Genomic DNA, 111,593 nt, shown 5'->3' with positions numbered 1-111,593 from the left:
GCCGGACTGCTGGACGGCGACCTTGCGGGGCCTGGCCCGCTCCAGCACCGGGATCCGGACGGCCAGGACGCCGTTGTTGTACGCGGCCTCGACCGCCTCGGCGTCCAGGTGCTCCGACAGGTACACCCTGCGGGTGAAGGAGCCCATCGGACGCTCGCGGACGAAGACCCGCTCGTCCTCGCCGAACTCCTCCTCGCGGCGCGCGGTCACCGACAGGACGCCGCGATCGACCGTGACCTCGACGGAGCCGGGGTCCACCCCGGGGAGGTCGAACCGCAGGACGACGTCGTCGGCGCGGCGGATCCCGTCCATCGGCATCCCCGCTCCGCTGCCCAGGCCGGCCTGGCGGACCGCCCGGTCGAACTGGCGCTCGAACTCCTGCACGAACGGATCGATCGACGTCAGCAGCATCGTGCTTCACCTCCGAAGACCCTTCCCGGCGTCCCCCACCGGACGCCAGGTCCCTGTTCCTCGTACAAGAGGAAACCTTCAATCACAGTTGTAGGTAACTTCTAGCCGGATGTCAAGTCATCTGCGGCGCAGAGATTTACTCGCCCCCCGGTTGACAGAAACCTGTAGTAGTGGATATAGAAAGACTATTGCGGTCGATGACCTGGTGGCGCTGGCAGAGGTTTCCGGGGGGTGATCGACATGGACGGCCTGGGCACGACGCGGCCGGGCGCGGGGTTCGCAGACCTGATCTGCAACGACGACCAGTGGCTGCGTCGGGAGTTCGACGCGCTGATCGCGGCGAGTTATGGCGCACCGCCCGCGCGGCCTGGGCCGCCCGCTCCTCCCCGGACGCCACCGGCCGGACGACCGTCGAGATATCTCTCCGGCACTCGCGGCCTACGGACGGCGCCGCCGTCCAGTCCCGGGAGGCGGCGCGGCATCCTGCGGCGCCAGCGCTCCCCTCCGGCCCTGTAGCCACTCGGCGAAGGTCAAGACGCGTACCGACAGGAAGGGAGAGCGCACAGCAGGCCGAACGAACAAAGGTCTCGCTACACCCTCAGCATCTGTCAGGGACCGGTGGGCACGCCCAGTAGGCGCCCACCGGTCTTCGTGCGCTTGCTCAGGCGAAGTGCGCTCGTGCTCAGACGGAGGCGCCGGCGAGGAGGGCGCGGTGCCGCTCCATCAGGTCGACGATCGGGCGGGCGGGACGGCCGGTGAGGCGCCGGACCGTGTCGGTCACGGGTTCGCCGAAGCCGGCGCGCAGGGACGTCCCGAACGAGACGATCATGCCGCGGACGTCGTCGGGGACGCCGGCGGCGCGCAGCTGGGCGTCGAAGGTCTCGTCGTCCACGCTCTGGTAGGCGACGGGGCGGCCGGTGACCTTGGCGGCGAGCGCGGTGAGGTCGGCGAAACCGAGCGCTTCCGGACCGGTGACGTCGTAGGTGCGCCCCTCATGGCCGGAAGAGGTCAGGACCTCGGCCGCGACGGCGGCGCAGTCGTCGCGGTGGACGAACGCGCCCCGGGCGTGGGCGGTGTTGTCGACCAGCACGCCGCGGGCGACCGCGGGCGGGAGGATCTGCGTGACCGGGGTCTCGGCGTACAGGCCGTTGCGCAGGTAGGTGATGTCCAGCCCGGAGGCGTCCAGCAGCTCGTGGGTGCGCAGGTGGTCGGGCACGACCGTGGACGGGCAGGCGGGGTCGACCATGATGTAGGACGTGTAGACGATGTGCCGCACCCCCGCCGCGACGGCCGCGTCGACGGCGTTGCGGTGCTGGGTCACGCGGTGGCCGAGCTCGTGCAGGCTGATCAGGTAGAGCCGGTCGGCCCCCTCGAACGCCGCGGGCAGCGACTCCGGCCGGTCGTAGTCGCCGTACCGGACGGTCACCCCCCGCCGGGCTAAATCCGCGAGCGCGTCCACATTCCTGCTGACCAGGATGACGTCGTCGGGTGACGCCTTTTCCAGCACGTATTTCGTGGTGGCGCGGGCGAGCTGCCCGGACGCGCTCGCGATGACGATCCTCATTGGCGTTCCTCGATCGGTCGTTGGCATCGCCGGGCCGGCGAGCGTCACGTTAAACTACCGGCCTCTTTCACCGCCAGCAGCGTGGAGGCCCAAAGGTGCCGTCCCCACGAGAAGAGGGAACGCCGGACTCGGAACGCCCGGTGGACCCGGAACCGTTGAGCCCGCTCGTCGACGCCGCCCATCCCTCGTCCGCGCGGGTGTACGACTATCTGCTCGGCGGCAAGGACAACTTCGCCGCCGACCGCGTCGCGGCGGACCGGATCGCGGAGTCCTTTCCCGCCATTCGCGTCGGCGCGCAGGAGAACCGCCGTTTCCTGCTCCGCGGCGTCCGGTATCTCGCGGCCGAGGCCGGGATCCGCCAGTTCCTGGACGTCGGCACCGGCATCCCGACCTCGCCGAACGTGCACGAGGTCGTCCAGGCGATCACGCCCGAGGCGCGGATCGCCTACGTCGACAACGACCCGATCGTGCTGGTGCACGCCCGCGCGCTGATGGTCTCCGACCCCCGGGGCAGAGTGGGGTATCTGGACGCCGACCTCCGCGACCCCGGGTCCATCATCGGCAGCCGGCTCGTGCGCGACATCCTGGATTTCGACGAGCCGATCGCACTCGTCCTGAGCGCCATTCTGCATTTCATTCCGGACGAGCAGGACCCCGGCGGCATCGTGCGGGCCTTCGTGGCGGCCCTGCCCCCGGGCAGCTACGTTCTCGCCACCCATGTGACGCCCGAGCACGACCCGCGGCTGCGGCCCGCATCCGCCGGATATCGCGATGACGGCGTGCGCACCCAGGCCCGGACGGCGGCCGAGTTCGAGCGGCTCGTCTTCACCGATCAGGGGCTCGACCTCGTCTCGCCCGGCGTGGTCCTGGTGTCGCGATGGCGGCGCGGCGCCGACGAGCCGCCCGCCCCCACTCCCGCCGAGGTCTCCGCCTACGGCGCCCTGGCCGTCCGCAACTGAGCGCCTTCGCCAGGGTCAGTGGACGGGCTGGGTGGACGCGGTGAAAGGACGGCGAGCGCCAGGGGCGCCGGTGCGTGTGCTGCCGTCGCTGTCGTAGGGGAAGGCGAAGGGGATGCCCGCCGCGGTCAGGGGGCGGGGGCGGTCCATCAGGTGGAAGTGCAGGTGGGGCTCGGAGGAGTTGCCGGAGTTGCCGACCTCGCCGAGCACGTCGCCGGCGCGCACGCGGTCGCCCTTCCTGACGCGGATGGAGCCGCGGCGCAGGTGCGCGAAGACCGCGTAGACGCCGTCGCCGAGGTCGAGGACCACGGAGTTGCCGACGATGAAGCGGCCCGCCGAGAAGGTCAGCAGGGACAGCAACTGGCGGAACACCATGCCCTCCAGCAGCAGGTAGAGGACGCCGGGCCAGGAGTTGCGGCTCCAGTGGTCGCGCTGCCGGCCGCCCGCCTGGACGACGACGCCGTCGGCGGGGGCGAGGACGTCCTGGCCGAAGGCCGGGAACGTGTGCGGGGGCGCGGCGAGCGGCCACCGGCCGATGGGGCGCCAGTCACCGCTCGGCACGTGGACGAGGTCGATCGCGTAGGTCTGGCCGAGCTCGTGCGTCCCGTGGCTGGGGACCTTGTCGGCGGGGCTGTTGACCGGGATCCAGCGGCCCCGGACGGGGCTCTGCAGCACCACCGGCTCCCGGTCGGGGGCGCCGCCCGGCACGAAGGCCAGGGCGATACCGCCCACGATGAGCACGAGCCCGGCCACCGAGAGGGCGCCGAGGCCGTGCAGGGGCGTCGTCAGGCACAGGGCCAGTCCGAGCAGGATGAACAGCATCCTGAAGCGGGCGATCGTCCGGTACATCTCTTTCCTCCCGGCGGGTCGGGTCAGCGGCGCGCGGCCGCGAGGACCGTGAGTAGCGGCACCACCCGCTCGCCCGGGACGCTGTAGCGCCCGCGCGCCGTGGTCCGCAGCCAGCCGGCCGCGACCAGCTGGCGCAGGTGGTGGTAGAGCTGGCCGGTGGTGCCGAGGCGCTCGTGGGCGGCCAGCTCGGCGGTGGTGCGGGCGCCGTGCAGGATCTCGCGCAGCAGGAGCAGCCGGACGGGATGCGCGAGCGCCGACAGCGTGTCCGCGGTCTGGGACCAGTCGTCCGACAGCAGGTCGTCCACCGGGTGGCCCTGCTGCCACTCGTAATGCTCGCCTCCAGGAAGCGTCACCGATCCGGTGAACAGGACGGCACCGGGGTCGGCGGCGCGGTCCTTCAGGGCGTCGAGGGCCCAGAACGTGTCGTCGCCGTCCCGAGGCTCGGCCGCGGGACGTGCACGGTCCAGTGCGGCCACGCGCTCCTCCAGCCGCGCGACCCTGTCCGCAAGCTTCTCCTCACTCACGACCCCAATATTACGTAACTACGTAGTTCTTTCAAAACGAGGCCGGGTCGGCGAAGTTCTGGGACGGGAGGGCGCGGCCCTGGAAGTCGAAGAGGGTCAGGTTGTCGTTGGGGGTGCCTTCGCCGGGCGCCCAGCCGACACCGGGGATCCACTCCGGCTGCCAGTAGAAGACGCCCGCGCCGCGTCCGCCCGGGACGGCCGCGACGGCGGACAGCAGATCGGACAGGAAGGCCCGCTGACCGTCCGGGCTGGCCGGGTATCCGGGGACGAGCTGCGACTCCTGCCAGAGGAAGTTGCCGAGGTCGTCGCCGTTGGCGAGCGTCCAGCCGTACTGGGTCTCGACGACCGCGACGTCCCGGCGGTAGCGGCTCGCGAGATCGTCGAGGTTCGCGCGCAGGTCGGACAGGGTGCCGTGCCAGAACGGGTAGTACGAGAGCCCGATGACGTCGAACGGCACGCGCTGCGCGACGATGTGGTCGAAGAACGACCTGCTCCAGGCGTTGTCGCCGCCCTGGTCGAAATGGACGACGAGCGTCGGCGTCGGGCCGGCGGCGTCGCGCGCTCCGGCGGCCGCCGCGCGCAGGAGGGTTCCGAGGCCGTCCCAGCCGGTGCCCGCGGACCAGTCGATCTGCCCGGCCGGCCAGAGCATCCCGTTGCGGATCTCGTTGCCGAGTTGCAGCATGTCCGCCGGCGTGCCCTGGGCCCGGAGCCGGTCCAGCACGTCACGGGTGTAGGCGCGCACGGTCGCGGCCAGGGCCGGGAGGTCCTGCCCGGCCCACACCTCCGGGATGGGTTGCTTCTGCGGGTCCGCCCAGAAGTCGCTGTAGTGGGGGTCGAGCAGCAGCTTCATGCCGGCGGCCTTGGCGCGGCGCGCCATGGTGAGGACGGACTCCAGGTCGCTGTAACCCGCCGGCGGGTTCACCCACAGGCGGAGCCGCACGTAGTTCGCCCCATGGGAGGCGAGGATCCTCTCCGGCGGGGCCGTCCGGCCGCGGTCGGTGTAGCGGGCGCCGGCCGCCTTCTCCTGGACGGCGAACGAGAGGTCGTGCCCGATGATCATGGACGGGCCGCGGCCCATGGCCCGCAGCTCGCCCAGGCAGGGCGTCCCGCCGCCCTTTCCGGCGAGCGACAGCCGCACCCACCTGGCACGGGTGCGCGCGGCGAACCAGACCGGCGATCCGGCCGCGACGGACGCGCGCCGCACCGTGTGGAAGCGCCCGGGAGCCGTCGCGGTCGCGATCGCCACGTCCGCCCGGACGGAGCCGAGCAGCGTGACACCGAACCCGCTCAACCGGCGGGACCTGACCAGGTCGACGGTGACCGTCCCGGACGGCCCGGCGGGGCACCAGGACGTCGCCGCGTTCCCGTCCACCGCGGCCCCGGCGTCTCCCCCACCGGCGGCCGCGGCCGATCCCGCCAGGGCCAGGTTCACCTCGGGCGCGCGCCGCACGTCGGCCTGCCCCGCCGTCGCCGGAACGGCGAGCCCGGCCGCCGCCAGCGCACCGATCACCAGAAAGCGCTTCACGCCTCCACGATGATCGCCCCCGCGATCCTGTCAACACCCGGCCGGGAATCCCCACGTCACCTGCGGCATGGGACGCAGATCCCGGCGAATTCCCCGGTTACCTTCAAGCCGGACGGAAGCGGCCTTGCAAGGGGGGTGGGCCCGATGTCATGGCCTGAAACAGCGATCCAGCTCCTGGCATTCTTCGCCGTGGCCGCCTACCTTCTCCGAGCCGTCGTGAAACTGCTGGCGAAGCTTCTCCTCATGGTCACCGTATTCCTCCTCGCCGCCGCGGTCCTCGGGGTGGCCTCCGCGGTGCACACCGTCCTCGGCGCGCTGGCGAACTGACCGCGTGACGGTCAGCCGGTGGCGAGCGGGGTGCCGTACGTCTCGTCGAAGACGATCTCCTCGACGGGGGTGCGGGTGAGCCGGGTCGGGAATCCGCGGTCGGGATAGCCGACCGCGATGTGCGCAGCGGTGATCACGCCGTCCGGGATGCCGAGCAGTTCCTTGACCTGCGGCTCGTAGTGGACGAGCAGGGTGGTCAGGGCGCTGGCGACACCCTGGGCGCGCAGCGCGAGGCAGAAGTTCTGGGCGGTGGGGTAGATGGAGCCGCCGCCGACCACGCTGAGGCGGCCGAGCTCGGTGTCGGTGGGGTGCAGCCCGTCCAGCTCGGCGCACAGCACGACGATGGCCGGCACCTCGTCCAGGTGCTCGGCGAAGTGGTCGGCGGCGGTGACGGCCTTCGGCAGCGCGCCGACGCTGACCTCCCCGGCCCCGATGCCGGCCAGGTACGCCTTCCACGGCGTCAGGTACCACTCGGCGAGCCGCCGCTTGCGGTCCTTGTCGCGCACGACGACCCAGCGGACGGGCTGCCGGTTGCCGCCCTGCGGGGCGAACCTGGCGGCCTCGAAGGCCTGCATCAGCACCTCGTCCGGCACCGGGTCGGCGCGGAAGTGGCGGCAGGTGCCCGTGGTCTTCATGGCCTCGATGACGTCCATGTCACCTTCCAGGGAGGGAGGAGGGTCAGAGTTTCCGGCCGACGGCCCCGTACATCCAGATCAGGTCGAGGTCGGGGGTGACCGGGCCGTCCGGCCGCCACAGCGGGGTCTGGACGATGCCGGGCTCCAGCAGCTCGAAGCCGTCGAAGACGCGCTCGATCTCGGCCTTGCGGCGCGCCACGGCGGGGGCCTTGGCGCGGGTGTAGGTGCTGGCGACCTGGTCGACCTGGCTGGCGCGGAAGTCCTGGGTGGGGTGGGACACCGCGAGGTACCCGCCGCGCGGCATCGCGTCGCGCAGCGGGGCGACGAGGTCCTGCGGCTCCTTCTCGGGGACGAACTGGAGCACCGACACCAGCATCACCGCCAGCGGCTGCTCGAAGTCGATCAGCGCGCGGACCCGGTCGTCGGCGAGGATGCGCTCGGGCTCGCGGACGTCGGCCTGGACGACCGCCGTCCTGCCCAGCGGGTGCGTCGAGAGCAGCGCCCGCGCGTGCACCAGGACGATCGGGTCGTTGTCGACGTAGACGACGCGGGTCTCTGGGGCGATCTCCTGGGCGACCTCGTGCACGTTGCGCTGGGTGGGCAGCCCGGCGCCGATGTCCAGGAACTGCCGGACGCCGGACTCCACCAGATGGCGGACGGCGCGGCGCAGGAACGCGCGGTTCTCCCGGGCGATGGCGCGCAGCTCGGGCGCGGCCTCGAGGGACGCCTCGGCGGCCTTCCGGTCGGCCTCGTAATTGTCCTTCCCGCCCAGGTAGTAGTCGTACATCCGGGCGGGATGCGCCACCTGCACGTTGAGGTCGGCGGGGGGATTTTCCTCGTCCGTCACCTGTCGGGCCTCTCTTTTTCGGGCGCGCAGACCATCACCGCGACGGTCCTGCGGCCGCTGGAAAGATCTTATTTAGGCGCCCCCGGGGCCGGGGGCGGAATGGCCCGGAGAGACCGAAAGTCATGTTCCGGTCCCCCGGGACGCCCCTCGGATGCGGGGGCCGAGGGCGCCGTCCCGGGGTTCGAAACATTTCGGAAGCTGAGCAGGGCGGCTGTGGCCACGTCCGGCGGCCTGGCCTTCGAAAGCTCACGCAAGTGGTTGACGAAAGGGACCTCCGGGGATATTTTCCTGTCGGCCATCGAAAAGCTAGCGAAACATTTCGAAGCCCGCTCCCCCACTGAGGAGACAGCCGATGGGCAGATCCCCGCGGACGTGGAAGGTTCTCCTGGCCCTGGTCCCCGTCGCCGTCGCGTTCACGGCGACGCCCGCCGCCGCGGCCCCCGAAGGCCATGGCGCCCCTGGGAGGCCCGGCCCCGACTCCTACATCTCGTTCCGGGACGGGCGCGGGCACTTCCCGCTCGTCGAGGACGGGAGGGCCGCCCCGCTCATGGTCAGCGGGTCCGACCACCCCGGCGTCGTCCGCGTCGCCGGGGACCTCCAGGCCGACATCGAGCGCGTGACCGGCGTGGAACCGGCGGTCGCGCGGGACACCGCGCCGTCCGGGCGGGACGTCGTCATCATCGGCACGATCGGCAAGAGCCCTCTCGTCGACGCACTCGTCGCGTCCGGGAAGCTGGACGTGCGGGGCATCGCCGGGAAGTGGGAGACGACCCTCGAACAGGTCGTGGACAAGCCGCTGCCGGGCGTCCGCCGCGCATTCGTGATCGCCGGGAGCGACCAGCGCGGCACGATCTACGGCGCCTACGACGTCTCGAAGAACATCGGGGTCTCCCCCTGGTACTGGTGGGACGACGTCCCCTCCAGGCACCGGAGCGCGCTCTACGTGAAGCCGGGCCGGCACACGCAGGGCACTCCCGCGGTGAAGTACCGGGGCTTCTTCATCAACGACGAGAACCCGGCGCTCGGCCGGTGGGCGCCGAAGCAGTTCGGCCCTGGAAAGGCCCCCGGGCATCCCGGCGGATTCAACAGCGCGTTCTACGCCAAGGTCTTCGAGACGATGCTGCGGCTGAAGGCCAACTACCTGTGGCCGGCGGTGTGGGGGCGCGCGTTCGCCGAGGACGACCCGCTGAACCACGCCACCGCGAAGAAGTACGGCGTCGTCATGGGGACGTCCCACGAGGCGCCGATGATGCGAGGCATCGAGGAATGGAACCGGCACGCCGTTCCCGCGGAGCGCGACGAGGACGGAAACATCACCAAGCCCGGCCACGACCCTTACGGCGGGACGGGCGAATGGAGTTTCCGCCGGAACTCGGACGCCATCAAGAAGTACTGGACGGACGGCATCGAGCGGATGGTCGACGAGGACTTCGAAGGCGTCGTCACGCTCGGCATGCGCGGCAACGGCGACACCAGCCTGCCGGACGGCGACGGCATCGAACTGATGCAGGACATCATCTCCAGCGAACGGAGCATTCTCCAGAACGTCACCGGGAAGGACCCGTCCGCCACCCCGCAGGTATGGACGCTCTACAAGGAGGTGCAGCGGTACTGGGACCGGGGCCTGCGCGTTCCCGACGACGTGACGGTCGTCTTCACCGACGACAACTGGGGGAACATGCGCAAGATGCCCGACCGGAGCCTGCCGGACCGGGCCGGCGGATACGGGCTCTACTACCACTTCGACTACGTGGGCGGCGGCCGCAATTACAAGTGGGTCGACACGGCGCAGCTCGGCAACACGTGGGAGCAGCTGAACCAGTCCTACCAGTACGGCATCCGCAACCTGTGGGTGGCGAACGTCGGCGACATGAAGAACAACGAGCTGCCGCTCCAGTTCTTCCTCGACTACGCGTGGGATCCCGGCCGCTGGCCGCTGCACAGGCTCCAGGAATGGCAGGAACGGTACGCGGCTCAGAACTTCGGCCCGGAACACGCGGCTGAGATCGCCGAGATCCTCGACGGTTACGGGAACCTCCAGGCCCTCCGCAAGCCGGAACTACTCAACCGCCGCATCACCGTCGACCCCGAAAAGGACCTGCCCACCGATTCCAGCGCGGTCGTCTACGACGACCAGCAGACGCCCTTCTACTTGAACCAGTACCGGGAGATGGACGGCGTGACCGCGCGGTGGCGGGAGCTGGCCGCCAGAGCCGAGCGGGTCCGCAAGCGGCTGCCGAAGGCGTACCAGGACGCCTTCTACCAGCTCGTCTACTACCAGGTGAAGGCGACGGCGAACCTGTACGAGCTGCGTGACGCCGAATTCACCAACATCCTCTACGCCGAGCAGGGACGCGCGGCGACCAACGACTACGCCGATCTCGCCGAGGCGCGGTTCGCCGACGACCAGGCCATGTCGACCTACTACAACACCCGGCTCGCCGGCGGGAAATGGGACGGTTTCCAGACCCAGCCGCACATCGGCTACGGCGACGTCGAACGGTACGGCCCCAACGCACCCTGGCAGCAACCGGAGCTGAACAACGAGGCCCTGCCGGACGAGATCTTCCCCAAGCTCAAGCGCATCACCGTCCCGGACGGCGCCGACATGGGCGTGGCGATCGACGGCTCCGACGAATGGTGGCCGGCGTCGAAGTCCGAGGCCGTCCTCCCGGAATTCAGCCCTTACCAGAGCGCGCCCGCACAGTACATCGAGGTCTTCAACCGCGGTTCCGACCCCTTCGCCTACCGGATCACCCCGGCCGAACCGTGGGTGAAGGTCGACCGCGCCCATGGCCGCGTCGGCAAGCAGATCCGGGCGACCGTGCGCGTCGACTGGTCCCGCGCCCCGAAGGGCACCAGCCGCGTTCCCATCGAGATTTCCGGGCCGAACGGCCGCACGGTCACCGTGCAGGCCGTCGTGAAGAAGCCGGCGTCGTTCAAGGCACGCGGTTTCGTTGAGGCCGGCGGCTATGTCTCCATGGACGCCGGCCATTACAGCCGCGCGACCGGCACCGCCCAAGCGCGCTGGAACCGCCTTCCGGGAATCGGGCGCACCGACGCGGGAATGGCGCCGTCCCCGGTCACCGCGCCGATCCAGGAGCCCGGTGAGGGGCCGCGTCTCGAATACGACATGACGCTGACCACCACGGGCCCGGTGAAGGTCTGGGCCTACCTCTCGCCGCGGAACAGCGTCCTTTCGACCGAGGGGCTGACATACGCCGTCTCGATCGACGGCGAACAGCCACAGGTCGTGAATGCCACCACGGCGACGGGCGCCAACGACACCACCATGAACAAGCAGTGGGAGCGGAACACGTCCGACAACGTGAACCGCACCGCCACCACCCACACCATCACCGGATCGGGGACGCACACCCTGAAGTTCTGGATGGTCGACCCGACCGTCGTCCTGCAGAAGATCGTGGTCGACACCGGAGGACTCAGGGCTTCTTATCTCGGGCCCCCGGAAAGCCGGCGGGCCGGGTTTCGCTCAACCCCCACCCTGCTAGGAGGAACGAAACCATGAGGAAGGCATTCACCGCGATGCTCGGGGCGGGTGCGCTGCTCCTCGCGCCGCAGGCGGCCGTGGCGTCCCCCGCGCCCGCCGCCCACGGCACGCTGGGCAAGGCCGCCGCGGCCACCGGACGGGTCTTCGGCGCCGCCATTACGCAGGTCCATATGGACGAGCGGGCCTACGTCTCCACGCTCGACCGTGAGTTCAATCAGCTCACGCCCGAGAACGAGATGAAGTGGGAGACGACCGAGCCGACCAGGGGCTCGTTCAACTACGCCCCGGCCGACCAGCTCGTCAGGCATGCCCAGTCGCGCGGCATGAAGATCCGCGGGCACACCCTCGTCTGGCACAGCCAGCTGCCGACCTGGGTGAGCGACATCTCCTCGCGGCGCGAGCTGCTGGGCGTCATGCGGAACCACATCTGGAACGTCGCCGGCCACTACTCCGGGAAGCTCCACTACTGGGACGTCGTGAACGAGGCGTTCGAGGACGGGACCGGGGCGAGGCGCGACACGGTCTTCCAGCGCGTCATCGGCGACGGCTACATCGAGAAGGCGTTCCGGGCCGCGCGCGCTGCCGACCGCAAGGCCAAGCTCTGCTACAACGACTACAACATCGACGGGCGGAACGCGAAGAGCGATGCCGTCTACGCGATGGTCCGGGACTTCAAGCGCCGCGGCGTCCCGATCGACTGCGTCGGGCTCCAGGCGCACCTGACGCTCGGGAACGTCCCGTCAGACATCCGGGAGAACATGCGGCGGTTCGCGAAGCTCGGCGTGGACGTGCACGTCACCGAGCTGGACATCCGCATGGAGACGCCGCCCGACAGCGCGAAGCTCGCCACCCAGGCGGACGACTACCGGAAGGTCGTCTCCGCGTGCGTGGCCGTGCCGCGCTGCAAGGTCCTCACCGTGTGGGGTGTGACCGACAAGTACTCCTGGATCCCCGACGTGTTCCCGGGTGAGGGCGCCGCGCTCCTCTTCGACGAGAACTACGCCAAGAAGCCCGCCTACCGCGCGGTCGTCGCGGCCCTGAGAGGAAAGCACCCCGGCAGACCGTCCTGACCTCCGAATGTCCGGCACGGCGGCAGCTCCCATGCCGCCGTGCCGGAGCCGTTTCCGGACCCCTTCTCCGGAAACGGCGGCGGTCGAGGAATACATCCACTATCACGGGTAGCTCGGAGGAAGCCGGCGAACAGAGGGCGGGAGTACGCGTCATGGCGCTGCGGATCGAGGACTATGGGCTGCTCGGTGACACACAGACCGCCGCGCTGGTCGGCAGGGACGGGTCCGTCGACTGGCTGTGCCTGCCCCGGTTCGACTCCCCGGCCTGCTTCGCCGCCCTGCTCGGCGACGAGGACGCCGGGTTCTGGCGGGTCGCGCCCGCGGCGGGCGGGCTCTGCACGCGGCGCCGCTACCGGGGCGACACGCTGATCCTGGAGACCGAGTGGGACACCCCGGAGGGGACCGTCCGGCTCATCGACTTCATGCCCCCGCGCGGCGAGGCCGCCGACGTCGTCCGGATCGTGGAGGGCGTCAGCGGCCGCGTCCCGATGCACATGGCGCTGCGGCTGCGGTTCGACTACGGCCGGATCGTGCCCTGGGTGCGGCACCGCGAGGGGGAGATCAACGCGATCGCGGGACCGGACGCGACGTGGCTGAAGACGCCCGTCGAACTCGTGGGACGCGACCTGACGACGTGCGCCGACTTCACCGTCGCGGCCGGGGACCGGGTCCCGTTCGTCCTGACGTACAAGCCGTCGCACCTGCCGCGCCCGAAGGCGGTCGAGGCCGAGCGCGCGCTGTCCGACACCGAGGCGTTCTGGTCGGACTGGATGCGCCACTACGACTACGACGGGCGGTGGGACGACGCGGTCCGCCGGTCGCTGATCACGCTGAAGGCGCTGACGTACGCCCCGACCGGCGGCATCGTCGCCGCGGCGACCACGTCCCTGCCGGAGCAGCTCGGCGGCCCGCGCAACTGGGACTACCGGTTCTGCTGGCTGCGGGACGCGACGTTCACCCTCCAGGCCCTGCTCGGCACCGGGTTCGCCACGGAGGCCAGGGCGTGGCGCGAGTGGCTGCTGCGCGCCGTCGCCGGGGACCCCGCCGACCTCCAGATCATGTACGGGATCGACGGCACCCGGCGGCTCACCGAGTTCACCGTCGACTGGCTCGCCGGGTACGAGGGCTCGTCCCCCGTCCGGATCGGCAACGCGGCGTCCGACCAGTTCCAGCTGGACACGTGGGGCGAGGTCCTGGACGGACTGCACCTGGCGCGCGAGGCCCGCATCGAGGCGGAGCAGAGCGCCTGGGACATGCAACTCGCCCTGATGGACTTCCTCGAAGGCCACTGGAGCGACCCCGACAACAGCCTGTGGGAGGTGCGCGGGGACCGGCGCCACTTCGTCCACTCCAAGGTGCTCGCGTGGGCGGGCGTGGACCGCGCCGTCCAAGGCGTCGAGAAGCACGGTCTGGAGGGCCCCGCGGACAGGTGGAAGGCGCTGCGGGAGCGGATCCACGCGGACGTGTGCGAGAACGGTTACGACGCGGAACGCGGCACGTTCACCCAGTTCTACGGCTCCCGCGGGCTCGACGCGGCGCTCCTGCTCATCCCGCAGGTGGGGTTCCTGCCGTGGAACGACCCGCGCGTGGTCGGCACCGTGGACGCGGTGCAGCGGGACCTGTGCCGGGACGGGTTCATGCTGCGCTACGACACGGGCGCCGACGGCGGCGTGGACGGCCTCCCCGGCGAGGAGGGCTCGTTCCTGGCCTGCACGTTCTGGCTGGCGGACGCCCTGCACGGCATCGGCCGGACGAAGCAGGCCACCGAGGTGTTCGAGCGGCTGCTCGGCCTGCGCAGCGACCTCGGGCTGCTGAGCGAGGAGTACGACACCGCCACGCGGCGGCAGATCGGGAACACGCCGCAGGCGTACTCGCACGTCGGGCTCGTCAACACGGCCCGGCATCTGAGCGGCACCCGCGCCGCGAACCGCCCGGCTGAGGCAGACCCGGCCTGAAGCAGAAAGGAGAGCGTCATGCGCGCCTTGACCGTCCAGCCCGGACAGCGCGGGTCGCTGGCCGTCACCGACGTCCCCGACCCGGAGCCCGGGGAGGGCGACCTGCTGGTCGACGGGCTCGCCGTGGGGGTGTGCGGCACCGACCGGGAGATCGCCGCCGGGGACTACGGGTGGGCGCCGCCCGGCCGCGACCGCCTGGTCATCGGGCACGAGTCGCTCGGCCGGGTGCGGCACGCCCCGTCCGGCAGCGGCTTCTCCCCCGGCGACCTCGTCGTGGGCGTGGTGCGGCGTCCCGACCCGGAACCGTGCGGGGCGTGCGCGCACGGCGAGTTCGACATGTGCCGGAACGGCCGGTACACCGAGCGCGGCATCAAGGAACTCGACGGGTACGCGAGCGGGGTCTGGCGGGTCGAGGCGGGCTACGCCGTCGCGCTGGACCCGAGGCTGGCCGAGGTCGGCGTGCTGATGGAGCCGGCCACGGTCGTCGCCAAGGCGTGGGACCAGATCGAGAAGGTCGGCGGGCGGGCCTGGTTCGAGCCGCGCCGGGTCCTGGTGACGGGCGCGGGCCCGATCGGGCTGCTCGCCGCGCTGCTGGGCGTCCAGCGGGGGCTGGACGTGCACGTCCTCGACCGGGTGGCGGACGGGCCGAAGCCGCGCCTCGTCGCCGGCCTCGGCGCGACCTACCACCACGAGGGCATCGAGCGGGCGGTCGCCGGGGCGGAGCCCGACGTGGTGATCGAGGCGACGGGGGTGTCCTCGCTCGTCTTCGGCGCGATGGCGCACAACGCGGCGTTCGGGGTCGTGTGCCTGACCGGGGTGTCGCCGTCCGGGCGCCCGCTGCGGGTGGACGCGGGCGGCCTCAACCGCGACATCGTGCTGGGGAACGACGCGATCATCGGGTCGGTCAACGCCGGCCTCGGGCACTACGCCGACGCCGCGCGGGCCCTGGCGAAGGCGGACCTGGACTGGCTCGGCCGGCTGATCTCGCGCCGCGTCCCGCTGGAGCGCTACGAGGACGCGTTCACCCCGCACCCGGACGACGTGAAGGTCGTCATCACCCTGGACGGGTGACCGGCCCGCGGACGAATATTTGCCGCGATTCGCATCAAGACCAGTTCTAGTGGACCACCGACTCGACCGGAAACCCTGCGCGGACCTGGGCTTTCCGGCCAGGATGCGGGGCATGACCTTCCCGCTGATGCGCGGGTGCGGCCACGCCGACGTGGCCGTCCGGCATCTCCACCACCGCCCGGCGCCCGCGCCGGGCGCGAGCGTCATCCGATGTTCACGTCGCCGTGCACGTCCCGGAGCTGAACGACCCTCCCCGCCTGGCCGTTGAGGACGTTGACCACGCCGTCGTTCGTGGCGGCGGCGTTGGTCTGCGCCTGGTTCCAGAGGGTGCGCGCCTCGGCGCCGAACTCGGGATCCTCGGCCATGAGGTGCTCGATGGCGGAGGCGAGGGTCGTGATCCTCCCGGGCGCCGGATCCTCAGCGGCCCTCGCCAGGGCCTCCTCGTCCGACGGACGGCCCCGCAGGCGCGTGCGGACCCGCCGGGACAGCTCGGCGACGGCGGCCCGGACCGGTTCCCCGGCGACTTCCACGGCCTTGCCCGCCATGGCGGTGGCGATGGCGACGGTCATCGGATCTGTCACCGTCCCAGTTCATCACGCCCGGCGGCGGAAGCCAATCGCCATTCTGACCAGTTCTTCTCTCTCGGCATGACCAAAATTGCAAATACTGTTGGCATTATTAATGAGCCAGACGTCCAGGTACTTTAGCCGTAAAGCGGGCGATCAACGCGCCACCGAAGCAATGGATGGACAGCACGTGCAGTCTCCCGACGACCGGGGCCGGTGGACCAACGAACTGACGGGGAGGATCGCGGGGTCCAGTGTCCAGGCCGGATCCATCGCCGGCGGCGTGCACATCACCGCGCCCGGCGGACCGTCCCTTCCCGCTCCGGCGCAGCTGCCGCCGCCCGGGCTGTTCGCCAACCGGCTCAGCGAGCTGGACGAACTGGAGGCCCTGGCCGAGAGCCCGGGGCTCGTGGTCGTCACCGGGCCCGGCGGCGTCGGGAAGACCACGCTCGCCCTGCACTGGCTGCACCGGATCAAGGACGGCTACGAGGGCCAGCTGTTCGTGGACCTGCGCGGCTTCTCCGGGACGGAGCCCCTCCCGCCCGACGAGCCCCTGGAACGCTTCCTGCGGGCCCTCGGCGCGGGCCCGGAGAGCATCCCGCCCGGCGCCGACGAGCAGTCCGCGCTCTTCCGGTCCATGACGACCGGTCGCCGGCTGGTCGTCATGCTGGACAACGCCGTCTCGGCGGCGCAGGTCCGGCCGCTGCTGCCCGGGGCCGGGGCGTCCCTGGTCGTGGTCACCTCGCGGCACCGCCTCACCGGGCTCGTGGTGAACGGCGCGCGCTTCCTGGACGTCGATCCGCTCGGCGAACCGGGGGCGCTGGAGCTGCTGGAGCACCTGATCGGGGAGGACCGGATCCGGGCGGAGCGCGAGGACGCCCGGTCCCTGGTCGCGCTATGCGGGACGCTCCCGCTCGCGCTCTGCGCGTCCGGCGCCCGCCTCGCCGCCCGGCGGCGCTGGCCGATCGCCCGCGCGGTCGCCGAACTCGGCGACGAGGCGCGCCGGCTCGCCGCGCTGCGCAGCGGCGAGGGCGACATCTCGGTGAGCGCCGTCTTCAACACGTCCTACCAGGCCCTCGACGAGGAGCGCGCGGCGGCCTACCGGCTGCTCGGCGTCCATCCGGGGCCCGACCTCGGCGTCGCCGCCGCGGCGGCCCTCATCGGGACGGGCGAGGAGGGCGCCGCCGACCTGCTGCACGGCCTCGTCGACGCCAACCTGCTGCTCGAAGGACCCGGCGACCGGTTCGGCTTCCATGACCTGGTCCGCCTGCACGCGCGGGACCCGTCCCTCGGGCCGGTCTCGGAGCGGGCGGCGGCGTTCGCCCGGCTCGCCGGCTGGTACCTGACGACCGCCGTCGCCGCCGACCTCGCCGTGATGCCGGGACGATGGCACCTCGGCGACCGGTACGCCGACCCGCCGGAGGGCACCTTCGCGTCCCGGGCGGCGGCGCTGGAGTGGCTCGGACGCGAGCGGCCGAACCTGGCGGCGGTCGCACAGGAGGCGCACGACACCGGGCTGCACGCCGTCACCTGGCAGCTTGCCGAGGCGATGTGGCCGCACTTCCTGCAGCGCAAGCACTACCCGTCCTGGATCCGGACGTACGAGCTGGGACTCGCCGCCGCCGAGGCCTGCGGCGACCCGCGGGCCCAGGCACGGATGCTGGAGGGCCTCGGGATCGCCTTCAACAACCTCCGGGACTTCGGCGCGGCGGCCGGCCGGTTCGAGGCCGCGCTCGCCCTGGAGCGGCAGGCCGGCCACCGGCTCGGCGAGGCCTCGGCGCTCGAAGGCCTCGGCGTCGCGGCGCTCGGCACCGGCGCCCCGTCCCGCGCGGCCGAGCTGTTCGCCCAGGCTCGGGACGTGCACGTCGATCTGGGACGTCCGCGCGGGATCGCGCTGATGGACCGGCACATCGGCGAGGCGCTCAGCGCGGTGGACCGGCACGCCGAGGCCGACGAGACGCTCACCGGCGCCCTGGAGATCTTCAGGCGGCTCGACGAGCCGTACCACGTCGCGCGGACGCTCACCTGCCTCGGCCAGGCCCGGCTCCGGGCCGGGCGCCCTCATGACGCCGCCACCGTCCTCCGCGAGGCGCTGGACGCCGGCCGGGAGATGGACGCGCCGCACGTGGAGGCCGGGGCACTGCGCGAGCTGGCCCGGGTGGCGGAACACCAGGGCGACCCGGCGGCCGAGCGCCTGCTTCTGGAACAGGCGCTGGCCATCTACATCCGGCTGGGTTCGCCTCTGGAGGCGCCGGTCAGAGGGCGGCTCGCCGAGCTGCCGGGCGCGCCACCCGGCGATCCCGCATCCTGACCATCGTGACCGTGGTGCCGCGGACGAGGGTGAGCCGGGTGAGCGCGCCCGGCACCCCGCCCGTCACGAGCCAGGCGTGCAGGGCGGACGCGTACAGGGCCGCGTCACCGGCCTGGCACGTCCCGCCGAGGACCGGGTCGAGCCGCGCCTCCAGATCCCCGGCCGACACCAGGCAGGCCCGAGGGTTGACGGCCACCGCGACGAGGCAGCCCGGCGAGGACGCCCGGAGCCGGTCAGGGTCGGCGGCCTGGCCGACGATCACGTCCGCGCACGCCAGCCAGGCGCGCGAGACCTCCTCCGGCCCGGCCACGAGGTGCTCGTCGCACGGTGGGGACTCGGGCGCACCTGCGGGCGAACGCCGCAGCGTCAGCGTCCGCCCGCCGATGAGCACGCGGTCCGTGCCCGTCGGGTCGTCCCAGACTCGTACCGGGGTGAGCATCACGCCGCCCGAGGGAGGCCGTCGACCGGAAGCGGCACCGGCTGGACGTCCGGCGGGCACTCCCGGTCGGGCAGCCGCAGCAGCCGGTACATCTCCCCGCGAATGAGGCCGGCCGCCTCGCCCGGCCGGGAGCTGACGGCGTTCCGGATCGCGGCGTGGACCCGTCCGGTGAAGGCGTGCGCCGCCTCCTCCAGTTGCGGGACGAGCGGCCGGTCCCAGTCGACGCGCGGCGCGAGCGCGCCGAGCCCGGCGACATGCGTTCCGGGCGCCACGGCGTCCTCGGGGAAGGTGCCGAGCAGCACCGGCACCCCGATCGCGGCGCCGTAGCAGGTGACCGACCCGTGATCGCCGATGAGGACGTCGGCGGCGACCAGGCCCGCGCGCCAGCCCTCCTCGGGCGGGAACAGCCGCACACCGAGCCGCAGGCAGTCCGCGTGCCAGGCGAGGACCTGGCGTTTGCTGTGATAGGACCACACGTTCGGGTGCAGGGCGGCGACGATCTGGTACCTGTCGCGCGGGAGCTCCGCCGCGACGCGCAGCAGCAGATCGGGGTGCCGGCCGAGCAGTGAGTCCCCGTTCCAGGTGGAGCTGACGAAGACGAGCCGCCGCCCCGGCCGCACGCCGAGCGCCCGGCGGTACACGCTCCGGTAGGGCATGCTCGCCAGCAGCCGGTCAAGGCACGGGTCGCCGGCGGTGAACGCCACCGGGCCCGCCTCGGGGCACTCGCGTTCGAGCATCTCCCTGTGCCGGTCGTGCGCGAGGACGATCGACGACGGCACGACCCGCCCGGCGACGACGAGCCGCTCCCTGATCAGGCCGCTCACCGGCCGCGCTGCGGGCGGCCCGGCACCGCGGAGACGGGGCAGCAGCTTGCCGGGGCCGGCGCCGTGCAGGACCGTCATGACCGGCCCGTGCAGCTTCTCCAGCATCCCGTGGCTCGCCGCCACGACGAGGTCCCACCGGGTGGCGACCGCCTGCTGCCAGGGCACCACGAGCCCGCCGAGGTCGCGGAGATGCGCGTCCAGCCCGCCGGTGAAGGCCGACGCGGGCGAGGCGGTGTACGCGACCGCGACCCGCCGGTCGGTCTCCAGCAGCGGCATGACGTCGGCGAGCCGCGTCGCCGCCGTCACATGGTGCGCGACGGCGAGGACCGTCCGCCCCGCCCGCACCGTCGAACCTCTCAGGGCGTCCAGGCCGAACGGGCCCGGCACCCACGCGTTCGCCGGAAACTCCATCTCAGCCTCCCTGGGGGACGTGGCCGATCGGCTCCCCGTCCTGGCAGCCGATGCGGAAGGGTGGCGACACCGGGTCCGCCACGGGGATGGTGGCGGGCTGCGGCAGCCGCAGCAGCCCGTACATCAGGCTGCGCATGGTGCGGTCGAACCGTCCGGGCTCGGACGTGATCCGCCCGAGGACCGGCCGGACCCGCTCCGGCCGCCATCGCGCCGCCGCCTCGGTCAGCTGCGGGCGCACGGGCCGGTGCGCCGCCGGCCGGACGGCGAGGAGACGCAGGGCGTCCCCCGGCGCCGGGCCGGTGACGAGGACGGGCACACCGATGATCGTCCCGTAGCGGGTGACCGGTCCCGGCGGCCCGACGATCCAGTCGGCGGCGACGAGGGCGGCGCGCCAGTCCGCCTCCGGCGGCATGAGCCCGAGCCCGTCCCGCAGGTGGGCCGCGAGCCCGGGGCCCGAGCAGCCGCCCGGCTCCGGAATCCCGAGAACGGAGTAGCGGTCGGGGGGCAGCTCGGTGAGCATGCGGCCCACGATGTCCAGCGACCGGCAGCGCGTGCACGCGACGGCCGGGGACAGGGACACCACGACGAGGCGGCGTTGCCCGTCCACCCCCAGGGCGCGCCGGTAGAAGTCGCGCAGCGGGAGGCTCGCGACAACCCGATCATGAATAGAGCAGCCGACGACCGCCCCATGGCCGTCCTCGGCATCGGGAGGACGGTCCAGGCGGTGGGCGTAGGTGAACACGGTCGGCGCACGCCGGTGCGCGACGTCCTCCGGGATCGCGCCCGGCAGGACGATGAGCGGCGTGTTCGGCAGGCGCGCCGGCACCCGGGAAGCGGTGACGACCAGGTCGGCGTCACCGTCCTCTAGTTCAGACCAGGGCAGCGGGGCTGCGCCCGCGTCTCTGAGCATCACCTCCACGGCGGCCGAGGACGGCCCCGGGGCCGCCGTGAAGAGCACGCGCAGCCGCGGGTCGGTTCCCGCGAGGCGCGCCACGTCCAGTGCGGGCTGCCCCGGTACGGGCGAGCCCACGACCACCAGCACGGTGCGCCGGTCCCCCAGGCGCCCCCACCAGCCAGGGTCGAACCCGGTCAGGGCCCGACGCCATTCGAAGCCGGTCATCCTTGTCAACGAACCCCCTTTGACCTCGGATGCTGACATCCGTTCCTCCGTCGCAGGTCGAATAGACCTGCCCTCCACAATCGAGTGTCGATCGGGCACCTTGACGAAAACTTGCAATCCTCCTGACATGGCGAGTAGCGGGATCCCTGGGCGGTCGAGTGAAACGCGCTGCGCTCTGGCCATTCGGTGCACGCGATGCCAAAATCGGCTCAGGAGGAGATTTCCACAAAGGGGAACCGGTGGAGTTCCGCGTCATAGGCCCCGTCGAGCTGTGGATCAACGGCCGGCGGCGCGACCTCGGAACGCCCAAGGAACGCTGCGTGCTGGCCGTGCTGCTGCTCAGCCCCCGGCAGCCGGTGCCCGCCGAGACCATCATCCGCCGCGTCTGGGACGACGACCCGCCCGCCAAGGCACGCCAGGGCCTGCACGTCTACATGACGCGGCTGCGCCGCAGGCTGGAGGACATGGAGGGCGCCGCACTGATCTCCCGGCAGGGCTCCTATCTGATCGACGTCGAGGACGAATCGATCGACCTGTTCCTGTTCCGGCGGCTGCGCGACCAGGCCCGCGCCATCTCCGAAAGCGGCGACGACGAATATGCCCTCGACCACCTCCGCCGGGCGGCCGAGCTGTGGCGGACCGAACCGCTCGCCGACCTCACCGGCGGCTGGGCCGAACGCACCCGGCGCAATCTCGAACAGGAATTGCTGGCCGCCGCGTTTCTGCGGATCGACCTGGAACTGCAACGCGGAAACCACGCCGACCTCGTCCGCGAACTCTACGACCTCACCGAACGCCACCCCCAGCACGAGTGGCCGGTGGAGCGGCTGATGCTCGCGCTCTACCGCTGCGGGCGCCAGGCCGAGGCCCTTGAGGTCTACCGGCGCACCCACGACCTCTTCGTGGCGGAGTCCGGCACCGACCCGGGCCCAGGGCTGAAACGGATCCAGCAGCGGATCCTGCGCGGAGACCCGGAACTGCTGCGGGTTCCCGGGACGCAGCTGAGCGTCGACCGGCGCCCGCACACCTTGCCGCACGACGCGCGGGTGTTCGTCGGTCGGGACGACGAGCTGCGGCAGCTGATGGAGATGGTGCCGGTCGGGCGGGAACCGGCCGCGAGCCCTCCCGGATCCGCCGTCACCGTGATCGCCCTGGACGGGATGGCGGGGGCCGGCAAGTCGATCCTCGCCGTCCATCTCGCGCACCGGCTGGCCGCGCACTTCCCGGACGGCCAGATGTTCCTATCGCTGCACGCCCACGACGCTCGGCAGCCGCCGGTCACTCCCGCGGACGCGCTCGATACGCTGCTCCGCATGATCGGCGTGCCGGCGACGCGGGTGCCGGCGAGGCTGGACGAGCGCGCCGCGCTCTGGCGGTCCGAGCTCGCGGGCAGCCGCGCGATCATCGTGCTGGACGACGCGGCCGGACGCGAACAGGTCGAACCGCTGCTGCCCGGGTCCGCGGGGTGCCTGGTGATCGTGACGAGCCGGCGCCGGCTGACCGGGCTGCACGACGCCTGGGCGCTGCCGCTGGAGATCATGCCCGTCCGGGACGCGACGGCCCTGTTCACCGCCATCGCGGGGGCCGGGCGCACGGAGCCCGGCACCGACGTCGCAGCGGTGGTGGAACGGTGCGGGCGCCTGCCGCTCGCGGTGAGCATGGCGGCGAGCCGGCTGCGCCACCGCCGTGCCTGGGACACCCGGGATCTGCTGGACCGGCTGGCTTCGGGCGACCGGCTGGACGAGCTGCGTGACGAGGACCGCGAGATCACCACCGTGTTCGACGACTCCTACCGCGCGCTCCCGCCCCGGCAGCGGGACGCGTTCCGCGCCTTCGCGCTGCACCCCGGCCCCGACCTGACGGCGCACTCCGCCGCAGCGGCACTGGCATGTCCCGTCCGGGAGGCCGAGCGGATCCTGGAGGACCTCCTCGACCGGCACCTGATCACCGAGCCCGCCCGCGGCCGCTACCGCTTCCACGACCTCGTCCACGACTACGCCCGCCGCCTCGCCCACCAGACCGACCCGGAGGAGGAGCGCCGCCGGACCGTCCACCGGATTCTCGACTTCCACCTCGCGGCGGCCGACCACGCGAACCGGCTGATGTCGCACCACCCGGACGGCATCCCGACCGATCGGCCGCCCGGCCTGCCGTCGCCGGCGGACGAGGCGGAGGCGACCGAGTGGTTCGCCGCCGAGCACGCCTGCCTCCTGAACGCGGCCGCCGAAGCCCACCGCATCGGCTCGCCGGCGCGCGTCGCCCGCTTCGCTCGTGTGCTCGCCGGGCACCTGGAGTCGCGCGGCCACTGGGACGCCGCCGCACGCCTGCACACCCAGGCGATCGAGGCCTTGCAGGGCTTGGACGACCCCCCGGGCACCGCGCGGGCACTGGCCGACCTGAGCCTTATCCGTTTCCGCGTCGGCGACTATGACACCGCGATGGAGAACGCGGAAAAGGCCCTGGAAATCCATCGTTCGACCGGCGACCGCCGCGGAGAGGCCGACATTCTCGGCCACATGAGCCTCATCCACTGGCACCAGTCCCATTTCCCCGAGGCGTTGGCCTACTGCCGGGAGGCGCTGGAAATCCACCGCGCCCTCGGCGACCGGCACGGCGAGGCCGAAAGTCTCGACCACACCGCGATCTTCCTGGAGTTCACCGGCGACCACCGCGAGGCCGAGCGGCTCCGCCTGGAGGCCCTTGCGATCTTCACTGACATCGACGACCCGCGCGGCCGGACGCTGGCACTCAACAACATGGGCGACCTGATGATCCGCATGGGCGACATCGACCGCGCCGCGGAGTACTACGCGCAGACCGCCGGCGCCGCCGAGCTGAGCCGCCAGCACGAAGCGATCGCGCTTATCAACATGGCCAACGTCCACCGCCGGACCGGGTCCCACGAAGCCGCTCTCGCCAATTACCGGGCGGCCCTCGCGATAGCGATGGAATTGGGCGACCGCCGAAACCAAGTGGAGACCCTCATCGGCATCGGCGCCACTTTCCACAACACCGGCCGCTATGGCGAGGCTCTCATTCACCACGAACGTGCGCTGACCATTGCACGCTCTATCAGCGAACGTTACGAGGAAACACTCGCCCTCCGCCACCTGGGCGAAACCCTCACCGCCTCCGGCCGCTACCCCGCAGCCGTGGACCATCTGGAGCGAGCCTACGCCTTGTCCACCGATATAGGCGTCCCCTACGAAACGGCGAGGGCCCTGGAAAGCCTGGGCACGGCCCTCCTCCACGTCCAGGGCAGCGAAGCCGCCCGCCACCCCTGGCAGGAGGCGATCCGCCTGTTCACCAAGCTCAACCTTCGCGAGGCGGAGGACCTCCGCACCCGCCTCCAGTCCCTGGACCACGCCGCCGGCACCTGACACTGATACCCCGACAACGCGCGGCACACCGGTCCACATATACGGTCAAACACCCCAATATGCTGCAATTCATCGCATCGGCATACGTCACCGAACGCCGCACTAGAAATCCATTCGAACTCGCTACGCCTCCCTGCGTAAGATCTGGGGGCAGGAACTTGCCTGCACGCGACCTGACCCGGAACATGAGACTTTCTCGGAGAGCAGGACTACGCTTGCATTCCAAGCGGGACGACATCTCAGCCCGCCGGACCAGGAGAGCCACCAATGTGACTTGCGCGACCCTTGAGACTTAGTATGATCTCTCGCCATACGCCGGGCATACCCGGTGATTCGGAACTACACATGAGGGATCCATGAGGAAATACCTCGTAGTAATAGTGAGCGGGCTGGCCTTCTGGGCCTTGGGCGCCGCCTCGGCCACCGCGACCGGATCCGCGAGCACGACGACGGCGTCGCCGTCCCAGACGCAGAGGGGTCAAGTTCACATGACTTGACCCTCGGTCAAGCGGACCGAGTTCGAGCCGGGCGGGGACAGATGATCTGTCCCCGCCCGGCTTTACGTGTAGAGCGGCCGTTGGAGCGGTCGGGCGTCGGGTGGGTGCAACCGAGTCCGTTGGGGCGGGGTTTCCAGGGTGTTGCCGGTGAGAGGAGCGGGTGATGACCACGGAATCTTCGACGGAAGACGGACGGGTGTCAGGCGATGCGTGGGCGGTGATGGAGAAGTTCTACGCGGCTGAGGCGGCGTACGTAGCCGCAGGCGGGCAGGGCAAGGCGAGCTATGACCAGGCTGCCGCGTGTCTGGATCCGGAGGTGGTGCTGCATCAGGCTCCGGGCCTGCCGTTCACGGGAAGCGGGACGTGGCGGGGCCGGGACGGCATGGAGCGGTTCCTGGCCCGGTTCAGTGAGGTCTGGGAGTCGATGGAGTTCCTGGAGCAACAGCACTGGGAGGATGGGGACACCGTCGTGGTACGCAATCGGGTGCGGTTCCGTGCCCGGGCCACGGGCCGCGAGGTGGAGACGTTGATCTTGCAGCTGATCAGCGTTCGGGATGGGCGCATGCTCGAATGCCGTCCCTTTTATTGGGACCCGGCTGCCATCGCCGAAGCCTGTGGCTGGGCGGGTCCGCAAGGGGAAGGCGCGGATCCGGCGGGGTGACCTGCCAGTCGCGGCGATCTCGGCTTTGACGGCGGCGAGGCGGGCCGGTGGTGTCAGGTCTCGACGGCGGCGAGCAGGCCTTCGTAGTCGTCCAGGCAGGGGTCACAGCTTCGCAGGTGAACGGCGACGCCGGGGAAGCGTTCTTCGGGATCGCCGCCAGCGAGGCGTTCTTCCACGTAGAGGTCGAGCAGAGCGAAGGTACCCGCGCAGCCCGCGTCGAGCGGATCCGTTCGCAGGAACCGCTCCAGAGATGACCAGTCGCTCATGATCGCTCCACCTCGTCGAGCGTCAGATACCCGTTGGCGACCAGGTTCGCGCGCAGTTTACGCCGTGCGTCGAACAGGGCCTTGTAGAGAGCGTTGCGGGTCGTTCCCAGCTTGTCGGCCAAGGCGTCCACCGGCACGCCGCCCAGCACGAGGGCCGAGAAGATCGTGCGCTGGTGTTCGGTCAGTTCGTCGTCCACCGCGCGGCGCAGAGCCGCGACCAGATCCCGCCACTCGGCCTGGTCCTCCGGCCGGAGTCCGAACCGGTCGGGCAGCCGGTCCCAGTCCTCTTGCTCCATCTGCCATGTCCGCCGCTGCCAGAAATGACGTCCGATCTTGTTGGCCAGTTCGAGCAGGACGAACTTGTAGGCCCATGTCGTGAACCGGCTCTCCTCTCGGAACTCGCGAACCTTCGCGATGATCGCGACCACCGCGTCCGCCGCGGCCTGGTAGGCCAGGTCGTCGAGCTCGGGCCCGTCGACGCCGAGGGCCGCCCGCCGCCTGAACGCCTTCCGCCGGGCGACGTGCAACAGCAGAGCGTGGAGATCCGCGACCGCCTGTTCACGCACCGATCCCGTGCCGGTCAACGCGCTCACCCAGTCGTGTGAGTCCCGGCACGCGGCCCGCCGGCGCGTGGGCTCACGTTCTGCGGTATCAGCCGGCTCCGATGGCGACATGATCCGAGCCTACGGCGCCAGGTGCGGACCGGCTCTCCTCGGCCCCTTCCTGGTAGGGAGGCCGACTGATCTTACGAAACGCGAACGTGGGAGAGCTCTGGCGGATGTCACGTAAGCCGGGCCCGCTTCGGCTGCGCTAAGCATTCGTTCGGCTCACTGCCGTCCGAAGGCCGAGGAGCGCCATGAGGACCACCGTCCGTGCCGCGATCCGCGAAGTGATCGCGGCGACTGGATCGGAGGACCGTCTCGTGGTGCCTCCGGTGAGGAGGGACCCGTCACCGCCCGATCTTTGCCGGCCGGCGGCACACGGGCACGGCGACGTTCCCGGACGGCAGGTTCATCGCTACTGAAAGGACACCTCGCATGCCGCTCCTCAACCCGGGCGACCGGTTCCCGTCACTGACGGTTCCGTCTCTCGGTGGCGGTTCGCTGGCGCTGCCCGACCCCCTGCAGGGCCACTTCGGCATCATCCTGTACTACCGCGGGCACTGGTGCCCGTACTGCAATGCGCAGTTGCGCGCCTTCCAGCGTGCCCAGGAAACCCTCAACGGACTGGACGCCAAGGTCGTGGCGCTCACCGTCGAGGACGAGGCCACTACGCGGGCCTTGGCCGACAAACACGGCCTGACCTTCCCGCTCGGGCACAGCGTCGACGCGGACGAGATCGCCGCGGCGACCGGCGCGTTCGTCAATCAGGACCCGAAGTACCTTCAGTCGACGGGCTTCGTACTCGACGGCGACGGCAAGGTCGTCGTCAGCGTGTACTCCAGCGGAGCCATCGGTCGGCTCGTCCCCGAAGACGTGACCGGCATGATCCGTTACATCCGGGAGCACGCGGCCGGTTAGCCACCCCGGCGGCACACGGCCCTCAGCAGGCGGAAACGCGGCACAACGCCCGTTTTCCACCCGCATCCGGCCGTGTGCCCCGGTCACCACGGCCGACGTGCCGCGACTCCGATCCGATCGGACGGTAAGACGGAGGCGTGGCGCCGCCGCCAACCATTCATGACTACTTCGCTGAAAGGCCGCACAGCGCTGGTGACGGGCGCGGGACGCGGCATCGGACGGGCGATCGCGCTCGAACTGGCCAGGACGGGCGTCAGCGTGGCACTGGTCGCGCGCTCGCACGACGAACTCACCGACTGCGCCGCGTCCATCCGCGAACTCGGCGGCACGGCCGCGGTGATCCCGGCGGACGTCGCGGATCCAGACCAGCTCGCCCGGTGCGCGGCACGTGCCCGTGACGAGTTCGGGGTCGTGGACGTTCTCATCAACAACGCCGCCGTCGTGTGGCCGCTCGGCCCGAGCTCCAAGGTCGATTCCGCCGAGTGGGCGGCCGCGATCGGCGTCAACGTGGTCGCCGTCGCCTCGCTGACGTTCGCCCTGCTACCCGCCATGATCGAGCACAGCTGGGGTCGTATCGTCAACGTCTCCAGCGGCGTCGTCGCGCGCCCGGCATCCATGATCGGCGGTAACGCCTATGTCACCGGCAAGGCGGCTCTTGAGGCGCACACCGTGAATCTCGCCGCCGAGTTGGCCGGCAGCGGTGTCACCGCCAACACCTTCCGCCCCGGAACGGTCGACACCGCGATGCAGTCCTGGATCCGCGGTCAGGATCCGGACCAGATCGGCGCGGGCCTGCACCAACGGTTCAGCCGCTTGCACGCGGAAGGCTCTCTGATCACCCCGGAACAGTCGGCGAGGTCGCTGCTCGACCGGCTTCCAGGCGAGGCCACAGGGCAGATCTGGGACGTCACCGACTCCGTTTCCCCGTCAAGCCCGTGACAGAGCCCTCGAAAGGAGGCCGACCGACATCGCGGACGCGAATCGCCGACCTGCGCCTACTCTCCTGCCGTGGGTTCCCTGCCGGCCAATGAGGCTGGTGTGAAGCAGACATGAGGCCACCGTCTGCTGGGGTTGATACCAGCGTCTGCGAAAGGGAAGACCATGAAAAGAATGAAACCGGCGGCGCGCAGTTCGCGAACGATTACCTCGGCGAGAGCGGATTCGACGCCACTCCGATCAATTCGATCGAGATCATCAAGTACGCCGGTGGCGGCACGATCGAAGTCTGCTGAGCGAATCTGGCCGCTGTTGATCCGGTCCACGCTGCTCGGCACCGCGACAGTGCCCGACCTGTGACAACGGCCACATCCGGAGGCACAGGTCTGCACGGGACACGAATGGAGCGCGTTCCGACGACGAACCCGCGACCGTCGCGGCTGGTACATCACCTGGCGGAACGTCCACGCACGGTCCGGTCTCCGCCGCGTGGTCGACAGGGCGAAGGGCGTCTGACTCGGCAAGGTGCGCCGAGATGACCACGGTTATCAGCGGAGTGACAGCCTAAAGGCATACCCAGGAATAGAGGTGGTCTCCTGCGTCTCGGGCTCGTCTGGCTAGTTGGATCAGCTCCGTGGCCAGTGGCTCCATGTCATCGGCGTGCGCTCCGTGGAGTTCCTCGGCTTGCACCCACTCGGCGACCACTTTCGATACATCTGCATCGTGCACTCCCGCCAGTGCATCCCGCGCCGCATTATCGAGCTCCGATACCCACGGCCCGGTTGCCCAAGGGTCGTCTTCTTCCCAAGGGCCTTCCGGGCCAGGAGCCGGGGTGGTCGGCCAGACAACTGAGTCCTCGACGAGGCGTACGCTCCACGGCACCTGTTTGATGGCCCCGATCAGTTTCCCCAGGACAACGGCCGGATCCACACCCTTGGCCTCAACTCCGTCGAAGGCAGGCGACCCGGTGCCCACAAGGGGACCGCCATCCAAGCGTTTCATCGCTTGCACCACTACTTCCGCATCGGCCGCGCGAAAGTAGTCAGTCAGCACACCCACCGGCTTCTCCTCTAGTGCGCCAGATTTCCTGGCAAGGAGTAGATCAGACGCCAGCGACACAACCCGCCGCTGGCGTGCAGGACGCCACGTTCGCGGCCGGGCGACCGGTGCCGGTGCCAGCGGTGGCGCCAGGTGGTCGACCACCCGGCGCGCGGCTGACTTCGACACCCCTAACAGCAGCGCCACCTGCCTGAGCGTCAGGTTCGTGCGGTAGTACACCGCGATCAGCAGCACCTGGTCGGCCAGCGGCAACCCCCATCGGCGTACCGTGCCGGTCTGTTCACCGCCCCGCCCTGCGACGACCGCACCAGCTTGCGGAACTGGCGGACCGGCAGGCCCGTGAACACCGGCACCCACTCGACTCGCTCCACACTGATCGCCTGCTCCATGGCAAGGTCATCGGGTCGGGCCGCCGATCGTCAGCCAGACGTCGGACTGGCCACGCGCTGCATCCACAGCGAGCTGATGTACTGCCCGTTCTTGACGGCGTACTCGCGGAACACACCGATCTCGGTGAAGCCGAACTTGCGGTGCAGCGCGACCGACGCGTCGTTGGGCAGGGCGATCCCGGCGAGAAGAACGTGCACCGGCTCATGGTCGACGGAGTCGAACAGGGCACGGTAGAGGGCGGTGCCGATGCCCTGGCCCCGGCATTCTGCCCGCAGCGAGATGCTCACCTCGACGGTCTCCCGAAAGGCGTCGAGCTCCCGGTAGCGCTGGCTGGCAGCGAACCCCAGCACCTGCCCTTCGCGCCGAGCGACGAGCAGCCGATAGGGCCCGGCCGAGGAGAACTGCGAAAACCAAGCCCGGCGCTCCTCGACGCTGGTCGGTTCGCTGACGAGGTTGGCGACCGAGTGCGCCGCCGTGTAGTTCAGGATCTCGACGATCTGTGGGAGGTCATCGACCGTCGCGGGGCCAATCTCGGCGGGTTTGGTGCCTGTCGTCCGACTCATTGCCACAGCGTGCCAGGCCGACGAGTAGCCATGATCCACCAGCCGCCGGCTGGAACCGAGAGGCGGAGGAACGAGCTCCGCAGCACCCGACCACCGGGTCACAGGCCCGTGGACAGGCCTCCACTCCATCGTTACGAGACAGGCTTAGCTTGAGGGGTCTTGGGCGGGTAGGCCGCGTAGGAGTACGTCCAGGAACAGGTCGAAGCGCGGCTTGTCGGGGCCGAGGTCGTGGCCTGCCTGTTGGGCGCCGAGCCATTGCACCACCCCCAGGCCGAAGACGAACCAGCTTTGCTGGGCCATTTCTGGCGAGGCCCCGGCGACGGTGAAGGCGCGGACGACGCTGTCGTGCAAGCGCGCGAACGCCTCCGGGTTGTGCCGGTGGGGTGCCGCGACGTGGGCGGCGTATCCCGGCACGGCGAGGAACTCGTCGTGCATCTTCCAGGCCAGGTCGCTCAACCAGCCCCGCCAGGTTTCGGGGGTCGGTTCCGAGGTGGGCAGGACCCGCTCGACCATGACCTCGCTGATGAGGTCGAACAGCTCGGCACGGTCGGCGACCCATCGATAAAGCGCCGCATGCGAGACGCCCAAGCGTGCCGCGAGATCGCGCATCGTCACCGTGCGCAGGTCGCACTCCAGGGCCGCGGCCACGATCGCCTCACGGCTCAGCTTCGCCGGCCGACCCAGCGGTCGGGTCCTCCTCTGCACGCACCGATCGTAGGCCACTGAACTTAGTGACCATTGGTAATAAATAGGTTAGGCTCCCCTAAGTATCGTCGAGCGGTGTGAGGAGTGAGCCGTGCACGAACCCGACCTGGCATCCGAGGAGCAGTGGCCTCTGGTGCACCTGGATGTGAGCGACCTCGCGCCTGCGGAGGGCGCCCGCGTCGTCGCCGACGTCCTCACCGAGGCGAGCGGCCGCCACGAGGCGTTCGCCGCTGTGGTCCAGATGCCTTCGACCACCGAACGTCCCAGGGGCATCGGGGGTGTGAGCGAGCGGATCCGGATGCTCAAGCAACTCCGCCCCAGGCTGAAAGAGACGTGCCGTGGCCTGGCGTTCGTGGTTTCGGCCGAGACTCAGGCGACCAACGCGAAAGCGATCCGGGCCGGAGCCAAGATGTGGGGCTGCCCGACGTTCGCCACCGACGACGTCGCAGCCGCGACCGCATGGGCCCAGGCTCAGCTCGCGGGAGCCTCCGCCGAGGGGGATGCCTGATGTGGGTAGTCGCCGTACTCGCCGCGACCGCGGCCTACCTCGCACGCAGGTTCGGCCTTCGTGAGACCGGGGGCGACACGGCACCTCGGGCGGACCGCGTCCTCGCGCCGGTCCTGCTCATCGCCGCGCTCGCGGTCGCCCTGGCCCAGACCATCGTGGTCGGGGTGCTCGCAGGGTTCGCCCGAGAACTCGGCACCGATGCGACCGGGGCGACGTGGCTGCTCACCTCGTTCATGCTCGCGTCCGCCGTCGCCACCCCCATCGCGGGAAGGCTCGGTGACCACTACGGCCACCGTCGGATCATCATCGCCGGCCTTGTGCTCCTGATCCTCGGCAGCGTGATCGCCGCGATCAGCACCACCAACGGGTGGTACGGCGGCATCCTGGCCGGACGGATCGTCCAAGGTCTGGCCGGCGGGGTCTTCCCCTGCGCCTTCGGTCTCGCGCGCCGACTCGTCCCCGCCGCGCGGCTCCCTGGGTTGATCGTGGCCCTGAGCGCCATGTTCGGCGTTGGCGGAGCGTTCGGCCTGGTCGCGGCGGGCCCTCTCGTCGACCTCGCCGGACTCACCGCGGTGTTCTGGCTGGTGGGCGGGCTCGCGGTCCTCGCGCTCGCGGGAACCTTCCTCTTTCCCGAGCCCCGGGCGCCGCGTGTGGCACGCCAAGCTGTGGACGTCCGAGGGGCAGTTCTGCTGGCGGCGACGCTGGTCGCACTCCTGCTCGCCGTCAGCCAGGGACGCGGCTGGGGTTGGTCATCGCCGCGGATCCTCGGCCTCGCGACTGCCACGATCACCTTCGCCTCCCTGTTCCTGATCGCCGAACGTCGTGCGACCGCACCGCTGATCGCCCCGCAACTCCTCGTCGGCAGGCGCCTGCTCGCCCTCAACGTCGCCACCGTCGTCATCGCTGTGGGCATGTTCGCTGCGGTCACGCTCCTACCGCTGTTCGCGCAGACACCGGCAGAACTCGGCTACGGCTTCGGGTACAGCGCGTCCCGCACCGGACTCCTGATCGCCCCGATCGGGCTCTTCATGGTCATCGCCGCACCGATGGCGCCCCACCTCACTCGCCGGATCGGCGCGCGCGGCGTGTTCCAGGTCGGCGCCGTCCTTGCCACCGCCGGGCTGCTCGGCCTCGCGTACTTCCACGACGAACCCGCGACCGTCGCGGGCAGCGGAGCCGTCCTGGGACTCGCCTACGGATTCGCGTTCGGCAGCCTCGGCTCGCTCGTCATCGCCGCCACGCCTCCCGAGCACACCGGCGCGGCCACCGGGATCAACACCATCCTGCGAACCATCGGCGGCGCGATGGGCAGCGTGATCGCCGTGGCCATCGTCGCCGCCTCGACCAGCGACGGCACCACGCCACCAACGGAATCCGGCTACACAACCGCGTTCACCGTCTCGGCCCTGATCGCCCTCGCCGCCGCCATCATCGCGGCCGCGGTCCCGTCCTCCCAACGGACCACCACCCGCGACAAGCCCGAACCCCGGAACCTCGACACGCCAGTACGCGAGTCCGGCTCCGAAGCAGGCCCCAGCTGACCAGGCCAGTCCGCGAATTCAGAACATAATCTGAGTACAATGGGCAGCATGAGCACTACCTCGGATTCAGTGACCTTCTCCGACTTGTCACGCAATCCCAAGTCCGTGGCCGAGCGTGCCGCGCGGCTCGGCAGGCTGCGCGTCACCCACCGCGACGCTCCCGATTTCTACCTCACGGCCGCCGACCGGGAAGAGCAGCGCGATGAGAGTCTGACGACCGCGTCACGGATCTTCCTGGCGCTCATGAAGCATGATCCGAGCGCTCGGGCATTGCTCCTTGCCATGCCCGACGTGTTCCCCTGGATCCGTCACCTGAGCACCGAAGAGGTCCGCGCCTTCACCGTGGAACTGGTCGACGCTCTGTCCGACGCCGCCGAACTTGATCTGGACGCGAACGCTCAAGAGGTGATCACCGGCTGGCGCGCTACAGCACGCATCAAGGCAGACGGCACCCAGCACGAGGAAGCCCTCCGGCCGACCTCCGGCGACTTCGGTCCCGTCGAGGTGACGCCTTGAGCCCCAAACGAGGAGACAGGGTCACCGTCCCACCGCCGGACGGCGAATGGGACGTCAGGTTCGGCACCAGCGAGGCGGTACGAGGCTGGGAAGAGCTATGCCGCCTCGCCGTGTCGAATACTCGCCGTTGCCTGGAGGCCTTACGCTCCGAGCCGCGGTCCCGCTCCAACCACGAGCGGCAGCACCGACTCCGCGGAGACCTCGCAACACACCGACACAACGGTCAAGACCTTGAGCAGTGGGAGTACGAGGTCACGAGCGGTGGGCGCGTCCGCTACGTCATCAACGACGACGGCCGAACAGTCTGGATCGTCTACGCGTCCCCTCGCCACCCCAAGGACACCGACCGATGAGCATCGGACGCCGGTGGCAGGACGTCGAGGCGGAGGCACACCTCCGCAACCCCGAACTGGCCGACGCTGAGCGCCGAGTTCGGGTTTGCGCCGAGCTGGATGCTTGCGGTGGGGATGCCACTGAGCCGACCGTTGGGAAATAAGTTGATCTTCAGGTGAGCGTCGGAAAGGGTACCCGCCAGGGTGTCCCGGCTGGGCTGCAGGGCTTCCGGGGCCGAACGGAGGTCAGGCCGTGTGGTATCCGAAAATCCCGCAGCGGTTCGGCGACGGGTCATTGCCCGGCGGGAGCTGGGTGGCCGCGGAAAAGGTGCACGGCGCCCATTTCGCTTTGGTCAGCGATGGCCGGGCGGCGCGGGCCGCCGGGCGGCGCGGGCTGCTGGACGAGGATCGGCTTGAGGCGTTCTTCGGGGTGACGCGTCTGTGGCCTGTCCTGGCGACAGCGGCGGCGGCAGCGGCCCGCGCTGTCGGACAGGACGTGGTCTTGTACGGGGAACTGGCCGGCGGGGGCTATCCGCACCCGCAGGTACCGACGGTCGAGGACATCGGCCCAGTGCAGACCGGCGTGTGGTACTGCCCTGACCTGGTATGGCTGGCGTTCGACGGCGCCGTCAGCACCTCCTCGGGACCGCGCTGGATGAGCCGCGCCGAACTGGCGGACCTGGTGACCAGTGTCGGCTTGGAGTGCGTGCCGCTGGTGGGTCAAGGCCGTCGGCAGGAGCTGAGGGAGCTGTCGGTCGACTTCCCGACGCTGGTGCCCGGCGCGCTGGGTCTTCCCGAACTGCCCGGCAACCGCGCCGAAGGCTACGTCCTCAAACCCGCCGGAGCTTGGGATACGAGCGAACGGGGACCACGGCCGGTCCTGAAGGTCAAGCATCCCGACTTCGCCGAGGACGCCCGCTACAACGGCGCCCGGCCGTTCGTGCCGCCGCCCGGCGGTGTGACGGGAGTGGCGGCATGGCTGTTGGCCGCTGCGGTCGAGCGGCTCACCCCACCGCGAGTGGACGCGGCCCGCAGCAAACTCGGCCCAGCCGCCGACACCGTCGAGTTGGCCGCCGAGGTGGTGGCCGACCTGCTCGCCGACCTTGATGACGATCTGGGCGGCCTGCCCGAATCCGACCGCCGACGCCTGGCCGCCGCGCTCACACCGGCAGCCCGCACGCTGGCCACGCTGCAAGATCACTGAACCTGCCCCACGGGCGCACGTTGGACCGCCCTGCTCAAACCTTGGTAGTTAGCGGCAGGCTTGTTGCACGTTGGGCGGGTTGGTGGCCGCCCGCCCTGGGGGCGTTGTGGGGAACCACCAGCCGGGGGCGGTTTGGTGGGTGCGCTGCCGCAGGGCGGGGGCCGGTCTATGAGTGCAGCGGTCTGTCCACGTGGCGCAGGGGGCTGACGATCGGAGAGCCCGCTCTGCGTGCGGCGCCCAGCATGTATCCGTGGTCGATCGCGATCCGCGACCAGACGGCCTTGCCCTCGCCCAGCTCGAACCATCCGCAGCCGCCGGTCGCGAAGGCCTGGACGAGGATCAGCCCGCGTCCGGAGGTGCGCGACTGGTGGGGCTGTTGCATGACGGGCCGGCCGGGGTGGTCGTCCCACACGCACAGCTCGACGCCTTGGTCGATCCGGCTGATCCACACGCGGATGATCCTGCCCTCGCAGAGCCGGGCGGCGTTGGACGCGAGCTCGCTCATGATCAGCACGGCGTCGCCCTCGAAGGCGCCGAGCCCCCAGGAGGCGAGCGCGCTCTTCACGAGTTCGCGTGCCAGATAAACGGTTTCGGGGTAGGCGCGGAAGTTCTCACTGAATATGTTTTGTGGATCTATGTCCATTATGGGTGTCGCGGACATCGCATTTGCCTCTCACGCTCTGTGACTCTGGCCACAGACTGACACCCCCGGCTATTCTTTTCTTCCTTCGTTCAGGAATATCAAGTTTGGGGATCTTGGATGGCAAAGGCGGATCGACTCGATCCAGATAACAACCCATGGCACTGGCTGGCCGTTGACCTGCGGATATGGCGCGTCGAACGCAACCTGTCACAGGCCCGGCTAGCCGAGATCTTGAGGGTCGATGATTCCACCGTTTCGAACTACGAATCGGGCACTACGAAGATCCCCGAGCGTACGACTGGGATTCTTGACCAACTTTGGGGTACTCGTGGGCATTTCACCCGAATTCGCCGACATGCCGAGTCGGCGCATGACCCTGACTGGCGTCACCAGAACATCGAGCACGAGGCGAAGGCGTCCGTCATCAGGACCTACGAGAGTTCGCTGGTTCCAGGTCTCATTCAGACGGAGGGTTACGCGCGGGCGGGGTTCGAATCCGCGGGCATCGGCAAGATGGAAGCGGACGAGCTTTGGGAACAGCGGCAGGCTCGCCAAGCGGTCCTGGATCGCCCCGACCCCCCACAACTCTACGTGCTGCTTGACCAGGCAGTGATCACGCGCCAAGTCGGCGGGCCGGACACTATGCGTGAGCAGCTCGCGCGGCTTCTCGAGGTGGCGGACTGGCCGCACACCATGGTGCGCATCATTCCCTGGGAAGCCGGCGCCCATATGGGACAAGACGGCGCATTCAAGCTCATGACGATCAATGCGAGCGATGTGGTCTACATCGAGGCTGCGATCGAAGGCAGATTGATCACCGCCCCGGCAAGAGTGCTCGATGTCGGGCTACGGTGGGAACGGATCGGGGCGCGGGCGCTGCCTGAGATCCTGACCCGTAGGTTGATCGCCGATCAGATGGAGAACACGCGATGACCCAGCCTGCCTGGCGTAAGGCCAGCCGCTCCAGCACCACGGGCGGGGACTGCGTGGAGGTCGCGGATTTCAGCAGCGTGATCGGGGTGCGTGACAGCCGGGCCCCCGACGCCGGACATCTGGCCCTCTCCCCGAAAACCTTCTCCCAGCTCATCGCCGCCATCAAGCGGGGAGAGCTGCACTCGTAGTCCTGTCGCGTCCAGCTTGGGCTTGTGTGGTCGGTGGCGTTGGGTGGGTTGACCTTGTCGTTGGCGGCAGGGTTTGAGGATGCCCGCATGGAGGGCTCGATGCGGGACATCCGTCACGGGGTCGTATGGACGGCTGGACGTGCTCGTCAACAACGCGGGGATCGTCGGCAGTGAGGGCATTGGGGACGATCACTCGGGGTCTGGACAGCCGCACGGTCGCCGCCACTCGTTGATCGTTCATCACCGCAGTGAAGTGGGGAGAGTTGCGCTTGTAGTCCTGTAGCCCCGAGTAGCGCAGCGGTCTCGTCTTTGGCGGGGCGTTCGTGTGTTCGGAGCGGGTTTGTTCCGCGGGGCATTACGTGATCTTGCGCGGATGTTGGTTTCGGCGGGTGAGGGGGTTCACCGGGCGCGCGTCATGATCAGCGGGCTGTTCGCTGAGAGGGGCGTTGCGCATGCGCGGGATCGTGGCTGGGGTGGTCGTTGTGGGCTTGGTGGTCGGTTCCTTGCCCGCATTCGCGGAGGCGCCGCCGGGGATCGACGGGGCCGGGTCTGGGGAGCGGGGGGATGGGTGGGCGCGGAGGGGGGCGCCGTCGGTCGAGGTCGGGGAGGTTCGGTTCACTTCGGTGGAGCGGACGGCGCCTGGGGTGATCTTCAAGACCTTTGAGACGTCCGGGGTCGGGGGGCGGGTGGTGGGTGATCTGCTGGACGTCGACCTGCGCAAGCCCGGTGTCTCGGTGGGGCTGCTGCGTCCGCCGGTGGTCGCCGCGAGGCGGACGGTGTCGGAGATGGCGGACGCGCGGCAGGCGGTGGCCGGGGTGAACGGCGACTTCTTCAACATCAGCGAGACGCATCCCGGGGTGGTGCCGACCGGGGCGTCGTCCGGGCCCGAGGTGGACGGCGGACGGCCGATCAAGGGGGCGGTGCCAGACGGGCAGCGGTTCGGGCCCGCGCTGCCGCCGGGCACGTCGGCCGAGGACGTGATCGGCATCGGGACCGACCGGCGCGGGCGTGTCGGGCGGCTGCACCTGACGGGGAGCATCCGGGCGGGACGGACGTCCATCGCTCTCCGGGGGCTCAACCAGTACGCGCTGCCGGTGGGGAGCGCCGGGGTGTTCGATTCCCGGTGGGGTGAGGTCTCGCGGCAGCGTGCGGTCTGCGGGACGGACGAGGTGCGCGGCGACCCGTGCAGCACGAACACCGCCGAGGTGACCGTCCGGCGGGGTGTGGTGACGGGGGTGTCCGACGCGGTGGGGGCGGGGGCGATTCCCCAGGGTACGACCGTGCTGGTCGGGCGGGAGAAGGGGGCCGACGCGCTGCGCCGGCTGCGGGTTGGGGAGCGGGTGCGGGTGTCCTACCGGTTCGCGGGTCCACGGTTCCGGTTCGCCGTCGGCGGGTTCCCGATTCTGAGGAACGGACGGCCGCTGGACGGTCTGAGCGCCATCGGCCCGGCGCCGCGGACGGCCGCCGGTGTCAGCCGCGACGGGCGGCGCCTGTACCTCGTGGTGGCGGACGGACGGTCGCTGCAGAGCGCCGGTCTGACCGTCGCCGAACTGGCGTCCCTCCTGGACAAGGCCGGCGTGGACGACGGCGTCAACCTCGACGGCGGCGGTTCCTCGACGTTTGTCACGCGTGCTCCTGGTGCGACCGCGGTGACCGTCCGGAACGCGCCGTCGGATGGGACGGAGCGCGCTGTCGCCAACGGCGTCGGCGTCTTCCGCTGAGTCAGGACGGCTTCCGGCGTTTGTCGCGGACGTAGAGAATGCCGGCCTTCCCGTCGCCGGGGCTGCGGCGGTCCAGGACGAACAGGGTCGTCGCGGTGATCAGCTCGCTGAGCTTGGCGTAGCCGTAGTTGCGGGAGTCGAACTCGGGGCGCTGCTTGGTGATGATGTGGCCGACGGACGCCAGGGGAGCCCAGCCGTCCTCGTCGGAGGCCGCCTCGACGGCGTTGCGGAGGAGGTTGACGAGCGCGGTGTCCTGCTTGAGCTTCGCGGCCGGGGTCGGGGGCGCCGCCTTGAGCGTCGCGGCGGCAGGGGTGGCCGGGTCCTGGTCGTAGGCCAGGTTCTCGATGTAGATGAACTTGTCGCACGCCGCCACGAACGGCTTGGGCGTCTTGCGCTCGCCGAACCCGTAGACGGTGAGTCCCGACTCGCGGATCCTCGCGGCCAGGCGCGTGAAGTCGCTGTCGCTGGAGACCAGGCAGAACCCGTCGAAGCGGTCGGAGTACAGCAGGTCCATGGCGTCGATGACCATCGCCGCGTCCGTGGCGTTCTTGCCGGTGGTGTAGGCGAACTGCTGGATGGGCTGGATCGACTGGGCGAGCAGCTGCTCCTTCCAGCTTCGGAGGCTCGTGCCGGTCCAGTCGCCGTAGGCCCGCTTGACGTGGGCCGTGCCGTACTTCGCGACCTCCGCCAGCAGCCCCTCGACGATGGCGGCCTGGGCGTTGTCGGCGTCGATGAGGACCGCCAGCCTGTCGGCGTTCTCGCTGACCACGCGTCACACTCCCCCAGACGGAGCCGTAGGTGTCCAGTAGATCAGAGGTCGGACGCGTCCGCCCGCCGACCGCCGTCAGTGGCGGGCCTGGATCGGATGCCGGTCGACGGCGGCGCCGTCCGCCACGAAATGGACGGCGCTCCACATGTTCGTCGTGCCGCACGCGTGGTTGGGGATGACGCGCAGCAGGTCCCCGACGCGCAGGGACGCGGTTCCCGGGCCGGTCAGGTAGCCGTGCTCCTCGTTGCCGGTGGGGAAGGCGACGTCCTCGACGGGCGCGCCCGACACGTCGCAGACGATGCCGAGGCCGCCGGCGTTCGCGAGCGAGTCGGAGCTCATCGCCTTGATGCCCGCGTCGATGATCGCCGTGCCGGGGCGCTGGACGCTGACGACCCTGGTCAGGACGGTCTGCGCGCACTGATGCACACCGGCGCTGCCGAGCCCGACCTGGTTGGCGTCGAAGTAGACGTAGGTGCCGGGGCGCGCCTCGGTCACCCCCGGGGCGAACGGCGCGGAGGTCGCGCCGGGCGTCGAGCCGACCGACACCAGCGGGCACGCGTGGCCGTCCGCGCGCAGGGCCTCGGCGACCTCCGCGAGCGTCCGGCCCGCGAGGTCGCCGGCCGCCTCCAGGGCGGGACGGTTCCGGCCGTGCGCGGCGAGGTGCCCCTCGTGGGTGAGGACGCCCCGGAGTTCGAGGGCGGGCAACGCGGCCAGGTCCGCGGCGGTGCGGACGGCGTTGTCCGGGTCGACTCCCGCGCGGTGAAGGCCGGTGTCCACCTCCAGGACGAACGGGACGGCGACCCCGGCCGCCGCGGCGGCCTCCGAGAGCGGGCCCGCGACCTCCGCCGAGTCGAGCGCGACGGTCAGCCCGCCCCGGGCGAGGGCCTCGACCGCGAACGCGATCTTGGCCGGCCCCACCGGCTGGTGCGCCCACAGCACGTCGCCGACGCCCTCGTCCTGGAGCAGCGCGACCTCCGCCGGGGTCGCGCACGTGAAGCCGGACGCGCCGTGCGCGAGCTGGCGGCGGGCGACGGCGACGCACTTGGACGTCTTGAAGTGCGGGCGCAGCGCCACCCCGGCCGCGCCGATCGCGGCGGCCATCGCGGCGAGGTTGGCCTCCATGCGGGCGCGGTCCACGAGCAGCGCGGGAGTGGCCAGCTCCTCCAGCGGGGTCACGCCAGCCCCATCTCCGGACGCGGGTCGCCGTCCAGCAGCCATTCGACGGTCTCCTTCCTGATCTCCGGGAAGCCGGACGGGCGCTGCCCGACCATCTCGCGCAGCCCCGCGACGGCCTCGTCGGGCGTCCAGAGCGGGAAGTCCGAGCCGAAGACGAGCTTGCCGACGACGTCCCATTCCTGCGCCCGCGCGAGCGCGAGGTAGCCGTCCATCGGGCGCGCCCACGACGCGGACACGTCGGAGTACACGCGGCGGTTCTTGCGCAGCGTCACGATCGTCTCCCGCTGCCAGGGATGCCCGAGATGGGCGATGATCTGGACGAGGTCGGGATGCCGCCGCGCCACCTCGTCCACGACGAGCGGGTTGCTGACCGACAGGTCGCCCGCCGGGCTCGGCGTCGCCCCCATGTGCCACAGCACGACGAGGCCCGCGTCGGCCGCCGCCCGGTAGAACGCGTCGTACTTCGCCTCGCGCGGGTCGAACAGCGCCAGCACCGGGTACAGCTTGATGCCGCGCAGGCCGCGGGCGACGCCGTCGGCGAGCTGGTCGAGGACGTCCGGGTCGGTGGGGTCCAGCGCCATGAACCCGATCGTCTCCGTCTCGGTGCCCGCGCAGAACTCCTCGGTGTGGGAGTTCGGGGTGAGGACGCCGGCCGCGGTCGCGCGGATGCCGAACACGCAGGCGGCGGTCACCGGCGCCATCGCGCGGTCGTAGTCGGCCCGGCCGAACTCGTGGGCGCCCCGCCCGTAGACGGGACGCCAGTGGTCGTCCCACTCGTGGCCCCAGTGCTCGGGACGCTGGCAGTGGGTGTGGAAGTCGATCAAGCATCCTCCCGGGGTCGGGGCGCGCCGGGGCGCAGGGACGAGCGGAGGTAGTCCAGCGCGGCGACGACGTCGGCGTCGGCGGCGAGGCCGGCCGCGGCGGCGCGCAGCCGGTCCAGGTAACCGGCCCGCCGCGCGTCGTCGAACTCGGCGGACGGCCCCGACACGCTGACGGCGGCGACGCAGACCCCGTCCACCTCGACGGGCGCGGCGACGCAGCGCAGGCCGACGCTGCCCTCGTTGTCGTCGACGGCGTGCCCGCGCCGGGCCGTCTCGCGCAGGTCGCGGACCAGCGCCTCGGTCGAGGTGAGGGTGTGCTCGGTGCGGGCCGGGAACGGCTCGGGCGGCAGGTGCGGGCCGAGCTCGGACGGGTCGAGGTGGGCGAGCAGCATCTTGCCGAGCCCGGTGCAGTAGGCGGCATCGCGGGTGCCGGGCGTGGTGTGGAAGCGGATCGGCCGGTCGGGTTCGCGGACGCACACGTGCAGGACCTCCCGCCCGTCCAGCACCCCGAGGTTGGCGGTCTGCCCGGTGTCCTCGGCGACACCGGCGAGGTGCCCGCCCGCGACCTGCGACAGGTCGAGGCCGGTGAGGTACGCGGTCGACAGCATCAGCGTCTTGTGCCCGAGCCGGTAGGCGGGGCGCTCGTCGGCGCGGACCACGTAGCCCATCTCCTCCAGCACGCCGAGAAGCCGCACGAGGGTGCTCTTCGGCAGGCCGGTGCCCGCGTTGAAGTCGTTGAGGGTGAGCGTGCCGCCCCGCTCGGCCAGCCGCTCCAGCAGGGCCAGGCCGCGGGCGAGCGCGTTCGCGTGGTAGTTGGCCGCGGCCGGGCGGTCGTCGTCCACGGTGCCGCCGCGGGGCCGTGCCGGCTTGCTCGGTGCCCGCGGGCTCGGTGCCCCTGTGGTTCTCTCCATGGGTGGGTGCCTCGTCTCCGATCAGGGGGTGCGCAGGATCTCGCCGGGCCGCGCGCCGCGGTGCGCGCCGTCCTCGACCACGGCGCGGCCGTTGACGACGACCGCGCGGATCCCGTCCGGATACTGCTGGGGTGCTGCGAACGTAGCCCGGTCGGCGATCCCGGCGGGGTCGAAAACGACGATGTCCGCCGCCGCCCCCGCGCGGAGCACGCCGCGCCCGGCGAGCCCGGCCCGCTCGGCGGGCGCCGACGTGCACTTGCGGACGGCCTCGGCGAGCCCGAGCCGGTCCGCCGCGGGACGGCCCCCCGCGCCCCGGACGTACTCGGCGAACAGCCGCGGGTAGCAGCCGTACGAGCGCGGGTGCGGGGTGCCGCTCCCGGTGGGCCCGTCCGGGTCGAGGGCCTGGCCGTCCGAGCCGATCACCCCGGCCGGGTGGGTGAGCGCGTCGAGCAGGTCGCGCTCGCCGCGCCCGCCCGCCACCATCTGCACGCCGTTGCCGTGCTCGGCGACGAGGTCCAGCGCGACTTGCGGCGGTTCGGTGCCGGCGTCGGCGGCGAGGTCGGTGAGCGCCCGCCCGCCCACGGCGATCTGGTCCCAGGTGTTCGGCATGTCGCGCCACTCGTCCGCGATCCGCGCGCGGACGGTACGGTCGGTGAGCCTGGCCCGCATCGCGCCCTCGCCGCCGTCCTGCGCCCAGGCGGGCAGGAGCTGCGACAGCGGCGCGTTCCCGGCCAGGTAGGGATAGATGTCGAAGGCGACGTCCAGGCCCTCGTCGCGGGCGGCGTCGATCAGCTCCAGCGCCCGCGCGACCGAGCCGTGGTTGCGGCGGCCGACGGCGACCAGGTGCGAGATCTGGGTGCGGCAGCCGGTCGCCGCCGCGACCCGCAGCGCCTGCCGGACGGAGTCGAGCAGCCCGTCGGCGTAGTCGCGGACGTGCCAGGCGAACAGCCTGCCGTGTGCGGCGGCCGTGCGGCCGAGCGCCTCCAGCTCGTCGTCCCGGGCGTAGCACACGGGCGCGTAGACGAGGCCGGTGGAGACGCCGGCGGCGCCCGCGGCGAGCGCGTCGCCGAGCAGGCCGCGCATCCGGTCGAGCGCGGCGGCGTCGGCGGGACGGTCGCCGAAGCCGGCCGCCGCCGCGCGCAGCGGCGTGTGCGCGACGAGCGCGGCCACGTTCACCGCCGGGCGGGCGGCGCCGAGCGCGTCGAGGTAGCCGGGCAGGTCCGTCCAGTCCCAGCGGACGGCCGGGTCCAGGTCCAGGTAGCCCGCTGCCGCGCGCAGGGCTTCCAGGTGGTCCCGGGACGCGTCGGCGACGGGCGTCACGCCGAGGCCGCAGTTGCCGACCACGACCGTCGTGATCCCCTGTCGGACCGCGCTGCGGGCCTCGGGGGACGACAGCAGCGTCAGGTCGGAGTGGGTGTGGACGTCCACGAACCCCGGCGACACGACGTGCCCGGACGCGTCCACCGTCCGCGCCGCAGGACGTTCCGCGAGGTCGCCGATCGCCTCCACCCGCCCGCCCGCGACCGCGACGTCGGCGCGGCGCGGGGCGGCCCCGGTGCCGTCGACGACCTTCCCGCCGGCGATGAGCAGGTCCGTCACGGCGCCTGCGTCCGCAGCCGGAACGTCGCCTGCACCTCGACCGGGCTCCCGGTCGGCAGCGCCGCCACCCCGAGCGCGACCCGCGCGTGCCGCCCGGCGGACTCGCCCAGGACCTCGGTGAACAGCGCCGTCGCCGCGTCGGCCACCAGGTGCTGGTCGGTGAACCCGGGCGCGGACGCCACCCACACCGACACCGCCTCCACGTGCTCGACCGCGCCGAGGCCGCCGTCGCCGGCCAGCTCGTCCCGGACGGCGGTCAGGACGTTCCGGGCGCACTGCCAGGCGCAGGACCGCGCCGCGTCGAGGGTGACGTCCTCCCCCACGCGGCCCTCGGCGAGCAGCTTCCCGTCGCGGGCGGCGACCTGCCCCGAGGCGATCAGGGTCGCGCCGGTGCGGCGGACGGCGGCGACGGGCGGCCGCTCCCCTGCGGGCCCCGGTTCCTCGGGGGCGGCGGCCAGGCGTCGGTCTGCGTCGTGGTGCACGGGTCTCCTCCGGGTGAGAGCGGTCAGGCCGTGGCCGGGACGTCGGCCTCGGCGAAGTGGCAGGCGACGGGATGCCCGGCGCCGGGGCGCGCGACCAGCGGCGGCGCCTCGGTCGCACAGACGTCCCGCGCTTTCCAGCAGCGGGTGCGGAAGCGGCAGCCGGACGGCGGGTCGATCGGGCTCGGCACGTCGCCGGTCAGCGTGATCCGCTCCCGGCCGCCGCGCCCGCCCGGACGCGGCGACGGGACCGCCGACAGCAGCGCCTGCGTGTACGGGTGCGCCGGGCTCCGGAAGATCTCGTCCCGGGTGCCCTGCTCGACGATCGTCCCGAGGTACATGACGGCGATCTCGTGCGAGACGTGCCGCACCACCGACAGGTCGTGCGAGATGAACAGGTACGCCACGCCCAGCTCGCGCTGGAGCTCCCGCAGCATGTTGACGACCTGCGCCTGGATCGACACGTCCAGCGCGCTGACCGGCTCGTCCAGCACCAGGACCTTCGGGCCGAGGGCGAGCGCGCGGGCGATGCCGATCCGCTGCCGCTGCCCGCCGGAGAACTCGTGCGCGTACCGGCGGGCGTGCGACGGCGCGAGCCGTACCATGTCGAGCAGCTCGGCGACGCGCTTCTCACCGCCCTCGGCGTAGCGGCCCTGCACGCGCAGCGGCTCGGCGACGATGTCGTGGACGGTCATCCGCGGCGACAGCGACGCGTACGGATCCTGGAAGACCAGCTGCAGGTCGCGGCGCAGGGCGCGCAGCTCGGCGCCGCGGGCGCGGGTGACGTCCCGCCCGGCGACGACGATCCGCCCGGCGGTCGGCTCCAGCAGCCGCACCACCATGCGTCCCGTGGTCGTCTTGCCGCAGCCGGACTCTCCGACCAGCCCGAGCGTGCGCCCCGCGCGCAGGGAGAAGTCGACGCCGTCGACCGCGTGGACGGCGCCGGTCCGCAGGCGCAGCGGACCCGACCGCACCGGGTAGTGCTTCACCAGGCCGGAGACGGCGAGGATCTCGTCAGGCTCGGCCATCGATGTCCTCCTCGGCCAGCTCGTGGTGGAAGTGGCAGGCGCTCGCGCGTCCCGTCCCGGCCGGGGTCGGGTCGGGGCGTTCCACGCGGCACCGGTCGCGGGCCAGCGGGCAGCGCGGCGCGAACGCGCACCCCCGCGGGATCTCGCCGGGCGTCGGCGGGGAGCCGGGGATGGGGGTCAGGTCGCCGGCGTCGCCGTCCAGCGTGGGCAGGCTCTCCAGCAGGCCCCGCGTGTACGGGTGCCGGGGCGCCTCGAAGATCGCGGCGACCGGGCCGTGCTCGACGACGCGCCCGGCGTACATCACCACGACCCGGTCGGCCAGCTCGGCGACCACCCCGAGGTCGTGGGTGATCAGCACGGTCGCGGCGCCGGTCTCCCGCCGCGTCAGCCGCAGCAGGTCCAGCACCTGGGCCTGGACGGTCACGTCCAGCGCGGTCGTGGGCTCGTCCGCGATCAACAGGTCGGGGTCGTTGGCGATGGCCATCGCGATCATCGCGCGCTGCCGCATCCCGCCGGAGAACTCGTGCGGGTACTGCTTCAGCCGCCGCGCGGCCCCCGGCACCCCGACGAGTTCCAGCAGCTCGGCGGCCCGCTTGCGGGCCGCGCCCCGCGACATGCCCGGCTGGTGCAGCCGCAACGCCTCGCGGATCTGCGCGCCGATCGGCACGACCGGGTTCAGCGCCGTCATCGGATCCTGGAAGATCATCGCGATCCGGCCGCCGCGCAGGCCGCGCAGCTCGCGCGGGGGCATCGCGCGCAGGTCGGAGCCGTCGAACACGACCCGCCCCGACACCACCCGGCCGGGCGGCTTGATCAGCCCGAGCGCCGACATCGCGGTGACGCTCTTGCCCGACCCGGACTCGCCGACGACGCCGAGCGTCTCGCCCGGCGCGACGCTGTAGCCGGCGCCGTCCACGGCCCGGACGGTCTCCTCGTCGCCGTCGAACTCGACGACCAGGTCCTCGATCTCCAGCAGCGGCCGGGTCATGTCCGGCCTCCCGGCGTGACGGCGTCGCGCAGGCCGTCCCCGACGAAGTTGACGGCGAGGACCGTCACCGCGATCGCGACGCCCGGCGGTATCCACAGCCACGGCATCGTCTGGATCAGCGTCAGGTTCTGCGCGTCGTTCAGCATGTTCCCCCAGCTCGCCCGGGGCGGCCGGACGCCGAGGCCGAGGAACGACGCGGTGGTCTCCAGCATGATCGCCTGCGCGACCGCCAGCGTGCCGGTCACCGTGACCGGCGCCAGCGCCGCGGGGACGATGTGCCTGCGGATCAGCCACCACCCGTTCGCCCCGGCCGCCTCGGCGGCCTGGATGTACTCGCGGTCGCGCAGCGACAGCGTCACGCCGCGCACCACCCGCCCGGCGACCGGCCACTGCGTCACCCCGATCGCGGCGATCAGCACCGGCACGCTCGGCCCGACGATCCCGGCGAGGACGAGGATCACCACCACGGTCGGGAACGACATCACGATGTCTGCGATCCGCATGATCGCGTTGTCGACGATGCCGCCGAACAGGCCCGCGACCGCGCCGAGCAGCGTCCCGGCCACCATCGCGCCGACGGCCGCGGTCAGCCCGACCAGCAGCGAGACCCGTCCCGCGTACAGGGTCCGGGCGAACACGTCGCGGCCGGAGGCGTCGGTGCCGAACCAGTGCGCGCCGGACGGCCCCTGCCGGACGGCGTCCAGGTCCACGGCGTTCGGCGGATGGCCCGCGATCAGCGGCGCCAGCAGCGTCAGCAGCACCACCGCCGCGAGCACGGCGCTCCCGGCGACGGCGAGCCGGTTGCGCCGGAACCGGCGCACCGCCCGCGCCCGCGGCGACGCGGACGCGCCCGGATCGCCGGTCTTCCGCACCGCCGTGCCGGCGGGTGTCGCGCTCATCGCAGGCTCACTCTCGGGTCGACGACGGCGTACAGGACGTCCGCGATCAGGTTGCAGAGCAGCACCAGGACGGCCACGTACAGCGCGAAGCCGACGATGACCGGGTAGTCGTGCTGGCCGATCGAGCTGACCGCGAGCTGGCCCATGCCGGGCCAGGCGAAGACCTGCTCGATCACCACCGCGCCCGCCAGCATCTGCGGGATCTGGTACATCACCACGGTGATCAGCGGGATGAGGGAGTTGCGCAGCGCGTGCCGCAGCACGACCCGGGCCGGGGACGCGCCCTTGGCCTCGGCCGTCCGGACGTAGTCGGCGCCGAGCTCGTCCACGAGGCCGCCGCGCACGTACCGGGTGAACGGCCCCGCGGTGACGAAAGCCAGGATCAGCCCCGGCAGGACCAGGTGCCGCAGCTGGTCGGCGGGCCCGCCCCCGCCCGGCGTGGTCATCCCGGCGGACGGGAGCAGCTGCCACTTCAGCGAGAACAGGTAGATCCCGACGATGCCGAGGAAGAACGGCGGCACCGACACCGCGGCCAGGCCCAGCACGGTCGCGCCGTAGTCGACGGCGGTGTTGCGGCGCAGCGCCGCGGCCACGCCGAGCGCGACCGACACGACCAGGGCGACCGCCAGGGCGGCGCCCATGAGCTGCAGCGTCGGGCCGAGCCGCTCGCCGAGCACCGCCGAGACGGGACGGTGCCCGACGTAGGAGTACCCGAAGTCGCCGTGCAGCGCGCCCGACAGCCAGTGCCAGTACTGGACGACGACCGACCGGTCCAGGCCGAGCTCGTGCCGCTTCGCCTCGATGAACGCCGCGCCGCCGCCGCGCATCTGCTCGGGGTCGACCATCATGCGGACCGGATCGCCGGGAGCGACCCGCACCAGGACGAAGATGCCGATGCTGATCAGCACGAACACCAGCACGTTCACCAGCAGGCGCCGGATGACGTAGGCCGCCACGCCTCACCTCCTTCCGTCCGTACCGGCCGGCGGCCGGGGCGCGCGCCCCCGGCCGCCGGGCGGGTCAGCTCAGCTTCCAGTTCGCGAAGTCCCAGAACCCGACCTCGTTCGTCGGGATGCCGGACGGCTCGAAGCCCGACAGCCGGGTCCGGTAGGCCCAGACCGTGTCCGGGTTGTACAGCCACAGGTAGGGGACCTGCGCGTTCTCGGTCTTGGCCGCCTGCTGGAACAGGCTCGTGCGCTCGGCCGGCGCGGCGACCGAGTCGGCCTTGGCCAGCAGGCCGTCCAGCCCCTTGTCGCAGAAGCGGCCGATGTTCCCGCCGGCCGGGTAGGCCTGGTCGCAGGCGTCGATGGTGGCCACGGTGGACGGCTCGGTCGCGTAGTTGCCGCCGCCGAACAGCGCCAGGTCGAAGCTCTTCTTCTCGTAGGACGAGAGCAGCTCGTCCGCCTGCACCTGCTTGAGCTCGACGTTCACGCCGACGGCCTTGAGCTGGCTCTGGATCACCGTCGCGGCGGTGTCGCGGTCGCGCTGCCCGGGGATCCACGACAGTGTCACGGGTTCGGAGGCGTCCCAGCCGGCCGCGGAGAGCAGGCTCTTGGCCTTCGCCGGGTCGTAGGCGTACTGCTCCCCCGCGGACGAGGCGAGATCGCCGTAGAAGCTCGTGTTCACGACCGTCCCGGCGCCGCCGAGCACCTTGCCGACCAGGCCCTTCCTGTCGATCGCGGTCAGCAGGGCCTGCCGGACCCGCACGTCCTTGAACCGGCTCTGCGACTGGTTGACGGCGATCCGGGTGAAGCCGGGGCTCTTGGCCGAGACGACCTTGACGCCGTCCATCGTCCGGACGGTCGGCAGGTCGGTCGGGGAGACCTGGGTGAGGTCCATCTCGCCGGTGCGCAGCTGGGCGGTGGCGACGTCGGAGGTGACCGGCTTCAGGAACACCTTCTTGATCGAGACGGGGTCCCGGAAGTTCGGGTTGGCCTTCAGCTCGACGTACTGGTCGGTCTTGTAGTCGACGAACGTGAACGCGCCCGCACCGACGGTGGGCTTGGTGAAGAACGCGTTGTCACCGAGGCCCTTGGCCGGGACCTTGCCGAGGACGTGCTCGGGCAGGATCGGCGTGTTCCCGATCAGGCCGGGCAGCCCCGCCGCCGGCCGGCTCGTCGTGATCTTCACGGTGGTCGCGTCCGGCGCGGTGACGCCCTTGAGCGCGTCGGCCTTGCCGTCCGCGAGGTCCTTCGCGCCCGTCACGGCGGCGAACTTGCCCGCCTGGGCGCTGCCCGTCGCGGGGTTGGCGAGGGCCGTGTAGGTGAACACCACGTCCTTCGCCGTGAGCGGCGTCCCGTCGCTCCACTTCAGGCCGGGCTTCAGGGAGATCGTGATCGTCTTGGCGTCGCCGGAGACCTGCGGCGCGGCGGCGGCCAGGTGCGGCTTCAGGCCGTAGGACGCGTCCGCGCCGTACAGCGAGTCGAAGACGAACGACATGACGAGCTGGTCGGGCCCGTTGTTGGGCGCGAGCGGGCTGAAGGTCTTCGGCTTCTGGTACAGGTACATGTTCAGCACGCCGGCGTCCCCGCCGGAGGACTTCTGCGTGGGATCGGAACTGCAGGCGGCGAGCGCGCCCGCCGCGAGCACGCCGCCCAGCACGGCCGCGGCGCCCCGCCGCGCGGCCCCCCGGCCGGCCCTCGCTCTGCCGGCCCTCGCTGTGCCGGAACGAATGGTCATGACTTGCCTCTTCTCGGCGGTGGCCGGGACGCCGCCCGGCCACTGGTCCGCTCAGCGGACGCGGTTCACCAGGCTTCCGAGCCCGGTCACGCGGACCGTCATCTCGTCGCCTGCGGACAGGAACTCCCCCGATGCCAGCCCCACCCCGGACGGCGTGCCGGTGTACAGCACGTCGCCGGGCTCCAGCGTCATCAGCCGGGACGCGAACGCCACCAGCTCCGCGACGTTGAAGATCATCTGACCGGTGTCGCCGCGCTGCCGGACCCGCCCGTTGACCTCCAGGGCCACCTCGAGCTTCTGCGGGTCGGGCACCTCGTCCGCCGTGACGAGGCAGGGGCCGAGCGCGGCGAACCCGTCGAGCCACTTGCCGTTCAGCCAGTCGAAGAACGCGACCGCGGGGTCCTCGGTGTCGCGTTCGTGGCCGTAGTCCATCTTCCGGGCGGACACGTCGTTGCCGATCGTGTAGCCGCCGACGTGGCCGAGCGCGTCCCCGACCGGGATGTCCTTGCCGCCGCGCCCGATCACCGCGACCAGCTCGGCCTCCCAGTCGACGCTCGGGCTCACGGACGGGAGCGCGATCTCCTCGCCGGGGCCGCTGACGGCGGTCACCGGCTTGATGAACAGCCGCGGCGAGATCCGCGACTTGTCGAGCCGGTCGCCGCCGGTCTCGGTCACGTGCTCCTGGTAGTTGGCCGCGACCGCGAGGATCTTGCCGGGCCGCCGCAGCGGCGCGAGCAGGGTCACCTCGTCGAGGGGGTGGGCGGCGCCGGTCCCGGACGGGATCGCGCCGAGCGCGCCGATCACCGCGCCGAGGTCGCCAGGGCCGAGGTCGGTGACCCGGTCGCCGGTGACCTCGCCGTGCCGGACCTCGCCGTCCGGCAGGCGGTAGGTGGCGAGCTTCATCGTTCAGACCTCCGGGGAGTCGAGCGGCACGGGCGTGCCGAGGGCGAGCGAGCGGGCCGCGGCAGCGGTGACGCGCAGCGCGGCGAGGGCGTCGGCGGGACCGGCCTCGGGCGGGCGCCCGGTGACGATCGCGGCGTGCAGCGCCGTGAGCATGCGGCCGACGGTGCCGGGGCCGTGCCAGGCGTGCCGGTTCCCGGCCACCGTCCGGACGGACGCGCCGGGGCGGGCGGCGTCGACGTCCATGACGCCGCCGGATCCGCTGACGCGGTAGCGGTGCAGCGCCATGCCCGGCGCGTCCGCGGTGCCGCGCAGCCGGCCGACCGTGATCGTGCTGGTCAGGCCGTGCTCGTGGTCGAGCAGCAGGACGGTCAGCCGGGCGCGGTCGCGGACCGGCAGGGCGTGCACGCGGCGGACGGCCTGCCCGGTGAGGGCGCGCACCACGTCCACCGGGTAGAGGCCGAAGTTGACCAGCTCGCCGTCCGGGCACGGGTCGCCGCCGTCGACGAGGAAGTCGGCCTGGACGTTCCAGGGGAGCCCGATCCGTCCCGAGGCGAGCGCGTCCCGGGCGGACTGGACGGCGGCGCCGAAGCGGTGGTGGTGCGCGGGCATGCAGACCAGCCCGGTCTCGGCGGCGACCGCCGCGATCTCCTCGACGTCCGCCGTCTCCAGGGCGAGGGGTTTGTCGGCGAGGACGTGGCAGCCGGCGCGCAGGGCTTCGATGACGCGCGCGGCCCGTTCGGCGGGCGGCGCGCACACGCAGACGACGTCGGCGCCCGTCTCGCGGGCGGCGGCCGTGAGGCTCGACGCGGCGGAGTCCACGACCGTGAACCCTGGATGCTCGTGGAACGCGGGGAGGTACATGTCGTGCTGGTGGTCCTGGGTCCCGAACCCGCTGGACCCCCAGGGCAGCACTTTCAGCACGCGCATGGCACGCCCGTTCCTCACGGCGCCTCCTTGAGGACGTCGGTCACGCGCACGGGCAGGCCGCTCGCGATCGAACGCTCGGCGGCGACGCCCATCGCCACGGCGAGCAGGCCGTCCGCGCCGGTCACCGCGGGCGGCGCGCCGGTGACCGCGTCGGCCCAGGCCGCGATCTGGGCGGCGAACCCGTCGGTGCCGCCGGGCGGGAGCAGCGCGGTGCCGGACTCGTCGGTGACCGTTCCGGCCTCGGCGTCCCACGGGATCGTGAGGATCCCTCCGGTGCCGGCGACCATGACGTCGCGGCGGGCGAAGGAGGCGGGGCGGTGCCCGCGGCTCATCTCGCACACGGCGGCCGTGCCGTCCGCGAACCCGACCGTCATCTCCAGGTAGTCGTGGATGCCGAGTTCGGCGGCGGTCTGGCGGCGGCCCCGCGCGTACACGGTCTCGGGGGTGCCGCCCGTCCACCAGGTGACGAGGTCCAGCAGGTGGACGCCGTTGTGCAGCGCGTGCCCGCCGGAGCGGGCGGGGTCGAGCATCCAGCCGCGCCAGTCCGGCCAGATCCACCCGCCGAGGATGGACAGCCGGACGAGCTCCACCGTCCCGAGCTCGCCGGACCGGACGACGTCCCTGACCGTCCGCGCGTAGTCGTAGTGGCGGTGGCTGTGCGCCGGCATCAGCACCCGCCCGGCCGCGGCGAACGCCTCCACGGCGCGCCGGGCGCCGGCGACGTCGACGGCGAGCGGCTTCTCGATCAGCAGGTGCGCGCCCGCCTCGGCGATCTGGACGGTGAGGTCCGCGTGGGTGTCGTTCGGAGTGCACACCACGCAGCCGGACGCCCCGGACTCGGCCAGCGCGGCGGCGAGGTCGGTGAACCACGGCACGCCGTCGTTCGCGCGGGACGCGGCGGCGGCCCGGCCGGGGTCGATGTCGACCACCCCGGCGAGCGCCAGCCGCGGCTCGGCATGGATCGCGGCGGCGTGCTGCGCGGCGATGAAGCCGGTGCCGACGACCAGCGTCGGCATCGGCACGGAATCGGATTCCATGTCGACGGATCCTGAGCGACCGGTCATTCATGTGTCAAGGGGTGTTCAAGAAAATCTCGACTCGTGGCTGCTCAGACACCTTTCATTCAAGTTCGACCTTGACATGGAACACCTTTCCATGAACCATTCGGCCGAAAGTCGTCAAGGACCTTGGGGGCCATCAGAATGACCACCGCCGAGCTGGCCGGGCAGACCTCCGGCGGCGCGCGGCTGCTCGCCGCCGCCCGCGCCGTGATCCCCGGCGGCGTCAACTCCGCCACCCGCCTGGTGGGGCGGCCGCACGCGCTGACCGCCGCGTCCGGCGCCTACGTCACCGACGCCGACGGGCGCCGCTACCTCGACTACCACGCGGCGTTCGGCGCGATCCTGCTCGGCCACGCCGCGCCCGAGGTGGACGACGCGGTCCGCGCCGCCATCGGCGGCATCGACCTCGTCGGCTGGGGCGTCACCGAGCCCGAGATCGAGCTGGCCCGGCTGGTCGCCGACACGATCCCGTCCGCCGAGCAGATGATCTCGGCGATGTCGGGCAGCGAGGCCACCGCCCAGGCGATCCGGCTGGCGCGCGCCGTCACCGGCCGGCCGCTGATCGTCAAGTTCCAGGGCGGCTTCCACGGCTGGCACGACGCCGTCGCCCGCAACGTGATCTCCGCGCCGGAGCGCGCCTACGGCGCCGACCCGCTGTCGGAGGGCATCCTGCCCGAGGCGCTCGGCGCGACGCTGATCGCCGAGTTCAACGACCTGGACTCGGTGCGCGCGCTGTACGAGGCGCACCCGGAGCGGATCGCCGCCGTGATCATGGAGCCGATCCCGCACAACGTCGGCGCGCTGGTGCCGTCCGCGGAGTTCGTCGAGGGGCTGCGCGCCCTGACGCAGGAGCAGGGCTCACTGCTGATCTTCGACGAGGTGATCACCGGGTTCCGGCACGCGCCGGGGGGCTACCAGGAGGTCTGCGGCGTCCGGCCGGACCTCACCACGTTCGGCAAGGCGATGGGCAACGGCTACCCGATCGCCGGGCTCGCCGGGCCCCGCCGGCTGATGGAGCGCTTCAGCTCCGCGGGCGGCGACGTCCTGCTGGCCGGCACGTTCAACGGCAACCCGGTCTCGTCCGCCGCCGCGATCGCCACCATCCGGTACCTGCTCGACCATCCGGACTTCTACCGGCGGACGCACGCGCTCGGCGAGCGGATGCGCGCCGGGCTGGCCGGGATCTGCGAGGAGCTCGGCATCGAGGCCACCGCCGCGGGCTTCGGGGGCGTGTTCAGCCTGTACTTCGCCGCGGGCCCCGTCCGCGGGTACCGCGACCTGATGCGCAACAACGACGACGCCTACGTCGCGTTCCACCGCCGCATGACCGACCGCGGCTTCCTGATGCTCCCGCTCTCGCTCAAGCGCAACCACATCTCCGCCGCGCACACCCGGGAGGACGTCGACCGGACGCTCGACGCCGCCCGGGACGTCCTGCGCGGCATCCGCGACGACGGTCTGCTCTCCCCCGCCTGACTCGTGCCCGCCCGCGTCCCACTGTCCGGGAGGCGGCGGCCGGGCGCGACCGGGGCCGCTACCCTACCAAACAGTTGTTAGAAAATGGGGTGGCGACAATGGCGGCCGAGGCGGCATCGCATGGATCTTGAGGTCGGGGCGGCGGACGAGGCGTTCCGCGCCGAGGTGCGGGAGTGGCTGCGCGGGCACGTCCCGGCGGAGCCGCTGCCCTCGCTGGAGACCGAGGCGGGGTTCGCGGCCCATCGGGAGTGGGAGCGGACGCTCGGCGGCGCCCGGCTCGGGGTGGTCTCGTGGCCCGAGGAGTACGGCGGGCGCGGCGCCTCCGTCCTCCAGTGGCTGATCTTCGAGGAGGAGTACTACGCGGCCGGCGCGCCGGGCCGGGTCAGCCAGAACGGCATCAACCTGCTGGCGCCGACGCTGATGAAGCACGGCACCCCCGGGCAGCTCGCCCGGATCCTGCCGCCGATGGCGGCCGGCGAGGTGATCTGGGCGCAGGCGTGGTCGGAGCCGGGCGCGGGCAGCGACCTCGCCGCGCTGCGGTCGACCGCGACGCGCACGGACGGCGGCTGGCTGCTGGACGGCCAGAAGACGTGGAGCTCCCGTGCCGCCTTCGCCGACCGCGGGTTCGGGCTGTTCCGGTCGGATCCGGAGTCGGCGCGGCACAAGGGCCTGACGTACCTCATGTTCCCGCTGGACGCGGAGGGCGTCACCGTCCGCCCGATCGGGCGGCTGGACGGCAAGCCCGCGTTCGCAGAGCTGTTCCTCGACCGGGTGTTCGTCCCGGACGAGGACGTCATCGGGACCGCCGGGGACGGATGGCGCGTCGCGATGGCCACGGCCGGCAACGAGCGCGGCCTCACCCTGCGCAGCCCCGGACGGTTCACGGCCGCGGCGGAACGGCTCGTGGAGCTGTGGAAGGAGCGCGGCGACCCGTCCGACACGGCCCTGCGGGACCGGGTCGCGGACGTGTGGATCAGGTCGCGGGCGTACCGGCTCAAGGGCTTCGAGACGATCTCGCGCAGCGACGACATCGGGGCCGAGTCCAGCCTGAACAAGGTGTTCTGGTCGGAGCTGGACGTGGCGCTGCACGAGACGGCCCTCGACCTGCTCGGCCCGGACGGCGAGCTGGAGTCGGAGTGGCTGGAGAACTACGTGTTCTCCCTCGCCGGGCCGATCTACGCGGGCACCAACGAGATCCAGCGCAACGTGATCGCCGAGCGGCTGCTCGGCCTGCCGAGGGGGTCGCGGTGAGGTTCGTCCTGGACGCCGAGCAGCGGATGTTCGGCGAGACGCTGCGCAAGCTGCTGGCCGGCGCCGGGACCGCGCGGGCCGCCCGCGCGTGGGCGGCCGGCGACCACGGGCCGGGACGGGCGCTGTGGTCGGCGGTGGCGGAGGCCGGGGTGTTCGCGGTGGGCGTGCCGGAGGAGGCCGGCGGCGCCGGGCCGCTGCCGGTCGAGCTGGCCGTCGCGATGGAGGAGCTGGGGCGCGCCGCCGCGCCGGGGCCCTACGTCGAGACGCTCGCCGCGGCCGAGCTGCTGGCCGGGACGCCGTGGCCGTCCCGGATCGCGGAGGGCGACGCGATCGTGTCGCTCGCCGTCCCGCACGCGCTGGACGCCGACGTCGCCGACCTGGTGCTCACCGCCGACGGCGCCGGGCGCGAGGCCGCCGGGGAGCCGGTCGCCTCGCTCGACCCGGCGCGGCGGCTGTTCCGGGTGCCCGGCGGCGCGGGGTTCACCGACCTCGGCGCGCTGCTGTGCGCGGCCCAGCAGATCGGGCTCGGGCAGGCGCTGCTGGACGTGTCCGTGGAGTACGCCAGGACGCGGCGGCAGTTCGGGCGCCCGATCGGCGAGTACCAGGCCGTCAAGCACCACCTGGCGGACGCGATGGTCAAGCTGGAGTTCGCCCGCCCGCTCGTCTACGGGGCGGCGCTGTCCTACGGGACGCCCGATTTCGCGCGGGACGTGTCCGCCGCGAAGGTGGCCGCGTCCGAGGCGTGCTACGGGCTGGCCAAGACCGCGCTCCAGGTGCACGGCGCGATCGGCTACACCGACGAGTACGACCCGTCGCTGTGGATCCGCAAGGCGCGCGCCCTGTACTCGGCCTGGGGGACGGTCGCCGGGCACCGGGCGCGGGTCATGTCCGCGCTTTGAGGTCGACGCGGCGGACCTTGCCGGACGCGGTCTTCGGGAGGTCGTCCACGAAGACGACCTCCCGGGGGACCTTGAAGTTCGCGAGCCGCTCGCGGCAGTGCGCGATCAGCTCGTCCGCCGTCGCCTCCCGTCCGGGGCGCAGCCGCACGTGGGCGCGCCCGACCTCGCCCATGCGCGCGTCCGGCACGCCGACCACGCCCGACTCGGCGACGGCGTCGTGGCGGGCGAGGACGTCCTCGACCTCGGCCGGGTACACGTTGAAGCCGCCGACGACGAACATCTCCTTCGTCCGGCCGGTGATGGTGAGGTTGCCGCGCTCGTCCAGGCGCCCGCGGTCACCGGTGTCGAGCCACCCGTCGCGGATCGTCCGCGCGGTCTCCTCGGGGTCGCCCAGGTAGCCCTTCATCACGTTGTAGCCGCGGACCATGACCTCGCCGTCCGTCCCCGGCGGCACGGGCTCGCCCGCGGCGCCGACGATGGCGACCTCGACGTCGGCGATGGCCCGGCCGCAGGTGGTCGCGATCGTCTCGTCATCGTCGTCCACCGAGCACGCGGTCACCGTGCCGGACGACTCGGTCAGCCCGTACGCGGTCACGACCTGCGGGAACAGCTCGGCCCTGATGCGCCGGACGAGCGCGACCGGCACGTCCGCCGCGCCCGTCACGGCCAGCCGGAGCGAGGAGAGGTCGTGCTCGTCCCGGCCCGGGGCGTCCAGCAGCGAGGTGTAGATGGTCGGCGGGCCCGGCAGGACGGTGACCTTCTCCTGCTCGATCAGCCGCAGCGTCTCCGGGACGTCGAACGTGCGCTGCAGGACCATCGTGGCGCCCTTCAGCACGCACGCGAGCACGCCCGCCTTGTAGCCGAACGAGTGGAACATCGGGTTGACGATGAGGTACCGGTCGCCGGCCTTCACGCCCGTGCGGCCCGTCCACGCCTCGTAGGTGCGGACGTTCTGCTCGTGCGTGCACATGACGCCCTTGGGCTTGCCCGTCGTTCCGGACGTGAACAGGATGTCGGCGATGTCGCCCGGCCGGACGGCCGCGGCCCGCGCGTCGGCCTCCTCGCCGGACACGGCTTTGCCCGCGAACTCGTCCCAGGTGACGACCCCCGGACGCGCCGCCCCGTTGAACGTGACGACCGTCTCCAGCGCGGGCAGCCCGGGGACCGCACCGGCCTCGTCCAGGCCGAGCATGCCGGGATAGTCGATGCCGAGGAAGCCGTCCTCGACGAAGAGGACCTTCACCTCGGCCTTGGAGAGCGGCCAGCGGGCCTCGTCCCCCTTGAAGCGCGTGTTGAGCGGCACGAGCGTCGCGCCCGCGCCCATGGCGCCGAGCACGGTGACGATCCAGGACAGTCCGTTGGGCGCCCAGATCGCGATCCGGTCCCCCGGCGCGACCCCGGCGCCGATGAACGCGCCCGCCGCCTCGCGGACGCGCTCCCGCAGCCGCGCGTAGGTGACCCGGACGTCCCCGTCCACGACCGCCTCCGCGTCGGGAAACTCCTCCGCCGCGCGCGCCAGCAAACCCGGAATCGTCAGCTCGCTCATGAGAGCCCATCATCCCGATCCGCACCGGCGCCGGGCCGGACGGTCCCGGTGACCGGTACACGGTCTCGCGGGCGAAGGCCGATAACCCCGTGGATTTTCGATGCCCGCGCCTTTACTTTCTAGGGGGTTGTGCAACACAGGACCGCGGCGCGGGGGCCGGAGGTGCCAGTGAACGGGTGGCGGGTCGACGGGTTCGACGAGGTCAGGGAGCTGGGCGCGGGGGCACAGGGGCGCGTGGTGCTCGCCGTCCCGCACGGCGCCGGGAACGCGCGGGTCGCGATCAAGTACCTGGCGCCCGCGCTGCTGGCGGACGAGCGGAGCCTCGCGGTCTTCCGGCGCGAGGCCGAGACGCTCGCCCGGGTCGGCGACCCGAACGTGGCCCGCTTATACCAGTACGTGGAGAATCCGCAGGGCGCCGCGATCGTCATGGAGGCCGTCGCGGGCGCGTCACTGCGCGAGGTCCTGGACCAGCAGGACGGCCAAGGGCTGGCTCCCGAGGCGGCGCTGACCGTCCTCAAGGGCTCGCTGCTGGGCCTGGCCGCGGCGCATGCCGTCGGGGTGGTGCACCGTGACTACAAGCCGGCGAACGTGGTCGTCCAGCCGGACGGCGCCAGCAAGCTCATCGACTTCGGCATCGCCGTCCTGACGGGCCAGGGCTCCCGCGCGGGCACGCCCGCCTACATGGCGCCGGAGCAGTGGCAGGGCGGCCCGGCCTCCCCCGCCACCGACCTCTACGCCGCGAGCTGCGTCTTTTACGAGTGCCTCACCGGCGCGAAGCCGTACCGCGGCGGCACCATCGCCCAGCTCATGACGCAGCACCTCAACGCCCCCGTCCCGTTCCAGGACGCGCCGGAGCCGCTGCGCCCGCTGCTGGCACGCGGCCTGGCCAAGGACCCCGGCCGGCGGCTGTGGAACGCCGGCGAGTTCGTCGCCGAGCTGGAGCGGCACGCCGTCGCCGCCTACGGCCCGGACTGGGAACGGCGGGGCGTCCGGGCACTGGCCGCGGCGGTGGCCGCGCTCGCGTCCGCCGTCCCGCTCGCGATGCTGGGCTCGTTCGCGGCCGAGGGCACGATGCCCGCCACGGCGGCCCCCGGCTCGGTCCCCCTCCAGCAGAGCGCGGCCTCGCACGCCGCCGACGCGGTCGCGCGCCCCGGACGCGGGTTCTTCAAGCGGGCGGGCGGCACCAAGACCGTCATCGCCGCGGCAGCCGCGATCGGCGCCGCGGCGGCCATCGCCGGCGGGTTCGTCATCGCGGACCGGCGATCGGGCACCTCCACGGAGGTCAGTCCCAGCACCCGCGCGGGCGGCGGCGGCAGCCCCACGGCGACCGCCACCGCCGGGGGGCAGGCGACCGGCCGGTTGCGCGTCGGCTTCCGCAATCCCGGGCCGCTGGGCGCCGGCGCCAACCCGACCGCGGCCTACGACCTCACGGTCGAACCGGCGAACGTGGCCCCGGGAGCCACCCTCAAGATCACCGTGACGGTCACCCACGCGGCCCCGGGCTGGCTCATCTTCTTCGTGGGGGAAGACCGCAACACGGACACGCGCATGAGCTTCTGGCCGACGCCGCCGGCGGCTCCCGGAAAGCTGCCGGAGGGCGACGGCACGGTCATCGTCAGCCGGATGGAGCTGACCGGCGATCAGTCGGACCCTCAGCCCGGTGGCCAGACGATCACCAGGGTGACGCTCGTTCACACGGCGACCGTCCCGGCCGGAACCGTGCGGCCGGGCCGGTACCTGGTGTCGCCGTTCGTCCCGCTGGCGGTCACGAACATCCAGAGCGAGGGCGGGAAGCGGCACTCCGCCGCCTCCGTGGGCGCCTACGTGGAGGGCTCGCTGCCGGCGGTCACCGTTCTCGGCGGCTCCGGGCCCGCACCGGTGACCTCCACGCCCGCGCCGCCGCCGACCACGCGCGGGCCCGCGCCGTGCCCGACGATCACTCGCGCCGACGGGAGCCGGATCGTCCGCTGCAATTAACGTGAGAAAAGTTCATTCTTCCTCAGATCGGGGCATATCTCCCTCAGCTTCTGGACCGCTCCCACCTGCCCCCCGAGGTGCCAGATGTCCTTCGGCCATGCCCTCCGGCGCGCGGCGTCCGTGCCGCTCGCGCTCGCCCTCCTCTTCTCCATTCTGACCCCCGCCGCCCGCGCTTCGGCGCCGGCACGCGCGCCCGCGACCGGGGAAGTGCGCGGCTACCTCGACGCCCACACCCATCTGATGGCGTACGAGGCCTTCGGCGGACGGCTGATGTGCGGCAAGCCGTTCGACCCGGCCGGGATCCAGGCGGCCCTGCGCGACTGCCCCGACCACGCGGGCAACGGCGCGCTCGCCATCTGGGAGAACTTCACCAGGCACGGCACTCCGTTCGGCACCCACGACCCCACCGGCTGGCCGACGTTCAAGGACTGGCCGGCCTGGGACTCGCGCACCCACCAGCAGGCCTACCACACGTGGCTGGAGCGGTCCTGGCGCGCCGGGCAGCGCATCCTCGTCAACCACCTGGTGGCCAACCGCCAGCTCTGCGAGATCTACCCGCTGAAGGGGAACGCCTGCGACGAGATGGACGTCATCCGGCTCCAGGCGCGGCGGATCCAGGAGATGCAGGCGTACATCGACGCGCGCAGCGGCGGCCCCGGCAAGGGCTGGTTCCGGGTCGTGCGCGACTCCGCGCAGGCCCGTGAGGTCATCGAGGACGGGAAGCTCGCCGTCGTCCTCGGCGTCGAGACGTCCGAGCCGTTCGGCTGCCGCGTGATCGGCGGGAAGCCGCAGTGCACGCGCCAGGACATCGACCGCGGGCTGGACGAGATGCAGAATCTCGGCGTCGCCTCCATGTTCGTCTGCCACAAGTACGACAACGCGTTGTGCGGGGTGCGCTTCGACGGCGGAACCACAGGGGCGTTCGTCAACGTCGGCAACTTCCTCGGAACCGGACGGTTCTGGCAGGTCGAGAGGTGCACCGGCGCCGCGCACGACAACACGATCGCGCCCGCGGGCGGGCTCGGCGACACGTTCGCGGAGCTGCTGCGCCTGCTCGGCCTGGCGGGGATCACGCTGCCGGTGTATCCGAGCGGCCCGCACTGCAACGTCCACGGGCTCAGCGCCCTCGGCGAGCACATGGTGCGGGGCATGATGGAGCGCCACATGATCGTCGAGGTCGACCACATGAGCGTCAAGGCCGCCGACGCGACCCTCGGCCTCCTGGAGGACGCGCGCTACTCCGGCGTCATCTCGTCCCACAGCTGGACGGACGAGACGTACCTGAGCCGCATCTACGCGCTCGGCGGCATGGTGACCGGCTACGGCACCGCCGCTGACCGGTTCGCCGCGGAATGGAGGCGCAACAAGGAGCACCGCGACCCCCGCTACCTGTTCGGCTACGGCTACGGGCTCGACGCGAACGGCATGGGCGCTCTTCCGCCGCCGCGCGAGAACAACGGCGCGAACCCGCTGCGCTATCCGTTCACGTCGCCGATCGACCCGTCGGTGACGCTCGACCGCCAGCGCACCGGGCTGCGCACCTGGGACCTCAACACCGAGGGCGTCGCGAACTACGGGCTCGTCCCGGACTGGCTCGCCGACATGCGCACCGTCGCCGGGCAGGGGCTCATCGACGACATGGCAAGCGGCGCCGAGGCGTACCTGCGGATGTGGCGGCGCGCCGAGAACCGGTAGCGCCGCGCGGGAAGGCCGCCGTCGCCATGGCGGTCGCGGGCTCGGCGCGCCGTCACGGCTGGAGCGAGCGCCAGATCCGGGGCGGCAGGACGGCCGCGGCCTCGTCCAGATCGACGGCCTCCGGCGCCGACAGCCAGCGCCGCGCGGTCTCGGCGACGGGGCCGATGAGCAGCATCTCCGTCATCACCGGCGACAGCCGGGCGACGCGGCCGGCGGCCGCGTGCGGGGCCATCCACGCGGTGAGGCGCGCGATGCGGGGCGCCTTCGACTCCGCGAGCATCGCCGTATGGTCCGGCAGGAACGCCGCGTACGCCGACGCATGGATGAACCTGGCGGCGTCGCCGCGCTCCCGGGTGAACCGCAGGTACGCGCGCGTCACCGCCTCCACGCCTGCCCGCGGGCCGGTGACCCCGTCGAGCGCGTCCAGGAGTGCGTCGAGCAACTCGGCCATGCAGCGCGCGTAGAGGGCGGCGGCGAGGCCGTCGAACGAGCCGAAATGGTGGTAGAGGCTGCCGCTGCTCATCCCGGTGGCCGCGATGACCGCCTTCATCGTGAAGCCCTCGTGCCCGCGTCCGGCGTGCACCCGGAGCGCCTCGGCCAGGATCCGCGCGACGGTTTCGTCCGTGCCCCGGTGCTTAGGCGACATCGAGCACTTTCTCGGCGTCGCTCCAGAGCCTGGCCGCCAAGGGCGCGTCGAGGGCCTTCGCCTTCAGCGGCGTCTCCTTCCTCACGTTGAAGTACCGGCCCGTCCCTTCCGCGGTGATCAGGTCCGCGACGGGCGGCCCGCTCTTCGCGGCGGGCTTCAGCGTCCACTTGACCGTCTTCAGCATGGCCCCGAAGAGGCCCGTCCGGGCGCCGAGATCCGTCCGCAGCACTCCGGGATGCACCGCGTCGATCGTCACCCCCGCGCCCTTCCACCGCTCGGCGAACAGCGGGACCATCATCAGGTTCGCCAGCTTGGTGTTCGCGTAGGTGTGGACGGCGTGGAAGTCGTCCCCGGTCGGCGTCCTGTCCGCGTCCACCCGCCCGGCGACGTACAGGCCCGCGCTGACCTGCACCACCCGCCGCAGCCGCTTCTCCAGCAGCCGGTTCAGCAGGAACGGCGCGAGATGGTTGGTGAAGAACGCCTGCTCGAACCCGTCCTCGGTGAGCACGCGCCGGCTGGGCCAGACGCCCGCGTTGTGGACGAGCACGTCGACCTCGGACAGCTCACCGGCCAGCTCCCGCACGGCCCGCACGGACGACAGGTCGCCCACGACCAGCTCCGCGCCGATCTCCCTCGCGGCGGCCGCCCCCGCGTCCGGCCGCCGCGCCACGATCACCACCCGGTGCCCCCGCCGGGCGGCCTCGCCCGCCACCGCGCGTCCCACACCCCGGTTCCCGCCGGTGACGGCGACCCGCACCTCGCTCATACCGGGGCATCGTAGTGATTTACAGAGAGCTTCTCTAGAACAAGTCTCTACTTACCTTCTCCGGTTCCGTTACCGAACTGCCAGACTGGCGGCGTGATGCGAGATGCCGGGATCGGACTGCTCATCGCCTGGGCGGTACACGACGCCGAGGAGATCGCGGCCGGGCCGCGCTGGATCCGGACGCACCTGCCCGAGTTGCGCGAGCGGTTCCCGCAGGCGCCCGACGCCGTGTGGCGGTGGATGGAGTCGGTCGACGAGCGCGAGTTCGCCGTCGCCGTCGCCCTGATGGGGGCGCTCGTCGCCGGGGCGGCGGTCGACGGGCAGCGCACCGGCGGACGGTCCGCCGCGTACCAGACCGCGCTCGCCGGGTTCGGGCTGCACGGCCTGGTCCATCTCGGGCAGGCCGCCGCGCTGCGGCGGTACACGCCCGGCTCGGTCACCTCGGCCCTGGTGGTCGTCCCGTACACGGTGTGGGCCCGCGCCCGGCTGCGGCGCCGGGGCGTGCTGCGTCCCGCCCGGACGCGGGACGCGGCACTGGGCCTGGCGTTCGCCGCCGCCGGCGTCGCCGGAGCGCACCTGGCCGCCCGGCGGATCACCGGGCGGCCGGCGGCTGACGGCTCAGCAGGTGTTGAGCATTGACGTGAGGGCGCTCTTCTCCGCGCTGTCGACGCTGAGGTCGTAGTACCACTTCACCTGGATCCACGCGCGGGCGTAGGTGCAGCGGAACGCGGCGCGCGGCGGCTGCCACTCGGCCGGGTCCTTGTCGCTCTTGGACTGGTTGACGTTGTCGGTGACGGCCCACAGCTCGGGCCCGCCGAGGTCGTTGGCGTAGGTCTGGCGGCGGGACGTCGTCCAGGCCCAGGCGCCGGACGCCCACGCCTCGGCGAGCGGCACCATGTGGTCGATGTCCAGGTCGGACGCGGCGGTCCAGGTGGCGCCGTCGAAGGGCGAGTACCAGGAGCCGGACGTCGCGGCGCAGGACGAATTGGTGACGACGTTCGTGCCGTCCCGTTTCAGGACGGTCTCGCGGGTGTTGCACGCGCCGGAGATGGTGATCCAGTGCGGGAACAGGTCGCGGTCGTAGGAGTCGGCGTGCGACTCGGCGGCGACGGTGAGGGTGGCCAGGCGGCTCGCGGCCGTGGCGGCGGACGGGATGTTCGGCGGTGTCGCGGACGCCGGCGCGCCCAGGGCGCCGATCAGCGCCGCGCCCAGGGCGGCCGGGAGCAGGAACAGCGGCAGGCGTCGCATCGGGGGAGCCCTTCCGCGGCCGTTCCCGGCCGGGGCGGGGCGCCCGGCGGGGGATCGGGAACGGCGGCACTGCGACGGTGACATTTACGGCAAAGCGGATAAATATCACCGATTGCCCAGCCGCTCCCCCGCCCTTGGTCGGAAGCTGCCAGAGGCTCGCAGGGGAGGTGCGATCAACGGATTGCTAAAATCGGCAAGCGCCCGGGGATTCCGCCGCGGCGGCCGGAAGTAGCAGACGGATGGGGGTCGGCCGGCATGAGCACCCCGCTGTACCAGCTGAAAGCCGAGTTCTTCAAGACGCTCGGCCACCCCGCGCGGATCCGGGTCCTGGAGCTGCTCAGCGAGCGCGAGCACGCCGTCTCGGAGATGCTGCCCGAGGTCGGCATCGAGCCGGCGCACCTGTCCCAGCAGCTCGCCGTGCTGCGCCGGGCGAACCTGGTCGTCTCCCGCAAGGAGGGGTCGGCCGTGTACTACTCCCTCACCAGCCCGCATGTCGCCGAGCTCCTGGCGGTCGCCCGCCGGATCCTGACCGGGGTCCTGTCCGGGCAGGCCGAGCTGCTGGAAGACCTGCGCTCGTCCGCCGGCTGACCCGGACCGCCCGTCTCGCCCGGCAGGCGCCCGATGTCGCACTACTGCGCACTTGCTAATATTCGCAACTGTCAATGTACTGAATCACGTATGGGGGCCGGCGGGCGCGATGGGGTTGTTGAGCAGGATCAAGGCGGCGGGGCGGATCGCCGAGGAGGCACCGCCCGCGCCCGCCTCGCCCGTCCCCGGGGACGTCCGGCGGCTGGGCGGCTCGGTACAGGTCCGGCATGTGGACGCCGGGTCGTGCAACGGCTGCGAGATCGAGGTCGGCCAGGCGTTCTCCCCCGTCTACGACGCGGAGCGGTACGGCGCCCGGCTGGTCGCCTCGCCCCGGCACGCCGACGCGCTGATGGTGACCGGGCCCGTGACCCGGAACATGGCCGACGCACTCACGGCCTGCCACGACGCGATGCCCCGCCCGGGACTGGTGATCGCGCTCGGCGACTGCGCGCGTGACTGCGGGGTGTTCAAGGGCGGGGCCGGCGTCCAGGGCGCGGTCGGGGACGTGCTCCCGGTCGACGCCGAGGTGCCGGGCTGCCCGCCCCCGCCGGACCGGATCATCGCCGCGCTGCGCGGCCTGACCGGCCGGTGAGCGCGGCCCTGAACCCCGTCCCGATCGCGCTGGCGGTGTCGGCGTCCTGCACGGCCGCCGGCGTCCTCGCCGCGATGGCGCCGCGGACCGTCCGCGCCCGGCTGGTGGGCGCGGCCGTGGCGCTGTCCGGCACCGCGGGCGCCGTCGCCGGGGCGGCGGCGCTGGCCGGACGGTCCTGGACGGCATGGTGGCCGGACGTGCTTCCGCTCGCGGGCGCCCGGCTGGCCGCCGACCCGCTCGCCGGCTGGTTCCTGCTGCTCGTCGGGGCGGTCACCGCGGCCGTGGGCGTCTACACCGCGGGCTACGCCGGGACGGGCGGGCACGGGACGTCCTCGCGCGGCCAGCTCGCCGTGCTGCCCCTGTTCACCGCCGCCATGGCCGCGGTGCCGCTGGCGGCGAGCGTGTCGACGTTCCTGTGGCTCTGGGAGCTGATGGCGGTCGCGTCCCTCGTCCTGGTGGTGGCCGAGCATCGCGCGAGGCCGTCGGTGCGGAGCGCGGGCGTCTGGTACGCGGCGATGACGCACGCCGGGTTCGTCGCGATCCTGATCGGTCTCGCGTGGCTGGCGGCGGCCTGCGGCGGGGAGTCCTTCGCCGCGATCCGCGCCGCCGCGCCGGACCTGCCGGAACCGGTCCGGGCCGGGGTGTTCCTCCTGGCCGCCGCCGGGTTCGCGTCCAAGGCCGGGCTGGTGCCGCTGCATCCCTGGCTGCCGAAGGCGCACGGCGAGGCGCCGAGCCACGTCTCCGCGCTGATGAGCGCGGCGATGGTGAAGCTCGGCGTGTACGGGCTGGTCCGCGTCGGGCTCGACCTGCTCGGCGGCGGTCCCGTCTGGTGGTGGCTCGTCCTCGGCGCGCTCGCGTCCGTGTCGGCCCTCTACGGCATCCTCCAGGCCGTCCTGGCCTCCGACCTGAAACGGCTGCTCGCCTACTCGACCTGCGAGAACGCCGGGCTGATCGTCCTCGGCGTCGCCGCCTGCGGGACGTTCGCGGCGCTGGACCTCCCGGCGCTCGCGGGCGTCGCGCTCGGTGCGGGGCTCCTGCACGCCCTCAACCACGCCGCGTTCAAGACGCTGCTGTTCACCTCGGCCGGGTCGGTCGTGCACGGCACCGGGGAGCGCGACCTGGACCGGCTCGGCGGGCTGTCGGCGCGGATGCCCGCCACCACGGGCCTGTTCGCCGCCGGGGCGCTCGCCGCGGCGGCGCTCCCGCCCGGCAACGGCTTCGTGTCGGAGTGGCTGCTGCTGCAGTCCCTGCTGGGCGGGCTGTCCGGACGGCATCTCGTGGTGATGATCGCGGCGCCCGTCGCGGTCGCGGTCGTCGCGCTGTCGGCGGGGCTCGCGGTGGCGACGTTCGTCAAGGCGCTCGGCACCGGGTTCCTCGCCAAGCCGCGCGGCGAGGCCGCCGCGTCCGCCCGGGAGGCCCCGGCGCCGATGCTCGCCGGGATGGGCCTGGCCGCCGCCGCGTGCGCCGTCCTGGCGGTCGCACCCGCCCTGACGGGTCCCGCCCTCGAACGGATCGGCGGGACGCTCGGCATGGGGGACCCGCTGGACGGCTCCGGTACGACGCTGCGGCTGGACGGCGTCGAGGGCACGCTCGGCCCGGCCTGGATCGCGGTGGCCCTCGCCGTGCTGGTCGCCGCGATCGCGACCGGCGCGCGGCTGCTCGGCGCGCGGCGGCGGGCGGCCGGGCGGGCGTGGGACTGCGGCTACGAAGGCCTGACGGCCCGGATGGAGTACACGGCGACGAGCTTCGCGGAACCCCTGCAGCGGGTGTTCGACGACGTGATGCGCCCCGAGCAGGACATCGACGTCACCCACCATGTCGAATCGGACTACCTGGTGAAGAGCGTCGGCTACAGGAGGGCCGTCCCCGACCGGATCGAGGCGCACCTGTACCGGCCGCTCCTCCGGTTCGTCCGCGCGTGCGGGGTCGCGGCCCGGGGGCTCGCGACCGGGAGCGTCCACCGCTACCTCGTCTACATGTTCACCGCACTGCTGGTCGTGCTGGCGGCGGGGGTGGTCCGATGACAGGCCCGATGACAGGCACGGTCGCGCTCGCGCTCCAGGTGATCCTGGTGGCGGCCGGGGCGCCGCTGCTGATCGGGCTGATGCGGCAGGTGCGGGCCCGGCTCGAAGGGCGGGCGGGCGCGGGCGTCCTGCAGCCGTGGCGCGACCTGCGCAAACTCGCCCGCCGGGAGCCGATCAGCCCGCCCGGCTCCGGGGTCTTCTTCACCGCCGCGCCGCCCGTCCTCGCCGCGACGAGCCTGCTGGCCGCGGCGGTGATCCCGCTGGTGTCCACCCGCACCCCGCTGGACGGCTCCATCGACCTGATCGCGGTCGTCGGGCTGCTGCTCCTCGGCACCGTCGCGCTCGCGCTCGCCGGGCTGGACACCGGGACGGCGTTCGGCGGGATGGGCGCCAGCCGCGAGATGACCATCGCCGCGCTGGTCGAGCCCACTCTCCTGCTGTCGGTGCTCGCGCTGTCGGTCCGCGCGGGGACGACCAACCTCGGCGCGATCGTGGAGGCCGGCGTGCACGACCCGTCCCGGGTCGTCTCCCCCGCCGGGGCGCTGGCCGCCGCCGCGCTCGCCATCGCGGTGCTCGCCGAGGCGGGCCGGCTGCCCGTCGACAACCCCGCCACGCACCTGGAGCTGACCATGGTCCACGAGGCGATGACCCTGGAGTACTCCGGACGGGACCTCGCGCTCGTGGAGTGGGCGGCCGCCGCCCGCACGACGCTGCTGCTCGGCCTGCTCGCCACCCTGTTCCTGCCGTGGGGCGTCGCCACCGGCACCGGACCCCTCGCGCTCCTCACGGCCACCGCCGCGTTCGCCGCGAAAACGGGCCTGCTGGCCGCCGGCCTCGCCGCCGCCGAGGTGTGGCTGGCCAAGGTGCGGCTGTTCCGCGTCCCGGAGCTGCTGGCCGGGTCGTTCGTGCTCGCCCTCCTGGCCGTCATGGCCTCCTTCATGCTCGTCTGACCGGAGAACCGATCCCCGTGAACCAGGCACTGTTCGAACAGCTCCTCGACCTCGCGGCCGGCGCCTTCCTGCTGACCGCCGTCGGGGTGCTGTGGCGGCGGGAGCTGACCGCGCTGATCCGGCTGCTCGCCGCGCAGGGCGCCGCGCTCGCCGCGATGGTCGCGCTGCTGGCCGCCCACGAGCGCGACGCCGAACTCGCCGCCGTCGCCGTCGTCGTCGCGACCCTGAAGGCCGTCGTGGTGCCGCGCCTGCTGCGCCGGACGCTCGCCGGCGACGGGCGGCCCCGCGAGACCGCGCCGCTGGTGAACGTGGCCGCCTCGCTGCTGGCCGCCGCCGGTCTGGTCCTGCTCGCCTACGCCGCCGCGCAGCCGCTGGTGCGGCTCGCGGACCCGGCGGGCGGGCGGGCCGCGCCCGCCGGCCTCGCCGTCATGCTGATCGGGTTCTTCGCCCTGGCGACCCGCCGCCGCGCGCTGTCGCAGATCACGGGGTTCCTGCTGGTCGACAACGGCATCGCCGCCACCGCGTTCCTGGCCACCTCCGGGGTGCCGCTCATCGTGGAGCTCGGGGTGTCGCTGGACGTGCTGCTGGCCGTCCTCGTCCTCCAGGTCCTCACCACCCGGCTGCGGACCGCGCACGGCGTGGCCGACCTCGACGAGCTGCGGGAGCTGCGCGACTCATGACCCCTGTCCTGTACGCCCCGATCGCCGTCCCGGTGGCCGTGGCCGCCCTCTGCGCGCTCGCCGGGCACCCCCGCCGGACGGCGTGGGTCGCCCGGGCCGCCCGGTGGTCGAGCACGGCGTCCGCACTCGCCCAGCTCGCCGCCGGGATCGCGCTCGGCACCGCCGTCGTCCAGGACGGACCGCTCGCCTCCGGGCCGCTGCGCGCCGACGGGCTGTCGGCGTTCATGGTGCTGGTGATCGGCGCGGTCGCCGTCATCGCCACCTGGTCCGCCGCCCACGACCTCGCGCCCGGCGGCGACCCGGCCGCCGTCCGGCGGCATCTCGTCCTGGTGCAGCTGTTCCTCGCCGCGATGGCCGCGGCCGTCCTCGCCGACAACCTCGGCCTGGTGTGGGTGGCCCTGGAGGCCACCACCATCGTCACCGCGTTCCTCGTCGGCCACCGCCGCGACCGGGCCGGCGCGGAGGCGGCCTGGAAGTACATGGTGCTGTGCTCGGTCGGCATCGCGCTGGCGTTCCTCGCCACCGTCTGCCTCAACATCGCGTCCCTGCACGCGGGCGCGGAGGGGTCCGCCGCCCTGGACTGGAGCGCGCTGAGCCAGGACGCGGCCCGCCTCGACCACGACGTGCTGCGCCTGGCCGCCGCACTCGCCGTCCTCGGCTTCGGCACCAAGGCGGGGCTCGCGCCGATGCACGCCTGGCTGCCCGACGCGCACAGCCAGGCGCCCGCGCCCGTGTCCGCGCTCATGTCCGGGGTGCTGCTCGCCGTCGCCTTCACCCAGATCCTGCGGTACAAGGCCATCGCCGACGCCGCGCTCGGCCCCGGCTACATGCGGGCGCTGCTGGTGGCCGCCGCGCTGCTCTCGCTGGCCGTCGCCGCCGCGCTGCTGATCGGGCAGCGCGACTACAAGCGGATGCTGGCCTACTCCTCCATCGAGCACATGGGCCTCGCCGCGCTCGGCGCCGCCGCGGGCGGCCCGCTCGCGACCAGCGCCGTCCTGCTGCACCTGCTCGGCCACGGCCTCGGCAAGGCGGTGCTGTTCTGCGGCGCCGGCCACATCCTCGCCGCCACCGGGACGAGCCGGATCGCCGGCGCGCGCGGGCTCGCGGCCCGCTGGCCGGCGCTCGCCGCCGCGTTCGGCCTCGGGCTGGCGGCGCTGCTCGGCCTGCCGCCGTTCAGCCTCTTCGCCTCCGAGATCGGCATCGCCCGCGCCGCCTTCGGCGCGGGCCTCGGCTGGGCCGCCGCCGCGGCGTTCGCGCTGGTCCTGGTCATCGCCGCCGCGCTGGCGAAGCACGGCGCCGCCATGATCCTCGGCGCCGCGCCCGCCCCGGACGGCGCCGCGCCCGCCGCCCCATCCGCCATCAGGGCCCGTCCCGCCGCGCTCGCCCCGCTCGTGACCGGGCTCGTCGCGTGCGCCGCGCTGGGCCTGGCGCTCGGGCCGCTGAACGCCCTGCTGACCGCCGCCGCCGCAGCCGTGGGAGCACCCTGACATGATCGACGACCTGCTCGGCTCCGCACGTCCCGCGGGCTGGAAGCGGCTCAGCGCCGACACCGCCACCGCCGACCTGCCCGGACGTTTCGCGGCGCTGCGTGACGCCGGGTACGGGCTCGCCTCCGCCGCCGCCCACCACGACCCGGACGGGACGCTCCGCGTCGTCTACCTGCTGGTCGAGGCGGGGTCCGACGCGCGGGTCGAACTCGTCGTCCGGCCGGACGGGGACCCGCCCGCCGTGCCGTCCCTCGCCGCGCTGAGCTTCCCGGCGGGCCGGTTCGAGCGCGAGATGCACGACCTGTTCGGGATCACCCCGGCCGGCCATCCGCTGCCGCGCCGCCTCGTCCGGCACCCGCACTGGCCGCGCGGCTGGTACCCGATGCGCGCCGACGCCGCCGACCCGCCCCCGCCGTTCGGCGACCCCGAGCCGTACCCGTTCCTCACGGTCGAGGGGCCGGGCGTCTACGAGATCCCGGTCGGGCCGATCCACGCGGGGGTGATCGAGCCCGGCCACTTCCGGTTCTCGGTCGTGGGCGAGACCATCCTGAAGCTCAAGGCGCGGCTGTGGTTCACCCACAAGGGCACCGAGAGGCTGTTCCAGGGCGCCCACCCCGCCGACAAGCTCGCGCTGGCCGAGCGGATCAGCGGCGACACCGCCGTCGGTCACGCCCTGGCGTACTGCCTGGCCGTCGAGGACGCGACGGGCTGCCTCGTCCCGCCGGAGGCGCAGCGGATCCGGGCGGTCCTGCTGGAACTGGAACGGCTGCACAACCACGTCGCCGACCTCGGGGCGCTCTGCAACGACGTCGGCCACTCCGTGCTGCACGCCCACGCGCTGCGCCTCCGCGAGATGCTCCTCCGGCTCAACGAGGAGCTGACCGGGCACCGGCTGCTGCGCGGCGGGATCGTGCTCGGCGGCGCGGCGCTGCGCGCCCTGCCCGCCCCCGGGCGGCTCCGCGACCTCGGCGGCGAGGTCCGCGACCTGGCCGGCCTCGCCCTGTCGCGCACCATCGTCCGCGACCGGTTCACCGGGACGGCCGTGCTGGACCGCCGGGAGGCGGCCGGCCTCGGCACGCTCGGCTACGTCGCCCGCGCGAGCGGCATCGACGCCGACGCCCGCAGGGACCATCCCTTCACCGACGCGTACGCGGACCTCGGCGGCACCCTGGCCGTCCACACCGAGACCGGTGGTGACGTGATGGCGCGGTTCCTCGTCCGCGCCCGGGAGATCGAGACGTCCATCGACGTCATCGCCGCCCTCGTGGACGGGCTCGCCCCCGGCTGGTACCCCGGCGCCGCCACCGGCTGGCCGCCCCGCCGCCCGCTCACCGGACCGGCGAGCGGCGCCGGCATCGTGGAGGGCTGGCGCGGCCGGATCGTCCACCGGGTGGAGGTCACCGCCGACCGCCGGCTGACGCGGGTCAAGGTCGTGGATCCGTCGTTCTTCAACTGGCCGGCGCTGCCCGTCGCGCTCCGGGACACGATCGTCCCCGACTTCCCGCTGGCCAACAAGAGCTTCAACCTCTCCTACGCCGGCAACGACCTCTGAGGCCCGGGCGGCGGGTCACGCGAACCGGGCGCGGCCGGCGGACAGGACCGTCGTGCCGTCCACGGCCGCCTCGAAGAGGACCCCTCCGCCGTCCTGCCAGGTCTCCACGTGGAGTTCGTCGCCGGGGAAGACCGGGGCGGCGAAGCGGCCCTCCAGTTCCCGCAGCTCGGCCGGGTGGACGCCGAGGGACTCCGCCAGCGGCAGGGTGACCGCCCCCAGCGTGCACAGGCCGTGCATGACGGGGCGCGGCATCCCGGCGGTCTTCGCCGCCTCCGGGTCGATGTGCAGGTGGTGGCGGTCGCCGAGCAGCCGGTAGAGGGCCGCCTGGTTCGGGGACGTCCGCACGGTCGCGGCACCGTCCGGATCCTTCTCGGGACGGCGGCGCGCCGACGGCCCGCGCTCGCCGCCGAAGCCGCCGCGACCGGGGGCGAACAGCGACCAGGTGGCCTCGAAGTACTCGCTCTCCACGGTGAGGTCGAAGACGGCCGCGGAGCCCTTGTCCCAGACGTCGGCGACGCGGGCGGTCGTCTCGACGGCCCCCGAACGCGGGAGGGGCTTCAGGACGCGGAGGCGCTGCGTCCCGTGGATCGTCGTCCGGACGTCGAACGCGCCGGCCGTCCCCAGGGCGTCCGGGGCCCACTGGCCGAGCGTCAGCGCGAACGTCGGGAGGACGCGGAGCCGCTCCTCGAAGACCAGGTCGAGGTCGGTGGCGCGTGCCCCGACCGCGAGGGCGTAGAGCATGGGCCGGGTGTCGTCGTAGGCGACCGTTCTCGTGCCGAGTTCCCGGCCGCGCCATTCGCTTTCGGTCATTGGTCGGCTCCCAAGATCAGGCCACTGGTCGGGACGCCGGTTCCGGCGGTGACCAGGACGTTGTGGACGTCGCCCGGCTGGTTCACCGACGTGCCGCGCACCAGCCGGACGCCCTCCGCGATGCCGTTCATGCCGTGGATGTACGCCTCCCCGAGCTGGCCGCCGTGGGTGTTGAAAGGGAGCCGCCCGCCGAGTTCGAGGTTGCCGTCCGCGACGAAGTCCTTGCCCTCGCCCTTGGCGCAGAAGCCCAGCTCTTCGAGCTGCGGCAGCACCAGCGGCGTGAAGTGGTCGTAGAGGATCGCGGCCTGGACGTCGGCCGGGGTGAGCCGCGACTGGGCGTAGAGCTGCCGCCCGACCAGGCCCATCTCCGGGATGCCGGTGATCTCGGAGCGGTAGTAGCTGGTCATCATGTGCTGGTCGTTGCCGGACCCCTGGGCCGCGCCCCAGATCACGGCCGGGCGCTGCGGGAGGTCGCGGGCGCGTTCGGCCGACACGACGACGAGGGCCTGGCCGCCGTCGCTCTCCTGGCAGCAGTCCAGGAGGCGCAGGGGCTCGGCGATCCAGCGGGACGCCTGGTGGTCCTCCAGCGTGATCGGGCGGCCGTGGAACCACGCGGCCGGGTTGGTCGCCGCGCGCCTGCGGTCGACGACGGCGATGCGGCCGAAGTCCTCGCTGGTCGCGCCGTACTCGTACATGTAGCGGCGGGCGAACATCGCGACCCACTGGGCGGGGGTCGAGAGCCCGAACGGGTTCATCCACGCGTACGCGGCGCTGTCGGCGCTGACGTCCATCGGCCGGTCCGCCTGGCCGAGGCCGTAGCGGGTGCCGGAGCGCTCGTTGAACGCCCGGTAGCAGACGACGACGTCGGCGACGCCGGTCGCGACGGCCATCGCGGCCTGCTGGACGGTGCCGCAGGCGGCGCCGCCGCCGTGCCCGATCCGGGAGAAGAACGTCAGCTCGCCGATGCCGAGGTTCCGGGCGATGTGGATCTCGGAGCTGGTGTCGGCGGTGAAGGTCACCATGCCGTCCACGTCGGACGGCTGGAGCCCCGCGTCGGTGATGGCGGCGAGCACCGCCTCGCAGGCCAGCCGCAGCTCGCTGCGGCCGGACTCCTTGGAGAACTCGGTGGCGCCGATCCCGGCGATCGCCGCCGCCCCTGGCAGCACGCTCATGCCCCGCTCCCCCGCGTCGCGACGGCGGGCAGCTCGACCACGACCGTGCCGGTGACGTGCGGGCCGAGCGCGTTGACGCCGCGCACCGCGATCTCGACGCGGCGGTCCTCGGCGTCCTTGGCCGAGACGGTGCCGGTCAGGACCATCGTGTCGCCCGGGTAGTTCGGCGCGCCCAGCCTGATCCTGATGGCCTTCACCACGGCGGCCGGCCCGGCCCAGCCGGTGACGAACCGGTCGACGAGCCCGTTCGTGGTCAGGATGTTCATGAAGACGTCCTTGGACCCGCGCTCGACCGCGAGCGCCGGGTCGTGGTGGACGTCCTGGTAGTCGCGGCTCGCCAGCGCGGTCGCGACGATCATCGTGCGGGTCAGCGGGACGCTCAGCTCGGGGAGCTCCTCGCCGACCGCCACGTCCTCGAAGAGCTTCACGGTGCTCGTGCTCACAGGGCGGCTCCCAGCAGGTCGAGGTCGAACGACGCGCCGCCGAGCGTCCCGGAGATCTGCTTGCCCCACAGGAAGTGGCGGTGCACCGGGTAGTCGACGTCCACGCCGATGCCGCCGTGCAGGTGCTGGACGCGGTGGACGACGTTCAGCCCGCCCTCGTCCGACCACCACTTGGCGACCAGGACGGCCGTCCCGGCGTCCTCCCCGGCGGCGATCAGCGAGAGCGCGTGCATGAGGCAGACGCGCAGCGCGTCGATCTCGATGTAGCAGTCGGCGAGCTGGTGCTGCACGGCCTGGAACGCGGCGAGCGGGCGGCCGAACTGCTCGCGGCCGGCGAGGTACTCGGCGGCCGTGCGCAGCGCGCCGTCGGCCACGCCGACCTGGAGGGCGGCGAGCGAGACGCGGGCGAGCTGAAGGGCGGTGTCCAGTGCGCCAGGATTGAGGGCCTGCGCGGGCGTCCCGTCGAGCGTCAGGTGGCCCGCGGCGTCGCGGCCGGTGGTCTCGGCGCGCTCCCAGGACGTCCCGGCGGCGGAGGCCTCGGCCAGGAAGAGGCCGGGGCCGCCCGGGGACGAGGCCGACACGAGGACGTGCCGGGCGCCGAACGGTGTCGGGACGGCGGCCTTCGTGCCGGTCAGCCGCCAGCCGTCGCCGTCGCGGACGGCGGCGCACCCGGGAGAGGCGGGGTCCGCGGCGCCGAACTCCTCCAGCGCGACGGTCGGCCGGGCCGTCCCGTCCAGGACGTCCGGCAGCATCTCCCGCTGCGCGGCCGTTCCGTGCGTGGCGATCGTCAGCGCGGCCACGACGGCGGGCCAGATCGGGACGGGCGCGACGGTGCGGCCCTGCTCCTCCAGCAGGACGGCCAGGCCCGCCGCCCCGATTCCGGCCCCGCCGAGCGGCTCCGGGAGCGCGACGCCCAGCAGGCCGGTCTCGCCTAGCTCCTTCCACAGGTCCTCGTCGAACCCGTTCACGGACTCCTCGGCGGCCTTGATCCGCTCCTGGGTGGCCCGGTCGGTGAAGACCTGGCGGGCCAGATCCCTGACCGCCTCCAGCTCCTCGCCCAGCGTGAAGTCCATTAGCGCTCCTTGGTGCCGGCCGGGCGGAACGCCGGCAGGGACAGGTCGGGGTCCGGGTCGATCCAGTCGAGGACGACGGGCATGCCGACCTCGACGTCCTCCGGCGCGACCCCCGTCATGTTCGTGATCAGGCGGGTGCCCTCGGCCAGCTCGATCACCGCGACGACCAGCGGGTAGTCGAACGCCGGGTGGCGCGGGTGGTGGTTGACCACGTAGCTGTGGACTTGGCCCTCGCCCGACGCCTCCACGGTGTCCCACGCGAACGAGCCGCACTGCGGGCAGCACGGCCCGGGCGGGTGCCGCAGCGACTTGCAGTCGGCGCAGCGCTGGATCACGAGCCGGTGCTCGCGGGCCGCCTCGAACCAGAACGCGTTGTCGGGGTTGATCGCCGGGCGCGGGCGCAGCGGCTTCGGGGCCGGCTTGTCCGCCGGGCGGAACCGCAGGAGGCGCCACCGCTGCGTCGCGACGACCTCGCCGGACGCGTCCCGGTACGTCTTGATCGTGCTGACGAAGCGTCCCGCGCCCAGCGCCGTCTTCTTCTCCGGGGAGATCGACTCGACGGTCTCATCGACGCTGACGCGGTCGCCCGGCACCAGCTCGCGGTGGAACTCGAACTCCGAGTCGGTGGCGACGACGGAGGTGTACCCGCCTTCGGCGAGCAGGTCGGTCAGCTCGTCCGGCCCCGCCGGGTCCTCGCGGACGGACGCCGCGTAGCCGCGCATCGTCCACGCCTGCATCATCGACGCCGGCGCGACGATGCCGTCGCGGCCGGTGGCCCGCGCGGCGGCGTCGTCCAGGTAGACGGGGTTGGCGTCGTCCATCGCCTCGACCCAGTGCCGGATCATCGGGACGTTCACCGGGTCCGGCGCGGTCCGCCGGACGCCCAGGGAGCGCCCGACCCAGGCCTGGAGCCGTTCCTCGTAGCCGCTCATGACCGCCTCGACCTCGGCAGGCCCAGCCCCTGGACGGCGACCATGTCGCGCAGCACCTCGTTGACACCGCCGCCGAACGTGTTGACGATGCCCTGCCGGGACAGCTGCTCGATCTGCCCGTACAGCACCGCGCCCGGCGACTCGGGGCGGATCCGCCCGGCCGCGCCGAGCACGCCGGTCAGCGTCCGCTGGACGGCGATGTGCGTCTCGGTCCCGTAGGACTTGGCGGCCCCGGCCTGCGCGCCCGTCAGCGTCCCCGCCTCGACGGCCATCGTCATCTTCCAGTTCATCAGCCGCATCGCCTCCAGCCGCGCGTACGTGCGGGCGAGGTCGGCGCGCACCCAGGGCAGGTCGATCACGCCGTTCTCGCGGGCCCAGTCGCGGACGTCCTCCCACAGCCGGATCATCCGGCCGCCGAGCGCGGCGAGCCCGATGCGCTCGTGGTTGAGCTGGGTGGTGATCAGGCGCCAGCCGCCGTCGACGTCGCCGACGACCGAGGACGCCGGCACCCGGACGCCGTGGTAGTACGTCGAGGTGACGATCATCCCGCCGACCGTCCGGATCGGGCTCCAGGAGAACCCGTCGGCGTCGGTCGGGACGATGAGGATCGAGATGCCCTTGTGCTTGGGGGCGTCAGGGTTCGTCCGGGCGGCGAGCCAGATGTGGTCGGCGGTGTTGGCGCCGCTGGTGAAGACCTTGCCGCCGTCGACGACGAACGCGTCGCCGTCCCGGACGGCCTTCGTGCGCAGCGAGGCGAGGTCGGTGCCGGCGTCGGGCTCGGTGTAGCCGATCGCGAAGACGATGTCCCCGGAGAGGATGCCGGGCAGGAACCGCTTCTTCTGCTCGTCCGTCCCGAACCGCATCAGGGTGGGGCCGACCGTGTTGACCGTGACGAACGGGAACGGCAGCCCGGCCCGCTGCACCTCGTCGAAGAACACGTACTGCTCGGCGACCGACCTGCCCTGCCCGCCGTACTCCTCGGGCCAGCCGTAGCCGAGCCAGCCGTCGTTGCCGAGCATCTTGACGATCTCGCGGAACCGGTCGCCGCCGACGCCCTGCTCGCCGGCGCGGCGCCGGACGTCCGCGGGCAGCAGGCCCGCGAAGTACGCCCTCAGCTCCGCGCGCAGCTCGCGGTGCGCCGCGGACTCACGCAGATCCATTCTTGCCCTTTCCTGTCACGGGAGGCGTTCACGGGAGGAAGCGGCGGCGGCCGGCGGCGGCGAACTCCGCGCGGAGCGCCTCCCTGTCCGCCTCGGTCATCCGGACGTACTCGGGCGCCCCCCGCCCCGCCCACCAGAACACGGGGTCGCGGGTGCGCCAGCCGTCGAGCTGCAGTTCCCTTCTCTTGAGCTTCCCCGAGCCGGTCGTCGGCAGCGCGTGCGAGACGCGCACGAAGCGCGGTGCGCCCTTGGTGCCGAGGTCGTCCTGGGCGGCGAGGAACGCGGCGAAGTCCAGGTCCTCGAACCGGACGCCGGGCGGGATCTCGATCGCGGCCATCACCTGGTCGCCGGAGCGCGGGTCGGGGACGCCGAACGCGACCGCGTCCACGATCTTCGGGTGGCGCCGGACGACGTTCTGGGTGTGCAGCGCCGAGATGTTCTCCGAGTCGACGCGGATCCAGTCGCCGGAGCGCCCGCCGAAGTAGAGGAACCCGTCCGCGTCGACGTAGCCGAGGTCACCCGTCCAGTACCAGCCGTGCCTGACGCGCTCGGCGTCCGCCTCGGGGTTCTTGTAGTAGCCCTCGAACTTCGCGGCGCCGTGCACGTCGACGATCTCGCCGACGGCCGCTTCGGCGTTGGTGACGCGGCCGTGCCCGTCCAGGATCGCGGGGGCGCACGTCTCGCGGGTCTCCGGGTTCACGACGCGGACGCCGTCGTGCGCGGGACGTCCGAGCGCGGCCGGCGGCGTATCCGCCACCCGCTGGATCATGCCCGCGCTCTCGCTGGAGCCGTAGCCCTCCATCAGCGTCGCGCCGAAGCGGCGCCGGAACGCGGCCTTGTCCTCGGGGGACGCCTCCGTGCCGAACCCGTGCGTGAGCGTGTTGTCGCCGTCGTCCGGGCGCTCCGGCGTGGCGAGGATGTAGCCGATCGCCTTGCCGACGTAGGTGAAGAACGTCGCGCCGTAGAAGCGGACGTCCGACAGGAACCCGGTGGCGGAGAACCTCTCCGCCAGGGCGACGGTCGCACCTACGGCGAGGGACGGTGCCCACAGCGCCATGAGCGCGTTGCCATGGAACAGCGGCATCGGGCAGTAGCAGACGTCGCCGCGCTCGATGTCGTACTTGGCACTGTTGTCGCGGCCCAGCTCGGCGAGCCGCCCCTGCGAGCAGCGCGCCGCCTTCGACGCCCCGGTCGTCCCGGACGTGAACAGCAGCAGGATCTGCGTCAGCGGAGTGACCGACGGGTCGGGCTCCGGCTCGCGGGCATGGGACGCGACCCTCGCCTCGTAGCCGTCCTCGTCGATCAGGAGGAACCGGTCGCGCGGGGCGCCGATGTCCAGGCCGTCCAGCTTCTTCAGCCCGGCCCGGTCGGTGACGACGAGCCGCGGGTCGGTGTGCCGGACCTCCTGCTCCAGGTACGCGCCGGTGCGGGTCGGGTTGATGCCGACGACCGTCGCGCCGCCCAGCGCCGCCGCCCCCAGCCACAGGACGTACTCCGGGACGTTCTCCAGCAGCACGCCGATGTGGAACGGTCCGTCCCGGCGCAGCTCGCGGGCCAGTGACGCGCGCGCGGCGCTCTCCCTGACGACCTCGTCCCATGTCCAGGACCGGTCGCGGCTCCGCAGGCCGGGGCGGTCGTCTCCCAGCCTCGCCAGCAGCATCGCCGCGATCGTCTCGTCTCGCACTCCCGCTCCCTCCGCGGTCCCGACGTTAACCAGCGGGCCGTGCGGGCACCTCGGGCCGTCCCGGTGAGCGGAATTCCCAGGTGACGCCGTGGTGCGGCGGCTGAGAATGAGCCCGGCGGCGAGGAGGAGGGTTCCGATGGAGATCGTCCGGAAGCTGACCGGTCCCGGGGGCGCGTTCGAGCTGCGGGAGGAGGACGTGCTCGGCGCGCGGATTCCGGTGTTCGCCAACCGCGCCCGCAGCCTCGGCGAGGTGCTCGCCCGGTCGGCCCGGTTCGGCGACCGGGACTACGTCGTCACCGCGTCCCGCCGGCTGAGCTTCGCCGAGCACGCCGCGGCCGTCGCGTCCATGGCCAGGGCGCTGCGGGACGACCTCGGCGTCCGCCCCGGCGACCGCATCGCGATCGACGCGGCGAACAGCCCCGAGTGGATCGTGGCGTTCTGGGCGGCGATCGCCGCCGGGGCCGTCGCGGTCGGCTACAACGCCTGGTGGGCGCCGCGCGAGATCGAGTACGCCCTCGGGCACACCGACCCGAAGGTCGTCATCGCCGACGAGAAGCGGGCCGCCCTCATCTCCGAGGACGTCCTGACCATCGAGAGGGACGTCCCGTCGCTGACGGGGCGCTACCCCGGCGCCGTCCTGGACGTCCCGGACGCCGCCGAGGACGACCCGGCCGTCATCCTCTACACCAGCGGCACGTCAGGGCGCCCGAAGGGGGCCGTCCACTCGCACCGGAACCTCACCTCGGTGATCGAGTACCACCGGTTCAACGACGCCGTGCTCCGCGAGTACGGCGACGACCCGGCCGCGCGGCGCTACCTGCTGGCGCTGCCGCTGTTCCACATCGCGTGCCTGCACAACCTGGCCGTCCCGCGGCTCGCCACCGGCACCGCCGTGGTCATGCACGAGGGCGGCTTCGACGTGGACTCCGTCCTCGGCCTCATCGAGAAGGAGCGCGTGACGAACTGGGGCGCCGTCCCGACCATGGCGAGGCGGATCGTCGAGCACGGCGGCACCGGGAAGTACGACCTGTCGTCCCTCACCGCGTTCGCACTGGCCACGGCCCCGTCCTCGCCCGCGTTCAAGGCGCGGCTCCAGGCCGCCTTCCCGCCCGCGAAGGGCGGCATGGTCGACAGCTACGGGCTCACCGAGTCGTGCACCGCCATCTCCACCGCCACCCCCGCCGACCTGGCGGAGGATCCCGGGACGCTCGGCCGCCCGATCATCGGCGTCCAGGTGGAGATCCGCGACGCCGGCGGCGCGCCGGTCCCGGAAGGGGTCGAGGGCGAGGTCTGCGCCCGGAGCGCCTACACCATGGTCGGCTACTGGCGCGACCCCGAGGCGACCGCCCGCGCGCTCGACGCGGACCGCTGGCTGCGCACCGGCGACATCGGCCTGGTCGAGAACGGCCGGCTGCGGCTCACCGCCCGCCGCTCCGACCTGATCATCCGCGGCGGGGAGAACGTCTACCCGGCCGAGGTCGAGAACGTCCTCGCCGAGTACCCGGGCGTGCGCGAGTGCGTCGTCATCGGCGTCCCGCACCCCGACCTCGGCCAGGAGGTCGCGGCCGTCGCGGTCTTCGCCGGCCCGGCGCCCGCCGCCGAGGACCTCGCGGCCTTCGCCCGGGAGCGGCTCGCCTACTTCAAGGTCCCGAGCCGCTGGCACATCACCGGCGACCCGCTCCCCCGCAACGCCACCGGCAAGGTCCTGCGCGCCCGGGTCGAGGCCTGGATCTCCTGACGGATTGTCGGCGGTCTCTGGTTGGCTTCCGCCATGGACCGAGAACGCTTCTGGGACGTGATCGAGGCGGCGTGGGCGCCGCTCGGCGCCGAGGCCGGCGCGGCGCGGCGGGCACTGGCGACCCGCGACCCCGACACCGACGTGTGGGCGATGCCCGAGATCTCCGTGGTCTCGAAGGCCCTGGACGCGTTCCTCGGCAACCTCCGCGCCGCCGCCCGCGACCTGCCAGCCGACGAGCTGACCGGCCTCGACCAGGTGTGCGAGCGCCTGCTCTACGACATCGACCGGGCCGACGTCCAGGCGGTGACGGACGGCTCCGACGACGGTTTCCTCTACGCGCGCGGCTTCATCGTCGCGATGGGCCGCGACTTCTACACCGCGGTGACCGCCGACCCCCGCATGGCCGTGCTCGACGGCGACTGCGAGGCGATGTGCTACTTCTTCGCCCACCTGCACAACGAACGCTTCGGGACGTTCCCCGACACCGGTTCGGGCATCTCCCGCGAGTCCTGCTCGAACCCCGCGGGCTGGCAGGCCTGACGCCGACGCGCCTCTACCGACCGGCGGACGCCGCGGCCGGCTCGCCGGCCTCGCGCCCCAGCCGTTCGGCCAGGAAGTCCTCCCAGGTGCGGGCGCCGTGGTCGGCGCCGTCCAGCGCCAGGTTGTCACCGGCGCGGTAGGCGCGGCCCGCCTTGCCCGGGATGCGGACGGGCAGCATCGGACGCCGCCGCCCGCCGCGCGCCTCCAGGTATCCGCGGACGAGGTCGTCCAGGCCGTGGACCCGCGGCCCGGCCAGGTCGGGGACGCGTCCGGCCGGTGCGCCGAGCGCCAGTTCCACGAGCCGCTCCGCGACGTCGCGGGCGTCGACGGGCTGGAAGCGCAGCCCGCCCGGCTTCGGCACGACCGGCAGCTTCGCCATACTCCGCACCATTTTCAGCACCAGGTCGTGGAACTGGGCCGCCCGCAGGATCGTGTAGGGCACCCCAGAGCCGATCACAGCCTGCTCCACCTCCAGTTGCGTCCTGAGCCAGGCCAGCGGCACCCGGTCGGCGCCGATGACCGAGATGAGCACCAGGTGCTTCACGTCCGCCTGCGCCACGGCCCGCATCAGGTTCTGGGCGGCCACGTCGTCGCCCTTGTTGCCGCCCGCCAGGTGGACGACGGTCTCGACCCCGTTCACCGCGGCCGCGATCCCCTCGTCGTTCACCAGGTCGCCGGTCACGTACTCGATGCCGCCGGCGGGTTCCCGCGTGCGCCTGCTGAGCACCCGCAGGTCCCGCCCGGCGGCCCGCAGCAGCGGGACGACGTGGCTCCCGAGCGTGCCCGTGCCACCGGTGACCAGGATCGTTGCCGTCATGTTTCCTCCTCATCGCGGTTCTGCCCCAAGGACGGCAGTGTGGCTCGGGAAGTGACATGCCGGCCTGAACGAGGGATGTGGTCGTCGTCACGCACCTCCGGATGTCACTGGTGGCCGGGCTGACTCGTCTCGGGTCGCGACAACGGGTTTCGAGCGGGACCCACGCCCTCCGAAAGCAAGGAGCGACCATGAACAAGCAGGCGACGCACCGGAAGGTCGCGCTGGTCACCGGAGCGAACAAGGGGATCGGCCGCGGGGCCGCCGAGCAGCTCGCCGAGCTGGGCATGACGGTCCTGGTCGGCGCCAGGGACACGCGGCGCGGCGAGGAGGCCGCCGCGGCGCTGCGCGCGGCGGGCGGCGACGTGCACGCGATCGTCCTGGACGTCACCGACCGGGCCACCGTCCAGGAGGCCGCGCGGTGGATCGAGGAGCGCTTCGGCCGCCTCGACGTCCTGATCAACAACGCCGGCATCACCGGCTCCGGGCAGGTCTCGCCCGAGGACGCCCACGACCAGGTGCCGAGCACCGTCGACCTGGACATGGTCCGGGCGGTGTTCGAGACCAACGTCTTCGGGGTGATCGCGGTGACCAACGCCATGCTGCCGCTGCTGCGGCGGTCACCGGCGCCGCGCGTCGTGAACGTCAGCAGCCACGCCGCGTCGATGACCCTCCTCAGCGACCCGGAAGGCCCCATGTCGGTGCTGCTGCCGTCGGCGGCGTACTCGCCGTCCAAGAGCGCGCTCAACGCGCTGACCGTCCAGTACGCCAACGAGCTGCGCAAGGACGGCGTCCTCGTCAACGCGGCCGCCCCCGGCTTCGTCGCCACCGACGGCAATGACCACACCGGGTACCTCACGGTCGCGCAGGGCGCGGCGGTCCTGGTGCGGCTGGCCACGCTGGGTGCGGACGGCCCGACCGCCGGGTACTTCAGCGAGGAGGGCCCGCTCCCCTGGTGAGGGCGCGCCCGGCCACCTGGATGTCACAGGTGGGCCGGGCTGTCTCGTCTCAGGTCTGACAACACTTTCCGACCGCGAGGAGGATGGTCATGCGGGTGTTCGTAGCGGGTGGAACCGGCGTTCTCGGGCGGCGGTTGGTGCCGCTGCTGGTGGAGCGCGGCCACGAGGTGACCGCGACCACGACGAGCGCGTCCAAGCTGGACGTGGCGGCGCGGCTCGGCGCCGAGGGCGTCGTGATGGACGGGCTGGACGCGGCGTCGGTCGGCGAGGCCGTCGCCAAGGCGCGGCCGGACGTCATCGTCCACCAGATGACCGCGATCTCGGTCGCCCACGCGGGCAAGGCCGACATGAAGCACATGGACCGGTGGTTCGCCGGTACCAACCGGCTCCGCACCGAGGGAACGGACCACCTGCTGGCCGCGGCGGACGCGACCGGCGTGACGCGCTTCGTCGCGCAGGCCTACGCGTCCTGGAACGGCATCCGCGAGGGCGGCTGGGTGAAGACCGAGGAGGACCCGCTGGACCTGATGGCGGGGACGCCGGCGGAGCCCGGGATGGCGGCGCTCGCCCACGTCGAGGACGCGGTCACCCGGGCGGGCGGCACCGTCCTGCGGTACGGCTGGTTCTACGGGCCGGGCGCCACCGGCGACCTGGTCGAGCCCGTCCGCAAGCGGCAGTTCCCGATCGTCGGGGGCGGCGCCGGCCACTGCTCGTTCATCCACCTGGACGACGCGGCGCTCGCGACCGTCCTCGCCGTGGAGAAGCAGGTGAGCGGGGTCTTCAACATCGTCGACGACGAGCCCGCCCCGGTGAACGAGTGGCTGCCCCATCTCGCCGAGTGCGCGGGCGCGAAGAAGCCGATGCGGGTCCCCGCCTGGCTGGCCCGCCCCCTGGCCGGTGACGTGGCCGTCACGATGATGACCGAGGGCCGCGGCTTCTCCAACGCCAAGGCCAGGGCGGAGCTCGGCTGGGAGCCGCGCTACGCGTCCTGGCGGCAGGGCTTCCAGGAAGAGCTGGCGTGAGGCGGGTCGAGGAGTTCCAGGAGCTGCGGCCGCTGCTGTTCTCGATCGCCTACCGCATCCTCGGCAGCGTCAGCGAGGCCGAGGACGCGGTCCAGGAGACCTGGCTGCGCTACGAGACGTCCTCGACCCGTCCCGCCTCGGTCAAGGCGTACCTGTCGGCCACCGTGAGCCGGATCTCGATCGACGTGCTGCGCTCCGCCCGCGTGCGGCGGGAGCGGTACGTCGGGCCGTGGTTCCCCGAGCCGCTGCTGTCCGACCCCTACCAGGACCCGCAGCGCTCGGCGGAACTCGCCGACTCGCTGTCGATGGCGGCCCTCCTGCTGCTCGAACGCCTCACCCCGCTCGAACGGGCGGTGTTCGTGCTGCGGGAGGTGTTCGGCTTCGGCTTCCCCGAGGTCGCCTCCGCCGTGGGCCGCTCGGAGGCCGCGTGCCGCCAGCTCGCGGTCCGGGCGCGCCGCCACATGGACGCGGGCCGGTCCCGGTTCGAGGCCGACCGCGCCGAACGCGACGAGCTCGCCGGCCGTTTCCTCGACGCCTTCCGCGACGGGGACGTCGACGGGCTCGCCGCGCTCCTCGCCGCCGACGTCCAGATGGTCGGCGACAACGGCGGCAAGGCCCCGCAGTGGGCCGACGGCTTCGCCGGCACCGAGAACGTGACCCGGGTGCTCGCCGCGCTCGCCCCGCTGTTCGCTCGGATCGAGGCACGGGTGGAGCCGCACCAGGTCAACGGCCAGCCCGGCGCCATCTTCCGCGACCGGGACGGCAGGGTGCTGAGCACCTGGGCCTTCGACGTCCTCGACGGTCAGATCCAGACCATCCGCACGGTGACCAACCCCGACAAGCTCGGCCACCTGGGCCCGGTCGGCGACGCCTGGGCCTCGTTCTACGAAGCGACCACCCTCACCGGGACCCCACCACCTCAAAACGCCCCCCGCCGACCGTGACGGCCTGATCATCATTGATCGACACCACCGGCCACCCACCCTGCTCGGCCAACCGGTCATGACGTTCTGCACGCCCTCGATTGCGATGAGGCAGCACGACGAAAGGAACAAGACCGAGCCCAGCAGTGGAGGCGACGACCCCAGGATCATCTACGTCGCGCAGCATCCGCAGATCCGGCCCGACCAGAGCCGCCCCAGCCGAAATGCCGACGTAAGCCAGAGCCCCACCGCCAACCGCGTCCACGGCGATGCGGTCGAATCCGCTGCCGCGAACATGTTGCAACAAGAACATGGGATACCCGCCGGCGACGAGCACCGCCTGAGCCCTCCCCAGGGCCCGCTGGACGTCTTCAGCCACGGCCCGTTCGAGATCGAGGTATTCGACCCCCAGCCCCTCGGCCCTGAGCAGGTCGGCGAGGGCATCAACGAACGGAGCGGACGGCAGCGGATTAGCCGCCGTGGGAATCAACACCGCCCGCCGAGGCATGGCGGGCAGCGCCTCCAGCCAGACGGGCAAGGCTCCCAACCCCGCAGACCCCAAGAACAACCGGCGCCCCGCTCGCTCCATACCCCGCCCTCCCTCAGACGCGACGAAGCGCCCGGAGCACGTGGCGCCCAGTGACTCAGAAGGCCATGCCGCCGCACTTCACGTGAGCCACCAGCGCCGCGAACGCCTCCCTGCTGAGGACGACGTGACCGGATTGGGGCGCCTTGCTGTCTCGAACGCCGATCGCGTCAGGGAGAACGGCCAGCTCAACGCATTCATCGGTGCCACCTGCACCGCTGTGGCTGCTCTTTCGCCACGTTGTCATACGCGCATCCTCGCAATCCACTCGCGGGACTGGTCCTCGCTCCAGGAGCGTGCCGCGATCCGCTCGAAGCGTACAGCCACGCGCGCCGCCTCTGTTTGATCATCAATGATCCGGCCGACTTTGAGGCTCGTCCCTGCGAATGCTACCCGGAGGCCATTCCGCAACTCGAAACAGCTGAACCCGCCATCCACTCCAATGTGCGGCAGCGCACTTTCCGGGATCACCCGGATCGAGACGTGTCTGAGGTCCATGAGCTTGAGCAGGAGGTCGCGCTGCTCCTCCATCACACCCGCGCCTCCCATAGGGCGGAGCGCGGCCTCATCGAGGACGGCCCAGATCGCAGGGCCGCGGGCGAGCATGGCCTCCTGGTGCTTCATCCGTCTTGATACCGCCGCTTCAACGTCGTCCACCAGTTGGGCGTCGTGTCCCGCCGCCAGCAGAGCCCGCGAGTAACTCTCCGTCTGGAAGGGCATCGGAATGACGTTGTTGTAGAAGAACCTCAGCGTTTCGGCCTCCCGCTGGTACTTGCGGACCTTCTCAAGCCAGTTGGGGTCGACGCCGAGCTTGGCGTAGCGCAACAAGATCGCGAATAGGCCCCCTGTGTCCCACGCCTTGTCAAGCGCGCAGCACTCTCGCTCGTCGAGTTGCCGGGTGCCGCCCTCATATTTGGAAACTTGACTCTTCGTGCACCCGATGATGTCGCCGACCCGAGCCTGGGTCATCCTGTGCTTGAGGCGCAGAAAACGCAGGTAGTAGGCCATGAGCGAGGAGAGCGAGATCTCAGGGTCCGGCGACGCGTTGACCATGATCGAACACTCCCTCGCCCTCGCCCGGAGTTGCCAATGGGTCCAGCAACGGTGACAAGTTAAACCCGCCGCCGCAGTGTTGTCTCGGGAATTCGGAGGAGAAAGGAGGAACCCGTGGGGATTAATGCCTTGAATTCGGGCGAACTGGATATGTCGTGTGTGGCGGCGCGGTCGACGGCTGGACTGGTGCGGACGCTGGTGGAGTTCCGGCTTTGCGAATGGGGCCTCACGCGTATCGCCGGGGACGTTCGGCAGGTTGCCGGCGAATTGGTCGCCAACGCGGCGGAGAGCACGCCGGGCAGGGAGATCCGGGTCAGGTTCACCCGGGAGCCACGAGCCGTGACGATCGCGGTGTGGGACGCGTCCGACGCCATGCCGGTGGCGCAGCCGATCGTCGAACTGGTCCTGGACGACCTCGTCCCGGACGCGCGGGCGCTCGAACCCGGTCACGACGCCGGGATGCGTGGACGTGGCCTACCGATCGTCCAGGCGCTCTCCGCGGATTGCGGAGTCACCAGGACCGACCCCTGCGGAAAGTGGGTCTGGGCGAAAGTGGCGTTCTGACAGTGCGGTGGTCAGCGGAGCGGGCGGAAGAAGGCTGCTAGGTCGTGGGCGAGGAGGTCGGGTTCCTCGTGGGCGGCGAAGTGGCCGCCACGGGGCATGACCGCGTACCGGGTGATGTTGTAGGTGCGTTCGGCCCAACTGCGGGGCGGCTGGGCGAGGTCGGCCGGGAACAGGGCAAGAGCCGTGGGCACGGTCACCTTCTCCACGCGGCGCGTCAAGCCCCGGTTGTACTCGTAGTAGGGGCGGAAGGACGTCCCGATGGTGCGGGTGAACCAGTAGAGGGACGCCTGCGTGAGGACGAAGTCGTCGCTGAACCGGGACGACAGGTCGCCTCCGCAGTCGCTCCACGCGCGGTACTTCTCCACGATCCAGGCGAGCAGACCGGTCGGTGAGTCGTCCAGCCCGTAGCTCAGGGTGACGGGCCGCGTGCTCTGTTCGTGCTGGTAGCCGCCCTCTTCGGCGCTCCACGCCGCGCGGGAGGCGAGGTACGCCTGCTCCTCCGGCGTGAGGCCGCCGGCGTCGTACGCCGGTGGGTCGGCCACCGCCAGCACGTGGATGCCGACCAGGGCTTCGGGGTGGGCCTCGCCGAGGCGGGAGCTGATTCCGGCGCCCAGGTCCCCGCCATGAGCGGCGTAGCGTTCGAAGCCGAGTTCGTCGTGCATCAGCCGGTGCCACAGGTGGTGCGTCTGCTGCGCCTCACCGAAGGAGGGCCGCTGCGGCGAGAACGCGAAACCGGGCAGCGACGGGACTATGACGGTGAACGCGTCGGCCGCGTCGCCTCCGTACCGCGAGGGTGCGGCCAGTCGGCGGGCCAGGCCGACCAGTTCGAGGATGGAGCTGGGCCATCCGTGTGTCAGGACGATCGGCAGGGCGCCGGCCCTCTCTCCGTCGAAGCGGAGATAGTGGACCGGTGTGCCGTCGATGTCCGCGTACCGGGACGGGAGCGCGTTGATGGCGGCTTCATGGACGCGCCAGTCGTAGCCGTTGGCCCAGTAGTCCGTCAGGCGTCGCAGTTCGCCTGCGTCGGTGCCTGCGTCCCATCCTGGTGTGGGCCATGGCGCCGGCCACCGTGTGCGGAGCAGTCGTGAGCGAAGGTCGTCCAGTTCGGCGTCGGTGACGGTGATCGCGGGCGCGGGCGTGAGGGGGCTGTGCATGATCATCCCTTCCAGGCGGCGATGACGTCCTCTGGGGTCCAGAGGAGGTCGAGGCCGTCGGTGTTCCCGCCGGAGAGGGAGACGGCGGCGAGGGCGGTCGTCGCCGGGTCCAGGCCGGGGACGTGGACGGCGGCGCGGCGGAGGGCGGCCAGGTCGTGGGAGTCGAACGGCGTGCCGAGCCATTTGATCGAGCCGGCGAACAGGATGCGGTTCGCCACGGGGGCGCGGTCCGCGCCGATCAGGTCGATCTCCGGGTCGAACCGGCGGTTCCACCAGCCGCCCACCGCCTCGGCGTCCGGCCAGGGCAGGTCCGCCCGCTCCATGGCCTGGCGGACGAGGGGCTCGACGGCCCGGCCGCGCCAGGACGTCCAGCGGCGCTCGACGAGGCGGAAACCGGCTTCGGGGCGGCCCCGGCGGGCCTGCTCGTGGGCCGCGCGGAGGGCCGCCAGGTAGAGGCGCAGGTTGCTGTCGGTGATCCGGTAGAGGGCGGGTTTGCCCGGTCTGGTGGACAGCGGCTCGTCCACCGCGAGGACGTTCTTCTCGGTGGTGAGGCGGCGGAGGAGGGGCGAGAGGGTGCCCGAGGGGAGGGCGGCGTCGCGGTTGCCGGCGGTCGCCGCGATGTTGGCGTGGGTGCGGTCGCCGGACCCGATCGCCTCCAGGACCCGGCGGGAGATGTCGGGGTTCGGGAACTCGGCCAGCAGGGACGCCTCCGGGACGCTGAACAGCGCGGCGGCCGGGTCGGCGCACTCGGCTCTCAGGAAGTCGAGCGCGGGCGTGCCGTGGGGCCACGTCCGGACGATGCCGGGCAGGCCGCCGGACACCAGGTGCGCGTCGACGGCGTCGGCGGCGTCCAGCCCGAGGGCCTCGCCCGTGTCGGCCGGGTTCAGCGGGCCGAGGACGAGGGTGTCGGCGCGCCCGTAGAAGGGCCGGTCGTAGGCGGTCAGCCGCTCCATCATGTGCAGGTCGCTGCCCAGGAGCAGGAGGAGGACGGGCTTGGACGACAGGAGCCGGTCCCATCCGGTCTGTAGCGCGCCGTCGAAGACGGGGTCCTGCTCGGCCAGCCAGGGCAGCTCGTCCAGGACGACGATGGACGGCGTGTCCGGGAGCGCCGTGGCCAGGACGCGGAAGGCGTCCGGCCAGCTGCCGTTCTCCAGGAGCGGGACGAGCTCCGGGTCGTCCGGCAGCGCCGACTCCTTCAGGTCGCGCAGGAAGGCGGCCACCGCCTCGATGGGCGAGGCGCCCTTGGTGGCCGTGGAGAAGACGTAGGGCACGGCCGCGCGGTCGCAGAACTCCTGGACGAGCCGGGACTTGCCCACCTGGCGGCGGCCCCGCAGCGCGACCGCCGTTCCCGTGCCCGTGGTGGTGACGCGCTGAAGGCGCTTGGCCAGGAGCGCCAGCTCCGTCTTCCTGCCGATGAACACCGTGACTCCACTCTACGTAGATCACATCTACATAGATCCAGCCTACATTGCTGGGCCGTGCCCGCTCAGCGGGACGTGAGCGGAAGCGGCCTGGAGGCCGGTACTAGCGTCCGGCGTGCCATCTGACATCGACACGGAGGCCTCGATGAGCGCTGACCTCTCCCTGGCGGGCCGCACCGCCGTCGTCACCGGCGCGGGCGCCGGGCTGGGCCGCGCCGAGGCCCTCGCCCTGGCGGCGCTCGGCGCCAACGTCGTCGTCAACGACATGGGGCCGGCCGCCGACGAGGTCGCCGCCGAGATCAAGAAGGCGGGCGGCGAGGCGGTCGCGGTCACCGGGGACGTCGGCGACTGGTCGATGGGCGACGCGCTGGTGTCCGCCGCCGTCGACACCTTCGGCTCCCTGGACGTCCTCGTGAACAACGCGGGCGTGCTGCGCGACAAGATGCTGTTCAACCTGTCCGAACCGGACTGGGACGACGTCGTCCACGTCCATCTGAAGGGGCATGCCGCGGTGTCCCGCGCGGCGGCGGTGCACTGGCGCGCGGCGAGCAAGGCCGCGGGCGGGCCGGTCTACGGACGGGTGGTCAACACCGCGTCGGAGGCGTTCCTGTTCGGGCCCGCGGGGCAGCCGAACTACGCGGCGGCGAAGGCGGGCATCGTCGCGCTCACGCTGTCGACCGCGGCGGGCCTCGGCCGGTACGGGGTGCGCGCCAACGCGATCTGCCCCCGCGCCCGGACCGCGATGACCGAGGCGACGTTCGCCGAGGGCACCTCCCCCGGCGGCCTGGACGTCCTCGCGCCCGAGCGGGTCGGGACGTTCGTCGGCTACCTCGCGTCCCCCGCGTCCGAGAAGATCAGCGGGCAGGTGTTCGTCGTCTACGGCGACATGGTCGCGCTGATGGCCGCGCCGGAGGTGGAGCGGAAGTTCACCGCGGCGGACGGCGTCTTCTCCGTCGAGGAGTTCGGCGAGCAGATCACGCCGTACTTCGAGCGGCGGGACGCGCGCCGGACCTACGCCGCCTACGGCGTCGCCGCGCTCGACGACACGGGCACCGGCAAGCGCTGACGCCTCCCGGTCAGGCGTTCGAGCGGGGCGCGAGGAGGAGGCGGCAGGCCAGCCGGATGTCGCCCTCGATGTCCGCCATGGACGCGCGGCCGTTCAGGCTCGACTGGAGCACCCCGTACCAGCACTGCATCACCAGCCGGACGAGGGTGACGTCCTGCGCGGTCGGCACCTCGATGCCCACGGCCCGCAGCAGGATCTCGCGGAACGTGGCGTCGATGTGGACGGTCTCGGCGACGGTCGCGGCGTGGGCGGTGTTCGACGCGTGCAGCATCGACGCCGACAGGACGGGCTGGGCCAGCAGGTGCCGACTGGCCTCGACGAGCAGGTCGGCGACGGCGTCCTCGGGGGCGGTGCCGGGCGCGGGCTCGGTGACCTGCGCGCGGAGCCGGTCGACCTGCGCGGCCATCACCCCGGTGAACAGGTGGATCTTGGACGGGAAGTACCGGTACAGGGTGCCGATCGCGACCCCGGCCGCCTTCGCCACCTCGTGCATCTGCACGCGTTCGAGGGACTTCTCGGCGCCGATGCGGGTCGCGGCGCGGAGGATGCGCTGCCGCCGGTCGTGCTGCTCGGGTGAGCTGGGCTCGGCGGACAGCCTGGCCGCTGCGATCCTCGCCACGGTCCTCCCTCCGGTCCTGGTGGCGGCCCCGCCACCAGGAACAATATCCAGAGTCGCGGCCGTACCCGCGATGCTCGATACCGGTCAGTGGGACGGTTCGGCCCGGGTCCCGGCGGGCGCGCTTACGGTGTGGCCGCGCCGAGATCCCGAGGCCGGAGGGGACGTCACGTGGGAGCACCCGGGTGGGACGACGAGTACGACGTGGTGGTCGCCGGGTCGGGCGCCGGCGCGATGGCGGGGGCGCTGACCGCGGCCTCGGCCGGGCTCCGGACCGCCGTCCTGGAGAAGACGGGGCTGCTCGGCGGGACGTCCGCGTACTCGGGCTCGGCGATCTGGCTGCCCGGGACGCGGGTGCAGGAGCGGGCGGGGATCGGCGACTCGGCCGAGGCGGCGCGCGCCTACCTGCGGGCCCTCCTCGGCGACGGCGCCGCCGCGCACCGGGAGGCGTTCCTGGAGACGGCGCCCGAGCTGGTGGACTTCCTGGAGGCGGACCCGGCGATCGAGTTCGAGTTCCGGCCCTTCCCCGACTACTTCGACGCGCCGGGGCGGCTGGACATGGGGCGCTCGTTCGTCCCGCTGGACCTGCCCGTGGAGCGGCTCGGGGAGCGGGCGGGGCTGGTCCGCCCGCCGGTCGACCGCGACAGGACGGGACGCGGGCACTCGTCCAGGCCGATGGCGCAGGGGCGCGCGCTGATCGGGCGGCTGCTGCTGGCGCTCACCGCGACCGGGAACGGGGCCGTCCGCACCCGGACCCCGCTGACCGGGCTGATCATGGAGGGCGGGCAGGTCGCCGGCGTGGAGGCCGGCGGGCTCAGGCTGCGCGCGGCGCGCGGCGTGCTCCTGGCGGCCGGCGGCTTCGAGTCCTCGGCCGCGCTGCGGGCCGGGCGCGGCGTCCCGGGCGACGCGCGGTGGACGATGGCCCCGGACGGCGCGAACACGGGCGACGCGATCGAGGCCGCCGTCCGGGTCGGCGCGTCCACCGGCCTGCTGGACCAGGCGTGGTTCTGCCCCGGCCTCCTGACCCCGGACGGGCGGCCCGCGTTCACGCTCGGCTTCCGGGGCGGGTTGATCGTGGACGGGTCGGGACACCGGTTCGCCAACGAGTCCCTCCCGTACGACCGGATGGGACGGCGGATGGCCGCGTCCGAGGGCCCCTTCCACCTGATCTTCGACTCGCGGACGCGAGGGCTCCCGGCGCTCTCCGTCCCGCCGCTGGCGGCGGACGAGCAACGGGCGTCCGGCGCCTGGGTCGAGGCGGGCACGCTGGACGAGCTGGCCGCGAAGACCGGGCTCCCGGCGGACGCGCTCACCAGGACGGTCGAGCGGTTCAACGGGTTCGCCCAGAAGGGCGTGGACGAGGACTTCCATCGCGGCGAGGACCCCTACGACCTGTTCTTCACCGGCGGCAAGCCCTGCCTCGTCGCCGTCGACGAGCCGCCGTACGTCGCGGCGGAGCTCGTCCTGAGCGACCTCGGGACCAAGGGCGGGCTGCGCACCGACCCCGACGGTCGCGTCCTGGACGGCGCGGACCGTCCCATCCCCGGGCTCTACGCCGCAGGCAACACCAGCGCCTCGTTCACCGGGCCCGTCTATCCGGGGCCGGGCATCCCGATCGGATCGGCGATGGCCTTCGCCTACCGCGCCGTCCAGGACACGAGACAGCGGAACGCGTGACCTGCGCGTGTGGCCCGTCCACATGGGGCGGGGCGGCCGCATAGGCGCTGGTCACCTTGCCGTGCCGGGGCTATTGGGCGACGGTGTGAGGGTGTCCGGCCTGCGCGTCCCCTCCTATACCTCCGTCCCGGTGGACGGAGGTGAGCTGACCGTCGCCGTGTGGGGCGACCTTTCGGACGGCGCACCCGTGCTCGCCGTCCACGGCATCACGGCGTCGAGCATGGCGTGGATCGAGACCGCCACGCGGCTTCCTGGCCCGGTGGTGGCCCCGGACCTGCGCGGACGTGGCGGCAGCGGCACCCTGAGCGGCCCGTACGGGATGGCCTCGCACGCCCGGGACTGCATCACCGTGCTGGACGCGCTCGGGATCGATCGGGCCCGCGTCGCCGGGCATTCGATGGGCGGGTTCGTCGCGGCCGTCCTCGCCCACCGGCGTCCCGAGCGCGTGGCGCGGCTGGTGCTCGTGGACGGCGGCGCACCGCTGCCCGCACCGCCCGGCGGCCCGGAGACGGTGCTCGGCCCGGCCGCGCGGCGGCTGCGGATGCGGTTCCCGAGCCGAGAGGCGTACCGCGACCACTGGCGGGCGCATCCGGCGTTCGCCGGCTGGACGCCCGCCGCCGAGGCCTACGTCGACTACGACCTGACCGGCGCGGACGGCGGATTCCGCAGCAGGGCGTCCGAGGAGGCCATGGCCGCCGACTTCGTCGACCTGCACTCGGGCGCGGCGCCGCGGGAGGCGTACGAGGCGCTGCCGCCCGGCACGCCGTTCCTGCGCGCCGAGCGCGGCCTGCTGGACGAGACGCCGCCGCTCTACCCCGACCCGTCCGCCCTGGCGAAGCTCGACGTCACCACGGTCGCCGGGACGAACCACTACTCGATCCTGTTCGCCGACGCCGGCGCGAAGGCCGTCGCCGCGGCCCTGTCGTGACAAGGAGAGCGCCATGACATCGCTTCTCGGCGGGATCACCGCGCGCACCGTCCCCACCGGCCGGCTACGGGTGAACGTCCTGGAGGTCGCCGGACGGGAGGCGGGCGAGCCGGTGGTCCTCGTCCACGGGAACGTCTCGTCCAGCCTGTTCTGGCAGCGGACGATGCTCGACCTGCCCGCCGGGTACCGCCCGGTGGCGGTCGACCTGCGCGGTTTCGGTGACACCGACCCCCTCCCGGTCGATGCCACGCGAGGCGTGCGCGACTACTCCGACGATGTCGCCGCGACGATCGACGCGCTCGGCCTCGGCCCGGTGCACCTGGCCGGCTGGAGCCTGGGCGGCGGGGTGGTCCTGCAACTCCTGCGCGACCGTCCCGGCTCGGTCCGGACTGTGACGCTGGTGAACCCCGTGTCCCCGTACGGCTTCGGCGGCACGCGAGGGGCGTCCGGCACGCCGTACGACGACCTCGGCACCGGATCGGGCGGCGGCACCGCGAACCCCGACTTCGTGCGGCTGCTGCGGGAGGGCGACCGCACCGACGGCTCCCCGCTGTCACCGCGCCGGGTCCTGCGTTCGTTCTACGTGAAGCCGCCGTTCGCCCCGGCCGACGAGGACATGCTCGTCGAGTCGATGCTCGGCACCCGGATCGGCGACGACCACTACCCCGGCGACACGGTGAAGGCCGACGGCTGGCCGGGGGTCGCGGCGGGGCGGCGCGGCGTCCTGAACACGATCGCGCCCGGCAACTTCCGCCTGGACGACCTGCACACGATCTCCCCGAAGCCGCCGATCGGGTGGATCCGCGGCGACTCCGACCAGATCGTGTCCGACACGTCGATGTTCGACCTCGCCCATCTGGGGTCGCTCGGCGCCGTTCCCGGCTGGCCGGGCGCGGAGTCTTGTCCGGCGCAGCTCATGCTGGCCCAGACCCGGGCCGTCCTGGACGCCTACGCCGCGGCGGGCGGCGGATACGAGGAGATCGTCATCCCCGAGACCGGCCACAGCCCCCACATCGAGAAGCCGGCCGAGTTCGCCGCCGCCCTGATGCGGATCCTCACCAGCGCCTAGGTTCGCGAACACTTAGCCCTTGCACTAAGTATTGGGCGCGCGCAATACTTAGCCACATGGCACAGTATTCGGCGCAACTGGACGGCGTCTTCGTCGCCCTGGCCGACCCGACCCGGCGCGCCGTCGTCCGGCGGCTCGGCCGCGGACCGGCGAGCGTCGGGGACCTCGCCCGCGAGTTCCCGATCACCCTCCCCTCGTTCATGAAGCACGTGCGGACGCTCGAAGCGAACGGGCTGATCCGCACGATCAAGTCCGGCCGGGTGCGCACCTGCGTGCTCAACCGCGAGCGGCTCGCCCTCGTCGACGACTGGCTCGCCGAGCAGCACCGGATCTGGGAGGAGCGCACCGACCGTCTCGAACGGTTCGTCACCGACCCCGATGAGGAGAACCCACGATGAATCCCGACCTCGACCTCGGCCTGGAGCGGATCATCCGCGCACCGCGCGCCACCGTGTGGCGGGCCTGGACCGACCCGTCCCGGCTGGAGCGGTGGTGGGTCCCGGCCCCGGCCCGCTGCCGGGTGGACCGCCTGGAGCTGCGGCCCGGCGGTGCGTTCGTGACCCGGATGAGCGACGACGGCGCCGAGTTCGTCCCGCACATGAACGCGTGCTTCCTCGCCGTCGACGAGCTCGAACGGCTCGTGTTCACCAACGCGATCGACAGCACGTGGCGCCCGGCGCACCCGGCCCCGGTGCCGATGACCGCCACGATCACGCTGGACGACCACCCGGACGGCACCGACTACCGGATCGTCGTCCGGCACGGCGACCCGGAATCCCGCGACCACCACGACAAGCTCGGCTTCGCCGACGGCTGGGGCACGGTCGCCGCCCAGCTCGCCGCGTTCGCGGAGGGTGCCCGATGAAGATCGCCCTCACCGAGGGCGTCGCCGCCCTCACCTGACCCCCGCCGTCAGCTCGGGCGGGTCGGCTGCTGGACGTTCCAGCCGTTCCCGTCCGGGTCCTGGAAGAAGACGAAGCGGCCCCAGGGGAACTCCTGGACCTCGCTGACGTCGACGCCCCGGGCGGCCAGCTCGGCGCGGGCGGCGTCGGCGTCCTCGACGACCAGTTGCAGGCCCTGGACGGAACCGGGGGCCGTCTCGGTGCCGAGGCCGGTGCCGATGGAGATCGAGCAGGCCGACCCGGGCGGCGTCAGCTGGACGAACCGGATCTCCTCGTTCACCTTGTGGTCGTGGTCGAGGTCGAACCCGGCCTTGTCGACGTAGAAGGCCTTGGCGCGGTCGACGTCCGAGACGGGGACGTTGACGAGTTCCAGCTTGAAGTCCACGGCGGTCCTTTCGGCAAGGGTGTCCGGCGGGACCAATCGTCCCACCGCGAGGCCGGGCCGGCGCCCGGGATGGCGTCGTCGTGGACAAGTCAGGGGAGCCCTTTGGCCGCCGGAGGGGCCGCGGAGGCGGTCAGAAGATGTGCTGGTCGACCTTGCGGCGTTCCTCTGAGGACAGCAGGTCCCAGGGCAGCAGCGGGATCGTCGCCTGTCCCGCGGGCAGGTAGGTCAGGGTGACCGACATGTTCCCCGGGTCCCTGAGCAGCATCCAGTGGGCCAGGTCGACCGCGCCGGACGAGTAGCCCGAGGAGTGCATGATCGGGTCGAGCAGGGCCAGGTAGCCGTTCGGCAGCAGCTCCTTGCGGATCTTCCGGAACTTGACGGTCGGGAAGAAGCTCACCACGAGGAACAGGCTGCCGAACGCCTGGTTCCGGTGCGCGATCTGCCGGCCGGGCGGCGGGGTCAGGTCGGCGTTCACGACGTAGTCGAGGACGGCCGGCCCCCCGAGCTCCCGCCAGGTGTCGCGCCCGGTCAGCTCCTCCGTGAGGTCGGCGGTCATGCGCTCCACATGCTTGATCATTAATGGGCGCGCCCACTCGTTGGCTCCGTTCACGCGGCTCCCTCCGCCGGGATGATCTTATTCGCCGATCGTGTGCGGGAGCGGCGTTAACCGCCGGCTTATGGGCGTTCTGCGGCAATGAGGGGATGCGGGTTCTGGTGGTCGAGGACGAGCGGTTCCTCGCCGATCTGGTGGCGGAAGGGCTGCGCGAGCGGGCGATGGCGGTCGACGTCGCCTACGACGGGGACGGCGCGCTGGAGCGGCTCGCGGTCAACGACTACGACGTCCTCGTGCTGGACCGGGACCTGCCCGGGGTGCACGGGGACGACATCTGCCGCGAGCTGGCGCGGAGCGGGGAGCCGGTGCGCATCCTGATGCTCACCGCGTCCGGGGCCGTGCACGAGCGGGTCGACGGCCTGAACCTGGGGGCGGACGACTACCTGGCCAAGCCGTTCGCGTTCGACGAGCTGGTGGCGCGGGTCAACGCGCTGGCCCGCCGGAACGCGCCGCCGCTGCCGCCCGTCCTGGAGCACGGCGGCCTCACCCTCGACACGGCGCGGCGGCAGGCGTTCCGCGATGGGCGCTACCTGCCGCTCTCCCGCAAGGAGTACGCGGTGCTGGAGGTTCTCATGCAGGCGCGCGGCACGGTCGTCAGCACCGAGAACCTGCTGGAACGGGCGTGGGACGAGAACACCGACCCGTTCACCACCGTCGTGAAGGTGACCATGAGCAAGCTGCGGGCCAAGCTCGGGGACCCGCCCGTCATCGTCACCGTGCCCGGAAGCGGGTACCGGCTGTGAGGCCGATGACGATCCGGGCGCGGATGACGCTGCTCTACGGCGGGCTCTTCACCGTGATCACGCTGGGCGTGCTCGGCGCCGTGCTGTGGATCCAGCAGAGGATCGTGGACGACAGGGTGCAGGACGTCCCCTTCGTGGCACAGGCCGTCGAGTGCCGTCCCGGCGCCGCCGAGGGTTCCTGCCCCTCTCCCCCGCCGGAGGCGAGGCGGGTCGTCGGGCGGGAGGAGTTCCAGGACGGCCTCGTCGACTCGCAGAAGGTCGTCACCCTCGGCGCCATCGTGGTGATCGCCGTGCTGGCGTTCGCGGTGTGCTGGTGGCTGACCGGGCGGCTGCTGCGGCCGCTGCACCGCGTCACCGCCACCGCCCGCCGCCTGTCGCTGTCCACCCTGCACGAGCGCATCGCGCTGGACGGTCCGCAGGACGAGGTGAAGGAGCTGGCCGACACCTTCGACGCCATGCTCGACCGGCTGGAGGAGGCGGTCGACAGCCAGCGCCGCTTCATCGCCAACGCGTCCCACGAGCTGCGCACCCCCCTCGCCATCCAGCGGACCGCCATCGAGGTCGGGCTGGCCGGCCCCTCCCCGGAGAGGCTCGACGAGATCCGGGCCGAGATGCTGCGCAACACCCGGCGGTCCGAGCGGCTCATCGAGGGGCTGCTCGTCCTCGCCCAGGGCGAGCGCGGGCTCGACACCCGCGCCCCGGTGGACCTCGAAGCCGTCGTCGGGCAGGTCGTCGAGGACGGCGCGGCGCTCGCGAAGACCGGCGGTGTCACCGTCAGCACCGCCCTCCAGCAGGTCACGGTCTCCGGCGACGAGGTCCTCCTCACCCGGATGGCCGCCAACCTGGTGCGGAACGCGGTCCTGCACAACCATCCCGGCGGGGACGTCCGGGTCGAGCTGTCGAGCGGCGGGCTGGTCGTCCGCAACACCGGCCCGGAGATCACCGCCGACCAGGTGGACGGGCTGTTCGAGCCGTTCCGGAGGCTGCACGCCGACCGGACGGGATCGGCCGAGGGGGCGGGTCTCGGCCTGTCGATCGTCGCCGCCATCGCCGCCGCGCACGGCTTCGCCGTGGAGGCCACGGCCAACCCCCGCGGCGGGCTGACGGTGGCCGTGGCCTTCACGGCGCCCTCATTCGCTGCGCAGCACCGCGGCGGTGCGGGTCGCGGCGGCCCGTCCGGCGGGCGGCCAGGCGCCGAGGACGGCGACGACCGGCCCGGCGCAGGCGAGCGAAGCCAGCAGTGACCACGAGTAGACGTGGATCCACGACGCGGCCATCCCGCTGCCGAGCAGCTCGCCGGTCAGCTCCACGACGCCGTGGTGGGCGAGCACGCCGAGCGGAACCCCGGCGGCGCCGGCGGCGGCCCCGAGCGCGGCCATGGACGTCACCATCATCAGCACCACCTGCCGCGGCGACATCCCGATCGCCTTGAGCACGCCGAGGTCGCGGGCGCGCTCCCGGGCGCTGAGCACCACGCTGTTCAGCACCCCGAGCGCCGCGGTCGTGCAGATGATCAGTGAGAACAGCAGGAAGAGGCCGCTGAAGATCGCACTCCCGCCGAGGTCGGACTCGCTGACCTCGGCGTACAGCCCGCCGCCCGCGTTGATCCGCGCGGCGTAGGCCGCCGGGTCCGTCCCCGGCTTCACGATCACCGAGACCGGCCGGACCTCGTCCCCGGTGGCGGGAAGGCTCGCCGCGTCCAGCATCAGCCTCTTGGCGTCATCGTGGGAGAACGCGCCCACGATGCGCACCGTGACCTGCTTCTCGTCCACCCGCAGGGTCAGGTCGTCGCCGACGTCCAGATGATTGAGCCGCATGAACGCCTCGCTCGGAACGATCTCGCCGGGCCGGCTGAACCAGCGCCCGCGGACGAGGTTGTCACCGAGGAACGCCCGGTAGTCACCGCGGTAGGTCTCGGCGTGGAGCTTGGAGGGCGATCCCGGCACCGTCACCACCGTGTTGCCGGACGACATCATGTGCGCGGTCCCGGGCTGCGCGCGCACCGCGGCGAAGATCTCCTGCTCGGACACGCCGGACGGCCCGCTGCGCGGGTCCGGCCCCACCTGGACGGACGTGTGCCCCTCGGTGTCCGCCGTCAGGATGCCGAGGACGGTCTGCTGGAGCCCCGTCCCCATCGTCACCGCGGCCACGCCGAGGCAGAGCCCCGCGAGCGTGAGCGCCGCCCTGGCGGGACGCGCGACCGGCAGGCTCAGCCCCAGCCCGAGCGAGGCGGGCAGCCGGGTCCGCGCCAGCCACCGCTGCGCGCGCCGGCCGCGTCCCCGCCGCGACACGGTCCCGGCGCTGATCGCCTGGACGGCCGGGAGCCGTCCGGCCCGCAGCGCCGGAAGGACCGACACCAGCACCACCAGCGCGAGGACGCCCGCACCCGCCGCCACGTCCAGCACAGGGTCGGCGCCTCCGGTGGACGGCAGGTCGAACCCGGACGCCAGGTCCGCCGCCATCTTCCCGGCGAGCATGTGCCCCGCCACCAGGCCCACCGCGCAGCCGAGCACCGCCGGAGCCAGGACCGCCATGACGAAGACGGCGGTCACCTGGGCCGGGGTGAAGCCGATCGCCTTCATCACGCCGATGCGCCGGTAGCCGGAGATCACCGCGCCGCCGACCACGTTCGCGATCAGGAACACCGACACGGCCATCGCGAGGGCGCCGAACACCGTGACGAACGGGATCAGCTGCCTGAACTCCTTCTCGAACTCCTGCCGGAAGGTGAGGTAGGACTCGAACCCCCGCGTCGGCAGCCCGCCGGTCGCCGCGGACACGCTCTCACGAACCTGGGACGCGTCGCCGGCACGCGCGAACCGGTACTCCATCATCAGCCCGTCCGGCCGCAGGGAGCCGATCTGCTCCGGCGTCACCCAGCCGCCGGGCCCCGAGTCGGTCGCCGAAGTGGCGAACCCGACGACGGTGAGGTCCGCCGAGACCGTGCTCCCCAGCCTCAGCGGGCCCATGGGGTTGCCCCGCAGCACGATCTCCCCGGCCTTCTCGGCCCACCGCCCGGACGTGATCGTCAGCCGGTCGACCGGCCCGCCGGGGCTGGCCCGCCCGGCGACGAGCAGGCCGCCGTCCCCCTCGATCGGCCCGCGCGTCCGCGCCAGGGTGGCCGTCTGGAAGGGCCCCGCCGCGGCGGTGACGCCGGACGCCTTCGCGGTCGCCGCCGCCTGCGCCGCCGACACCTTGGACGCGTCGAAGCTCACCGACGCGTGCGCCCCACGGGCCTTCTCGAAGGCGTCGTCGAACAGCGAGGTCGACGCGGACAGCAGGCCCAGCCCGAAGACCAGCGTCGCCGTGGACAGCGCCACGACCACGGCGACGCTGACCGTCTGCACCCCGCGCCGCCGCACCCCGGCCCGCGACGCCGCCCACACCGCGCTCATCGGACGCGCTCCTGCGCCGTCTCCCGGACGATCCGCCCGTCCACGAAATCGACGATCCGGGTGGCGCACCGGGCGGCCAGCGCCTGGTCATGGGTGACCAGCAGGACCGTCTGGCCCCTCCCGTTGAGGTCGAGCAGCAGGTCGATCACCTGCTCGCCGGTGGCGCTGTCGAGGGCCCCGGTCGGCTCGTCCGCGAGCAGCAGCGCCGGACGGTTCATCAGCGCCCGCGCCACCCCGACCCGCTGCCGCTCGCCGCCGCTCAGCACCGCCGGGTAGGCGTCCCGCCGCGCCGCGATGCCGAGCTCGTCCAGCAGCTCCAGCGCCCTCGCCCGCGCCTTGCGCGCCGGAAGGCCGGCCAGGCGCCCGGCCAGCGCGACGTTCTCCAGCGCGGGCAGGTCATCGAGCAGGTGGAAGAACTGGAACACCATCCCGACCCGCCGCCGGCGGAACCGGGCCAGCGCCGCCTCGCCCATGCCGGTGAGCTCCCGGCCGTCCACCGCCACCAGCCCGGACGTCGGCCGGTCCAGCCCCGCGACCATGTTCAGCAGCGTCGACTTCCCGCTGCCCGAGGGGCCCATCACCGCGACGGCCTCGCCGCGCCGGACCTCCAGCGTCACCCCGTCCAGCGCGGCGACGCTCCCGTAATCCTTCCGCACGGCACCAAGCCGCACGACCACTTCCTCATGCGTATCCACGCCCCCCAACGTGGCGCCCACGAGGTTTCACGGCGGTGAGCACGAACGCTAACCCCCGCCTTATACGTCAGACGCCGAGGGAGCGGCCGATGATCTCCTTCATGATTTCCGTGGTGCCGCCGAAGATGGTTTGGATGCGGACGTCCTGGTAGGCCTTGGCGATGGGGTATTCGGTCATGTAGCCGTAGCCGCCGTGGAGTTGGACGCAGCGGTCGACGACGCGCTTGAGCAGCTCGGTGTTCCACCACTTGAGCATCGCGGCCTCGTCCGCGGTCAGCTCGCCCTCGCTCTCCTTGAGGATGCACTCGTCGGTGAAGGAGCGGGCGATGGTCAGCTCCGTCTTCATCTCGGCGAGCGTGAAGCGGTTGTGCTGGAACTTGCCGATGGGACGGCCGAACGCCTCGCGGGTCTTGCAGTAGTCGAGGGTCCGCTCGAAGGCGTCCTCGGCGGCGGCCATCGCGGTGGCGCCGATGGACAGGCGCTCGCGGGCGAGGTTCGTCATCAGGTAGATGAAGCCCATGCCCTCCTCGCCGAGGAGGTTCTCCTCGGGGACGCGGACGTTGTCGAAGAACAGCTCGGCGGTGTCCTGGGCGTGCATGCCGACCTTGTCGAGGTTGCGGCCGCGCTCGAAGCCGTCCATGCCGCGCTCGACGACGAGGAGGCTGACGCCCTTCGCACCGGCGGACGGGTCGGTCTTGGCGACCACGATGACCAGGTCGGCGAGGATGCCGTTGGAGATGAAGGTCTTCGAGCCGTTGAGGACGTAGTGGTCGCCGTCCTTGACCGCGGTGGTCTTGATGCCCTGGAGGTCGGAGCCGGCGGCGGGCTCGGTCATCGCGATCGCGGTGATGATCTCGCCGGAGCAGTAGCCGGGGAACCAGCGCTGCTTCTGCTCGGCGCTGCACAACTGCCGCAGGTACCCGCCGTTGATGTCGTTGTGGACGGCGAAGCCGGGGCCGTGGATGCCGGCCTTCGCCAGTTCCTCGTTGAGGATCACGTAGTAGCGGTAGTCGGGGTCGCCGCCGCCTCCGAACTCCTCCGGCATGTCGATGCCGAGCAGGCCCGCGCGTCCCGCCGCCAGCCACACCTCGCGGGAGACGATGCCGTCCTTCTCCCACTGCTCGTGGAAGGGCGCGGCCTCCTTGGCGATGAAGGAGCGCACCATGTCGCGGAAGGCCTCGTGCTCCTCGGTGTAGATGTCCCGTCCCATCCGGCGGTCTCCCTCGGCGTAAGTGGCTGCTGATACACGATTAATGTAACACTGATGCTGTCACATAGAGGGAGGCGGGATGGAGCTCACCGTCGACGAACTGGCGGCGCGTGCCGGGGTCACCGTCCGCACCGTCCGGTTCTACGCCGGGCGCGGCCTGCTCCCGCCTCCGAGGCTGCGCGGCCGGACGGGCCTCTACGGCCCCGCCCATCTCGCGCGGCTCGAACTCGTCCGGGAACTGCAATCGCTCGGGCTGACGCTCGCCTCGATCGAGAAGCATCTGAAAAAAATTCCGCTGGACGCGCCCGCGGAGGACCTGGCGCTGCAGCGGGCGCTGCTGTCGCCGTGGGCGCCCGAACGGCCGGAGGAACTCGACCGGGACGAGCTGGACCGGCGGGTCGGACACCCGCTCGACGACGAGACGCTGAAGCGGCTGGAGGCCCTCGGGGTCGTCGAGCCGCTACCGGACGGCGCTGTGCGGGTCCTCAGCCCCGCCCTCCTCAGCAGCAGCGCCGAGCTGGCGCGGCTCCCGATGCCGCTGGAGACGCTGGTCGCCTCGCACGAGACCGTCGACCGGTACACGACCGCGCTGGCCGCCGAGCTCCAGCAGGTCTTCCAGGACACCGTCGTCCGCCCCTACCGGGAGGGCGGCCGCGCGCCCGAGGAGCGGGAACGGCTGATGGAGATGGCCGGGAAGCTCAAGCCGCTGATGATCCAGTCGCTCGTCACGTCGTTCCAGCGGGCGGTCGACAAGGCGATCCGGCAGTCGGTGCCCGACTAGGAGTTCTTCCACTCCTCGCCCTCGTACTCCACCAGGCGCGGGTGGACGAGGGTGTTGACGTCGACGTCCCGGCCGCGGCGGTCCTTGGGGAAGACCGCCGACGCCTGGAGGACCGCCGCGTCGAGGAAGCGGAGGCCGGGGGCGTCGGGCGCGAGACCGAGCGCCGGCTTCTCGGCAGGGGACGCCAGCACGTAGCCCCAGTCACCGAAGCTCGGCACGTCCACGTGGTACGGGACGGTCACGAGACCGGCCGCGGCTATCGACTTCTGGATGCTCCAGAACGACTTGGGCGCGAAATAGGGCGAGCCGGACTGGACGACCATGCGCCCACCGGGGGCGAGGGCCCGCTTGACCATGCCGTAGAACTCGACGGAGTACAGCTTGGCGGTGGACACGTCGTCGGGGTCCGGCATGTCCACGATGACCGCGTCGTACTGCTGGTCCAGATCGCGCAGCCAGGAGAACGCGTCGGCGGTGACGACCTTGGCGCGTGGGTCCTCGAACGAGTGCCGGTTGAGCGACACCAGGGGCTCGTACGTCCTGGCCAGGTGGATCATCTCCGGGTCCAGCTCGACGAGCGTCGCGCTCTGGACGTTCTCGTACCGCAGCACCTCGCGCAGCGCGAGCCCGTCCCCGCCGCCGAGGATCAGCACCCGCCCGTGCGGCCCCGACATCAGCGGGTGGACGAGCGACTCGTGGTACCGGTACTCGTCCACCGACGAGAACTGGAGATCCCCGTTCAGGAACAGCCGCAGGTCCGACGGCCCCGGGCCGGCCTGCCGCGTGATGACGATCTCCTGGTACCGGGTCCGCTTCGACAGCGCGATCGGGTCGGCGTACAGCGCCTGCCGCGCCGACACCTCGAACCCGTCCGCGAGCGCGTACGTCCCGCCGAGGACGGCGAGGACCGCGACCATGCCGAGCGCGAGCGCGATCCGCGCGACGCGCCCGACCTGCCCGCGGAACAGCCACAGCACGACCGCCATCCCGGCGACCGCGTTGACGGCGCCGACGAGCAGCGCGCCCTTGATGTGCCCGAACGCGGGCAGCAGCAGGAACGGGAACGCCAGGCCGCCGATCAGCGCGCCCACGTAGTCGGCCGCGAACAGGTCGGCGACCGCGGACCCCGCGTCCTGCTTGCGGATCCGCTGCAGCAGCGTCATCAGCAGCGGGATCTCCGCGCCGATCAGCGCCCCGACCGCGAACGCCACCACCACCAGCGCCGGGACGTACAGGTCGAGCCACGCGAACGCCGCGTACAACACCAGGACCGACACCCCGCCGATCAGCGCGAGCGCGCCCTCCACCACCGCGAACGCCACCACCGGGCGGCCCTGCAGCGGCTTGGCGAGCAGCGAGCCGATGCCCATGGCGAACACCATGACCGACAGGACGATCGACGCCTGGGTGACGGAGTTGCCGACGAGGTAGCTGCCGAGCGCGACCAGGGCCAGCTCGTACACCAGCCCGCACGCCGCGCACGCGAACACGGCGGCGAGGACCAGCGCCCGCGCCGCCCGCGCCGGGACGCGCGGCCGCCCCGGGCCGTCCCCCTCGGGCGGGGACGTGTCCGGGGCGGTCGGGCGGACGGCCTGGTCCAGGTCGCGGGGCGTCAGGAGACCGCCCCGGCCACGATCGCGGCGACGCCCAGGTCGGCGGCGGCGACGACCCAGCCCGCCGGGTGGATCGCGGTGCCCGCGCCGTCGGTGCCGACGAGCGTCGCGCCGAGCTTGCCGGGCGTCAGCACGTCCAGCAGCAGGAACGCCACGACCATCAGCACGATGCCGATGCCGCCGAACACCGCCGTGTCGATCAGCCCGTCGCTCAGGTCGTTGTCGCTGGTGATGATCGCGGTGGTGACGATCATGCCGACGCTGAAGAGCTTGACCGCCAGCAGCAGCGCCGCGCCCCGGTTGCCCTCGGTCCAGATCTGCTTGCCGAGCTTGCCGGGCGTCGTCACCTCCACCACCAGGTAGCCGAGCGCCATCAGCGCGATGCCCACCGCGCCGTAGGCGAACGTCGCGCCGATCTCCTGCAGGATGTCGTTCATCGGTCCTCCCTGAGCGTGGAGACCCCTGCCTCCGGGGAAAGGTCGAGACGCGGTACCGCGCTGCAACCTCGAACAAACTTGCGATTGACGACCGCGGCACCGCTAAGGTGTGAGCCATGGCGCGGCATGTGAAGCGGGCGTTCAAATACCGCTTCTATCCCACGGACGAGCAGGCGGCCGAACTGTCTCGCACCTTCGGCTGCGTGCGCATGGTGTACAACCGGGCGCTGGAGGAACGCACCCGCGCCTGGCACACCGAGCAGCGCCGGGTGTCCTATTCGGAGACCTCCGCGATGCTCACGGGCTGGAAACGCACCTCGGAACTTATGTTCTTGTCCGAGGTCTCGAGTGTCCCCTTGCAGCAGGCGCTGCGACACCTGCAAGCCGCGTTCACCGCGTTTTTCGAGAAGCGCGCCAAGCACCCGCGATTCAAGTCGCGCAAGAAGTCGCGCCAGTCGGCCGAGTACACCCGGTCGGCGTTTACGTTCCGCGATGGGCGTCTGCGCCTGGCGAAGATGTCCGAGCCGCTGGCGATCAAATGGTCGCGTCCGCTGCCGGACGGTGCGGAGCCGACCACGGTCACCGTATCGCTGGACGCGGCGGGCCGCTGGTTCGCGTCTCTGCTGTGTGAGGACACGATCGTGCGGCCGCCCTCCGTGGATCGGGCCGTGGGCGTGGACGCCGGGGTGACCTCTCTGGTGACACTGTCGAACGGCGAGAAGATCACTAATCCTCGGCATGGGCACCAGAAGCGGAAACGCCTCTCCAGAGCGCACAAGGACTTGGCGCGCAAGCGGAAGGGCTCGGCGAACCGAGAGAAGGCCAAACGGAAGCTGGCCCGCATCCACGCCCAGATCGCCGACCGCCGCCGTGACTTCCTGCACAAACTGTCGACTCGACTCGTCCGCGAGAACCAAACGGTCGTGATCGAGAATTTGAACGTCGCAGGGATGGTCCGCAATCGCTCCCTCGCCCGTGTCATCTCCGACGCCGCCTGGCGGGATTTGCGAGCCATGCTGGAGTACAAGGCCGACTGGTATGGCCGGGAAGTGGTCGTGGTCGACCGGTGGTTCCCCTCCAGCAAGCTGTGCTCGGTGTGCGGCTACAAGGCGGCCGCAATGCCGTTGCATGTCCGCGCGTGGGTGTGCGCCTTCTGCGGCACAGGACACGACCGGGACATCAACGCCGCGAAGAACATTCTCGCCGCCGGGCTGGCGGAGAGCTGAAACGCCTGTGGAGGGCGGATAAGACCCGAACCGCGCGAGTGGCGAGGGCACGGCCCGGTGAAGCAGGAAGCCCGACCCGCGAGGGAAGGAGCCCCCGCCCTCCCCGGCGGCGGAGTATGTCAACTGTCGCTCCTCATTTACCCGACCCTGGGCCGCCGCCGCGGAAGGATGCGGCGCCGCTGCTCGTCCATCCGTTGCTGCCGGGGCTGCTCCAGCGTCCGCTCACGTGGGAGTAGTGGCGGCTGTAGCCGCGGCGCGCGCTGTCGACCGTGATCCGGCTCCCGGCCCCGTCCGGCAGGACGCCGACGACCAGCTTCGGGTAGCGCATGAAGATGCCGCCGTTCGCGCCCATGGTGGCCATGTCGTCCACCCGGTCGATGGGCTTGAACTTGCGGCCGATCTCCGAGGCGACCGTCTGCGGGGGTTTCCCGGACCGGTAGGTGTCCGACCCGGACTTGGTGTACTTGTCGGCGATCCACGACTTCTCCGAGGTGCCGCAGCCCCCGAGCGTCGCGACGGTCACGGCGGCGGCGACCATAGCGCCCGCCACCCGGTATCTGCTGCTCACGATGGTCTCACCAACCGGCTCCGCGTCATGACGATCTCCCGGGTCTGGGGGTAGGCGTGCCAGGTCCGCCAGCCGAGCCCGGCCTCTTCCCGCGCTGTCTCTTCCAAGGTCAGGGCGGTGACGGCGTGCGGGGAGCCGGGGAAGGCCCCGGTCAGCGCGTCACCGCGGTCCGCGAGCCGCGCGCACACCGCCTCGACGGCGCGGGCGAACGCCGTCGCGTCGCTGTGCGCCGCGGTCGTCGCGGCGAAGTCGTAGGTCCAGCCGGGCACGGTCGTGCTCGCGCGGCCGGGGAGCGGCTCGGTGGCGTCCGGCAGGCACGCCACCGTCTCGCTCAGCGGCCCGGCGATCACCTGGTGGGACGCGCCGAGCAGGCGGAACTGCACCGTCAGCCCGGCGCGCTCCACCGGCAGGACGGCGAGGGCGTCCAGCGGCGGCAGCCCGAGCGCGAACGAGAGGCCGTCGGCGCGCGCGTCGGCGTAGGGGGTCTGGAGGGTGGCGCGCAAGGTCAGCTACCGCCACCCGGGTAGATCGTCATCGACCCGGTCGGGACGCGCTCCCCGAGTCCCGCCTCCCACTGGCCGCCGCCGTACTGCTCGAACGACAGGTACTTTCCGCGCGGGCCCTCGTAGTCGACGTACTCGACCCGGCCCTGGACGCCGACGCCGGTCGTGCCCTCGCTGGTGTAGTCGGCGGTGCCGTGCTCGTCGCGGCGGTACTCGACGCCGTCCACGACGAGGGTCTTCTCACCGGGCCGCAGGTCGCCGATGTCGTGCTCGGTCCACCAGACGACCTCCAGGTCGGGGTCCTCCTCGACGGAGATCCACACCTTGGTGCCCTCGATCGTGTCGGCGTCCAGCAGGTGCTCGCTCCAGGTGAAGCCGCCCTCCTTCAGCCGCAGCGAGCCGCGGACGAAGTAGCGGGTGCCGAGGTACTCGACCATGTCGCCGGCCTTGAGGGCGCGCGGGTCGCCGGCGACCTGCTCCTCCGCGGCGAACGGGTCGCGCGGGGCGGCGGGGGCGGGGGCCTGCGCCGCGGGGGCCGAGCGGCGCCGCAGCAGGACGGCGATGAGCACGACCAGGGCGACCAGGATCAGCGCGAGCAGGATCACTATCGCCGCTTTGTCCACGGGCACCTCCGTCGTTTCATCCACCACACGGGCAACAGACCTGCGGATCCTACCGACTGTGGCCTCACATGCCCATACCGCGTTCAGACGTATCAAACGGCCTAGCGGTTTCAGGGGGAAACGCCGGATTTCGCGGCGCGCGCGGGGCGTCCGCTCCGCAGAGCTCTCCGCGCCTCAGAGCCGGTCGTCGGCGGCGGCGACGCGCTCGTCGGTCGCGGTGAAGGCGATCCGGACGTGCCGGGCCCCGGCCGGGCCGTAGAACTCGCCGGGGCCGACGAGGACGCCGAGGGACGCCAGGTGGGCGACGGTGTCCCAGCACGGCTCGTCCCGGGTGGCCCACAGGTAGATGGACGCCTCGGAGTGGTCGACGCGGAACCCGTGCCGCTCGAACGCGGCGCGCAGGACGGCGCGGCGGCGCGCGTACCGGGCCCGCTGCTCGTCCACGTGCGCGTCGTCGCCGAAGGCGACCGTCATCGCGGCCTGCACCGGCGCCGGGACGATCATCCCGGCGTGCTTGCGGACCTCCAGCAGCCGCTTGACGATCGCGAGGTCGCCGGTGACGAACCCGGCGCGGTAGCCCGCCATGTTCGAGCGCTTGGACAGCGAGTTGACCGCGAGCAGCCCCTCGTGCGAGCCCTCGCACACCTCCGGGTGCAGGATCGAGACCGGCGGCCGGTCCTCGTCCCAGCCGAACTCCAGGTAGCACTCGTCGCTGACCACGAGGGCGCCGCGCCCGCGCGCCCACGCGACGACCTTGCGCAGGTGCTCGGCGGGCAGCACCTTGCCGGTCGGGTTGGACGGCGAGTTCACCCAGACGATGGCCGGATTGACGGGGCCGAGCGACAGCAGCCCGTCCGCCGCGACGGGCGTCGCCCCGGCCAGCCGGGCGCCCACGTCGTACGTCGGGTAGGCCAGCTCGGGGAAGACGACCCGGTCGCCGGGGCCGGCGCCGAGCAGCGTCGGCAGCCAGGCCACCAGCTCCTTCGTGCCGAGGACCGGCAGCACCGCGTCCGGGTCGGCGCCGGACACGCCGGCGCGGCGGCGCAGCCACCCCGCGACCGCCTCGCGCAGCTGCGGCGTCCCGTGGGTCTGGGGGTAGCCGGGCGCGTCGGACGCGCCGGCGAGGGCCGCCCGGACCGGTTCGGGCGTGGGGTCCACGGGCGTGCCGACCGACAGGTCGACGATGCCGTCCGGGTGGGCCAGCGCCCGCTCCTTGTACGGCGCGAGCCGATCCCACGGAAAGTCCGGCAGCGTGAACACGGCCCCATCCTCCTCAGCGAACCCGTCGGGCCGTGGTCGTGTCCCGACCACGGCCCTTTTTCGACGCAGGCGGCCCCAGGGCCGCGCCCCTGACGGAGCGCTCCCGGCCGCGCTCCCCGGTCAGTCGTCGTGGCTCTGCGGGGGCAGCGCGGCGACGAGCGGGTGGTCCTTGTCGATCTTGCCGACCTTGGAGGCGCCGCCCGGCGAGCCGAGGTCGTCGAAGAACTCCACGTTCGCCTTGTAGAAGTCCTTCCACTGGTCGGGCGTGTCGTCCTCGTAGTAGATCGCCTCGACCGGGCACACCGGCTCGCACGCACCGCAGTCCACGCACTCGTCCGGGTGGATGTACAGCATGCGCTTGCCCTCGTAGATGCAGTCGACCGGGCACTCCTCGATGCATGCCTTGTCGAGCAGGTCCACGCAGGGCTGCGCAATGACGTAGGTCACGTCAGTGACTCCTCTCGGATATCCGGCCCCGCCGCACGTCACGGGTCGCCGCAAGCTCGCTGTGAATAGTATGGCCGCCACGGCGCAATCGATTCGACATGGGGGTCCCTCACATGCCCGGCCGTTTTGCCGCGCGGCTGGTGGTGTCCATCAGTGGTGCGGACGTGGGCCAGCGGATCTCGCTGCGCCGCCGCCTGCCAACGGGAGAGTACAGCGACGTCGTGGGCGTGCTCGAATCCTGGTCCGGCGGGACGCTGGCGGTGCGCCGCCGCGACGGCGAGCTCGTCGAGGTGCCCGAGAAGACCATGGTCGCGGCGAAGGTCGTCCCGCCGCAGCCGCCGCCCCGCCGGCGTCCCCGCGCCGACGGCTAGCGCCCCGCCGGCCGGCGCCCCGGGGCTAGCTGTACTTGGCCATGATCTTGGTGACACCTGACCGGTAGGTGTTTGATCAGCAAGAAGACCTCCGGGCGTAGTGGAGTTGCACGCTTCACCAGCACCCGGAGGTCTCAGTGAGCCACGCTAACGCCCGTCTGACTTTCCACGGCAGATGCCTGCTGGTTCGCCGTGTCGTGTTCGGTGGCCGCCCGGTCGCCCACGTCGCGGCCGAGCTGGGAGTGTCGCGGCAATGCGCGCACCGCTGGGTGGGCCGGTACCGGCGGCAGGGATGGGACGGGCTGGCCGATCGGCGCAGCG

At 72.3% G+C, this 111,593-nt stretch carries 109 protein-coding genes and 2 pseudogenes (1 of these 111 running past the window's edge); 50 read left to right on the top strand and 61 right to left on the bottom strand.

Annotated features, from left to right (window positions below):
- Both BM339_RS30070 and BM339_RS30065 read right to left on the bottom strand, forming a co-directional pair.
- Positions 1–411, bottom strand: partial view of an Hsp20/alpha crystallin family protein gene (locus BM339_RS30070; protein WP_021591860.1) — the 5' portion only. 27 nt of this gene lie to the left of the window's left edge; 411 of the gene's 438 nt are visible here — the first part of the coding sequence; its start codon is at positions 409–411; its stop codon lies off the left edge, out of view.
- A gap of 682 nt (positions 412–1,093) precedes the next feature.
- Positions 1,094–1,975: an NAD(P)H-binding protein gene (locus tag BM339_RS30065; protein ID WP_075023037.1), complete on the bottom strand. Its 882-nt coding sequence runs from the start codon at positions 1,973–1,975 to the stop codon at positions 1,094–1,096.
- Positions 1,976–2,115: 140 nt separating this feature from the next.
- On the opposite strand from BM339_RS30065, the gene BM339_RS30060 reads away from it, so the two are divergent.
- On the top strand, positions 2,116–2,934 hold the full coding sequence (locus tag BM339_RS30060) for an SAM-dependent methyltransferase (protein WP_021591858.1): 819 nt from the start codon (positions 2,116–2,118) through the stop codon (positions 2,932–2,934).
- A 15-nt stretch (positions 2,935–2,949) separates the two neighbouring features.
- Here the strand turns inward: BM339_RS30060 and BM339_RS30055 are convergent, their stop codons facing one another.
- From BM339_RS30055 to BM339_RS30045, 3 genes are read right to left on the bottom strand one after another with little or no spacing between them, the layout of a single operon-like run.
- Positions 2,950–3,780: a M23 family metallopeptidase gene (locus BM339_RS30055; protein WP_075023036.1), complete on the bottom strand. Its 831-nt coding sequence runs from the start codon at positions 3,778–3,780 to the stop codon at positions 2,950–2,952.
- Between the two features lie 23 nt (positions 3,781–3,803).
- Positions 3,804–4,304: an ArsR/SmtB family transcription factor gene (locus BM339_RS30050; protein ID WP_075023035.1), complete on the bottom strand. Its 501-nt coding sequence runs from the start codon at positions 4,302–4,304 to the stop codon at positions 3,804–3,806.
- A gap of 31 nt (positions 4,305–4,335) precedes the next feature.
- Positions 4,336–5,829 (bottom strand): glycoside hydrolase family 53 protein, encoded by a 1,494-nt coding sequence (locus BM339_RS30045; protein WP_083598110.1) that lies wholly within the window; start codon positions 5,827–5,829, stop codon positions 4,336–4,338.
- A 144-nt stretch (positions 5,830–5,973) separates the two neighbouring features.
- Between BM339_RS30045 and BM339_RS30040 the strand changes: the two genes are divergently transcribed.
- Positions 5,974–6,156: a hypothetical protein gene (locus tag BM339_RS30040; protein ID WP_075023034.1), complete on the top strand. Its 183-nt coding sequence runs from the start codon at positions 5,974–5,976 to the stop codon at positions 6,154–6,156.
- A gap of 11 nt (positions 6,157–6,167) precedes the next feature.
- Here BM339_RS30040 and BM339_RS30035 read toward each other — a convergent pair whose 3' ends face one another.
- The gene (locus BM339_RS30035; protein ID WP_075023033.1) at positions 6,168–6,809 is read right to left on the bottom strand and encodes a nitroreductase family protein; all 642 of its coding nucleotides are present in this window, start codon (positions 6,807–6,809) and stop codon (positions 6,168–6,170) included.
- Between the two features lie 25 nt (positions 6,810–6,834).
- Positions 6,835–7,638 carry an SAM-dependent methyltransferase gene (locus BM339_RS30030; RefSeq protein WP_021591852.1) on the bottom strand — a complete coding sequence of 268 codons (804 nt, stop codon included), beginning with the start codon at positions 7,636–7,638 and terminating at the stop codon, positions 6,835–6,837.
- Between the two features lie 352 nt (positions 7,639–7,990).
- On the opposite strand from BM339_RS30030, the gene BM339_RS30025 reads away from it, so the two are divergent.
- The 4 genes from BM339_RS30025 (at position 7,991) to BM339_RS30010 (ending at position 15,245) form a co-directional block, all read left to right on the top strand.
- Complete coding sequence (locus BM339_RS30025; RefSeq protein WP_083598108.1) at positions 7,991–11,167, top strand: glycosyl hydrolase 115 family protein; 3,177 nt, start codon at positions 7,991–7,993, stop codon at positions 11,165–11,167.
- The gene (locus BM339_RS30020) at positions 11,164–12,219 is read left to right on the top strand and encodes a glycoside hydrolase family 10 protein (RefSeq protein ID WP_075023031.1); all 1,056 of its coding nucleotides are present in this window, start codon (positions 11,164–11,166) and stop codon (positions 12,217–12,219) included. The genes BM339_RS30025 and BM339_RS30020 overlap by 4 nt, the downstream gene beginning before the upstream one ends.
- 152 nt (positions 12,220–12,371) lie before the next feature.
- The gene (locus BM339_RS30015) at positions 12,372–14,174 is read left to right on the top strand and encodes a glycoside hydrolase family 15 protein (RefSeq protein ID WP_075023030.1); all 1,803 of its coding nucleotides are present in this window, start codon (positions 12,372–12,374) and stop codon (positions 14,172–14,174) included.
- Positions 14,175–14,192: 18 nt separating this feature from the next.
- The gene (locus BM339_RS30010) at positions 14,193–15,245 is read left to right on the top strand and encodes a glucose 1-dehydrogenase (protein ID WP_075023029.1); all 1,053 of its coding nucleotides are present in this window, start codon (positions 14,193–14,195) and stop codon (positions 15,243–15,245) included.
- A 203-nt stretch (positions 15,246–15,448) separates the two neighbouring features.
- On the opposite strand, the gene BM339_RS30005 is transcribed toward BM339_RS30010, so the two are convergent.
- Positions 15,449–15,826 carry a hypothetical protein gene (locus tag BM339_RS30005; RefSeq protein ID WP_024934079.1) on the bottom strand — a complete coding sequence of 126 codons (378 nt, stop codon included), beginning with the start codon at positions 15,824–15,826 and terminating at the stop codon, positions 15,449–15,451.
- 175 nt (positions 15,827–16,001) lie between these two features.
- Between BM339_RS30005 and BM339_RS30000 the strand changes: the two genes are divergently transcribed.
- Positions 16,002–18,122: a tetratricopeptide repeat protein gene (locus tag BM339_RS30000; protein ID WP_177287812.1), complete on the top strand. Its 2,121-nt coding sequence runs from the start codon at positions 16,002–16,004 to the stop codon at positions 18,120–18,122.
- Here BM339_RS30000 and BM339_RS29995 read toward each other — a convergent pair.
- The 3 genes from BM339_RS29995 to BM339_RS29985 are packed head-to-tail and all read right to left on the bottom strand — an operon-like array spanning position 18,067 to position 20,916.
- Positions 18,067–18,561, bottom strand: a complete 495-nt coding sequence (locus tag BM339_RS29995; protein WP_075023028.1) for a hypothetical protein — start codon at positions 18,559–18,561, stop codon at positions 18,067–18,069. The genes BM339_RS30000 and BM339_RS29995 overlap by 56 nt on opposite strands.
- The gene (locus BM339_RS29990; RefSeq protein WP_021591844.1) at positions 18,561–19,796 is read right to left on the bottom strand and encodes a hypothetical protein; all 1,236 of its coding nucleotides are present in this window, start codon (positions 19,794–19,796) and stop codon (positions 18,561–18,563) included. Before BM339_RS29990 ends, BM339_RS29995 begins: the two co-directional genes overlap by 1 nt.
- A 1-nt stretch (position 19,797) precedes the next feature.
- A complete protein-coding gene (locus tag BM339_RS29985; RefSeq protein WP_075023027.1) occupies positions 19,798–20,916 on the bottom strand; it encodes a hypothetical protein in 1,119 nt (372 codons plus the stop codon).
- 239 nt (positions 20,917–21,155) lie between these two features.
- Here BM339_RS29985 and BM339_RS29980 point away from each other — a divergent pair, with 239 nt between their 5' ends.
- On the top strand, positions 21,156–24,296 hold the full coding sequence (locus tag BM339_RS29980) for an AfsR/SARP family transcriptional regulator (RefSeq protein WP_075023026.1): 3,141 nt from the start codon (positions 21,156–21,158) through the stop codon (positions 24,294–24,296).
- A 660-nt stretch (positions 24,297–24,956) separates the two neighbouring features.
- Positions 24,957–25,454 carry a nuclear transport factor 2 family protein gene (locus BM339_RS29975; RefSeq protein ID WP_075023025.1) on the top strand — a complete coding sequence of 166 codons (498 nt, stop codon included), beginning with the start codon at positions 24,957–24,959 and terminating at the stop codon, positions 25,452–25,454.
- Between the two features lie 53 nt (positions 25,455–25,507).
- Here BM339_RS29975 and BM339_RS29970 read toward each other — a convergent pair whose 3' ends face one another.
- Positions 25,508–25,720, bottom strand: coding sequence for a hypothetical protein (locus tag BM339_RS29970; protein ID WP_021591839.1), 213 nt, complete (start codon positions 25,718–25,720; stop codon positions 25,508–25,510).
- Positions 25,717–26,304 carry a sigma-70 family RNA polymerase sigma factor gene (locus BM339_RS29965; RefSeq protein ID WP_218163799.1) on the bottom strand — a complete coding sequence of 196 codons (588 nt, stop codon included), beginning with the start codon at positions 26,302–26,304 and terminating at the stop codon, positions 25,717–25,719. The genes BM339_RS29970 and BM339_RS29965 overlap by 4 nt, the downstream gene beginning before the upstream one ends.
- A gap of 453 nt (positions 26,305–26,757) precedes the next feature.
- Here BM339_RS29965 and BM339_RS29960 point away from each other — a divergent pair, with 453 nt between their 5' ends.
- The 3 genes from BM339_RS29960 (at position 26,758) to BM339_RS29950 (ending at position 28,472) form a co-directional block, all read left to right on the top strand.
- Positions 26,758–27,240, top strand: a complete 483-nt coding sequence (locus BM339_RS29960; protein ID WP_075023023.1) for a peroxiredoxin family protein — start codon at positions 26,758–26,760, stop codon at positions 27,238–27,240.
- Between the two features lie 159 nt (positions 27,241–27,399).
- Positions 27,400–28,179, top strand: coding sequence for an SDR family NAD(P)-dependent oxidoreductase (locus BM339_RS29955; RefSeq protein WP_075023022.1), 780 nt, complete (start codon positions 27,400–27,402; stop codon positions 28,177–28,179).
- 110 nt (positions 28,180–28,289) lie between these two features.
- Positions 28,290–28,472, top strand: a complete 183-nt coding sequence (locus tag BM339_RS29950; protein ID WP_021591835.1) for a hypothetical protein — start codon at positions 28,290–28,292, stop codon at positions 28,470–28,472.
- A gap of 853 nt (positions 28,473–29,325) precedes the next feature.
- On the opposite strand, the pseudogene BM339_RS51810 reads toward BM339_RS29950, so the two are convergent.
- The 3 genes and pseudogenes from BM339_RS51810 to BM339_RS29930 form a co-directional block, all read right to left on the bottom strand.
- Positions 29,326–29,624: pseudogene (locus BM339_RS51810) on the bottom strand (helix-turn-helix domain-containing protein); the annotation flags it as partial.
- 30 nt (positions 29,625–29,654) lie between these two features.
- Positions 29,655–30,188, bottom strand: coding sequence for a GNAT family N-acetyltransferase (locus BM339_RS29935; protein ID WP_075023021.1), 534 nt, complete (start codon positions 30,186–30,188; stop codon positions 29,655–29,657).
- 144 nt (positions 30,189–30,332) lie between these two features.
- Positions 30,333–30,893, bottom strand: a complete 561-nt coding sequence (locus BM339_RS29930; protein ID WP_024934083.1) for a TetR/AcrR family transcriptional regulator — start codon at positions 30,891–30,893, stop codon at positions 30,333–30,335.
- Between the two features lie 91 nt (positions 30,894–30,984).
- On the opposite strand from BM339_RS29930, the gene BM339_RS29925 reads away from it, so the two are divergent.
- The 4 genes from BM339_RS29925 to BM339_RS29905 all read left to right on the top strand — a co-directional run bounded on the left by BM339_RS29925 (position 30,985) and on the right by BM339_RS29905 (position 34,994).
- Complete coding sequence (locus tag BM339_RS29925; RefSeq protein ID WP_083598102.1) at positions 30,985–31,401, top strand: hypothetical protein; 417 nt, start codon at positions 30,985–30,987, stop codon at positions 31,399–31,401.
- Positions 31,401–32,942 (top strand): MFS transporter, encoded by a 1,542-nt coding sequence (locus BM339_RS29920; RefSeq protein ID WP_075023020.1) that lies wholly within the window; start codon positions 31,401–31,403, stop codon positions 32,940–32,942. The genes BM339_RS29925 and BM339_RS29920 overlap by 1 nt, the downstream gene beginning before the upstream one ends.
- A 48-nt stretch (positions 32,943–32,990) precedes the next feature.
- Positions 32,991–33,458: a hypothetical protein gene (locus tag BM339_RS29915; protein ID WP_075023157.1), complete on the top strand. Its 468-nt coding sequence runs from the start codon at positions 32,991–32,993 to the stop codon at positions 33,456–33,458.
- A 585-nt stretch (positions 33,459–34,043) separates the two neighbouring features.
- Positions 34,044–34,994, top strand: a complete 951-nt coding sequence (locus tag BM339_RS29905) for an RNA ligase family protein (protein ID WP_083598098.1) — start codon at positions 34,044–34,046, stop codon at positions 34,992–34,994.
- A gap of 166 nt (positions 34,995–35,160) precedes the next feature.
- Here BM339_RS29905 and BM339_RS29900 read toward each other — a convergent pair whose 3' ends face one another.
- Positions 35,161–35,637 carry an ATP-binding protein gene (locus BM339_RS29900; RefSeq protein WP_337959936.1) on the bottom strand — a complete coding sequence of 159 codons (477 nt, stop codon included), beginning with the start codon at positions 35,635–35,637 and terminating at the stop codon, positions 35,161–35,163.
- 117 nt (positions 35,638–35,754) lie between these two features.
- On the opposite strand from BM339_RS29900, the gene BM339_RS29895 reads away from it, so the two are divergent.
- From BM339_RS29895 to BM339_RS29885, 3 genes are all read left to right on the top strand, one after another.
- Positions 35,755–36,570 (top strand): helix-turn-helix domain-containing protein, encoded by an 816-nt coding sequence (locus BM339_RS29895; RefSeq protein WP_075023016.1) that lies wholly within the window; start codon positions 35,755–35,757, stop codon positions 36,568–36,570.
- Entirely contained in the window at positions 36,567–36,758 is a 192-nt protein-coding gene (locus BM339_RS29890) for a DUF397 domain-containing protein (RefSeq protein ID WP_075023015.1), read from the top strand. The genes BM339_RS29895 and BM339_RS29890 overlap by 4 nt, the downstream gene beginning before the upstream one ends.
- A 689-nt stretch (positions 36,759–37,447) precedes the next feature.
- The gene (locus BM339_RS29885) at positions 37,448–38,479 is read left to right on the top strand and encodes a phosphodiester glycosidase family protein (protein ID WP_218163797.1); all 1,032 of its coding nucleotides are present in this window, start codon (positions 37,448–37,450) and stop codon (positions 38,477–38,479) included.
- Between the two features lies 1 nt (position 38,480).
- Here the strand turns inward: BM339_RS29885 and BM339_RS29880 are convergent, their stop codons facing one another.
- From BM339_RS29880 to BM339_RS29815, 14 genes are all read right to left on the bottom strand, one after another.
- Complete coding sequence (locus tag BM339_RS29880; RefSeq protein WP_021591824.1) at positions 38,481–39,248, bottom strand: NYN domain-containing protein; 768 nt, start codon at positions 39,246–39,248, stop codon at positions 38,481–38,483.
- A 75-nt stretch (positions 39,249–39,323) separates the two neighbouring features.
- Entirely contained in the window at positions 39,324–40,424 is a 1,101-nt protein-coding gene (locus BM339_RS29875) for an alanine racemase (protein WP_075023013.1), read from the bottom strand.
- Positions 40,421–41,248, bottom strand: a complete 828-nt coding sequence (locus BM339_RS50160; protein ID WP_021591822.1) for an amidohydrolase family protein — start codon at positions 41,246–41,248, stop codon at positions 40,421–40,423. The genes BM339_RS29875 and BM339_RS50160 overlap by 4 nt, the downstream gene beginning before the upstream one ends.
- Positions 41,245–42,156, bottom strand: coding sequence for an IclR family transcriptional regulator (locus BM339_RS29865; protein WP_083598092.1), 912 nt, complete (start codon positions 42,154–42,156; stop codon positions 41,245–41,247). The genes BM339_RS50160 and BM339_RS29865 overlap by 4 nt, the downstream gene beginning before the upstream one ends.
- A gap of 21 nt (positions 42,157–42,177) precedes the next feature.
- Positions 42,178–43,755, bottom strand: coding sequence for an N-acyl-D-amino-acid deacylase family protein (locus tag BM339_RS29860; RefSeq protein ID WP_075023012.1), 1,578 nt, complete (start codon positions 43,753–43,755; stop codon positions 42,178–42,180).
- Entirely contained in the window at positions 43,752–44,237 is a 486-nt protein-coding gene (locus tag BM339_RS29855) for a RidA family protein (protein WP_177287811.1), read from the bottom strand. The genes BM339_RS29860 and BM339_RS29855 overlap by 4 nt, the downstream gene beginning before the upstream one ends.
- 23 nt (positions 44,238–44,260) lie before the next feature.
- On the bottom strand, positions 44,261–45,262 hold the full coding sequence (locus BM339_RS29850) for an ABC transporter ATP-binding protein (RefSeq protein ID WP_021599312.1): 1,002 nt from the start codon (positions 45,260–45,262) through the stop codon (positions 44,261–44,263).
- A complete protein-coding gene (locus tag BM339_RS29845) occupies positions 45,249–46,250 on the bottom strand; it encodes an ABC transporter ATP-binding protein (protein ID WP_021599313.1) in 1,002 nt (333 codons plus the stop codon). Before BM339_RS29845 ends, BM339_RS29850 begins: the two co-directional genes overlap by 14 nt.
- Positions 46,247–47,149 carry an ABC transporter permease gene (locus tag BM339_RS29840; RefSeq protein ID WP_075023011.1) on the bottom strand — a complete coding sequence of 301 codons (903 nt, stop codon included), beginning with the start codon at positions 47,147–47,149 and terminating at the stop codon, positions 46,247–46,249. The genes BM339_RS29845 and BM339_RS29840 overlap by 4 nt, the downstream gene beginning before the upstream one ends.
- Positions 47,146–48,105: an ABC transporter permease gene (locus BM339_RS29835; RefSeq protein ID WP_083598088.1), complete on the bottom strand. Its 960-nt coding sequence runs from the start codon at positions 48,103–48,105 to the stop codon at positions 47,146–47,148. Before BM339_RS29835 ends, BM339_RS29840 begins: the two co-directional genes overlap by 4 nt.
- Positions 48,106–48,169: 64 nt before the next feature.
- Positions 48,170–49,828: an ABC transporter substrate-binding protein gene (locus tag BM339_RS29830; RefSeq protein ID WP_083598086.1), complete on the bottom strand. Its 1,659-nt coding sequence runs from the start codon at positions 49,826–49,828 to the stop codon at positions 48,170–48,172.
- A 51-nt stretch (positions 49,829–49,879) separates the two neighbouring features.
- A complete protein-coding gene (locus tag BM339_RS29825) occupies positions 49,880–50,731 on the bottom strand; it encodes a fumarylacetoacetate hydrolase family protein (protein ID WP_021600098.1) in 852 nt (283 codons plus the stop codon).
- Positions 50,732–50,734: 3 nt separating this feature from the next.
- Positions 50,735–51,676 carry a Gfo/Idh/MocA family protein gene (locus BM339_RS29820; protein WP_143118655.1) on the bottom strand — a complete coding sequence of 314 codons (942 nt, stop codon included), beginning with the start codon at positions 51,674–51,676 and terminating at the stop codon, positions 50,735–50,737.
- A complete protein-coding gene (locus BM339_RS29815; RefSeq protein WP_075023008.1) occupies positions 51,673–52,695 on the bottom strand; it encodes a Gfo/Idh/MocA family protein in 1,023 nt (340 codons plus the stop codon). The genes BM339_RS29820 and BM339_RS29815 overlap by 4 nt, the downstream gene beginning before the upstream one ends.
- Before the next feature lie 165 nt (positions 52,696–52,860).
- On the opposite strand from BM339_RS29815, the gene BM339_RS29810 reads away from it, so the two are divergent.
- From BM339_RS29810 to BM339_RS29800, 3 genes are all read left to right on the top strand, one after another.
- The gene (locus BM339_RS29810; protein ID WP_024934091.1) at positions 52,861–54,195 is read left to right on the top strand and encodes an aspartate aminotransferase family protein; all 1,335 of its coding nucleotides are present in this window, start codon (positions 52,861–52,863) and stop codon (positions 54,193–54,195) included.
- Between the two features lie 120 nt (positions 54,196–54,315).
- Entirely contained in the window at positions 54,316–55,446 is a 1,131-nt protein-coding gene (locus BM339_RS29805) for an acyl-CoA dehydrogenase family protein (RefSeq protein ID WP_021600282.1), read from the top strand.
- The gene (locus tag BM339_RS29800) at positions 55,443–56,345 is read left to right on the top strand and encodes an acyl-CoA dehydrogenase family protein (protein WP_075023007.1); all 903 of its coding nucleotides are present in this window, start codon (positions 55,443–55,445) and stop codon (positions 56,343–56,345) included. The genes BM339_RS29805 and BM339_RS29800 overlap by 4 nt, the downstream gene beginning before the upstream one ends.
- Here BM339_RS29800 and BM339_RS29795 read toward each other — a convergent pair.
- On the bottom strand, positions 56,329–57,891 hold the full coding sequence (locus BM339_RS29795; protein ID WP_075023006.1) for a FadD3 family acyl-CoA ligase: 1,563 nt from the start codon (positions 57,889–57,891) through the stop codon (positions 56,329–56,331). The genes BM339_RS29800 and BM339_RS29795 overlap by 17 nt on opposite strands.
- 168 nt (positions 57,892–58,059) lie before the next feature.
- Here BM339_RS29795 and BM339_RS29790 point away from each other — a divergent pair, with 168 nt between their 5' ends.
- Positions 58,060–59,868, top strand: coding sequence for a serine/threonine-protein kinase (locus BM339_RS29790; RefSeq protein WP_075023005.1), 1,809 nt, complete (start codon positions 58,060–58,062; stop codon positions 59,866–59,868).
- A gap of 84 nt (positions 59,869–59,952) precedes the next feature.
- Positions 59,953–61,563 carry an amidohydrolase family protein gene (locus BM339_RS29785; protein ID WP_075023004.1) on the top strand — a complete coding sequence of 537 codons (1,611 nt, stop codon included), beginning with the start codon at positions 59,953–59,955 and terminating at the stop codon, positions 61,561–61,563.
- 52 nt (positions 61,564–61,615) lie between these two features.
- Here the strand turns inward: BM339_RS29785 and BM339_RS29780 are convergent, their stop codons facing one another.
- Together BM339_RS29780 and BM339_RS29775 are read right to left on the bottom strand one after the other, a co-directional pair.
- Entirely contained in the window at positions 61,616–62,209 is a 594-nt protein-coding gene (locus tag BM339_RS29780) for a TetR/AcrR family transcriptional regulator (RefSeq protein ID WP_075023003.1), read from the bottom strand.
- Positions 62,199–62,975 carry an SDR family NAD(P)-dependent oxidoreductase gene (locus BM339_RS29775; RefSeq protein WP_075023002.1) on the bottom strand — a complete coding sequence of 259 codons (777 nt, stop codon included), beginning with the start codon at positions 62,973–62,975 and terminating at the stop codon, positions 62,199–62,201. The genes BM339_RS29780 and BM339_RS29775 overlap by 11 nt, the downstream gene beginning before the upstream one ends.
- Positions 62,976–63,071: 96 nt before the next feature.
- On the opposite strand from BM339_RS29775, the gene BM339_RS29770 reads away from it, so the two are divergent.
- The gene (locus BM339_RS29770) at positions 63,072–63,614 is read left to right on the top strand and encodes an HXXEE domain-containing protein (protein WP_075023001.1); all 543 of its coding nucleotides are present in this window, start codon (positions 63,072–63,074) and stop codon (positions 63,612–63,614) included.
- Here BM339_RS29770 and BM339_RS29765 read toward each other — a convergent pair.
- Complete coding sequence (locus tag BM339_RS29765) at positions 63,594–64,223, bottom strand: HNH endonuclease family protein (protein WP_021599417.1); 630 nt, start codon at positions 64,221–64,223, stop codon at positions 63,594–63,596. The two genes, BM339_RS29770 and BM339_RS29765, sit on opposite strands and share 21 nt — an antisense overlap.
- 255 nt (positions 64,224–64,478) lie before the next feature.
- Between BM339_RS29765 and BM339_RS29760 the strand changes: the two genes are divergently transcribed.
- From BM339_RS29760 to BM339_RS29730, 7 genes are all read left to right on the top strand, one after another.
- Positions 64,479–64,811, top strand: a complete 333-nt coding sequence (locus tag BM339_RS29760) for an ArsR/SmtB family transcription factor (protein ID WP_021599418.1) — start codon at positions 64,479–64,481, stop codon at positions 64,809–64,811.
- Between the two features lie 109 nt (positions 64,812–64,920).
- Positions 64,921–65,403: an NADH-quinone oxidoreductase subunit B family protein gene (locus tag BM339_RS29755; protein WP_075023000.1), complete on the top strand. Its 483-nt coding sequence runs from the start codon at positions 64,921–64,923 to the stop codon at positions 65,401–65,403.
- Positions 65,400–67,427, top strand: coding sequence for a proton-conducting transporter transmembrane domain-containing protein (locus BM339_RS29750; RefSeq protein ID WP_256255512.1), 2,028 nt, complete (start codon positions 65,400–65,402; stop codon positions 67,425–67,427). The genes BM339_RS29755 and BM339_RS29750 overlap by 4 nt, the downstream gene beginning before the upstream one ends.
- A gap of 8 nt (positions 67,428–67,435) precedes the next feature.
- Positions 67,436–68,377 carry a respiratory chain complex I subunit 1 family protein gene (locus BM339_RS29745; RefSeq protein ID WP_021600051.1) on the top strand — a complete coding sequence of 314 codons (942 nt, stop codon included), beginning with the start codon at positions 67,436–67,438 and terminating at the stop codon, positions 68,375–68,377.
- Between the two features lie 17 nt (positions 68,378–68,394).
- On the top strand, positions 68,395–69,057 hold the full coding sequence (locus tag BM339_RS29740; protein WP_021600052.1) for a hypothetical protein: 663 nt from the start codon (positions 68,395–68,397) through the stop codon (positions 69,055–69,057).
- Positions 69,054–70,544, top strand: coding sequence for a proton-conducting transporter transmembrane domain-containing protein (locus tag BM339_RS29735; protein ID WP_075022999.1), 1,491 nt, complete (start codon positions 69,054–69,056; stop codon positions 70,542–70,544). Before BM339_RS29740 ends, BM339_RS29735 begins: the two co-directional genes overlap by 4 nt.
- A gap of 1 nt (position 70,545) precedes the next feature.
- Positions 70,546–72,096 (top strand): hydrogenase large subunit, encoded by a 1,551-nt coding sequence (locus BM339_RS29730; RefSeq protein WP_083598080.1) that lies wholly within the window; start codon positions 70,546–70,548, stop codon positions 72,094–72,096.
- A 15-nt stretch (positions 72,097–72,111) separates the two neighbouring features.
- Here BM339_RS29730 and BM339_RS29725 read toward each other — a convergent pair whose 3' ends face one another.
- From BM339_RS29725 to casI, 7 genes are read right to left on the bottom strand one after another with little or no spacing between them, the layout of a single operon-like run.
- Positions 72,112–72,906 carry a MaoC/PaaZ C-terminal domain-containing protein gene (locus tag BM339_RS29725; RefSeq protein WP_075022998.1) on the bottom strand — a complete coding sequence of 265 codons (795 nt, stop codon included), beginning with the start codon at positions 72,904–72,906 and terminating at the stop codon, positions 72,112–72,114.
- Positions 72,903–74,078 (bottom strand): lipid-transfer protein, encoded by a 1,176-nt coding sequence (locus BM339_RS29720; protein WP_021595380.1) that lies wholly within the window; start codon positions 74,076–74,078, stop codon positions 72,903–72,905. Before BM339_RS29720 ends, BM339_RS29725 begins: the two co-directional genes overlap by 4 nt.
- Complete coding sequence (locus tag BM339_RS29715; RefSeq protein ID WP_021595381.1) at positions 74,075–74,521, bottom strand: MaoC family dehydratase; 447 nt, start codon at positions 74,519–74,521, stop codon at positions 74,075–74,077. Before BM339_RS29715 ends, BM339_RS29720 begins: the two co-directional genes overlap by 4 nt.
- Positions 74,518–75,594, bottom strand: a complete 1,077-nt coding sequence (locus tag BM339_RS29710; protein ID WP_075022997.1) for an acyl-CoA dehydrogenase family protein — start codon at positions 75,592–75,594, stop codon at positions 74,518–74,520. Before BM339_RS29710 ends, BM339_RS29715 begins: the two co-directional genes overlap by 4 nt.
- Positions 75,594–76,526, bottom strand: coding sequence for a bifunctional MaoC family dehydratase N-terminal/OB-fold nucleic acid binding domain-containing protein (locus BM339_RS29705; RefSeq protein WP_075022996.1), 933 nt, complete (start codon positions 76,524–76,526; stop codon positions 75,594–75,596). Before BM339_RS29705 ends, BM339_RS29710 begins: the two co-directional genes overlap by 1 nt.
- Entirely contained in the window at positions 76,523–77,686 is a 1,164-nt protein-coding gene (locus BM339_RS29700; RefSeq protein ID WP_021595384.1) for an acyl-CoA dehydrogenase family protein, read from the bottom strand. The genes BM339_RS29705 and BM339_RS29700 overlap by 4 nt, the downstream gene beginning before the upstream one ends.
- Positions 77,687–77,714: 28 nt before the next feature.
- Positions 77,715–79,370, bottom strand: a complete 1,656-nt coding sequence (gene casI, locus BM339_RS29695; protein WP_075022995.1) for a steroid-22-oyl-CoA synthetase — start codon at positions 79,368–79,370, stop codon at positions 77,715–77,717.
- A 136-nt stretch (positions 79,371–79,506) separates the two neighbouring features.
- On the opposite strand from casI, the gene casG reads away from it, so the two are divergent.
- Positions 79,507–81,108 carry a steroid-24-oyl-CoA synthetase gene (casG, locus tag BM339_RS29690; RefSeq protein WP_218163795.1) on the top strand — a complete coding sequence of 534 codons (1,602 nt, stop codon included), beginning with the start codon at positions 79,507–79,509 and terminating at the stop codon, positions 81,106–81,108.
- Positions 81,109–81,141: 33 nt separating this feature from the next.
- Entirely contained in the window at positions 81,142–81,648 is a 507-nt protein-coding gene (locus tag BM339_RS29685; RefSeq protein WP_075022993.1) for a DUF4240 domain-containing protein, read from the top strand.
- Positions 81,649–81,661: 13 nt separating this feature from the next.
- On the opposite strand, the gene BM339_RS29680 is transcribed toward BM339_RS29685, so the two are convergent.
- On the bottom strand, positions 81,662–82,465 hold the full coding sequence (locus BM339_RS29680; protein WP_075022992.1) for an SDR family oxidoreductase: 804 nt from the start codon (positions 82,463–82,465) through the stop codon (positions 81,662–81,664).
- A 188-nt stretch (positions 82,466–82,653) separates the two neighbouring features.
- Here BM339_RS29680 and BM339_RS29675 point away from each other — a divergent pair, with 188 nt between their 5' ends.
- The 3 genes from BM339_RS29675 (at position 82,654) to BM339_RS29665 (ending at position 85,387) form a co-directional block, all read left to right on the top strand.
- Entirely contained in the window at positions 82,654–83,421 is a 768-nt protein-coding gene (locus tag BM339_RS29675; RefSeq protein WP_075022991.1) for an SDR family oxidoreductase, read from the top strand.
- An 89-nt stretch (positions 83,422–83,510) separates the two neighbouring features.
- A complete protein-coding gene (locus tag BM339_RS29670; protein ID WP_075023152.1) occupies positions 83,511–84,443 on the top strand; it encodes an NAD-dependent epimerase/dehydratase family protein in 933 nt (310 codons plus the stop codon).
- Positions 84,440–85,387 (top strand): RNA polymerase sigma-70 factor, encoded by a 948-nt coding sequence (locus BM339_RS29665; protein WP_021595391.1) that lies wholly within the window; start codon positions 84,440–84,442, stop codon positions 85,385–85,387. The genes BM339_RS29670 and BM339_RS29665 overlap by 4 nt, the downstream gene beginning before the upstream one ends.
- On the opposite strand, the gene BM339_RS29660 is transcribed toward BM339_RS29665, so the two are convergent.
- The 3 genes from BM339_RS29660 to BM339_RS29650 all read right to left on the bottom strand — a co-directional run bounded on the left by BM339_RS29660 (position 85,344) and on the right by BM339_RS29650 (position 87,005).
- Positions 85,344–85,904 (bottom strand): Type 1 glutamine amidotransferase-like domain-containing protein, encoded by a 561-nt coding sequence (locus tag BM339_RS29660; protein WP_177287810.1) that lies wholly within the window; start codon positions 85,902–85,904, stop codon positions 85,344–85,346. The genes BM339_RS29665 and BM339_RS29660 overlap by 44 nt on opposite strands.
- 106 nt (positions 85,905–86,010) lie before the next feature.
- Positions 86,011–86,199 carry a DUF397 domain-containing protein gene (locus tag BM339_RS29655; RefSeq protein WP_075022989.1) on the bottom strand — a complete coding sequence of 63 codons (189 nt, stop codon included), beginning with the start codon at positions 86,197–86,199 and terminating at the stop codon, positions 86,011–86,013.
- Positions 86,196–87,005, bottom strand: coding sequence for a helix-turn-helix domain-containing protein (locus tag BM339_RS29650; RefSeq protein ID WP_075022988.1), 810 nt, complete (start codon positions 87,003–87,005; stop codon positions 86,196–86,198). The genes BM339_RS29655 and BM339_RS29650 overlap by 4 nt, the downstream gene beginning before the upstream one ends.
- Positions 87,006–87,155: 150 nt before the next feature.
- On the opposite strand from BM339_RS29650, the gene BM339_RS29645 reads away from it, so the two are divergent.
- Positions 87,156–87,569 carry an ATP-binding protein gene (locus BM339_RS29645; protein WP_256255526.1) on the top strand — a complete coding sequence of 138 codons (414 nt, stop codon included), beginning with the start codon at positions 87,156–87,158 and terminating at the stop codon, positions 87,567–87,569.
- An 11-nt stretch (positions 87,570–87,580) separates the two neighbouring features.
- Here BM339_RS29645 and BM339_RS29640 read toward each other — a convergent pair whose 3' ends face one another.
- Together BM339_RS29640 and BM339_RS29635 are read right to left on the bottom strand one after the other, a co-directional pair.
- Entirely contained in the window at positions 87,581–88,723 is a 1,143-nt protein-coding gene (locus BM339_RS29640) for an epoxide hydrolase family protein (RefSeq protein WP_218163794.1), read from the bottom strand.
- 2 nt (positions 88,724–88,725) lie between these two features.
- Positions 88,726–90,144 (bottom strand): AAA family ATPase, encoded by a 1,419-nt coding sequence (locus BM339_RS29635; RefSeq protein WP_075022985.1) that lies wholly within the window; start codon positions 90,142–90,144, stop codon positions 88,726–88,728.
- Positions 90,145–90,289: 145 nt separating this feature from the next.
- Between BM339_RS29635 and BM339_RS29630 the strand changes: the two genes are divergently transcribed.
- Positions 90,290–91,210 carry a 3-oxoacyl-ACP reductase gene (locus tag BM339_RS29630; RefSeq protein WP_075022984.1) on the top strand — a complete coding sequence of 307 codons (921 nt, stop codon included), beginning with the start codon at positions 90,290–90,292 and terminating at the stop codon, positions 91,208–91,210.
- 10 nt (positions 91,211–91,220) lie between these two features.
- Here BM339_RS29630 and BM339_RS29625 read toward each other — a convergent pair whose 3' ends face one another.
- On the bottom strand, positions 91,221–91,829 hold the full coding sequence (locus BM339_RS29625) for a TetR/AcrR family transcriptional regulator (RefSeq protein WP_021595399.1): 609 nt from the start codon (positions 91,827–91,829) through the stop codon (positions 91,221–91,223).
- 168 nt (positions 91,830–91,997) lie between these two features.
- Here BM339_RS29625 and BM339_RS29620 point away from each other — a divergent pair, with 168 nt between their 5' ends.
- From BM339_RS29620 to BM339_RS29600, 5 genes are all read left to right on the top strand, one after another.
- The gene (locus BM339_RS29620; protein ID WP_075022983.1) at positions 91,998–93,503 is read left to right on the top strand and encodes an FAD-dependent oxidoreductase; all 1,506 of its coding nucleotides are present in this window, start codon (positions 91,998–92,000) and stop codon (positions 93,501–93,503) included.
- A 91-nt stretch (positions 93,504–93,594) separates the two neighbouring features.
- The gene (locus BM339_RS29615) at positions 93,595–94,431 is read left to right on the top strand and encodes an alpha/beta fold hydrolase (protein ID WP_218163793.1); all 837 of its coding nucleotides are present in this window, start codon (positions 93,595–93,597) and stop codon (positions 94,429–94,431) included.
- A 13-nt stretch (positions 94,432–94,444) separates the two neighbouring features.
- Positions 94,445–95,500 carry an alpha/beta hydrolase gene (locus tag BM339_RS29610; RefSeq protein WP_075022981.1) on the top strand — a complete coding sequence of 352 codons (1,056 nt, stop codon included), beginning with the start codon at positions 94,445–94,447 and terminating at the stop codon, positions 95,498–95,500.
- Between the two features lie 56 nt (positions 95,501–95,556).
- Positions 95,557–95,898, top strand: a complete 342-nt coding sequence (locus tag BM339_RS29605) for an ArsR/SmtB family transcription factor (protein ID WP_075022980.1) — start codon at positions 95,557–95,559, stop codon at positions 95,896–95,898.
- A complete protein-coding gene (locus BM339_RS29600; protein ID WP_021592382.1) occupies positions 95,895–96,365 on the top strand; it encodes an SRPBCC domain-containing protein in 471 nt (156 codons plus the stop codon). Before BM339_RS29605 ends, BM339_RS29600 begins: the two co-directional genes overlap by 4 nt.
- A 47-nt stretch (positions 96,366–96,412) precedes the next feature.
- On the opposite strand, the gene BM339_RS29595 is transcribed toward BM339_RS29600, so the two are convergent.
- Positions 96,413–96,787 carry a glyoxalase superfamily protein gene (locus tag BM339_RS29595; protein ID WP_021592383.1) on the bottom strand — a complete coding sequence of 125 codons (375 nt, stop codon included), beginning with the start codon at positions 96,785–96,787 and terminating at the stop codon, positions 96,413–96,415.
- Positions 96,788–96,917: 130 nt separating this feature from the next.
- On the bottom strand, positions 96,918–97,343 hold the full coding sequence (locus BM339_RS29590; protein ID WP_143118654.1) for a hypothetical protein: 426 nt from the start codon (positions 97,341–97,343) through the stop codon (positions 96,918–96,920).
- 146 nt (positions 97,344–97,489) lie between these two features.
- On the opposite strand from BM339_RS29590, the gene BM339_RS29585 reads away from it, so the two are divergent.
- Entirely contained in the window at positions 97,490–98,143 is a 654-nt protein-coding gene (locus tag BM339_RS29585; protein WP_021592385.1) for a response regulator transcription factor, read from the top strand.
- A gap of 5 nt (positions 98,144–98,148) precedes the next feature.
- Positions 98,149–99,387: a sensor histidine kinase gene (locus BM339_RS29580; RefSeq protein ID WP_075022979.1), complete on the top strand. Its 1,239-nt coding sequence runs from the start codon at positions 98,149–98,151 to the stop codon at positions 99,385–99,387.
- Here BM339_RS29580 and BM339_RS29575 read toward each other — a convergent pair.
- The 3 genes from BM339_RS29575 to BM339_RS29565 all read right to left on the bottom strand — a co-directional run bounded on the left by BM339_RS29575 (position 99,274) and on the right by BM339_RS29565 (position 103,443).
- The gene (locus BM339_RS29575; protein WP_075022978.1) at positions 99,274–101,538 is read right to left on the bottom strand and encodes an ABC transporter permease; all 2,265 of its coding nucleotides are present in this window, start codon (positions 101,536–101,538) and stop codon (positions 99,274–99,276) included. The two genes, BM339_RS29580 and BM339_RS29575, sit on opposite strands and share 114 nt — an antisense overlap.
- The gene (locus BM339_RS29570) at positions 101,535–102,209 is read right to left on the bottom strand and encodes an ABC transporter ATP-binding protein (protein ID WP_083598159.1); all 675 of its coding nucleotides are present in this window, start codon (positions 102,207–102,209) and stop codon (positions 101,535–101,537) included. The genes BM339_RS29575 and BM339_RS29570 overlap by 4 nt, the downstream gene beginning before the upstream one ends.
- 91 nt (positions 102,210–102,300) lie before the next feature.
- The gene (locus tag BM339_RS29565; RefSeq protein ID WP_075022976.1) at positions 102,301–103,443 is read right to left on the bottom strand and encodes an acyl-CoA dehydrogenase family protein; all 1,143 of its coding nucleotides are present in this window, start codon (positions 103,441–103,443) and stop codon (positions 102,301–102,303) included.
- 79 nt (positions 103,444–103,522) lie between these two features.
- Here BM339_RS29565 and BM339_RS52360 point away from each other — a divergent pair, with 79 nt between their 5' ends.
- Positions 103,523–104,224, top strand: coding sequence for a MerR family transcriptional regulator (locus BM339_RS52360; RefSeq protein WP_021592390.1), 702 nt, complete (start codon positions 103,523–103,525; stop codon positions 104,222–104,224).
- On the opposite strand, the gene BM339_RS29555 is transcribed toward BM339_RS52360, so the two are convergent.
- Together BM339_RS29555 and BM339_RS48970 are read right to left on the bottom strand one after the other, a co-directional pair.
- Complete coding sequence (locus tag BM339_RS29555) at positions 104,221–105,714, bottom strand: polyamine aminopropyltransferase (protein WP_021592391.1); 1,494 nt, start codon at positions 105,712–105,714, stop codon at positions 104,221–104,223. The two genes, BM339_RS52360 and BM339_RS29555, sit on opposite strands and share 4 nt — an antisense overlap.
- Before the next feature lie 122 nt (positions 105,715–105,836).
- Entirely contained in the window at positions 105,837–106,274 is a 438-nt protein-coding gene (locus BM339_RS48970; protein WP_021592392.1) for a DUF350 domain-containing protein, read from the bottom strand.
- Between the two features lie 116 nt (positions 106,275–106,390).
- On the opposite strand from BM339_RS48970, the pseudogene BM339_RS29545 reads away from it, so the two are divergent.
- Positions 106,391–107,581, top strand: a pseudogene (locus tag BM339_RS29545) (RNA-guided endonuclease InsQ/TnpB family protein); the annotation flags it as partial.
- A gap of 52 nt (positions 107,582–107,633) precedes the next feature.
- Here BM339_RS29545 and BM339_RS29540 read toward each other — a convergent pair.
- The 5 genes from BM339_RS29540 to fdxA form a co-directional block, all read right to left on the bottom strand.
- Positions 107,634–108,068: a DUF4247 domain-containing protein gene (locus BM339_RS29540; protein WP_256255509.1), complete on the bottom strand. Its 435-nt coding sequence runs from the start codon at positions 108,066–108,068 to the stop codon at positions 107,634–107,636.
- Positions 108,065–108,571, bottom strand: a complete 507-nt coding sequence (locus BM339_RS29535) for a DUF2617 family protein (RefSeq protein WP_021592394.1) — start codon at positions 108,569–108,571, stop codon at positions 108,065–108,067. The genes BM339_RS29540 and BM339_RS29535 overlap by 4 nt, the downstream gene beginning before the upstream one ends.
- Before the next feature lie 2 nt (positions 108,572–108,573).
- Entirely contained in the window at positions 108,574–109,194 is a 621-nt protein-coding gene (locus BM339_RS29530) for a DUF4178 domain-containing protein (protein WP_075023150.1), read from the bottom strand.
- Between the two features lie 174 nt (positions 109,195–109,368).
- Entirely contained in the window at positions 109,369–110,454 is a 1,086-nt protein-coding gene (dapC, locus tag BM339_RS29525) for a succinyldiaminopimelate transaminase (RefSeq protein WP_021592396.1), read from the bottom strand.
- Positions 110,455–110,574: 120 nt separating this feature from the next.
- Positions 110,575–110,901 (bottom strand): ferredoxin, encoded by a 327-nt coding sequence (gene fdxA, locus BM339_RS29520; RefSeq protein ID WP_021592397.1) that lies wholly within the window; start codon positions 110,899–110,901, stop codon positions 110,575–110,577.
- A gap of 113 nt (positions 110,902–111,014) precedes the next feature.
- Between fdxA and BM339_RS29515 the strand changes: the two genes are divergently transcribed.
- Together BM339_RS29515 and BM339_RS29510 are read left to right on the top strand one after the other, a co-directional pair.
- Entirely contained in the window at positions 111,015–111,272 is a 258-nt protein-coding gene (locus BM339_RS29515) for a putative acetyltransferase (protein WP_024934104.1), read from the top strand.
- Between the two features lie 137 nt (positions 111,273–111,409).
- Positions 111,410–111,593: helix-turn-helix domain-containing protein (locus BM339_RS29510; protein WP_143118653.1), on the top strand; the 184-nt coding region annotated here is incomplete at its 3' end.

Source organism: Actinomadura madurae, assembly GCF_900115095.1.
Classification (GTDB): domain Bacteria; phylum Actinomycetota; class Actinomycetes; order Streptosporangiales; family Streptosporangiaceae; genus Spirillospora; species Spirillospora madurae.
This window is presented reverse-complemented; position numbering and strand designations above follow the sequence as displayed.

Excerpts from the sequence above, each read along its gene's own strand:
- BM339_RS29890 (WP_075023015.1), top strand. The coding sequence starts at position 36,567 with ATGACCCAGCCTGCCTGGCGTAAGGCCAGCCGCTCCAGCACCACGGGC.
- BM339_RS29730 (WP_083598080.1), top strand. The coding sequence starts at position 70,546 with ATGATCGACGACCTGCTCGGCTCCGCACGTCCCGCGGGCTGGAAGCGG.
- BM339_RS30055 (WP_075023036.1), bottom strand. The coding sequence starts at position 3,780 with ATGTACCGGACGATCGCCCGCTTCAGGATGCTGTTCATCCTGCTCGGA.
- BM339_RS48970 (WP_021592392.1), bottom strand. The coding sequence starts at position 106,274 with ATGAACGACATCCTGCAGGAGATCGGCGCGACGTTCGCCTACGGCGCG.
- BM339_RS29770 (WP_075023001.1), top strand. The coding sequence starts at position 63,072 with ATGCGAGATGCCGGGATCGGACTGCTCATCGCCTGGGCGGTACACGAC.
- BM339_RS29950 (WP_021591835.1), top strand. The coding sequence starts at position 28,290 with ATGAGGCCACCGTCTGCTGGGGTTGATACCAGCGTCTGCGAAAGGGAA.
- BM339_RS29765 (WP_021599417.1), bottom strand. The coding sequence starts at position 64,223 with ATGCGACGCCTGCCGCTGTTCCTGCTCCCGGCCGCCCTGGGCGCGGCG.
- BM339_RS29725 (WP_075022998.1), bottom strand. The coding sequence starts at position 72,906 with ATGACCGAAAGCGAATGGCGCGGCCGGGAACTCGGCACGAGAACGGTC.
- BM339_RS29915 (WP_075023157.1), top strand. The coding sequence starts at position 32,991 with ATGAGCACTACCTCGGATTCAGTGACCTTCTCCGACTTGTCACGCAAT.
- BM339_RS29865 (WP_083598092.1), bottom strand. The coding sequence starts at position 42,156 with ATGGAGAGAACCACAGGGGCACCGAGCCCGCGGGCACCGAGCAAGCCG.
- BM339_RS29675 (WP_075022991.1), top strand. The coding sequence starts at position 82,654 with ATGAACAAGCAGGCGACGCACCGGAAGGTCGCGCTGGTCACCGGAGCG.
- BM339_RS29775 (WP_075023002.1), bottom strand. The coding sequence starts at position 62,975 with ATGAGCGAGGTGCGGGTCGCCGTCACCGGCGGGAACCGGGGTGTGGGA.
- BM339_RS29830 (WP_083598086.1), bottom strand. The coding sequence starts at position 49,828 with ATGACCATTCGTTCCGGCACAGCGAGGGCCGGCAGAGCGAGGGCCGGC.
- BM339_RS30020 (WP_075023031.1), top strand. The coding sequence starts at position 11,164 with ATGAGGAAGGCATTCACCGCGATGCTCGGGGCGGGTGCGCTGCTCCTC.
- BM339_RS30025 (WP_083598108.1), top strand. The coding sequence starts at position 7,991 with ATGGGCAGATCCCCGCGGACGTGGAAGGTTCTCCTGGCCCTGGTCCCC.
- BM339_RS29585 (WP_021592385.1), top strand. The coding sequence starts at position 97,490 with ATGCGGGTTCTGGTGGTCGAGGACGAGCGGTTCCTCGCCGATCTGGTG.
- BM339_RS29710 (WP_075022997.1), bottom strand. The coding sequence starts at position 75,594 with ATGGACTTCACGCTGGGCGAGGAGCTGGAGGCGGTCAGGGATCTGGCC.
- BM339_RS29515 (WP_024934104.1), top strand. The coding sequence starts at position 111,015 with ATGCCCGGCCGTTTTGCCGCGCGGCTGGTGGTGTCCATCAGTGGTGCG.
- BM339_RS29565 (WP_075022976.1), bottom strand. The coding sequence starts at position 103,443 with ATGGGACGGGACATCTACACCGAGGAGCACGAGGCCTTCCGCGACATG.
- BM339_RS29985 (WP_075023027.1), bottom strand. The coding sequence starts at position 20,916 with ATGACCGGCTTCGAATGGCGTCGGGCCCTGACCGGGTTCGACCCTGGC.
- BM339_RS30040 (WP_075023034.1), top strand. The coding sequence starts at position 5,974 with ATGTCATGGCCTGAAACAGCGATCCAGCTCCTGGCATTCTTCGCCGTG.
- BM339_RS30035 (WP_075023033.1), bottom strand. The coding sequence starts at position 6,809 with ATGGACGTCATCGAGGCCATGAAGACCACGGGCACCTGCCGCCACTTC.
- BM339_RS29815 (WP_075023008.1), bottom strand. The coding sequence starts at position 52,695 with ATGGAATCCGATTCCGTGCCGATGCCGACGCTGGTCGTCGGCACCGGC.
- BM339_RS29645 (WP_256255526.1), top strand. The coding sequence starts at position 87,156 with ATGTCGTGTGTGGCGGCGCGGTCGACGGCTGGACTGGTGCGGACGCTG.
- BM339_RS29920 (WP_075023020.1), top strand. The coding sequence starts at position 31,401 with ATGTGGGTAGTCGCCGTACTCGCCGCGACCGCGGCCTACCTCGCACGC.
- BM339_RS29655 (WP_075022989.1), bottom strand. The coding sequence starts at position 86,199 with ATGACAACGTGGCGAAAGAGCAGCCACAGCGGTGCAGGTGGCACCGAT.
- casG (WP_218163795.1), top strand. The coding sequence starts at position 79,507 with ATGGAGATCGTCCGGAAGCTGACCGGTCCCGGGGGCGCGTTCGAGCTG.
- BM339_RS29900 (WP_337959936.1), bottom strand. The coding sequence starts at position 35,637 with ATGGACATAGATCCACAAAACATATTCAGTGAGAACTTCCGCGCCTAC.
- BM339_RS29680 (WP_075022992.1), bottom strand. The coding sequence starts at position 82,465 with ATGACGGCAACGATCCTGGTCACCGGTGGCACGGGCACGCTCGGGAGC.
- BM339_RS29995 (WP_075023028.1), bottom strand. The coding sequence starts at position 18,561 with ATGCTCACCCCGGTACGAGTCTGGGACGACCCGACGGGCACGGACCGC.
- BM339_RS29825 (WP_021600098.1), bottom strand. The coding sequence starts at position 50,731 with ATGAAGCTCGCCACCTACCGCCTGCCGGACGGCGAGGTCCGGCACGGC.
- BM339_RS29735 (WP_075022999.1), top strand. The coding sequence starts at position 69,054 with ATGACCCCTGTCCTGTACGCCCCGATCGCCGTCCCGGTGGCCGTGGCC.
- BM339_RS29755 (WP_075023000.1), top strand. The coding sequence starts at position 64,921 with ATGGGGTTGTTGAGCAGGATCAAGGCGGCGGGGCGGATCGCCGAGGAG.
- BM339_RS29670 (WP_075023152.1), top strand. The coding sequence starts at position 83,511 with ATGCGGGTGTTCGTAGCGGGTGGAACCGGCGTTCTCGGGCGGCGGTTG.
- BM339_RS29590 (WP_143118654.1), bottom strand. The coding sequence starts at position 97,343 with ATGACCGCCGACCTCACGGAGGAGCTGACCGGGCGCGACACCTGGCGG.
- BM339_RS29955 (WP_075023022.1), top strand. The coding sequence starts at position 27,400 with ATGACTACTTCGCTGAAAGGCCGCACAGCGCTGGTGACGGGCGCGGGA.
- BM339_RS29580 (WP_075022979.1), top strand. The coding sequence starts at position 98,149 with ATGACGATCCGGGCGCGGATGACGCTGCTCTACGGCGGGCTCTTCACC.
- BM339_RS30065 (WP_075023037.1), bottom strand. The coding sequence starts at position 1,975 with ATGAGGATCGTCATCGCGAGCGCGTCCGGGCAGCTCGCCCGCGCCACC.
- BM339_RS29785 (WP_075023004.1), top strand. The coding sequence starts at position 59,953 with ATGTCCTTCGGCCATGCCCTCCGGCGCGCGGCGTCCGTGCCGCTCGCG.
- BM339_RS29650 (WP_075022988.1), bottom strand. The coding sequence starts at position 87,005 with ATGGTCAACGCGTCGCCGGACCCTGAGATCTCGCTCTCCTCGCTCATG.
- BM339_RS29795 (WP_075023006.1), bottom strand. The coding sequence starts at position 57,891 with ATGAGCGAGCTGACGATTCCGGGTTTGCTGGCGCGCGCGGCGGAGGAG.
- BM339_RS29605 (WP_075022980.1), top strand. The coding sequence starts at position 95,557 with ATGGCACAGTATTCGGCGCAACTGGACGGCGTCTTCGTCGCCCTGGCC.
- BM339_RS29630 (WP_075022984.1), top strand. The coding sequence starts at position 90,290 with ATGAGCGCTGACCTCTCCCTGGCGGGCCGCACCGCCGTCGTCACCGGC.
- BM339_RS29700 (WP_021595384.1), bottom strand. The coding sequence starts at position 77,686 with ATGGATCTGCGTGAGTCCGCGGCGCACCGCGAGCTGCGCGCGGAGCTG.
- BM339_RS29840 (WP_075023011.1), bottom strand. The coding sequence starts at position 47,149 with ATGAGCGCGACACCCGCCGGCACGGCGGTGCGGAAGACCGGCGATCCG.
- BM339_RS29845 (WP_021599313.1), bottom strand. The coding sequence starts at position 46,250 with ATGACCCGGCCGCTGCTGGAGATCGAGGACCTGGTCGTCGAGTTCGAC.
- BM339_RS30015 (WP_075023030.1), top strand. The coding sequence starts at position 12,372 with ATGGCGCTGCGGATCGAGGACTATGGGCTGCTCGGTGACACACAGACC.
- BM339_RS29810 (WP_024934091.1), top strand. The coding sequence starts at position 52,861 with ATGACCACCGCCGAGCTGGCCGGGCAGACCTCCGGCGGCGCGCGGCTG.
- BM339_RS29780 (WP_075023003.1), bottom strand. The coding sequence starts at position 62,209 with ATGTCGCCTAAGCACCGGGGCACGGACGAAACCGTCGCGCGGATCCTG.
- BM339_RS52360 (WP_021592390.1), top strand. The coding sequence starts at position 103,523 with ATGGAGCTCACCGTCGACGAACTGGCGGCGCGTGCCGGGGTCACCGTC.
- BM339_RS29960 (WP_075023023.1), top strand. The coding sequence starts at position 26,758 with ATGCCGCTCCTCAACCCGGGCGACCGGTTCCCGTCACTGACGGTTCCG.
- BM339_RS29760 (WP_021599418.1), top strand. The coding sequence starts at position 64,479 with ATGAGCACCCCGCTGTACCAGCTGAAAGCCGAGTTCTTCAAGACGCTC.
- BM339_RS29805 (WP_021600282.1), top strand. The coding sequence starts at position 54,316 with ATGGATCTTGAGGTCGGGGCGGCGGACGAGGCGTTCCGCGCCGAGGTG.
- BM339_RS29745 (WP_021600051.1), top strand. The coding sequence starts at position 67,436 with ATGACAGGCACGGTCGCGCTCGCGCTCCAGGTGATCCTGGTGGCGGCC.
- BM339_RS29720 (WP_021595380.1), bottom strand. The coding sequence starts at position 74,078 with ATGAGCGTGCTGCCAGGGGCGGCGGCGATCGCCGGGATCGGCGCCACC.
- BM339_RS29975 (WP_075023025.1), top strand. The coding sequence starts at position 24,957 with ATGACCACGGAATCTTCGACGGAAGACGGACGGGTGTCAGGCGATGCG.
- BM339_RS29575 (WP_075022978.1), bottom strand. The coding sequence starts at position 101,538 with ATGAGCGCGGTGTGGGCGGCGTCGCGGGCCGGGGTGCGGCGGCGCGGG.
- BM339_RS29610 (WP_075022981.1), top strand. The coding sequence starts at position 94,445 with ATGACATCGCTTCTCGGCGGGATCACCGCGCGCACCGTCCCCACCGGC.
- BM339_RS29705 (WP_075022996.1), bottom strand. The coding sequence starts at position 76,526 with ATGAGCGGCTACGAGGAACGGCTCCAGGCCTGGGTCGGGCGCTCCCTG.
- BM339_RS29970 (WP_021591839.1), bottom strand. The coding sequence starts at position 25,720 with ATGAGCGACTGGTCATCTCTGGAGCGGTTCCTGCGAACGGATCCGCTC.
- BM339_RS29600 (WP_021592382.1), top strand. The coding sequence starts at position 95,895 with ATGAATCCCGACCTCGACCTCGGCCTGGAGCGGATCATCCGCGCACCG.
- BM339_RS29990 (WP_021591844.1), bottom strand. The coding sequence starts at position 19,796 with ATGGAGTTTCCGGCGAACGCGTGGGTGCCGGGCCCGTTCGGCCTGGAC.
- BM339_RS29935 (WP_075023021.1), bottom strand. The coding sequence starts at position 30,188 with ATGAGTCGGACGACAGGCACCAAACCCGCCGAGATTGGCCCCGCGACG.
- BM339_RS30010 (WP_075023029.1), top strand. The coding sequence starts at position 14,193 with ATGCGCGCCTTGACCGTCCAGCCCGGACAGCGCGGGTCGCTGGCCGTC.
- BM339_RS29685 (WP_075022993.1), top strand. The coding sequence starts at position 81,142 with ATGGACCGAGAACGCTTCTGGGACGTGATCGAGGCGGCGTGGGCGCCG.
- BM339_RS29895 (WP_075023016.1), top strand. The coding sequence starts at position 35,755 with ATGGCAAAGGCGGATCGACTCGATCCAGATAACAACCCATGGCACTGG.
- BM339_RS29850 (WP_021599312.1), bottom strand. The coding sequence starts at position 45,262 with ATGGCCGAGCCTGACGAGATCCTCGCCGTCTCCGGCCTGGTGAAGCAC.
- BM339_RS29640 (WP_218163794.1), bottom strand. The coding sequence starts at position 88,723 with ATGCACAGCCCCCTCACGCCCGCGCCCGCGATCACCGTCACCGACGCC.